This window comes from Desulfonatronum sp. SC1 (genome assembly GCF_003046795.1).
Taxonomy (GTDB): domain Bacteria; phylum Desulfobacterota; class Desulfovibrionia; order Desulfovibrionales; family Desulfonatronaceae; genus Desulfonatronum.
In genome coordinates this window covers 1-115,343 of the sequence record NZ_PZKN01000006.1, presented here as the reverse complement: position 1 = coordinate 115,343, position 115,343 = coordinate 1, and the positions used below count along the sequence as shown (strand labels likewise).

The following is a 115,343-nucleotide window of genomic DNA, read 5'->3' as shown; positions in this document are numbered from 1 at the left end:
TTGAACTGGGTGATCAGGATCAGGAAAATCAGGAAGATCACCGCGATAAATGCCTTGCTCAGGAAGTCCTGGGCCTTGGCCTGCTCCTCCTGCTCGCCGGTGAACTGGTAGGAATACCCCCGGGGCCATTCAAAACCGGCCAGAAGCCGCTGGATGTCCCCCAGGACGTCGTTGGCCAGCCTCCCGGAAACCGAAGCTGAAACCGTGACCACCCGGCGCTGGTTCAGGCGCATGATGTCCCCCACACCGCTGCCCAGTTCCACCTCGGCCACGCTGGTCAAGGGAATAGGCTCTCCCAAAGGCCCGGAAACCGTCAATCGCTTCAAGGATTCCAGGGAATCCCTGGCTTCTTCGGGCAACCGAGCCGTGATGTCGTACTCATCCCGGTCGTCGCGTAAGACCCCCACCCGCACTCCGCCGATGGCGGCCTTGATCGTGTAGGCGATGGTGTAGGCGTCCAGGCCCAACAGGGCCGCTTTTTCCTTGTCGATATTGATCCGGATCTCCGGCTTGCCCTGGACGAAGTTGTCCTTCAGGTCCACCAGCCCGGGCACGTCCCGAATGGCTCGTCGAACCTGGGCCGCCAGTTCGCCAAGAATCCGGATGTCCCGTCCGGAAATCTCCATGTTCACCGGAGGCCCCGTGGGCGGACCGCCCTCTTCCTTTTCCACCTGGATCTCGGCTCCGGCAATGGTCGTCAAAAGACGTTCGCGAATTTCGTCCAGGGTCTTGGTGGAGGACTGAGAGCGGTCGTGAAAGTCCACGAAGTCCAGGGCCACCCGGCTCAAATGCGTTCCCGGCCCGCCCGCGGCGAACGGATCGCCTCCGGCGGAGCCGATGTTCCCGATCACGAACTTGATGTCCGGGTATTCCATGACGATGTCTTCCACCTGAGCCACCAGCCGGTCCGAGGCGTCCAGGCTGGTGCCTTCAGGAGCGCGGATATGCACGTAGGCCCGATTTGGGTCGGTCTCCGGAAAGAACTCCACCCCCTTGCCCCAGGTTCCGAAACCGACCATTGCCGCGACCAGCATCAACACGGCGGTTCCCAGAACCACCAGCCGATGGCGCAGCGACCAAGTCAAAAGACCAAGATAGAGCCGCTTGATCCAGGGCTCGCGGACCTCTTCCTGGTCGGTTTTTTTCGCATCCTCGCTTTGTCGCGGCTTGGGCGTTTTGACGACCTGGTACCGGGCCGAAAGCACCGGATTGACCACCAGGGCCACGAACAGGGAAGCCGAGAGGACCATGATCAGGGTCTTGGGCAGGAACATCATGAACTCGCCCACGATCCCGGGCCAGAACAGCAGCGGGATGAACGCGGACAGGGTGGTCAGGGTGGCCGTAATCACCGGCCAGGCCACCTGGTCCGTGCCGATCCGGGCCGCGACCTCCCGGGGCCGGCCCTGCTGCATGTGACGGTAGATGTTCTCCACCACGACGATGCCGTTGTCCACGAGCATGCCCAGAGCCAAAATCAGGGAAAAAAGCACCACCATGTTCAGGGTGATCCCGAATCCGGAAAGCAGGGCGAAGCCGATGAACATGGAGTAGGGAATGGCCAGAGCCACGAACACGGCCGAGCGCCCGCCGATGAACAGCACGATCACGCCGAGCACCAGAATCAAGCCGGAAAGAATGTTGTTTTCCAGCTCGGAGACCATGAACCGAACATCCTCGGACATGTCCGAGGTGATGTCCAAAACCAGATCCGGCGGCAGATCCGGACGGAGCCTGTCCACCATGGCCCGGACCTCGTCGCAGATCCGGACGATGTTCTCCCCGCTGCGCTTTTGCACCGAAAGGGTCACGCTGGGCCTACCGTTGATCCGACTGCGGGTCAGGGGATCTTTATGGGTGTCCTCGATCCGGGCCACGTCGCGCAGATACACGGGGCGTCCGTCACGGACAAAAGCCACGATGGAAAAGATCTCCGAGGGATGCTTGAAGTCCTCGGGCACCCGCACCAGGTAACGGGTTTCGCCGATGTCCATGCTCCCGCCGGGCATGTTCACGTTACTCTGGGTCACGGCCTGGATCATGCTGGAAAAGGGCACGTTGTAGGCCCGGATGCGGTCCAGGTCGAACTCCACCCGGATTTCCCGCTCCAGCCCGCCGCTCTCCAGAACGTTGAGCACCCCGGGGATGGTCTCGATCTCGTCCTTGAGGTCCTCGGCCCAGGTCTTCAGCCGGGCCAAGGAGTACGGCCCGGAAAGAACCACCCTGATCACCGGGATGTCCGAGAAGTTGACCTCCTCCACCACCGGGTCGTCCTCCAGGTCCGAGGGCAGATCCGCCTTGGCCTGGTCCACCTTGACCCGAACCTTCTGCAAGGCGTCGTCGATGTCCACCGAAGGGATGAACTTCACCGCCACCGTGGACAACCCCTCGGCCGAACTGGCCCGAATCTCCTCCACCCCGGCCAGCCCCTTGAGCTTGCGCTCAATGGGCATGGTGATCAGCGTCTCCATGTCCTCCGGGGCCACGCCTTCATAGGTCGTGGTCACGAACACGTACGGGATGGTGATATCCGGGAAGGCTTCCCGCGGCAAAGTCAGATAGGAATACACGCCGATGATCACCAGGAACACCAGCAAAGTCAGGACCGTGGCCTGGCGGCGCAAGGCCCATGTGTTGACGATCATCGCACCACCACCGCCGTTCCCTCATCCACTTCGCGGTGCCCGGCCACGATCAGGCGGTCGCCGGGGTGCAGGCCGTTGATGATTTGGATGCGGTCGCGTTCGATGACCCCGATTTCCACCTGCCGGGCCCGGGCCAGACCGTCTTCTTCCACGTAGACGAGGCGTTCTCCGCCCCGGTCGATCAGGGAAGGCAGAGGGATGGCCAGGGCGTCGGGGATAGTCCGGCGCAGAAAAAGGACGCGGGCGATCATCCCCGGACGGATTTTGCCCTCCGGGTTGTCCATGACCACCTGCGTGCGGAAAGTCTTGGTGGCCGGGTCGCCCCGGAAGGCAATGAAGTCAATGACGCCTTGAAACTCCTGGCCCTGAAAGGCGTCCACCATCACCAGCACGGGCTGGCCCACCTCCAGAAAGCGGACGTCCATCTCCGGAACCTGGACCTGGACCTTGATCTTATCAATGTTCACCAACTCGATGACCACTTGGCCGCGGTCCACGAATTCGCCGACCTCGACCAACTTCGTGTTAACCCGGCCAGGACTTGGTGCCCTGAGCAGGCCTCGGTCGTACTCGATTTCAGCCTGTCGAAGCGCCTCCCGGGCCTGGACCTTCTCGCTGCGGATCTGGTCCAGCTCTTCTTCGTGGATGATCTGCTCCAGGAACAGCCGTTCCCGTCGTCGCAACTGGTCCTCGAACAGCTCGAAGGCCGACCGCGCCCTGGCCATGCCCGCGCCCAGAGCCGTGACGTCAATCTGGGCGATGACCTGCCCGACCCGCACATGGTCGCCCTCGCGCACGGAAAGCTTTTCCACCCTGCCGGCGGTCTCCGCGGCAAGATCCACGCTCAACCAGGGCTCCGCCGAACCGGGGAGCAGCACCACGTCCCGGATTTCTTGCGGCACGATCTCCTGAATCACCACGTTCACCCGGCGCGGGACTGAAGCCTCCTGAGGTTCTTCCCCGGACGAGGAGGAACAGCCAAAGAGCAATGCAACGCCGACCAGAGTCAGCAGGACCAGCAGAACCAGTCGGCAGAATGAAATCAAAAAATACGTCGTCTTTTGCATATGCGACCCCCCGCCTCGGGGGGAAAAGATGGAGGTGGTTGCAAGAAATGTCTTGATGGGCTAGGTAATAAAGATATTAATTACTGGGTTAACCGTCCTGATCGCTCGGCCTACCTACTCCCTTCCATGACCATGTTCAAGTTCTTCGCCGTAGCGGACGCCGTGCAATCGGCGCCCCAAATGCCAACAAACGCTTACGAGTTTTTTAGATAACCAAAAATAATGCCGGGACGGCTTCAGGCCGCTCCTGTGAACATGCTTTGGAGAGATTCATGCCCGCCTTCCCCACATTTTTTCCGCGTCCACGGCCATACTTGGCCCTGATCTTCGCCCCGGCTCTGACCCTGCTTTTCGCCCTGACACTGGTTTGCGCATCACCCTCCGTTCCGTTCGCCCAGCAAGACCCCGCTCCAACGCCCGGCCTTCCAGCGATGCCCTCTCCGGGCTCGACTCAGAATCTGGAAGAGCGGCTGGACGCCGTTCGATCCCAACTGGCCAATATCGCCCAGTCCATCCAGGATCGCCGCCAACATTTGGACGATCTGCGCCGCCACATGGCCGAAGCCCAGACCGCCTCGGAACGCGCCGAGATGGAAGCGGAAATCGAAGAGCTGGAGCGCTTGATCCAGGCCTCCAGGACCACCTTCGAGTCCGTGGCCACCGGCGGCGTGGACAGTTCCATCTTCCGCGACCAACCGGAACAACCCTTTGACTGGCAACAACAACTTTTCGAGGTCATTGAGCCTTTTCTCGACCAACTCAAGCAGTTCACGGAAACGCCGCGCAACATCGAACGGATCAACCGCGAAATAGCCCAGGATCAGGCTAGATTGAACGTGGTCAACCGAGCACTGGCCAACATCGCCAACGTCATCGCCGGAGTTCAGGACGAAGAGCTGGCCACTCGTCTGCAGGCCTTGGAAAAATCCTGGCTGCAACGTAAGTCGGACCTGGAGCTGGAAATCAATCTGCAACAGCTCCAGCTCCAGGAACTGCGAGAGGAGCAAAGAACCTTCTGGGACATGCTCCACCAGGGCATGCTATCCTTTGTCCAAGGCCGCGGCCTGATCCTGATCATGGCGGTCGTGGTCACCGCCGGGGTCTGGTTCCTGCTCCAGACCCTGCCCAAGGTCGTCCGCCGCAAAGAGGACGATGCGGTCGTCCTGAAACGCAAGCCCCACGCCAAACTGTTCACCGTGGGCTATCAGGCGATTTCCGTCATCCTCGCCCTGTGCGCCCTGCTCCTGGTGCTCTACGTTTCCGGAGACTGGCTGCTTCTGGGCTTGGCCATGATCATTCTCGTCCTGGTTGCCGTGGGGTCCAGGACCTACCTGCCCAAGTTCATGACCGAGGTCCGAATGCTGCTGGACATGGGTCCGGTCCGGGAAGGGGAGCGAATTTTCCTGAACGGAATCCCCTGGGAGGTCAAAAACCTGAACATGTACTCGACCTTGTACAATCCGGAACTGCAAGGCGGCGTGCTGCGTGTGCCCCTGGGCGATCTGGCCAGCCAGATATCCCGCCCGGACGACCCGGAGGAACCCTGGTTCCCGACGCGCAAGGACGACTACGTGATGCTTTCCGACGGCACCTACGGCCAGGTGCTGCTCCAGACGCCGGAGGTGGTCCAGATCAAGCACGTCGGGTCCGTGCGCACCTTTTCCACGGGCTCCTTCCTCGGGGCTTCACCGCGGAATCTGACCCGCAACGGCTTCGGCTTCGCCGTAACCTTCGGCATCGACTACCAGCACCAGGCCATCTGCCTGGAGGAAGTGCCGGCCATCTTCGAAACCGCGGTGACGGACGCCCTGAGGGCCTCATTCACCGACGGCCTCGAATCCGTGCTGGTGGACTTCAAGGAAGCCGGGACCTCTTCCCTGGACTACCTGATCTATGTGATGATGAACGGCAAGGCGGCCGGCTCCTACTGGGCCGTGGGCCGGATCATCCAGCAGTCCTGCGTTCGGGTCTGCAACGAACATGGCTGGATCATCCCTTTCACGCAACTCACCGTGCACCAGGGAGATGGCTTTGAGGCCCTGCGCACCGCTCGGTCGTAGTCGCCGACTGTCGCGATTCCTCGTTTTCGCCCTGGTCCTGGCCGGCCTGGTCGTCACGACCAGCCCGGCCCAGGCCCAGTTCGACAACCTGCGGGATCTTGTCCCGGACGCCCTGCACCAGACGTTGTTCGGCACGGATGCGTATCAAGTGGTCTTCGAAGGCGAACTGGACCCCGCCCTCCGGGACATCCTGCGCTCGGTGTCCGAGTCACACGCCCTGCGCGAGCGTATACCGGCCACGGAGCAGATGTTCGACCGCCGCGCCCGGGCCGACATCCCTAATCTGCTTCGCGCCCTGCGTTCCGAAGGCTACTATGACGGCCGGGTCGAGGCACGCGTTGACCACCAAGCCACCCCGCCCAGGATCGTTTTCCAGGTCCAGCCCGGGCCAGCCTATTTACTTCAGGCCGTGCATTTCGACGGTCCGGATTCCGAGGACGGGTTCGCCTTCCCTAATCCCGACCCGGCCTCCGCGGGGCTTGCTTTGGGCAACCGGGCAAGGGCGCCCGAAATCCGCCGGGGCACGGACATGTTCCGCGAATTCCTGCGCGAAAACGGCCACCCCTTTCCCTGGGTGGCGCTCCGGGAAGCCCGGGTGGACCACGAGTCTCGAACCCTAGTCGCCACCTATACGTTCAACCCCGGCCCATCGGCCCGCTTCGGCCCGGTGACCGTGGAAGGCGAGGAGCGGGTCTCGCCGCGCTACATCCTGGACAAAATTCCCTGGTCTGAAAGCCAGCCGTTCCGGTCTTCCCAACTGAACAGGCTGCGCGCCACCCTGATGCAGACCGACCTATTCACCATGGTGGACGTCTCCCATCCCGGCTCGATACCCGCATCTAAGGACAAACTTGGGAACACCAAATTTGGGAACAACGAACTGCCCGTGACCATCTCCGTGGTGGAGCGCGTCCCCCGGACCGTCAAGGCCGGCGTGGGCTACGAGACGGATACGGGAATCGGCACGGCCCTGGAATGGGAACACCGCAACATCCTCGGCAGCGGCGAACAGCTCCGCACCCGGCTCCATCTGGCCGAAAAAAGGCAAATGCTCGAAGGCGCCTTCCAGATCCCGGAGTTTCCCGACCCGTCTCAGTCGCTGTCCATTCAGGGCAATATCGGCCAGGAAACAACCGACGCTCTGGAAAAAAAGGAAGCCACGGCCGGAGCCATGATCAACCGCCGACTTGACCGCTTCTGGACCGTGGGCCTTGGGGCGAACTTCCGGTACTCGGAAGTCACCCAGCTTGGGGAAACCGAGACCTACGGCCTGATCTCCACCCCGGGCGAGCTGACCTGGGACAAGCGCGACAGCGTGCTCAACCCGGCCAGGGGCTGGCGGATTCAGCTTCGGGCCGAACCGTTCCTGGACACGCTGGAATGGAACACGACCTTCTTCAAGCTTTCCGGCTCCCTCAGCGCCTTCCTGCCCATCCTGGCCGAGGATCGCCTGGTCCTGGCCGGACGGGGCGCCCTGGGGTCGATCACCGGCGAAGCCAGCATGAACCTGCCCCCGGACCAGCGCTTCTACGCCGGAGGCGGCGGCTCGGTCCGCGGCTACGCCTATCAGTCCATCGGGCCGGAGGTGGACGGCAAGGTCGTGGGGGGCAAGAGCATGGTGGAAGTGAGTACGGAACTGCGGCTGCGCCTGGAGAACAACATCGGCTTGGTGGCCTTTCTGGATGGCGGACAGGTGTTCAGCGAAACGGAGCTGCGATTCCAGGACGATTTCCTCTGGGGCGCGGGGCTGGGGCTCAGGTACCACCTGGACTTCGGCCCCATCCGCCTGGACGTGGCCTTCCCGCTGAACCGCCGGGACAAGGACGACGTGTTCCAGGTCTATGTGAGCATTGGGCAGGCGTATTAAGCACCAAGCCAAGGACGAAAAAGACGCATGACCGAGCCGAACGCCTCTTCAACGCGGCATCCCGAAAAAAAGAGCGCACGCCGGTGGTGGCTCTATCTGCTCCTCGCCCCGGCGGGACTGTTGATCACGTTTGTTCTGATGATCGTCATCCTGCTCCGCACCGACTTCGGCCTCCAACGCCTGGAAACCCTCCTCAATTCCAGCCTGGCCGACGTGGGCGGGCAGCGGGTCGCGTTGTCCGGACTGCACGGTCGGTTTCCCTTCGACCTTCGGCTTGCTGAACTGCGCCTTGCCGATGACGAGGGAGTATGGTTGGAGATTGACGACGTCGTCCTGCGTTGGTCCGGCCGGGATATGCTTGCGGCTCGCATCCGGATTCAGGAGCTGAGCGTGGACCGGGTCGAGCTAATGCGTGTTCCCGCCGATGACGATCCCAAGCCGGACCTTGAGCCCGCCAGGCCGGAATCCTGGGAGACGCTCCTGGATTTTGAACCGCCCGCGGCTTTTCCCCGGGTGGCCCTGGACAATCTGGACATCCGCCGGATCATCCTGGCCGAAGCCGTGGCCGGTGAGCGGATCGTCCTGCGCCTGACCGGGGATCTGGACGCCGGGGAACACCATGCAAGGGTGAACCTCGGCCTGGACTCCCTGGCTGGTCCGGCTGGAGAGGCCAGCCTGCTCAGTCTGCGGGCCGGGTTCGCGCCGGAGACCGACCTTCTGGATCTGCGTCTGACCTTCTCCGACCCGAACGGCGCTCTGGCTCCCCTGCTCGGCCTGCCCCCGGCCACGCCCCTGGAAGTTGTCCTGGACGGCGACGGGCCGCCCCTGGCCTGGGACGGCGCATTTTCGGTCCAGGCCGGAGATCTGGTTTCCCTACGCAGCGATCTGGGCCTGGCCTGGCCGGATCATCCCAGCCTGACCTGGACCGGGGAGTTGCGCATCGCCCCTTCCCTGCTTCCCGAGCCCGCCCAGGCCTTGCTGCCTCCCACGACGTTCAAAATCCAGGCCTCCATGCCCAACCCCGACGTCGTGCATCTGGCCGGACTCGCGCTGCGCAACGCCCTGCTGGACCTGAACGTGCACGCTGACGTGGATCTGGGCCAATCCACACTGACCGGCGAGGTGCGCCTGGACGTGCTGGATACGGCCCCCCTGGCCGAGCTGACCGGAGTGGAATTGGGGCCGCGCGTCCGCCTCCAAAGCGACATTTCCGGCCCCCTGACCGGTCCGGACATCCAACTCGCCCTGCACCTGACCGATGTTTTCGCGGACCCGGTCCGGGTCGGCGGACTGGACCTGGACGCCGCGTTCCGGTTCAGCGCGACAAACGAGACGGGCGAGACAGGCGAGCCAAAGGAGACGACGAGGCCGACCGACCTGATCATCTCCGTCGTGGGCGTCCTGGAAGCCCAGGGGCTGCACGTTCCGGACACGGCCCTGCCCCCGGAAGTGACAGCGAGCTTCGACGCGGCCTATCACCTGACGGACAACGTCCTGAACGTTGCGTCCCTGAACCTGCTCGGCCAGGGCGTGGACATCCACGCCCTGGCCGAATTCGGCCTGGACACCAGCCGACTGGACGCCAGCCTGGAGCTGCGCCCCAGCCCGATCCAGCCCTGGCTGGCCCCGCATGGTCTGGAAGAGGTCGGCGGCGATGCCGATCTGCGCATCACGGCTCGCGGCACGGTCCAGCCCATGGATCTGGATGTGAATGTGGACGCGGGACTGGCCCGCCTCTCTGGCCTGCCCGATCCGCTGCCCCACCTGTTGGGTTCAGCCCCCAGGCTGCTTGCCCATGTTCGACTCTTGCCGCCCGAGGATGCCGCAACGGCCGGACCGGGAAGCATTCAGGCCCAGACCCTGCGCTTGCAATCACCCGGCCTGGACCTGAACGCGACGGCAGAGTTCACCCTGGCCAGCGGCGAGCTGAACGCCCAGGCCACCCTGGCCCTTCCGGACCTGACCCTGGCCTCGCCAACGCCTGATATCGGCTTGGCCGGAGCGGCCGTGTTGGACGTCCAGGCCCGGGGGGACGTCAGCCAAAATCTGACCCTGGATCTCGACCTGCGAAGCGACGATTTACAAGTCGCCGACCTGGACGCCTTTCCGCTCCAACTGCTCGCGACCATCCGTTCCCTGCCCCAGGCTCCGCGCGGGGAGCTGTCCCTGACCGCGTCCCCCATGCAGGCTCCGCTCTTCCTGGAAACGGCCTTTGCCCTGGACCAAGACCTCCTGCGCCTTTCGGAACTGGAACTGATCGTGCCCGAAGGCGCGCTGCACGGACAAGGCGTCGTGGACCTGGACAGTCAGCTAGTCACGGCCCGCCTCCAGGGCCGCATCCAGGACATCGCCCACCTGAGCGCCCTTGCCGGTCAGACCATGCACGGCGCTCTGGACCTGGATGTGCAACTTCAACCGGACAGCGGTGCCGACGAGCAGATCCGGCACGTCCAGAACGGCCGGATCGACGCGACCCTGAACCAGTTCCAGGCGGACTTCGGCACCCTGGCCAGCCTGAGCCTGACCGGCAGTATCCAGGACGCCTTGAGCGCCCAAGACGGGCTGAGGTTGAACCTGGACGTGGCGGCCAAAGATTTTCAAGCCGGAGAAACCAGCGTCAATTCTTTGGACGCGACCATCATCGGATCACTCACGAACCTGGTACTGAACGCCGCGGCCCGGGGAAACGCTCTGCACCCCTTCACGCTCCAACTTGAGACCGCCTACACAGCCCAGGACGGAAGTCACTCCGTGGAACTACGTAATCTCTCCGGTAATTGGGCCGAACAATCATTGCTGCTGACCGCGCCCGTAAGCATCACCCTGGGAGCCGAAGAACAGGCCATCTCGCCCCTGCATCTGGAATTCGGCCAGGCCACCCTCCGCGCCGACGCTCGAGTTGGGCCGGAGGACGCCGATCTGCGTCTGGGAATCGAAAGCCTGCCCCTGTCGCTGTTCACCCCGGAGATCCTGGGCACGGTCACCGCCGGGGTCGTGCTCCACGGCCCCACCTCGGCCCTGCGCGGCGACCTGACCGTGCTTGGCGAGAACCTGCAACCCGTGCGCAGCGGCCTGGAGAACGTTCCGGCCCTGGATATCCAAGCCGACGCGGCCCTGGACGGGACAACCGTCGCACTGATGGCCGTCCTACGTGAAACCGAATCGACCACCCCCTTACTCCAGGCTCAGGGACGAACGCCGATGACCCTCGGCCTTGCCCCCCCGAGCGTGGTCCTGCCCCCCGACGCCCCGGTGAGCGCATCCGTGCAAGGCGATTTGGACCTGGGCTGGCTAGGGGAAATCGTGCTCACGGACAGCCAGTTGCTGGCCGGAACGCTTGAGTTGGATTTCCAGCTCGGCGGAACCCTGGACTCTCCACAACCCAAGGGGAGCATCCATATACGCCGGGGAGCTTACCAGCATCTTCTCCAGGGCGTCCTGCTCCAGGATATCGAGGCCGAGGGCCAGGTCACGGACGAACGGTTCGAGCTGACTTCACTCACCGCCACGGACAGCGGCCAGGGTCGTCTGCATGTCACGGGAGGGGCCGGTCTCGACCCTGGGCATAGCTTCTCCTTTCAGTTTTCAGTCAAAATGAACAACATGAACATCCTGGACAGCCCCATGGTCCAGGCCAGGCTGGCCAAAGTCGAGTTGGACATCTCCGGCTCCACCGCGGCTCAGAAGGTCAAGGGCGAAATGGTCCTGGACCGGGTGGAAATTTTCCTCAAAGACGTGGGCGGCCCCCAGGTAGTGGATCTGCCGGTGGTGGAGACCAACAAGCACCATGCCGCTTCAGCGGAACCTCTAGCTCCATCCACCCCCGCCCCGCCCCTCGCCTTGGACCTGGAAGTGCGGTTCCCGGCCCGGGTCTTCGTGCGCGGTCGGGGTCTGGATTCGGAATGGGGCGGCAACCTGCGGATCACCGGTACCGCTGCCGAACCCGTGATCCACGGGGAGATCAGGCCTCAGCGCGGACGCCTTGATCTGGTGGGCAGACGATTCACCGTGGACCCGGAAAGCGTGATCCAGTTCACCGGCGGTCAGCCGCCGTTGCCGTTCATCAACCTGGCGGCCTCCCAGACCCGGCGCGACCCGGATGGCGAGAAAACCTTCACCGTGCGCATCAGTGGAGTCCCTCCGGACATTCCGCCCCCGACATTGACCTCAGATCCGCCCCTGCCCCAGGATGAAATCCTGTCCCAGATGCTCTTCGGCCGGTCCCTGTCCCGTATCTCCCCAACCCAGGCCGCCCAACTGGCCCTGGCGGCCCGGGAACTGGCCGGCCACGGCTCCGGTCTGAACCTGATGGGCACTGCCCGCGACCTGCTCCAGCTCGACGACCTGGACCTGATTTCCGGTCAGAACGGCGACATGGGCCTGCGCGCCGGAAAATACATCCACGATCGCGTCTACCTGCGCCTGGACAGCGACTTGAGAACCGGCCAGGAAACGGCATCCGTGGACGTGGAACTCAGCCCCCGGATCAACCTGGAAAGCACCATCGGCCCCAAGGGCAGCGGGCTGGGATTGTTCTGGAAAAGGGATTATTGACCGTTCGTCTCACGGAGCAAATCATTGACGCCGCGTCCGCCGCGCAAACCAAGATATCTTATCAAGGGAGGACGATCATGAATTATATTCAGGCTGGAACGTTGCGGATCGCCAAACCGTTTTACGACTTCATCGTTCAGAAGGCCGCGCCCGGGACCGGAGTGGAGCCGGAGCGCTTCTGGAGCGCCCTGGAGGAGATCGTCCGGGAGTTCGGCCCGCGCAACGCCGCGCTGCTGCGAAAGCGCGACGAACTGCAAGCGGCCATCGACCAATGGCACCGCGACCGGGCCGGACAACCCCACGACGCCGCGGCCTACAAGCAGTTTCTCCTGGACATCGGTTATCTGACGCCCGAGAGTGCATCTGAAGGCTCGGATTTCCAGATCACCACCGAAAACGTGGACCCGGAAATCGCCGCCGTGGCCGGTCCGCAGCTCGTGGTCCCGGTGACCAACGCCCGGTACGCGGTCAACGCGGTCAACGCCCGTTGGGGCAGCCTATATGACGCCCTGTACGGCACGGACGTGGTCGACGAGGACCGGGGGGCGGAAAAAAGGGACGCCTACAATCCGGTACGCGGGGCCAGGGTCATGGCCGAGGCCGCCGCGTTTATGGACCGGGCCGCTCCGTTGGCCGCCGGCCGCCACGTCGACGTGGTCCGCTACATGGTCGCCCCGAGTCCATCCACGCCGGAAAAACGGACACTGGTCGCCCTCCTGGAGGATGGCTCCAGGCAGGGTCTGGCCCGCCCGGAACAGTTCGTCGGCTTTTTCGGCCCCTTGAAACAGGACGACGAACCAAAATCCGTCATCCTGCGCAACCACGGCCTGCATCTCAAACTGCGCATCGACCGCACCCACCACATCGGACGGAAAAACAAGGCCGGGGTCTGCGACGTGGTCCTGGAAGCGGCCCTGACAACCATTCTGGATTTCGAGGACTCCGTGGCCGTGGTGGACGCCGAGGACAAGACCGGGGCCTTTCGCAATCTGCTGGGCCTGCTCAAGGGCGACCTGACCGCCAAATTTTCCAAGGGCGGTCGTTTCGTGGAACGCCGGATGCATGAAGACCGGAGCTTCACGGCCCCCGACGGAACCGAACTCCGCCTGCCCGGACGCAGCCTGATGCTGGTCCGCAACGTGGGCCTGCTGATGACCACGGACATCGTCCTGGACGACCAGGGCCGGGAAATTCCAGAGGGCATCCTGGACGGCCTGACCATGGCCCTGGTATCCCTTCATGATCTCCGAGCTTCCGACGGCAATCCGTACCGTAATAGCCGCCGCGGCAGCGTGTACATCGTCAAACCCAAACAGCACGGCCCCGAGGAGGTCTCGTTCACAAGGGATCTGTTCGCCGCCATCGAGGACGCACTGGGGCTTGACCGCAACGCCCTGAAGATCGGAATCATGGACGAGGAACGGCGGACCACCCTGAACCTCAAGGAGTGCATCCGGGCCGCCCGGGAACGGGTCATCTTCATCAACACCGGATTCCTGGACCGCACCGGGGATGAAATCCACACCAGCATGGAAGCCGGGCCCATGGTCCGCAAGAACGACATGCGCTCCGAGCCTTGGATGACCGCCTACGAGGACTGGAACGTGGACGTGGGACTGGCCGCGGGCCTGAGCGGCAAGGCTCAGATCGGCAAGGGCATGTGGGCCAAGCCGGACAAGATGAAGGAAATGGTCGGGGCCAAGGTCGGCCACCCCTTGTCCGGCGCCAACTGCGCCTGGGTCCCCTCCCCCACCGCCGCCACTCTGCACGCCATGCACTACCACCAGGTGGACGTCTTCGCCCGGCAGCGCGAACTCATGGGCAAGCCCCGGGCTATCCTGGACGACCTGCTCCGACTGCCCCTGCTGGGCGACAAGCGCCCCAGCCCCGAGGAAATCGAAGAGGAACTGGCCAACAACGCCCAGTCCATCCTGGGCTACGTGGTCCGCTGGGTGAACCAGGGCGTGGGCTGCTCCAAGGTGCCGGACATCTCGGACGTGGGCCTGATGGAAGACCGGGCCACCCTGCGCATCTCCAGTCAGCACATGGCCAACTGGCTGCGCCACGGCATCTGCACCCAGGACCAGGTCCTGACCGTACTCCGCCGCATGGCCGACGTCGTGGACCGCCAAAACGCTTCCGACCCGCTCTACCAGCCCATGGGACCAAACCACGACCAAAGCATCGCCTTCCAGGCCGCCCGAGACCTGATCCTCCTGGGCCGCGAACAACCGAGCGGCTACACTGAGCCGATCCTGCACGCCCGACGCAGGGAGGTGAAGGGCGGAGTAAATAGACAATGACATCCCCCTGGATTGCCTACAACGACCTGGCCTGGGTCGATGATTGGTTGGCCGAGCCGGAAGATTATGAGCGGGAAGCCGCTGTTTATGTTGAGTTGATGCAGCGGGCCGCGACATCGGGCCTGGGTCGCGAGCCGCGGACCCTGCTGCATCTGGGCTGCGGGGCGGGCGGGCATGATCGGGAGTTCAAGCGGCATTTCGCGATCACCGGCGTGGATCTGAGTCCGGGCATGTTGGACATGGCCCGGGCCAGACATCCAGAGGTCGAATATTTGGAAGACGACATGCGCTTCGTGCGGTTAAATCGACGATTCGACGCGGTGGTCATTCCGGACTGCATCGACTACATGACCACTCCGGACGAGTTGCGCCAGGCCGTGCGCACCGCGGTGGAGCACCTCCATCCGGACGGGGTGCTGCTTGTGGTCGGTAAGCCGGCGGAGACCTTTCAGGACAACAATTTCGCCTATACCGGCGAAAAGGACGGCGTCCACGTCACGCTGCTGGAAAACAACTACGTCAATCCATACCGCCCCGACACCTACGAGGCCGCGCTCTTCTATCTGATCCGCCGCGGCGGCGACCTGACCATCCACACGGACCATCACGTCCTCGGCCTCTTCCCCCAGGCGACCTGGGACCAGATATTCCAGGAGGCCGGGCTCGCCATGCGTCAAGAGGTTCTCGACGGAGTCTACGACAAGTATCTGCTCAACGACGGCGCGTATCCGATGACGATTTTCGTTGGGCAAAAAAGTTGAAAAACAGGAAGCACTCATGACCAATCCGCTGATCAAGACTGAATTCCCTCTGTCCGCGAAGTACGACCCGGACTGGATGCTGGACAACCAGATGGGGCCCAACGCCGTCTGGCTGATGGAATGGCTGGCCGAGGGCTTGGCGTTGCGGCCGGGACTGCGCGTGCTCGATTTGGGGTGCGGGCGGGCCATGACCAGCATCTTCATGGCCCGGGAGTTCGGCGTGCAGGTCTGGGCCGCGGATTTATGGATCTCGCCGGATTTCAACCGCGTCCGGGCCGACGCGGCCGGTGTAGGTGCCCTGGTGTATCCCTTGCGGGCCGAGGCCCACGCCCTGCCCTTTCCCGAGTCCTTCTTCGACGTGATCGTGTCCGTGGACGCCTACCAGTATTTCGGCACGGATGTGCTCTACCTGGGCTACCTGACCCGCTTCCTGAAGCCCGGAGGCCAAATCGGCATGGTCGTTCCCGGCCTGACCCAAGGCTTCTCCGAAGTTCCGGAGCACCTGGCCCAACCGCAATCCAACGGCAAGGTCTTCTGGGAGGACGAGTGCTGGAGTTTCAAGACCTCGGACTGGTGGCGCGAGCACTGGAGCCTCAACCGGGGCGTGACCGACCTGCTCGTGGATACGCTCCCGGACGGGTGGCTGCACTGGCATGATTTCGAGCGGGCCGTGGAGGCTTCCGGCAAGGCCCTTTTTCCATCGGATGCCGAAGCCCTGGCCGTTGACCGGGGCGCATACATCGGCTTTGTGCGGGCCGTGGCCCGGCGCACCGACTGGATGGCCGAGAACCTGTACAGCCCGGACGTGGGCGTGCGCTGCGGCGTGGACGGCTGATGAAAGAGCTGAACAAGCTTTCGATGCTCTCCAACCTGCTGACCGGCCTACGCCGAACGATCCAAGGGGCCGCCGCTGAAAAGAACCCCGCAAGCGCCCCGAACGACGCCGTGCTGGACGAGGCCCTGCGCCGGGCCAGGGCGGCCCAGCCTCCGCCGGTGGTCTGGCTGCTGGGCAAGACCCAATCCGGGAAGACATCCATCATCCGCTCCCTGACCGGCAGCCCGCACGCCGAGATCGGCAACGGTTTTCAGAGCTGCACCAAGACCGCCCGGTTCTACGACCACCCGACCGATGCGCCGGTGGTCCGCTTCCTGGACACCCAGGGGCTGGGGGAGGTGGACTACGACCCAGCCGAGGATCTGGCGTTTTGCGAATCCCAGGCCCAGTTGGTCATTGTCGTGATCAAGGCTTCGGACGGGCTGCAAGGCGCGGTGTTCGACGTCTTGCGGGCCGTGCGCCGCCGTCGACCGGACTGGCCGGTGATCGTGGCCCAGACCTGCCTGCACGAAGTCTATTCCCCGGGCTTCGAGCACGTCCTGCCCTATCCATTCGATAAACCCGGCTGGGAGACGCGCGTTCCCCCGGATCTGGCCAGAGCCCTGCTCTTCCAGCGCGACCATCTCGGCTCTCTGGCCGGAAGCGGGCCGACCATCTGGGTTCCGGTGGACCTGACCCTGCCCGGGGACGACATCCGTCCCGCGGATTACGGTCTGGACGCACTTTGGGCCGCGATCCAGCGGGCTTCAGACAGCCTGAAAGAACGGCTTCAAGATGAGTCTGGCCAGTCCTCCCCCTTTTCACGCGCCGCCCATCAGCAGATCGTCGGCTACGCCATGGCCTCGGCGGCCCTGGGGGCCGTGCCCCTGGTGGATCTGGCGGCCCTGCCCGCCTTGCAGGTGAAAATGCTGCACAAGCTTGGCGAGTTGGCCGGGGTGCGCTGGGACAAGCGGCGCGTGGCCGAATTCTCGGCCCTGCTCGGCCCGGGCATCGCCGCCGGATACGGGCTGCGCATGGCCGGGCGCAGCGTGATCAAGCTGATTCCGGTTCTTGGTCAGACCGGAGGGGCCGCCTATGGCGCGGCCACCGGCGCGGCCCTGACCTTCGCCCTGGGCAAGGCTGCCCGGCTTTACCTGGACCACGCGGCCCAGGGGCGGCCCGTACGGGCCGAGGATGTCCGGCGAGTCTTTGACGAGGCATTGAGCCGGGGCCGGGATCTGATCAAGACCTTTGGGCAAAAGGGCGGATCATGATCAGCAGGGCCGCCCTGCTGCGCGGCTTCGGTCTGTTGCGGCTCCTGGCCGTCCTCCTGGCGGCCCTGCCCCTGCTGACCCTGCCGGTCCTCGGCCTGGCCTGGATCTGGCTGTCCGACCATCGATCCATCTGGCTGGCCGCGCTGGGGATCTGCGCCGTTTCCGGCTACGGACTGCACCTGCTGGCGGCCTGGATCGAACGTTCCCGATCCAAGACGGATCAAGCCGAACAACCAGAAGAACCCGAACCCCACACCACCAAACCAGACCCCCACTGGTCCCGCCAAGACGAGGCCTGCTGGGCCAAGGTGGAGGAGCTGGCCAGGCGGACTTCGCCCAAGGACTGGGCATCAGCGGACGTGCAGCGCATCGCCCTGCTGGGCCGGGACGCCCTGGAGGTGGTGGCCCGCCATTATCATCCCGAAGCGGACAAGCCGCTCCTGGAGCTGACCATCCCTCACGCCCTGCTGATCATCGAACGGGCCTCCCGGGATCTGCGCCAGGAAATCACCCGGACCATCCCCTTCAGCCACAAGCTGACCATGGGCCTGCTGGCCCGGATCAATCGCTGGCGGGAAACCGCCCAGCAGTACGAAACCCTCTACCGCCTGGGCCGGGCCGTGCTGTCGCCCTATTCGGCCCTGTTTCATGAAGTGCGGCGCAACCTGGGAAACAGCATCGCCGGATACGGCCTGGACAACGTCAAGGCCTGGCTGCTGCGCGAATACGTACGCAAGGTCGGGTACTACGCCATTGAACTCTACAGCGGGAAACTGCTGCTGATCGACGAAGACCCGACGGCCCGTCCCACCGCGGCCACCAGAAGCGACGCGGCCGACCTCGACGACACCGGGAAACAAGGCGAACCCTCCACCGCCGAACCCCTGCGCATCCTGGTCCTGGGCCGGGCCAACGCGGGCAAATCCAGCCTGATCAACGCCCTGTTCGGCAGGCTGCGCATCGTCACCGACGCACTCCCCGGGACCACCCAAGCCCTGAAAGCCTACCGCCTGGAACGGGAGGGACAAGATGTGGCCCTGATCCTGGACGCTCCCGGATGCGACACCGATCTTCTGCCCCCCAAGGCCCTGCGCCGGGCCGTGCTGGACGCGGACCTGATCCTTTGGGTCACAGCGGCAAACCGGGCCGACCGCCAAACCGAGCGTGAGCAACTGGACCGAATCAGGTCCTGGTACGCCGAACGTCCATCCCGCCGCTTCCCGCCCCTGGTGGTCGCGCTCACGCACATCGACCAGCTCCGGCCGATCAAGGAATGGCAACCGCCCTACGATCTGAACGCCGCTCCAACCCCCAAGGCCGTGGCCATCGCCGCGGCGGTACAAGCCGTGGCCCGGGATCTGAACGTGCCCGAGGACCGGACCATCCCGGTCTGCCTGGCCCAGGGGCGTCTCTACAACGTGGAGGACACCCTGGCCGCTGTGATTCTGGAACTTCAGGAACAAAGCGAAAAGGCGCGGTTTCTGCGCTGCCTGGAGGCGCAAAAAGGCGAGGAATTCTGGAGCACCCTCAAACAGCAGATGAAGACGGCGGGAAGAATGCTCGCGGGCTACGGTAATCGGCCCAGTAGATAGCCGCAATAGAGGGCCGCGAGGCTGATCAGATTTTGGACGATCAGGTTCAGGATCGGTTTCAGGCGTTTTCCTTCCTGAAACAGCAGGTGGGTTTCGAAGATGTACGTGGAAAAGGTGGTGAACGATCCCAGAAAACCGACCAGGATGAACACTCGGGCTTGCGGCGAGATGGCCCCGACCTCGTGGGTCAGTGCCCAGACCAGCCCGAAGAGGAAGCTCCCCAGGACGTTCACCGTGGTGGTACCCCAGGGATACTCGCGGCCCAGGAGCCCATACGCGGCTGAGGAGAGCCAATACCGCGCCATGGCGCCCAATGCACCGGCCAGGCCGAGAAAAAAAATCTCCTGCATTCGGATAATGGGATGGTTCAGATCAACATTAGCTTCGAGTGAGTTAATCGCCAGCTTTGCTCAGGAAGCTGAAGCCGGTAGGTCCCACCGAACCTTGCCGCCAGTTTTTTTGCGCTTGCGCAGCAAGACGTAAAGCGCCCCGGTTCCGCCGTGTTGGGGCAGGGCCGTGCAGAAGGCCAGGACGACCCGGCGCAGCGGGTCGCGGGTCAGCCAGAGGGGCAATTCCTCGCGGATCAACGCCAGCCCTCCGGGCGAGTTCTTGCCGCGTCCGGGAATCAGCAACACGCAGCGTCGACCCAGGTAATACTGGCCGCGCAGGAAGTCGAGGGCGGCGTCCCTGGCCTGCAGCGCGTTCAACCCGTGCATGTCCAAGTGGGCTTCCACGCTGAACTGCCCCGCCTTGAGCTTGCCCAGCACCTTTTTGTCCAGGTCCTGGATATACCCGTGCATGTATTCCTCGGAATACGAAAGCTCGAACTCCACCGTTCCTTGCACCAAATTGCGCAGATAATCCGTCACCCAAAGGTCGTCGTTCTCAGCCTGGTCTTGCTTGCGGTCGGTGCCCACGGCTCGCAAAAGTCCAGATTCACCTGGCACTTCCCGCCCCTTGGTCCCGCCGGAGATGGGCGTGACTTCGGACATGGCACGGACGAACAGATCCGCGTCGTCATTGGGCGGGGCCTCCGGTTCTTCTTTTGGTCGAGGCTTGGGAACGATGCGCTTTATGCGCTCCTTCTTGGGGAACTTCTTCTTCAGCGCGGAGAGGTCTTCGAGGGAGGTGAACTTCATGGTCAAAAAGCATGGTCGGGGTATTCAGGGGATGACCGCCCTGAAGCCTCCGAGCGAGTCGGCTTGATTCGGTCTCTTGGAGTGGGTAGGAAGGCATGTCGTTCATGCAACGCCGATAAACAGGCTGTACCAGAGACAGTATCCTGACGAATATGCAAAGGCAAGACGGAGGCGAAGCGTGGTCAGAATCATCGCCGGACACTGGAAAGGCCGCCGGATCAAGACGACAGAGGGCGAAGGCTATCGTCCGGCCATGGGCAAGGTCCGCGAGGCCTTGTTTTCCATGCTTGCCTCGCGTGGCGTGCACTGGGGCTCGGCCCGAGTGCTGGACGTGTTCGCCGGTAGCGGAAGCCTGGGCTGGGAGGCGTTGAGCCGAGGAGCCCTTGAAGTATGTTTTCTGGAAAGCGATCCCAAGGCTCTGCGTCTGCTGCGGGACCAAGCCCCGGCCTTCGAGCGTCCCGGACAACGCGTCCGGATTCTGGCCGGAGACGCCTTGCGCACCTTGACTGGACCTCCCAGGCAGAGGGGATACGAGGTCTTATTTTTTGATCCACCATATGGCCGCGACCTCCTGGCCCCGGCCCTGACCCTGGCGAGCAAACACGGCTGGATCGCCCCGGACGCCCTGATCTGCGCGGAGGTTGAAGAAGCCTGGCCCCCCGCCGCCCTGACCCTTCCCGAACTTGAACTGGAAACGGACCGCACGTACGGTCAAACCCGCATCTGCATCTGGACGACGCAACCGCCTTCATCCGCCTCCTGAACCGTGAACTGGAACCCAAAATGGACAAAAATTTCTGTAAAAAACGCATCGCTGTCTACCCCGGCACCTTTGACCCCCTGACTAACGGCCATGTCAGCCTGATTCGGCGCGGGTTGGAGGTCTTTGACCAGATCATCGTGGCCGTGGCCTGGGACACGCCCAAGACCCCGCTGTTCTCCTTGGAAGAGCGCCTGGAAATGATCAGGGAAGTCTTCGCGCCAGAGCCGCGAGTCATCGCCGAAGGGTTCGAGGGGTTGCTGGTGGATTATGTCCGAGATCGCGGCGGCAGCGTAATTCTGCGCGGGTTGCGGGCGACTTCGGACTTTGAATACGAATTCCAGATGGCCTTGATGAATCGCCGCCTGAACCGCGGCTTGCAGACCATGTTTTTGATGACAGACTATAAATGGTTGTACATCAGCTCCACGATCATCAAGGAAGCGGCCAAGCTGCACGGAGACGTCCAGGGTCTGGTGCCGGAACCCGTGCTGCACCGCCTGTATCAAAAGTATGGGACGAGCAAGGACTGAACGGGAACACCCCTTGGCCCAAGCCCCACAGCCAAAAGCCCAGGTTTCAGGCAGTCAATCTCCAGACGGCCAGACTACTCCCATAGTCTGCCTGGTGGGGGCCACCGGGACCGGCAAGACGTCCGCGGTCCTGACATTGGCCCGGCGTTTTCCAGTGACCGTGATCAATGCGGATTCGCGCCAAGTCTACCGGGACGTGCCGATCATCACCGCCCAACCGGACGCTGTGGAGCAAGCCCAATGCCCGCATCTGCTCTACGGGTTCCTGGCCATGGATGAAACCATATCCGCAGGCAGGTTCATGGACACGGCCCGGAAAGCGGTGGCGTCCTGCCGGGAGGATGACCAGGAGAATGGTCGGGCGAACGGCCGCATGCCCGTTCTGGTAGGAGGCACGGGGTTGTATCTGCGCGCCCTGGCCGGTGGATTGGCGGATATTCCGGACGTGCCCGCCCAGGTGCGCGAAGCGGTGCTCCAGGAGTGCGCGGCCCGCGGCTCCGAAGCCCTGCACACCCGGTTGAACGACGTGGACCCGGACTACGCGATCCGGATTCACCCTCGGGACCGGCAGCGAATCTGCCGGGCTCTGGAAGTCTTCCAGGCCTCCGGGCGTCCCTTGTCCTGGTGGCATCTCCATGGTCGCTCCGCCCAGGGCCTGAAGCTGTTCATCATCGGCCTGCGCCTGCCCCGGCCGGAACTGCATGACCGCCTGGCCCGCCGCATTGACGTGATGCTGGAGCTGAGGGCGATCCAGGAAATCCAGAGAGCCTGGGAAGGTTGTCCGAACCCTGAAGCCCCGGGCTTTTCCGGCATCGGCTGCCGCGAACTGCTGGCCCACCTGCGCGGAGAGATCAGCCTTGAAAAAGCCAAGGACCTGTGGCTGTTCCGGACCAGGGCTTACGCCAAGCGCCAGGAAACCTGGTTCAACAGCATCCCCGAGGTCCACTGGGTCTCGGCCGGGGACCAGACCGCGGTCGTCCGCCTCGTGGAAGCCATTGCCGCGGGTCCGCAAGTTGGGTCCGGACTTCGGGCTGATCCGAACATATATCGATCCACATGAAGAGAGGAGACGAAGTCTTGCGAAGCAGCATCCCAACAACATGGTTCATATCCACACTGATGGCCGTTCTAATTTCCAGCCTGCCCACGTTCTTACTGGCCGGGCAAGACGTGCGCATTTTCGTGGAAGCCGATGAAGCCGGGGTTTCGGAGCCCCGCCCTTCCGCCCTGCGCCAGGCCCTGGCTCAAGGGGTGGCTCAGGAGGCGGAAGTTCTGTTACGGGGAGAACTGAGCGACGGACGAAGGGCCGCGTTGGAGCGGATTTTGGAGTCACGGGCCGAGGAATACGTCCTGGGTTGGGAAGAAAACGAATACCTGCCCACGGAATGGGGCGCGGTCCTGCACCTGAATGTCCGAGTCAATCGGGAGGCGTTGCGTGATTTCCTGCGGGCTTTGGGCACATATTACACACGGGACTACCAGATCGGCTACCGACTCGATCCCCAGGGCCTGGCGCCGGAGCAACTGGAAGTGGTCCGAACCTTGGAGCAGCTCTCCGGCATGCGCGACGACGGCTCGGACTCCCTGATTCTGCGTCTGGCGCTAATGAGTGAAGGCGGGTGGCAAGGCGTACTGGATTATGAGGGCATGGTCTGGACCACGGCGGGACGCGACCTGCCGGGAATCTGGGCCGCCCTGTGGGGCAATTACTTCCGATTGGACCGGGTTCGCGGAGGCTTCGAGGACGCGGTGACCCTGGTCACCCTGGGATGGCGTTCCGCCGGGGATATCCAGGCCTTTGACCGGCATCTTAGGGGCCTGGACGTCTCCATGGACACCATTGACCTGCTGGGCGTCTCGGTCCAGTCAGGCCGGTATCAGGCCAATTGGCGGATCGTGACCATGGATCGCAGTTCCCTGGAAAGCCATGTGCGCCAGTACTTCCAGGAGCTGCCGGTCACGTTCGAACTGGAGTAGGGGCGGGCCTACGTGCCCGCCCTGGGCAGCCAGAGCGACCACATCGGTTCGCCCTGGCTTTTTTTCTACTGCTCCCCACAACAACCCCGACAGCAAGGAGAACCACCATGGCGGAATTCATTTGTTCCAAGTGCGGTGAAAAGAAGGAAGGCCGATGCAAGCCCCAAAAGTGTCCCAAATGCAACGAGAAAGGGACCATGGCCAAGCAGGAGCAGAAGTAGTCCGGTGGCGAGCGAATCCGGCGCGTCCGAAGTGCTTGTCGTCGAGGACGCTCTCCGGCGCACCCGACTGGTCCGGACCACTCCGGAACAGACCCTGGCCCAAGCTCTGTTTCTGGAAGGCCTTTGGCCCACGAAGCCGTTTTGCAGCGGTCTGGGGCGGTGCGGCCATTGCCTGGTGTATGTGGTCGGCGATTCCGAGCCGTCGACGGACGAGCGGGCGACCTTGTCCCCGGAGGTCCTGGAGCAGGGCGGGCGACTGGCTTGCCGCCGCCACGCCGTAGGCGGACTGAAGGTCCGCCTACCGTTCGCGTTTCCCGGAATTGCCGCCGAATCCGCCGGTGCTTTCGAATCGAACGGAATCGCCTTGGCTCGATCCGTCAGCGGGTCATTGGCCCTGGCCGTGGACCTGGGGACCACCAGTTTGCATTGGCAACTCCTGGACGACAAAGGCGTCCTGGTCCAGGGGCGGGAACTCAATCCGCAGTTGGCCGCGGGCAGCGAGGTGATGTCCCGGCTGGGATTCGCCCTGGCCGCTCCGGACAACGCCCGGATGCTCCGAGATGTGGTGTCGCGACGACTGCGAGAACTGACCATGGCCCTGCCCGCTCCGGTGGACCGGATCTGCGTGGCCGGAAACACGGTGATGACCGCCCTGTTGCTGGAATGGCCACTACGGGGGCTGGCCGTGGCCCCATATCAACGCCCCCATCCAGGGGGATTCTGGACCAGGCTGCCTTTTCAGGAAACTCCCCAGGAAGCATATGTAGACGACGGACGAACCTACATCCCGCCGCAACCAGCCCCGTTCATCGGCGGCGACCTCAGCGCCGGACTGACGGCCCTGCATTTCACCGCCGCTTCTCCCCCGGCCTACCCTTTCCTTCTGGCGGACCTGGGAACCAACGGCGAATTCATTCTGGCCCTCGGGCCTGAGCGGTACCTGGCGGCCAGCGTGCCCATGGGGCCGGCTTTGGAGGGCATCGGCATGTCCTGTGGATCCGCGGCCCTGCCCGGGGTCTGGGTGGACGTGGCCGTGACGCCGTTTGGGCTGCAGCCTCGGCCCCTTGAAGACTCGGGCACAGGGAACACGGAACACGTGAACGTCCCCCTCCCGAAGCCCAATAGGCAACGGATTTCCGGGACCGGCTACCTGGCCCTGCTGGCCGGGTTGTTACGCCTGGGACTCCTGGACCGCACCGGGGGATTCGCGCCCGGGGACAGTCCGCTGGCTCGACAGGTGGGGTTGGGCTTGGCGGACCGGGACGGTGAACGGCGCTTTTTGCTCGGCCCGGACGTGTATCTGACCGGACGCGACGTGGAGGAAATGCTCAAGGTCAAAGCGGCCTTCAACCTTGCCTTTTCGCGGCTGCTGGCCGAGGGAGGCATTCAACCGGAGGCGTTGCGGGCCGTGTATCTGGCCGGGGCCCTGGGGGAGCATGCGGATCTTTCCGCCTTGGAGGAACTGGGTTTCGTCCCGCCCGGCTACCGACGTCGAATCCACCCCGTGGGCAACAGCTCTCTGACCGGGGCCGCCCTGCTGATAAACAGCCCCGAGGCCAGGGACTGGATCGAGAGAATAGCGCCGATGATCACGACCCTGAACATCGGCCAGGAACCGGACTTCTTTTCACACTACACGCAAAGGTTGGTCTTTCGCCATGTCTGACACCCCATCGCGCCCCGCCGGCACCCCCGGCTTCTCTGGCGCGCCGTTTCCCGATCTTTCCGTCGCTGCCCAGCGGGCCCTGACTGACTACGCCGACCTGCTGCGGGAGGTCATGCCGATGAAGGCCGCCCATCGGCGCAGACTGCCGGACAACATTCAGGAGCTGTCCTCGTTTCTCATCGAGGACCGCGCGGAATTTCTCGGGCGGGACTACCTGCACGCTCCAGCCGCCCTGGGGGCGTATCTGTGGTATTTCCTGCCCTGGAACCTGTTGCGCCTGACCCGGCTATTGGGCGGGTTGGACCTGGATTTGCCCGAAGGCGCGACCATCGTGGATCTGGGCTCCGGACCGCTGACCGTGGTCCAGGCCCTGGCCCTGGCCAGACCGGACCTGCTGACCAGAGAGCTGCATTTTCACTGTCTGGACGCCACGCCCAAGCCGATGCGCGAAGGCCGGAAGCTTTACCACGGCCTGGTGAACAGCCTGAAAAGCACTCTCGGCCAGGGCCAGAGCCGGTGGAAAATTCATCTCATTCACGCCCCGTGGCACGTGGGCCTCAAGGACCTGCCCCGGGCCGACCTGCTCACCGCGGCCAATTTCCTGAACGAACTGCCCTGGCATCGACGGGACCCTCTCGGTGAACAAGTCGCGGATTTTTTCCGGACCGTGGCCGCCCATCAGCGCCACGGCGGCCGGTGCCTGTTCGTGGAACCCGGAAACCGCCTCGGCGGGAAGCTGGTCAGCCTGGTCCGAGAAAGCGCCGTGGCCGAGGGTTGGCACGTGCTCGGCCCCTGCACCCATCACCAGGCCTGTCCGATGCTCGAATACCGGGAGACATCCTGGTGCCATTTCACCCTGTCCGCCCGCGGCTGTCCGCCCTGGCTGACGGAATTGTCTCGGGAAGCCGACTTGGCCAAGCGGGATGTGAGTCTGAGCTACGCGTATTTGGTCGGACCCGATTTGGCCGATCCCGGACGGAAAGAGTTGAACGTCGCCCCGAACCTCGAAGCCCCGTATCGCGAAGCCCCTGCCCCCAATCCCCCGGACGCCGGGAAGGGATTGGCCAGAATCATCAGCGCGGAGTTTTCCGTTCCGACCCGGGAACGCGGGCAAATGATCGGGCGCTACGGCTGCGCGGCCCAGGGCAAGCTGTTGATCCTCTCGGCACCTGGCGCACCGGGCACGCGCTCCGGTGATCTCGTCCCCGTCCGTCTTTCTGAACCGTCCTGGCGCGACCCCAAAAGCCATGCAGTGGTGGCCGAGTTGCCTTCGACCGCTGGTAAGGCAAAGTCTGGAACAGACAAGCCAAAACCGAAGCAAGGAACCATGCCCAAGGCGGACGTTTCCGACAAACCGAAGCTAGCCTCCTCCGGAGAATCGACGGGTATTGATCAAAAAAAAGACTCGCGGCAGCGATCCTCCGGGCCTTCGGCGAAAGTCTCAAAGAAACGCCGCACCAACTCGTAACCGAATTAGTCCGCGCCACCATCTAAAAATAAGGACAGTCTATGCGTACGCTGATTGTAGAGGACAGCCGAAGCATGCAGGAACACCTTCGGGAGATCGTGGCACCCTACGGCCGAGTCGTTCAGGTGCTCGACGGAAGACAGGCCGTCAACGCATTTATTCGGTCCCTGGAGGACAAAAAACTCTTCGATTTGATCCTGATGGACATCGAAATGCCGATTCTGGACGGTCATAAAGCCCTGAGCATGATCCGTCGCCTGGAAGAACAGCGCCTGGGCGGCATCCGTACCAAGGCCGTGATGGTTTCGAGCCTTGCGGACTATGATAACATCCTCAAGGCCCAGTTCGAGGAACGGGCCGACGCCTATCTGACCAAACCCTTTGAGCCGGAAATGCTTTTGGAAATCCTGCGTAATCACGGCCTGATCGACAAGGGGCCTTTTCCGGAGGAAGACTCAGAATCCTCTTCGGACACGTCCCACTGATCCGCGAAGCCCCCCGTCCCCATGCATCCGACTCCCATCTTCACCATCGGCTACGGCTCCCGGACCATCGATGAATTGCTGGACCTGCTCCGAAAGTATGACATTGTCTATCTCCTGGATGTTCGCTCCAGACCGTACTCCAAGCGGCGTCCGGAATACGCCAAGGCGGCCCTGGAACAACGTCTGAAAACGGACGGCCCCCGGTACGTGTTCATGGGGCACGACCTGGGCGGCTTGCCGGATGACTCCGAACAAAGCGTCCCGGAGCCGGGCATGTACGCCCCGGTCCAGTCCTCGACCTTTCGCCGGGGACTGGACCGGCTGCACAAGGCCTTCGCCGAGCAGGCCCGCGCGGCCCTGCTCTGTTGCGAGGCCAGGCCGGAGCACTGTCACCGGGCCCTGTTGATCGGGACGAGTCTGGCGGCGGAAGGCGTACCCGTGGTCCATATCGACGAACACGGCGCGTTGATCTCCCAGGAAGCGGTGCTGGCCCGGCGGGATGCTTCGGGGTTGAGCGAGCAGCCCGGCCATGAGGACGCGATGGACGGAGGAAGCGTGACGGGCGTGACGGACGTAACGGGCGAGGCCGATCCGGCGGAGCGCTTCGCCCCGCCGGAAGACGAGGCCCCGCCGCCCACGGACGCGGACATGCCGGGAAACCAGGATCAAGACCTGGAGGAAGCAGCATGGCCCGAATCCGTTTCGCCGCCCCTCCCGATCCTGGATCTGGGCCGCTTCGCTACCGCCGATCCCGCGACCATCCTCAAGCAGGTCTTTGGCTACGACGCCTTTCGGCCGTTGCAGGCCGAGGTCATTGCCGACGTGCTGGCCCGGCGGGACACGTTGGCGATCATGCCCACGGGCAGCGGCAAATCCCTGTGCTACCAGCTTCCGGCCCTGATGTTTCCGGGCTTGACCGTGGTGGTCTCCCCGCTCATCGCCCTGATGGAGGACCAGGTGATGCAGGCCCGGGAACTGGGCCTGCCCGCCGTATTTCTGAACAGCACCCTGCCGGGACACGAATATCAAGCCGTGCTGACGGATGTCCGGGCCGGGCGGGTCAAACTGCTCTACGCGGCCCCGGAAACCCTGCTCCTGCCCGGAATTCTGGAACTCCTGAAAAACGTGGCCGTGGACTGCCTGACCATTGACGAGGCCCACTGCATTTCCGAGTGGGGACATGATTTCCGTCCGGAGTACCGCCGGTTGCTGGAAGCGCGCCGCCTGCTGCCCGCCGCGGTCTGCCTGGCGGTCACGGCCACGGCCACCGAGCTGGTCCGCCGGGACATCAAGGCCGCCCTGGACATTGGCGACGCCCAGACGCACCTGGCCAGCTTCAACCGGGACAATCTCTTTCTGGAGATCGTGCCCAAAACCCGGGCCGCGGACCAACTCATGAGCTTTGTCCAGCCCCGCGCGGACCAGGCCGGGATCATCTACTGCGCCACCCGCAAACAGGTGGACGTGCTGTCCGAAATGCTGCGCTCCAGGGGCCACGATGCCCTGCCCTATCACGCCGGCCTGGACGCCCCCACCCGGATGCGTCATCAGCGCCGGTTCATCCGCGACGACGTCCGAATCATGGTGGCCACCATCGCCTTTGGCATGGGCATCAACAAGTCCGACATCCGCTACGTGGTCCACTACGACCTGCCTAAAAACCTGGAGAGCTACTACCAGCAGGTGGGCCGAGCCGGACGGGACGGACTGCGGGCGGACTGTCTGCTGCTGTTCACCTACGGCGACGTGCAGACCTCGGCCTCCTTTATCAAGAAAATGGACCCGGCCCAGCAAAAACCGGCCCGGATGCAGTTGGAAGCCATGCTCGGCTACGCCGAATCCACCGTCTGCCGCCGGATTCCCCTGCTGAACTACTTCAATGAATCCTATCCGGACCAAAACTGCGGGATGTGCGACAACTGCCTCACGCCGCGCCGGGAGCCCGAGGACGTGACCGTGGCCGCCCAAAAGTTCCTGTCCTGCGTCAAGCGCACCGGGGAAATATTCGGGATGACCCATATCATCGACGTGCTGCGAGGCTCCCGCTCGGAAAAAGTGCTCAGCCGGGGCCACGACGCCCTGTCCACCTACAACATCGGCCTGGAGTACTCCAAGAAGCAGTGGCAGCATCTGGCCCGCCAGCTCATCCAGCAGGGCCTGCTGATCCAGGACATGGAACACGGCGGCCTGCGCCTTGGCCCGGAGGCCTACGAGGTCTTCCGGGGCCGCAAGGTCCTGGGCGTGCTTCCAGACCCGGACCACGCCGCCGCGCCGTCCTCCGGCCCGACGGACCGGGACCATGATCCGGATCTGTTCGCGCTGCTGCGCGCCAAGCGCAAGGCCCTGGCCGAGGCGACCAATGTCCCGCCCTACGTGATTTTCTCGGATCGCACTCTGGTGGAAATGGCCGCGCTGTTTCCCCAGTCCCCCGGCGCCCTGGCCGTGGTCCACGGAGTCGGCGAGGCCAAACTGGCCCGCTATGCCGAGGAATTCCTGCCCATTATCCGTGAATATTGCGCAGAGCGGGGCATCGCCGAGCAGTTCCCCTCGAACCAGCTCCCCGCCCCCCGCAAGCAAACCGAAGGCTTGGGTGCTCGAACCCTGGAAGTCCTCGCGCTGCACGAGCAGGGCCGGACCATCGCCCAACTCTGCGAGACCTTCTCGGTCAAACCGGGCACGATCATCAACCACCTCTGGCAAGCCCTCCAGGCCGGCCGCCCCGTGCGCGGCGACACCCTGGCGGACCAGATCCCCCTGCCTCCGGACACCCTGGACCAGGCTCTCAACGCCTTTGCCGAACACGGCCCCGAGCGGCTTCGCCCGATATTCGACGCCCTGGGAGGAGCCGTGAGTTACGACGATCTGCACCTGATCCGGTTGCATGTGGTGGTGAACGGACAATATAAATGACGCTGCACCGACAACCTCGGCCGCTCGGCATCGCTGTTTGAATCCCGCGCACCCTGCCCGTTGACACGGCGATCTTCCGGGTGTAGCGGCGAATTGACACGTAATAAATATTTTTCATGTCTATCACCGGGTCGAGCAATGCCGAAAGCCTCCTGAAGAAAGTCTGGGGGCATATCTGAATCCGCGTCCTCAAGCCAGGAGGTTTCCCTCATGCTCTTCCCCGTCTCCGGAATCGAAGTGGCCCCGTGGATACCTTTTGTCGCCGGTTTTGCCGTGGCCTTCGTCTGCCCAATGGGCGGCGTATCCGGAGCGAACCTGTTGCTGCCCTTTCAGATGAGCGTGCTGGGCTTCGTCACCCCGGCGGTCAGCACCAACCACCTGCAACATCGTGACCATTCCCAACGGGGTCTACCGCTTCATCCGGAAGGGCCGTCAGCGCCATAATCCCGGACCCGATTCATGCTGTTCAGCATGCTTCATGATTGAGGATAACACTATACGCCCCGAAGAGCACCCAAGCCTGGTCTCCTGGATGCAGGCCCAGGCGGCGGCAGCTGGCGGTGGTCGCCACGGAGCAGATTTCCGTGCCGTCCGCGAGGCGTAACAGCACTTCCGTATTGACCTTGCCGGTGCTGATTTCAACCACCGTGGCCGGCAGGCGGTTCTCCGCGCTGCTTTGGTCCGCCCCCTCGGGACCGGCGAGAAGCACCCAAGGCGCCTTGATTTCCGCGGTCACGAACATCCCGACCTTCAGCCGCATTCGACGTAGACTGGCGTTGGTGATCACCGAAACGACGTTCAGCCCGCCCAGAGTCAACAGCGTCACCTCGGACTGAATGTCTCCGGTGACGATTTCCGTGATCTTGCCGAAAAAAATATTCCGGGCGCTGGTACGTCGGCGGCTCTCCCGGTCCACGTACTGCCTGGCGGCATGGTGGACGTCCTCCTCGGAAACATCCAGATGCGCGGCGGTGAGGTTGGGCGTGGAATGGCCGAGCAGCCTCTGGACAACATGAAGAGGCAGATTACCGCGCAGTAGTTCCACGGAGCGCGAACGACGCAGCGTACTGGGATTGCCGAACTCACGGGGCAATCCGCAGGCCTCGGCCTGCTCGTAGAACTTGCGTCGGACATGGGCCGGATCAATCCGGAAAAGGGCCTCATCCGGAGCGTGCGAACCCTTTTTTAAGGCCGTGCGCAGCTCTTCAGCCAAGTCGTCGGGGATTTCCACGGTTCTGGCCTTTTCCATGTCTTCACCGGCCAGAGTGACGACCCGCCTCTCCAGATCAATGTCCCCCGCCTTGAGGTCCAATATTTCGTTCAGCTTGGCACCTGTATGGCGGATCAAAAGAAAGATTAAAAGGATGCGCTGCCTGGACCATCGAACATCCCGCCTTGGGGAGTCCGTTGCCCAGGCGCGAAACGTCCGCTCCAGTTCCGCCAGTTGGACGGAGTCGAGAACCTTGGCCGAGGGTGGAACGGAAAACGAAGCGCCCGGCGAACGCCGGGTCGCGGAGTCTTTATCGGGGATGGTGTGCATTTTGAGCGTACAGGGACCAGTTAGTGAATTTTCTTCCCAGGAAAAATCATCCGGAAAGCAGGGATGAGGAATAATTCTAGGATTTTCTCTCCCACATCTTTTTTTAGAAATGGTGATCGCGCTGGCGAACGCCGTGGTTAAGGCACGTTTGACGCGATGTGTATACTTGCGGCAGAACGGGTACGCATTAGGTCAAGCACTACCTGCAACTACTTGTTACACTTCAGCTGGTAATAAGTACATTGTGAGGTCAATGCAATCGAGTCCTTTACGCCTTCTTAGGGAATACTTATCGCCATTTCGATCAATGACCACATGCCAGTAATACCTGTCTTCTTTTTCAGTAGTCCATGTTCCGTCCAGCCATTTTATGAAATCGTTGAAAGGAATGACAAGCACTCGTTTGCTGCTCCCGCACCCGAATACTACAAAAGAATTCACGCCTTCGCTGAGATAATCTCTCTGATGCGGGTGAAATGCATACCAGTAGTTTGGATTTTTCTCAGGATCATGCTCTTTTGAGACCGCACAGTTGACCCGAATAGACTTGTCTACCGAATGGTAGCTTGCTCGGGACCTTTTGATGAGGCTCTCCCCCAGATATTTTTCCAAACGAGCGGCACAAGCTTCGTGAAAGGCCACTGGCTTGAACTTCGGCTCTTTAGATTGCTCGGCATCTATTTCCTGCTCTGCGTCTTCCGCAGGGGAAGCTTCTTGCTTTATGTCCTCTGCAGCAGAGAATAGAATGTTCGCAATCTCATCGAGCCTCGTGAACTCGCGTGGAATGAGGATGCTGTGAATCCGATCGATTATGACGGGATCTTCCACTTCTTCTTTTGTGGCGACTAAGCGGTTGAGCGCATCAACACTGATGATGCGAATATCCCATGCGAAGCGTGATCCGCGAATTTGAGCTTCAAGGTCGCCGGTGTCCTGGCGGCCAACCACGAGAAGAATTGAAGAGGCATCGTCTTCGATCCTTCCAGCGTCTACGAGCTCTCGTTGGTACCCAGCTACAACATTGAGGTCAATTCGATAGGCGTCTGTGGTCTTAACCTCAACAACAATGGATTGACCATTGGGAAATATCCAGAGTCCATCAAAGCCGATCTCTTTAGCCTTTCCCCTGTACCTTCCAGGAATAACCTCAGCGCCAAGCCGAGACCCAATTTCGTTCACGACGTCTTGCAAAGCAAGCCCTGAATCCGTGAAGGTATCCGAAAGGCATTGATCGGCATAGGCAGCAAGGGCGCTCGACGGAACCATTGAAAGAAACGCCCTCAGTTCATCGGAGCAGGGACTACCGTCCCTCAGCTTTCCGGCACCCGAAAAGGCGATAAGCTGGTGTATTTGCTTGTCACGAAGTTGATCCGGCGAATTCTTCCATAGATCAAATAGCGCCATATGTTCTCCTCATTTGGCTTATTTTACGAGAGAGGGGTCAAGTCCGCTCTTGGCTCGCAAGTATACGGCGCCAACCGTGGGGCCCTGCCCTGGGCGTAGAGCAGGGACAGGGTCTTGGCGTGGCCGTCGGCGTTGCCCAGCAGCGTGTTGGCAAGGCACCACCTCGCCAGCAGCATGACATCCTTGGCCGGTGTCGCACTGCATTCGCGCAACAAACATACCTATTCTCCCCTGGCCTTGACGACCAGTTCCAATCCCAATCCCTCAAGAACTTGTAAGGCCTAGTCCAGTCGCACGGTGGGCTTGCCTCGTTCCAACTCCCGGACAAATCTTGGCCCAACCTCGCAATACCCGGCCAGATCAGCCTGGGTCAGTCCGTCCAACTTTCGCTTCTGAGCCGCGATCTGCCCGAGGTCCACGGCGCTGGTAATCCGGTGCGGCATGGCCTTTCCTCCTGGCCCAGGAATGGTGACGATGATCCTCCGCGAAGTGCATGTTCTTCCCGCTCGGGATGAAATAGCTGCTCTGATCGCTCAATTCAATGATTTCTTCCCTCTCGGGAAGATATTATCGGATACCGACAGTCCTCCAAACCTTTCATGTTGCGTCCTGGAAACCGCATTGATTTACCCCGAACGCCTGCCTCCTTTCCCTGCTCCGAATCCATTGCCGTTGGCCGCTTCAAACAACGGCGTAAGAATATGCTCGGCGCATTCGCCTCCGGAGCGGCGCTCCTGGTAGTCCAGCACCTCCAGCACCCGCCCGTGACCAAAAGCCACCAGGGTTTGGGCAAAGACCTCCACGTCGGCCAGATCGTGGGTGACCATGACCATGGGCACGTCGAACCGTTTCTGGATTTGGGCCAGTTCCTCGCGCATTATCATCCGCAAGGGTTGATCCAGGGCCGTGAACGGCTCATCCAGAAGCAACAGTCGCGGTTTTGGAGCCAGGGCCCTGGCCAAAGCCGTGCGCTGGCGCTGCCCCCCGGACAGTTGATAGGGACGTTGTCCGGCAAGAGCGGCGATGCCGAACAATTCCAGCAGTTCCCCCACGTTGCGCCGCTGTTCCGTGTCGAGCGGTCGAAAAGGCCGCTTCAGGCCAAAGGCCACGTTTTCCCGGACAGTCAGATGCGGAAACAGGGCATAGTCCTGGAACACGACGCCGACGTTGCGCTTTCTGGCAGGCACGTTCACCCTTGCCTGGGAGTCATAAAACGTGACCCCCCGGACCGAGACATGCCCGGCCCGGGGGGTCAGCAGTCCCGCCAGGGTCATCAGTGTCAGCGTTTTTCCGGAGCCGGACGGCCCGAAGAGAACGATGGACGCGGCAGATGCCTGGAACGATGCATCCAGTTCAAAGCCGCTCGTATCACCGGTGAAGCTTGTCGTGATGTCGCACCGCAGAAGCATTGTTATTCCGCTTTCCTGAATCCATACCCGGAAAGAACGGCTTGTCCCTTCTCGGACAGGATGAAACGCACGAAGGCTTGGGCCAGGTCCGGATGTTTGGTGTCGGAGAGCGGAGCAATGGAATACAGGGCTGGTTCCCTCATGGGCATTTCCATGACCACGGCCACGCTGTCCGCCCCCCGGACTGCGTCCGAGGCGAAAAAGAACCCGGCATCCATCTCGCCGAGCCGCAAATAGCTCAACAGTTGAGTCACGGTTTCCGCGAAGATATACTTGGATTCCAGAACTTCCCAGAGTTCCAGGTCCTTCAGCGACTGCCTGGCGTAGTTTCCCGCCGGACTGGTGTCCGGCGTAACCACTCCGATCCGACGAACACCAGCGTTCTCCAGGTCTTTCAAGGTCGAGACCCCGGCGGGATTGTTTTTTGGCACGGCCAGGACGATCCAATTTCGCGCAAAGACGTTGGATTCCGTCGCTTCGACTCGCCCGATCCGGACGGCCTCGTCCATCCAGCGCATGTCCGCGGAGGCGAACACGTCCACGGGCGCGCCCTGTTCAATCTGCCGGTAGAGCGCCCCGGAGGCTCCGAAGTTGAAGACCAATCGAGCTCCAGGGTGTTCCTTTTCAAAATCTTTCTTGATCACATTGAAGGCATCCATCAGCGAGGCCGCCGCGGACACGATCACCACCTGAGCGGCGGCCGGCACGACCGAGGCAAGAACCATGACACCACACAGCAGAGCGGCGGCAATCCGTTTCATTACCTTTCCTCCCATTTGGGTTTGAGCAAAGCGCCCGTAATCCATAAAATCACCACGCAGGCGGCGGACAAGACGAACACCAGCATGTTGGCTAGGTCCTGGTTCCCGGTCTGCACGGCGCTGTACACGGCCAAAGGCATGGTCTGGGTTCGACCGGGCAGGTTGCCGGCAACCATCAGGGTGGCCCCGAACTCGCCCATGGCCCGGGCAAATGCCAGCATGGTCCCGGCTGCGATCCCGCGCACGGCCATGGGCAACAAGACACGCAAGAAGATTTGCCATTCGCCGCAACCCAGGGTGCGGGCCGCGTTTTCGTACTTTTCCCCAACCCCCTCCAACGCGGCTGTGGCCGACTTGAAAACCAGGGGAAAAGCCACCACGGAAGCGGCAACCACCGCCCCCTGCCACGTGAACATCAAGGTGATCCCAAAGGTCGACTCCAGCCAACCGCCGATCACACCGTTTCGCCCTATCAGCACGATCAAATAATACCCCAGCACCGTGGGCGGCAGGACCATGGGCAGGGTCAACACGGCATCGAGCATGTTCCGACCGGGAAAACGAAACCGATGAATGACCCAGGCCAACAATACCCCGAAGATCAGGGCGAAGAGCGTGGCCAGGGAGGCTACGCGCAGGGTGAGTTGCAGGGGGAAGAAAAACGAGCCGTCAGTCATTGTCCGGCCATGTTCGGATTCCGGTTGTCTTGCCTATTCCCCAAAAAAACGCCGCAACCAGCAGACAAAGGAACCCGCCGAAAGGACTGGCCAGGGTCAGTGGCAGACCGATACCTGCCAGGAACAAAGGCAGGCCTTTGGTGGCCGCTTCCCCTGCCGGAATTCGGGACAAGCTGCACGAAGCTTCCCCATCCACTCCGTCGGAAAAGACATACAAGGAATTGCCCACCAATTTTTCACAAACCACAAAAACCATGGCCACGAGACAAATTCCCAAAAAAATACCCATGACATCCCTCCTGCTCGTTGTTTTGCCTTGGAGGAAGCATCATGCGTGCCAAACACAACAACCTAGAATCCTTGCAAATATTTTTCTAGCTTCAAAATTTTCTACATTATTGCAGTTTGCATCCTCTACAATTATGTACCTTTGCCGGGAACTCGATACCAATGCGGAGAGTTCTTCCGAAAGAATCATGTATGCTATAATTAGCATAATATCAACAGGAATCCTCCGACAGCTTCGCTCTCCATACGCATATGCCCCACTTTTTTGGACCATACCAGATTTTTCATGGAATTATAGACAGTTGCAATCACAACAACATCCCTCGTTTTCACGCTTTCCTTGCCTTTCGGCTCCGGATGTTTTGAACAAAAGCTGAAACATTACCTTGCGCGGGAGGCAATTTGAATGCATTTTTGCCTTGTACAGGGGGCAATATGGACTGCAAAACAATCTTCAAGCGCCAATTCTTGACGCCCAGCAGCCAGCCGCACCCGTATCCAAGGAACAATGAGCCGCCTTGCCCTTCACCATGGACGACGACTGCGCCGACACGGACCGATGAAGCGCGCCCTGCTACGCCTTGAACAACGCGGTCAACCATGAGGAGAACCATGAACCGACTGGAAAATGAAATCTTGCTCCTGCTGGAGGCCGGACAATCCGTGGCCTTGGCCACCATCGTCAGCCTGTCCGGCTCCGCGCCGCGCACGCCGGGCACGCGAATGGTCGTGCTTCCGGACGGCGCTATCCTGGGAACCATTGGCGGAGGACGCCTGGAGGCCGAGGTCATCCGGGTCGGGCTGGAAACACTTGGCCACGGTCAGGGTCGGCTGCGACGCTTTGCCCTGACCGGCAAGGACGCCGCGGAAATGGACATGATCTGCGGCGGTGTGCTGGATGTGCTGGTGGAACCGCTGCGGCCGCTGCCATCAACCATCGACCTGCTGCGAACCCTGCGCCGCTTTCAGGAAACCGGCGAGGAACCGCACCTGGTCACCCTGCTCCGGGAAGACGCCGACGGCGGGGGCGGGCTGCACACCGAACACCTCCTGGCCCGGCGTTCCGCCTCGGGTTTCGACTTCCACCCCCAACGCCCGGACAACGCAGAGGAGCTGACGTCGCTCCTGGAAGCCGCCCGCTCTGGATGCTGCCCAACGCTCTTTCCCGTGGGCGGCTTCCGTGCGGTGATCGAGCCGATCCTGGGCAAGGAAACCCTGCATTTGTTCGGCGCGGGCCATGTTTCCAAGGAGGTAGCGGCCCTGGCGCACCACGTGGACTTCCGCGTGGAGGTCTCCGACGACCGAGCCGAGTTCGCCAATGCAGAGCGCTTTCCCAGGGCCGAGGCCATCCACGTTCCGGAAAACATGGCCCTGGACCCGAGCCGAATCTCCGAAAACAGCTATGTCGTGATCCTCACCAGGGGCCACAAGCACGACATGGACATCCTGGCCCAGGCCCTGCGCACCAACGCCGCCTACATCGGCATGATCGGCAGCCGCCGCAAGCGCGACGCCATCTACACGGCCCTGCGACGACAAGGATTCGCCGACACGGACCTCTCCAGTGTCCACTGCCCCGTGGGCCTGGACATCGACGCCGAAACCCCGGCGGAAATCGCCCTGAGTATTGTCGGCGAGCTGGTAAAAATCCGCGCCGCTAACCGCAAGACAAATCCGTCGCTCCCCAGGCTCCCGAAAGGATTGTCCCTGGACAAGTGAGCAGGCCGATTGAGCAGGCAAGGAAGCAGGCAGGCAGACGCCTGCCCGGCCATGAAACGTGTCGCCCGGAGTTGTTGAGCAGCCCTCACTCCAGGGCCACGACAGTGTCGTAAAGCCCACGTGAAATTCAAGGTCCGTCTGCCATGCGTCTTCAACGGCCGACTTGAACGTGACCACGAGCACGCGGCGGGCAGCCAACCTCCTGGCCAACTCCCGGGGCCACGGGGCAGAGCACTTCGGGCAAACCGGGCAGAGCCTGTTCCAGAGGGATGACCTCGATGTTATCCAGGTAGCGCCGTTCACGTCCGCCGTAGAAAACATAGGCTCTGGCCATGGGGTAGTCATGGAGAAACGCCCTCAAGCCGCTGAGTTCTCTGGGTCTGATGGTCGCGGTGCGCTTAACCTCAATGGCGATCAGCCCCTTTTCACCGTACAGCACGAAGTCCACTTCCTGTTTCTCAGCCGTCCGCCAGTAATACAGGTCAAACCCCAGGCGCAGGTTGTCGTTGACCGCACGCAGTTCTTGGAAAATCAAGGTCTCAAGGGCCGCTCCGTCGATTTCTTCGGGCCTGTCCAGCGGGCCTTTTGGTCGAAGCGCCCTGAAGACTCCGGCGTCGAACAGAAAGAACTTCGGATGGACGGTCATGCGCCGTCGGGCTTTCCTGGTGAACACCGGCAAACGCCAGGCCAACAGAAGATCTTCCAGAATATGGAAATACTCTTCAACCACTTTGCGGTTCACCTCGCATTCCCGTGCCACTTCGGAGATGTTCAGGACGCCTGCTTGGGACAGGCTGGCTGCTTCCAGGAAGCGGGCGAAGGCTTGGAGATTGCGAACCAGCCCTTCCTGCTGAACCTCTTCGCGCAGATAGGTGTGAACGTAACCAGCCAGGTAGTCAGCAGGGTCCGCCTCCGTGCAGGCTGATGGCAGGTGGCCGTGCGCCAGGGAACGGTCCAGGGAAAAATCCGAGCCCAGTTCCACGGCGGTCAGCGGGTGCATGGCTCTGGTTACGGCCCGTCCGGCCAGCAGGTTGATGCCACTGCCGCGCAGTTTGCGGGCACTGGAGCCAGTCAGTACAAAATGCAGGCCCCGGTTTTCAATGAGTCTATGGACCGTGTTCAGCAATTCCGGCACCCGCTGAATCTCGTCCACGACCACCCAGTTACTGAAGCCGGGCGGGATCAGTTCTTCCAGCCGGTGCGGGGATGCCAGCAAGGAAGTGTACAATCGCGAATCCAGAAGGTCGACGTAAACTGCTCCAGGAAAGACCGACCGAACCCAGGTGGATTTGCCCGTTCCCCGAGGGCCGAACAGGAAAAAACTTTTCCGCTCCGGCGGATCAATATTTCTGGTGTACATATCTCCATTTTACAGGAAGAAATGGAGTTGTCAATGGCAAACTTCGGGACGATTGCTTGACCAGAAAGAAACCGGCGCTTAGGTTTAAAGTTTGTCTCATCATCAATTCAGGCTCTTGGGATCGCTCCCCATGCTGGAGGCACCATGACGGCATTGCCCGCTTTGAAGCCCGAAGGATTCTCATACCGGGATTATCTGGCCTGGCCGGACCAGGAACGCTGGGAGATCATTCACGGCGAGGCCTTTGCCATGACTCCCGCGCCGTCAACGCGGCATCAAATGATCAGTCGCAACCTGCTCTGGGGCATCGGAGAATTCAAGAAGAGTTTAGGCTCGTGCCAAGTCTTCACCGCCCCCACGGACGTGGTCCTGGACGACCGGACCGTGGTTCAGCCGGATCTGTTCATTGTTTGTGACAAAACCAAGATCACGCCCAAATCCATCCAGGGGCCGCCGGATCTGGTCATTGAAATCGTTTTCAAGGCCACCGCGTTCAAGGATACGGTGGTCAAGAAACAGCTTTACGAGGAGTTCGGCGTGGCCGAGTACTTGTTGTTATTTCCGGACCTGGACCTGGTGGAGCGCTATATCCTGAACAAGGGACGCTACCTGACCCCGGAGCGTTTCAACTGGGACGCCACCCTGGCGTTGCACGCCTTTCCAGTCCAGCTTCACTTGTGGGAAATCTTTGAACGCGATTACCCCCCGGCCCAGCCTTCTCCCGTGCGGGATTGAAAGGCTGAAACCCGCAGGCCCTTAGTCATGCGCACTGAAGGGGGAAAAATCGTCGCTTTCTCACTCAGTCAGCTCCAAAGCTTCCGGATCAACGAGCACGCGCACCTTGTCCCCGACCATGACGCCGAGGCGTCTGGCTTCATCTTTGCTGGTGATGCTGCGGAGAAGTACGCCGATATCCACGAGCACCATGATGTTCGGACCTTCCACGGTCATCTGCAATATTTCGCCGACATGTCCCTGCTCGGCCATTTCTCCTTGAGCGGCATCAATGGGGGAAAGCCTGATCAGATCGGGTTTGATAAAAACCCTCCCCGGGCTTGAGCGCGACGTTTGTATGGGCAGGATCACATTGTCTCCGACAATGCAGACCGGTCCCTGTCCTCTTTGAACAATGTCGCGGGAAGTCAGGTTTTCGCAGTCTGCCGACCAACGCTTGACATTTCAGAGTTTGCACGAGGGGCACCTCCGGTCACACCTTCAGCCTATCCGAACGCAGCACATAGGCCAAAATCGCGCCGACCACGAACCCCACGGCCAAGTTGGACGCCAGGGTGATGCCAACCACGGACGCAACCACGAACATATCCTTGCGAACAGTAATATCCAGCATGCTCAGACAGAGCTGGAGACCGGCGAACACCAGGAGTACGCCTAAAGCGGACATGGGGAAAAGGAAGAGGACCGAGAGGATGTGGTTGCCAAGAAGCACGGCCAAGGCCAGGAAAATGGCTCCAATGATCAAATTGGAACCGCCGGTGCGCGCACCGAAGCAGTACCGGGAGGCCAGGCCGCCCGCGCCGTGACACAAGGCCATGCCGCCGACAAGAAAGCTGAGCAGGTTAGCGAAGGCCATGCTGATGCACAGCCCCTTGGGTGTGACCCGCTGTCCCTCCTGGGGGAAGTACTGCCGGGAGAGGTCGCTGGTGGCGATGACGGCGTTGCCGATGGTCATGGGCACCTGGGGAATGACCAGGACGAGCAGGGCGAAGGAGAAGTCGACGCCGGACGGAAAACCATAAGGCAGCAGCGGAGGGAGGTTGATTCCCGGGCGTAGTGCGTCCAGCCCTTCCCCGGTCCCCAAAAAAATGCCGACCAACAACCCCGCGCCCACGACCACCAGGGCAGCCGGCAAACGCTTGTTGTCCAACAGGAATAAAGTCAGCCCGGCCAGGGCGATGCCGACGAGCAAGCCAAGGGGAATCGGGCCGAGGCTTTGCAGGCTCAGATACGGCTCCGCTGCCTGGCGGAGCTGCTGGAACTGGCTCGTACCGATCATCAGCTTGACGCCCTGGGACGCCAGCAAAAGCCCTGTGGAAAGCTGGACCCCGCGCACCACGGCTTTCGGTATCAGGCGGCTGAGAACGGTGATCAGGCCGGTCGCGCCGATCAGCAACAGGAAAGCAAAGGTAATCAGACAGGAGGCCTGGATCTGCGTCGCAGTCACCCCCGTGGCGATGGCGTAGGCCGAGATGACCTTCATGGGTTCCACCGGGCAGGTCACCCGGAAATAGAGCCCGGTCATGACATAGACCAGCCCCACGGAAAAAAAGACCCCCATGGGGCTCAGGCCGTTGATCAGAATCATGCCGATGGCCAGGGGGAGCAACGTCCCCAAGTCCCCCAGGGAGCCGGCCAGCTCCAGGCGGTTGAAGCGCAACGGCGCGTATGCGGTCTCTGGTGCGACAGCATTCATTTCCGACCTCCGATGGTGTTTTCAGGCGCTCCTGCCGGAACAGTCGCGGCCCTGTTTCCTGGAATGATTCCTGAAACCAAATCGAAAGGAGAAAGACACGTTTTCATGAATTATCGTGTAAGTATGAGTGGAAATACCCTTGACGCCGCAATGGGTCAAGTCCGTTGAGGAATGAGGGGTGCCGCGCCGCGACTGAAGTCGGCCTCACTCTCGATTGAGAACCACGCAATAGGCCCCGAAAAGCACCCAGGCCTGGTCGCCTGAGCGCAGCTTCAGGCGACGGCTGCTCGCGGCGGTCGTTATGGAGCAGATTTCCGTGCCGTCCGCCAGGCGCAGCAGGATTTCGGCGTTGATCCGGCCGGTGCCGACGTCGATGACCGTGGCCGGCAGGCGGTTCTCCGCGCTGCTTTGGTCCGTCGCCTCCGAACCGGCGACGAGTACCCAAGGGGCCTTGATTTCCGCGGTCGCGAACATCCCTTTCCTCAGCCGCATTCGGCGTAGGCTGGCGTTGGTGATGACCGAGACGACGCGCAGCCCGCCCAACGTCAGCAGGGTCACTTCGGACTGAATGTCCCCGGTGACGATTTCCGAGATCTTGCCGAAAAAAATGTTCCGGGCGCTGGTGCGTCGGCGGCTCTCCCGGTCCACGTACTGCCTGGCGGCATGGTGGACGTCCTCCTCGGAAACGTCCAGATGCGCGGCGGTGAGGTTGGGAGTGGAATGGCCGAGCAGCCTCTGAACCACGGGAAGCGGCACGTTTCCGCGCAGCAGTTCCACGGAGCGCGACCGGCGCAGCGTACTGGGATTGCCGAACTCCCGGGGCAATCCGCACGCCTCGGCCTGCTCGTAGAACTTGCGCCGGACATGGGCCGGATCGATCCGAAACAGTGCCTCATCCGGGCCATGCCCGCCCTTTTCCAAGGCCGCGCGCAGCTCCTCGGCCAGATCGTCGGGGATTTCAACGGCCCTGGCCCGCTCCCGTTCCTCGCCGCCCACGGTGACGACTAGATTTTCCAGATCAATGTCCCCCGCCTTGAGGTCCAATATTTCGTTCAGCTTGGCGCCCGTATGGCGGATCAAAAGAAATATCAGCAGGATGCGCTGCCTGGACACCCGAACGTCCCGCCGCGGAGAGTCTGTTGCCCAAGCGCGAAACGTCCGCTCCAACTCCGCCAGTTGGACGGAATCAAGGACCTTTGCGGTAGGCGGAACGAAAAAAGCAACGCCTATCGGACGCCGAGCCGCGACGCTCTCGTCTGGGATGGAGTGCATTTTTTACGTGAATGAATCAGTTGGAGAATGTTCTTCCCAGGAAAAACAACCCGAGAGCCAGGGCGAGACATAATATACCGGACGATGGATGAGCAAGCGTCAGGGGCAAGCCGACGCCTCCCAGGAAGATGGGCAAAACCTTGACTACGGCCTCCCAGGCGGAAAGCCCGGCGGAAGCGGGCTTTACTCCGGGCTCCATCTCCTGGCCATGGAATGCCGCATCCCCTCCGAGCCATGTTTCGCACAGTACAAGGACCAATGCGGCCCCCAAAATCAGAAAAAAAATCCACATGTCGTTCTCCTCGCGTGGAGTTCACGTCTGCCGTTCACAGCTTGGCTTTCGCCTTGAATGAGTGTATCTATCACCTTAATATTGTTAAGGATAGACTCGCGACGAATCAGGCGAATTCGTCATTTCAGGTCAGTTTGGCCGTCAAACCAACCAATACGCACAACACAGGAGGAAAAATGACACGACTCGTAAAGGAAGACTCGGAAGTCGGACGGTTGCACATCAACACCCCGCTGATGGGCGAATCCCTGGTCAGCAAGGAGTTTTTGCGGCGCACGGAATCCAAGGAGTACTTCCGGATGCAACCGGAGATCAACATCCTGAAAATCGGCGGACAAAGCATCATCGACCGCGGAGCCAAGGCCATCTTGCCGATCCTGGACGAGCTGATCCGGCTCAAGGAAGAATACAAGATCCTGCTGATGACGGGCGGCGGCACGCGCGCGCGGCATGTCTACAGCATCGGCGTGGACCTGGGCATGCCCACCGGCGTCCTGTCCAAACTTGGCGACAAGGTCTCCTGGCAGAACGCGGAAATGATCTCCGTCCTGCTGGCCAAGCACGGTGGCGTAAAAATCGGCCACGGCGACAACCTGGAACAATTGACCATGTTCTGCCGGCTGGGCTACCTGCCCATCACCTACGGCATTCCGCCCTACGGCTTCTTCGAACACCCGGCGGAAATCGGCTCCATCCCGCCGCACCGCACGGACTGCGGCGCATTCCTGCTGGCCGAGAACATCGGAGCCCGCTCCGTGATTTTCCTCAAGGACGAGAAGGGACTGTTCGAGACCGACCCCAAAAAGGTCGACGCGGCCAAACGCGGAGGCCTGAAGTTTTTCGACAAGATATCCGCCGGAGAACTTCTTGAACTGGATTTGGACGACCTGATCATCGAGCGGCCCATCCTGACATTGCTCCAACGGGCCAAGTGCATCAAGCAAATCCAGATCATCGACGCCCTGAACAACCCCGGCGACATCGGCAAGGCCCTGGCTGGGGAACATGTGGGAACGATCATCACCAAAGACTGAAAAACGATATCGCCCCTGACAGGAAATACCGATCCTCAAAACCAAAGCGCCGTTCGGAACTCTTTCCGAACGGCGCTTTGGTTTAGTCGCCTTGAGCAACGAGAAGTTTGAACGGTCTACTCTTCGTCCTCGTTTTCTCCTTTGCTCTTGCCTTTTTCCGGCTTGAGCAGAACAATCTCCGCGCCCACGGCCGAGGCGATTTCCTCGACCTCTTGTTTGCGGATGTGCTCGACCTTGAACTTCACGTCCGCGCCGGACACGGCCACGATCCGAAACCGCGGCTTTTTCTCCCCTGCCTCAACCTTGCGTCGTTCCCTGATGAAAATCTTGCCAGCCATTGTTCCCTCCTGTAGATTTTTTCAACGTTATTTCGGTGTTCACCCACTAACACGATTTGCCATATATATCCTCTAAGGATATATTGTCAAGGAGCATCATGCCCCCCGGAAAATCCTCGACTGAAGTTTCGTCCGACAAAGGCAGCGGACAAGGAAAGGCCGAACGGTATATGAAGCCGTCGTTGCTGCTGGCCTTGCGCGAAGGCCGGGCCAGATACGGCTACGACCTGCTGACGACCATTCAGGAGTATGGATTCGTTCAGGGCAAGGCCCCCCCGGGCATGGTCTATCGCCACTTACGGCAATTGGAAGAGGAAGGTCTTGTCACTTCGAGCTGGCAAACCGAGGACGCGGGTCCGGCCAAGCGGGTCTACGAGATCACCGCGGACGGTCTGGACGCCCTGACCGGGTGGACGGAGTTCATGGAACAGCAGGCCCAATGTCTGCTGCGGTTCGTGGAACGGTACAGGGGTCTGTCCTGATGTGAAAAGCCGAGGATATAGATGGAGACGAAAACAGAAATGCCCACCCAACAAACCGCCAATGATTCCATGAAGACGCTGGACATGCCTCTGAACAGCAGTGATCCCATGCCGCCCTCAGCCCCCCAACCTACCTTGCGCCTGCACGTCTGGCTGGAACTGGAAAACGGGCATTTCTTCGGCTTGGGACGGGCGCAGCTTTTGGAGCGCATCCAGCGGTACGGCTCGTTGAGCAAGGCCGCCGAGGAAATGCGCATGTCCTACCGGGCGGCCTGGGGCAAGATCAAAAGCAGCGAGGAAATCATGGGGGTCAAGCTGGTGGAGAAGGTGGGCGGCAACAAATCCGGCTTCCGGCTCACGGAAGAAGGCCGCGGGATAATGGAACAGTTTCTGGCTTGGTACGCGGACCTGGAAAAAAAGGCCCTGAAAAGCGCGGAGAAAAAACTGCCTTGGGAACTGCGGCGGTTCAAGGCGGAAGAGTGAACTACCGGAGATGAAGACCAGGCATGGGAGGATGATCGACGGATTTGATTCTTGACCGGTTCTTTCCAGAAATTGCCTTACCGAATTTCCTTCAATCGCCCAGACACAAGCTTGTGCAGTGAACTCGCAATATAGGTCTGATACGGAACCCCCTCGCGAGCCGCCTGCATTTGGAGCCGTTCCAAATCACGTGACGAGATGCGGATATTGATTCGCTTGTCCTTCTGCAACGTACTCCGTGCGGCCCCTTCAAGTTCTTTTTTTTCTCTTTGGAAATCGCGGATACTCTCGAACTCTCCACGTTCAAAATCATTGAGGATCTGAAGTTCTTCCTGGTCGAAATCCAGCATATGTTCTTTCATGACAAGTACTCCCGAGTAGCTTTGCGACTTGGAATGATGGTCTTCAAAAACCTGACCCCCTTCTCCTTGACATAAGGGACCAGCCACACATAGCCGTTTATATTCAGAACAATGATATTCTGTTTGGGGTATCGTTCACGATTGGGATGTCGTATTACATCCAGCACATCTCCGTTTTGGATGCAAACCAGAACATCTTCAAAGCACACACCTCGATTCCTTTCAAGCATGGCGTTCTTCTCATCATTCCAGTCGAACTTGCTCATGGAGGCAGCTTATCGGGGACGTGTGCCTTTCGTCAAACTTACCATCGACCCGCATTCAACCCGCGACGTTATTGCCATTGGCCGCATCGAAAAGCGGCGTCAGAATATCCCTGGCGCTTTCGCCTCCGGAGCGGCGCTCCTGATAATCCAGCACCTCCAGCACCCGCCCGTGCCCAAAGGCCACCAGGGTCTGGGCAAAGGCATCCACGTCGGCCAGATCGTGGCTGACCATGACCATGGGCACGTTGAAGCGTTCCCGGATTCGGGCCAGTTCCTCGCGCATTTTGGCACGCAAGGGCTGGTCCAGGGCCGTAAACGGCTCGTCCAGGAGCAGCAGTTCCGGATTGGGGGCCAGGGCACGGGCCAGGGCCGTGCGCTGGCGCTGGCCCCCGGAAATCTGATGCGCTCGCCGACTGGCCAGGGAGGCGATGCCCACCAGTTCCATGAGTTCGTCCACCTTGTGTCGCTGTTCCGTTCCGAGGGGCAGCAACGGACGTTTCAGGCCAAATGCCACATTCTCACGGACCGTCAGATGCGGGAACAGGGCGTAATCCTGGAAGACGAACCCGACCCGGCGCTGTTTGGCTGGAACGTTCACGCCGTGTTGGTGATCGAACAAGGTCTTTCCCTGGACGATGATCCGTCCGGAGTCGGGCTTGAGCAGCCCGGCCAGAGCCAGCAGGGTCAGGCTCTTGCCCGATCCGGACGGACCGAACAGGACAATGGAAGACAAAGAGGCCGCGAAGTCCACGTCCAGGTTAAAGGATATCCCGGCTCCGGAAAGCCGGGCGACAAGGCGGCACTCCACGAACATGGCTACTCCGGCCGACTGAAGCCGTATCCGGCCAGAATGTCCTGGCCCTGATCAGAAAGGATGAATTGAATGAATTTCCGGCCCATCTCCGACTGTTTGCTGTTTTTGAGCGGCGCGATGGGATAGGACACCGGTTCCGGCAGGGGCAGGGTGGCCACGATCTGGACCCGCTCGCCGCCCTGGGCCGCGTCCGTGGCATACATCAGTCCGGCATCCACCTCCCCGCGCTGCACGTAATCCAGAACCTGGCGCACGGACTCGGCGAAAATCATCTTCGGCTGCAAGACATCCCACATCCCCAGCCCTTCAAGAGCAATCTTGGAATAGTTGCCGACGGGCACCGTGGCGGGCGTTCCCACGCCGATCCGCCGAACCTGCTCGCCGGTCAGATCCGCGACCCCGCTTATGGCAACCCGGCTTGCCGTGGATACGGCCAGGACCAAGGTGTTTTGGGCAAACAGCACGGACTCGTTTTCTTCGACAAAACCGGCGGCAATCATGTCGTTCATCCATTTCAGGTCCGCGGAGGCAAACACGTCCACCGGCGCGCCCTGCTCAATCTGGCGGAAGAGCGCTCCAGAGGCAGCGTAGTTCGGGGTTACCAGAACGCCTGGATTGATCTGCTCGAACTCCGCCTTGATGTCGTTAAACGCATTGGTCAGTGAGGCGGCGGCGGAGACCACCAGTTCCTGGGCCGCGGCAGGCGCGGCCAACACGCAGAACAAAATGCAACTGAAGAGCAACGAACCAATTTTTTTCATCGAACTTTCTCCTTTTAGGGTTGCGACGGATATCAAACTGAAGTCACACTGATCAGGAATCACAAGCCGCAAATCACCGCATCACCACTTGGGCTTGACCAGTCGGTTGGCCGCCCAGAGGATGGCCACGCAGACCACGGAAATAACCAGGACCAGTTGGTTGGCCAGACTGTCGTTGCCGGCCTGGACCGCGCTGTATACGGCCAGGGACAGGGTCTGGGTCCGGCCGGGCAGATTCCCGGCGATCATCAGGGTTGCCCCGAACTCGCCCATGGCCCGGGCAAAGGCCAGCATGGTTCCGGCCACGATCCCGCGCACGGCCAAAGGCAGCGAGACACGCAAAAAGACCTGCCATTCGCCGCAGCCCAGGGTGCGGGCCGCGTTCTCGTACTTTTGGCCCACGTTCTCCAGGGCAGCCCGGGCCGACTTGAACACCAGCGGAAAGGCCACCACCGCCGAGGCGATCACCGCTCCCTGCCAAGTGAACATCAGGGTGATTCCAAAGCTCTCTTCGAGCCACCGCCCGATCATTCCGTTCCTGCCGATGACGACGAGGAGATAATAGCCGAGCACAGTGGGCGGCAAAACCATGGGCAAGGTGAGAACGGCGTCCAGGCCGTCCCGTCCCGGAAATCGGAAGCGGTGAATCACCCAGGCCAGCAGCACCCCGAACACCAAGGCGAAAAGCGTAGCCAGGGAAGCCACGTGCAAGGTGAGTTGCAAAGGGAACCAGAACGAAACTTCAGGCATGGACTAATCCTGTAGGCGGTTGGGCCATAATGACGATGAATGGCGGCAATGGGAGTATAGGCAGAATTCGTGCCATTATCGATAATGAATACATTCCAATCTGTTGCCAGGAAATCGCCCTTGCGGGATACACTTATGTAGCGGTCAAAGCCTACATTTTTGTCGGCTTCGCGGTTTCAGCTTGCGGAATCCTCGGTTCCCAAGATCACCGAGAAGGCCTTGAACAGAACCCATATTTTGTCGCCCACGACCAGTTTCAAGGCCTTGACGGACTCATCCGTGATCAGGGCGCAGACTTCCGTACCGTCCGCCAGTTCCAGAACGATCTCAGCGGAAATATTGCCCTGGTTGATGCGCTTGATTTCGCCATGCAGCCTGTTGCGGGAAGATGTTTGGGGGCTGTCCGGGTCCTTGACCAGGATCACCCAGGGCGCCTTGACGTAGGCCACCGCGGCCCGACCTTCCGCAATGCCCAACTTGTCCAGGGACTCGTTGGTAATCACGGAAACGATGGTAAACCCGCCCGTGGTCGTAAGCACCACCTCGGACAGGATGGTCCCTTTTTTTACCGCTACGACGTTGCCGAAAAACTTGTTCCTGGCACTGGTTTGCATGCCGTGCTCCTTGTTCATATAGAAGGTGATGAGACGGCGCAGGTCATCCGCCTCGTAGTTGACGTAGGACGCCGTGACCATCGGCGTGACATGGCCCAGAATCCGCTGCACCACATGCAAGGGCGCGCCCTCCCGCAAAAGCTCCACGGCCCGGGTGTGCCGCAGGACCATGGGGTTGGCCAACTCCCTGGGCAACCCGATTTCCCGGGCGCGCTCCGTGAACTTGCGCCGGACATAACCTTGATCCAGATGAAAAAGACGACCTTGCAGGCCGACCAGCAACGGGTGCCTTATAATTTCGGCCAGCTCCCGCAAAACCTCTCCTCCGAGTGCAACTTCCCGTGTTTCACGAACCTGGTGTTCCTCCTCGCCGTGACCTCCCGCCCCACCTGTCAAACGGACAATCCCGGATTCCAGATCAATATCCGTCCGATCATCCAGGGTGAGGATTTCCCCCAGCTTGGCCCCGGTGTGGCGCAACAGCAGGAAAAGACCATAGACCCGCTCCCGCGAGGTCCGAACATTTGGCCGTCCGGCCTTGCCCCTCCACTGCCGAAAAGCCCGGGTCAGTCCTTCCATCTGTTCTTCGGAAAGGTGCTTGATTTCCGTGGAAACCCGGAGCATCCGCGCCGCGCAGGGTTTGTCCTTTGACCGTGAAATTCTGGACGGGAATGCCGCTGTATTCCCGTCCAACTTCCCTTCCTTCTCCCTTGCCAACCGCTCCACGGCATCTGACACCACGGCCAAAGCCGTTCGATCCAAGCTCTGTAATTGTTTGAGCAGGTCGATCATTGACTTTTCCTTCCTTCCACTCCCCCCTCCTTTTACTTTGCCCTTGTCTATCACCAAGCGATCGCCCTTCGTCAATCATGTCACGATTTCGCAACAAGGAGTGACGATACCGACCGATATTGTGTCAGGGTTGACATATCATTATTTGCAAGGCAAGTTGTGCGACCAGCTATGCACAACATGTATTTATCCTCAAACCCGTATCCTGGGTCACTCTCCCCTTGTCTCATGTCGCCACGCGGAAACTGGACCGCCGTCATCCTGGCCGCCGGCTTTTCCTCGCGCATGGGCTCCTTCAAGCCCCTGTTGCCTTTGGCCGGGCAGACGGCCCTGGAACGTTGCGCCACAGTGTTCCGCGAAGCAGGCGTGGACGACGTACGCGTCGTCGTCGGGCACCGCCGAGATGAGCTGGAACCGCTGGCACATGATTTGGGCCTGCGTACGATCATCAACGCCCATCCCGAAAACGGCATGTTCTCTTCGGTTCACCGGGCCATTCAGGCCATGTCCGCAACGCCGCTTCCACGGCCCTGGGCCTGTCTGCTCCTGCCCGTGGATATTGCAACGGTACGCGGCGCGACCGTTTCCCGACTGCTCGCGCACTGGACCTCACTCTGGCAGGGCAACGGGAACGCGCCGCAGGTTCTGCTGCCGCGTTTCCACGGCCAAACCGGACACCCTGCCTTGCTGACGCAGGATGCCTTTGCGGACATTCTCAATTGGGGCGGAACCAATGGTAACTCCGGAGGTCTACGCGGCTGGATGCAGCATCGTCTGCCCAGGGGCCCGGCGACCGTGGCCGTGGCCGATGCAGGCATCCTCATGGACATGGACAGACCAACAGACGCGGACAAGCTGCGGAAACACCTGATCCGGACCCATAACCTGAGCATCCCCACCCCTGAGGAATGCAGCGAGCTTCACTTGTTGTACAGTCCGGATCCATCTCGCCGCGCGATCCGGGTCCATTGTCTGGCCGTGGCCAGAGCCGCCCTGCGCATGGCTTCGACCCTGAACAGAAACGACCCCAACGGTGAACGTATGTCTTTGGAAGTACTGGCTTCCGCGGCCCTGGTCCACGACGTGGCCAAAGGCGAGGCGGAACATGGCCAGGCCGGAGCCGCGTTCCTGCGCGGACATGGTTTTGTGGTGATCGCCGAACTTGTCGCCAGGCATCACCAATTTGACGCCGTCGGCCATGGGGAAGTGAATGAGACCACGCTCCTGCAACTGGCGGACATGCTGCTCATCCAGGACAAGCCGTCGAGCCTGAAAGAGCGTTTTGCCATGACCGTGGAACGTTTTCGGGACAACGCGGCGGCATTGATGGCCATCCGAACCAAATTCAGCACGGCCAATCGGTTGTACGAACAGGTGGCCCGACGGCTCGGCGAAAAACCAGAGACCACTGCCCAACGGCCTATTCCGGAAGAAACCGGGCTGCTCGCGGGGTTCACGCCGTGAGCCTCATGTTGGCGTCTCGAAACGCAATGCTCAGCACGAAAATGAAGGATGGACAAGCCCATGCGTGACGGCATTTATCGCCTCAAACTTACGGCCCATGACGGCATGGAACATGGGGCCATTCACCTAGCCAACGGTGCGTTTTTCGGAGCCGGATTGGGGTACGTTTATCAGGGTCGTCTTGAACCGATTCAGGACGACTGGCTGACCGGCACAATGAAGATTCGCAAGACAGTGGATCAAACAGCCCCTCTCTTGGGCCAGTTCAAGGAAGCAACGCTGGATATCCGCGGAACCTGGGACCCGGTCAGTCGATCCTTTTCCTGGAGAGGCCAAGCCTATGGTCACCACAGCATCGTCATCCAGGGCCAAGGCCATGAACTGCCAGCCCGGAGCGAGCCCGCACCCCGCCTTCCCATCTTCAAGCCCAGCTCCCTGATCCTGCTGCGCCATGCCAGCGTGGAACGGTCTCCCGGCATGCTCTTCGGCACGGACGACGTTCCTCTCAACGACGTCGGACTGCGCCAGGCCATGGCTTGGCAGTCCGTATTCGCAGCCAGCCCGCCCGCTGCAGTCTTTGTCAGCCCGCTGCAACGCGCCGTACAAACGGCCCGGCTGGCCGTGGCGGCCTTGGCGGACACGCTGTTCATCCGCGAAGAGCTGCGAGAAATCGACCTTGGAGCGTGGGAAGGGATGAGCAGGGAGGAAATTGAACGCCACTCTCCCGGAGCCTGGGAAGAACGGGGGAAAAATTTTGCTGGATATCGTCCCGCAGGCGGGGAGAACTTTCAAGATGTACAGGACCGGATTTATCCCGTTTTCCAGGAGATGTCGGCCATGGCTAAGGCTCAGGACAAACCCGTGCTGGCCGTGACCCACGCCGGAGTGATCCGAGCCCTGCTCTGCCACATCCTGGGCATGCCCATGAACAATCTGTTCCGCATTCAAATGGATTGGGCCAGCCTAAGCATTCTAGAGCCGGCAGCGGGAATGTGGCGGGTCCGCTGTGTCAATATGCTCCCATTTGAACAAAGATCACTCCCAGGGTGATGCAGCCCTCGTGCATCCGTTTCTTCCTGATCCGAAACCTTGTTGATTCAGGCCAACGGCCGTTCCCGTAAAATCGCAAGAATCCTCCTGCTCAAAGTGCCCCCGGCTCGGGCGTTGTTGAACCGGTATTCGCATTCCTTGAGGTGCAGCCGGAGCGTATGCGGACATACTCCGCGCATTCTGGATATTCTGGCCCGAAGATACGCCAGAAACAGGGCGACGACTTTCTCCCCTTCCCTTTCCTTCCCCAGCTCCGCCAGGATTTCCTCCTGGTCCGGGCTGTAAAAATCCAGATCGATATTCGACTCGACAACGCTGACGTATCCGTTGTTTTTCCAGCCGCGCAGCCGAATTTTTCCCGTGCGGACGAGCTTCAAGGCTTCGAGATCCTTGCCGGGAAGAATTTCAATACCCAGTCGACCCGGTGCATGAATCGCTCCCCGCATGACATCCACCTCGTGGGCGTTGTTTGCAAGCGCCTCCGAATCCCGCGCCTTGGCCTTGCTTGAAGAGCGTTCGGGATGCACGGAAAAAAGCATCTCCGCGTTCCGCCTCGTCTCCCCGATCGCTCCATCCAACGCGCACTGCTCGGCCAAGGCCAGCCTGATCTTGCGCAAATACTCGTTGACCGTGGTCCGGCTCACGCCGACCGCGTTGGCGATCAGGGTGGCTTCCACATCCTTGGCGAACATCCGGACCACGTCCCGCAATTCCTTCTCCGTCAGCTTGGCTCGGGCCGCATACCGATTTTTCATGCTTCGAGGTTTGGGATGCGGATTCACGAACATGCCCCACAGGTCATTATAGGTAACTATGAGTTTGCCAGAGTAAAAATATATCATTCATATGGATAGATCCAAGGCAAAATACAACTATAATTAACCAGAAACAACAATAAAACATGAAAAGTTAAATATTTTTTTCTTCGATTGATTTTAAGATGTTAGAAGCGAAACGCCGCTTCTGTTCTGGTCTTGTCGGGCTTTGCCCGTCCTGTTTCATATGACAATGGTGACACATCAATCTAGCAAGGTAAAGACATGCTCGGTGCATCTGAGCGGTTTCCCAACCCCCTCCCACTTCAGGATCGACCATGATCAATGTCGACGTCCAATCCGCCTCGAACAGCACCCGCCCCATGCGCGTAATTCCGGTAGAACAGGCCGTGGATACCGTGCTTTGCCACGACATCACCCGGATCGTGCCCGGTGAATTCAAGGGCCGGGCTTTCCGCCGCGGACACGTGATCCGCTCCGAGGACATTCCGGCCCTGCGCAAGCTGGGCAAGGACCATCTTTACGTCTGGGATCTTCAGGACGGGCTGGTTCACGAGGATGAAGCGGCTCTGCGCATCGCCCGGGCCGCCGCGGGTTCCGGAGTGAGCATCAGCCAGCCCTCCGAGGGCCGGGTCAATCTGATTGCCGAGCATGACGGGCTGTTGAAAATCGACACCAGCGTCCTGCACAAAATCAATTCAGTGGATCAGGTGGTCATGGCCACGGCCCACGGCAACCACCGCGTCCTCAAGGGACAGCCCGTGGCCGGAACCCGCGTCATCCCCCTGGTGATTGCTGAATCCACGGTGGCCCAGGTGGAGCTAACCTGCCGCCTGGCCGCTCCCCTGATCCAGGTCAAGCCGTTTCGACCACTGCGCGTCGGCGTGCTGACCACGGGCAGCGAGGTCTATCACGGGCGGATCCAGGACAAATTCGGCCCGGTGTTGCGCCGCAAGTTCGACGAGCTGGGCTGCGTGACCATGCCCCAGGTCTTCGTACCGGACGACGTGGACATGACCGTACGCGCCATCCGGGGCCTGATCCGGGAAGGGGCGGAGATGCTGGCCGTAACCGGCGGCATGTCCGTGGACCCGGACGACCTGACCCCGACGAGCATCCAGGCCGCCGGAGGCCGGGTCGTGACCTACGGTGCGCCCACCTTTCCCGGAGCCATGTTTTTGCTGGCCTTCATCGACGAGGTTCCGGTGGTCGGCCTGCCCGGCTGCGTGATGTACGCCCGGAGCAGCATCTTCGACCTGGTGGTTCCGCGACTCGTGGCCGGGGAAAATGTGACCAAAGCGGAAATCGTCGCCATGGGTCATGGCGGATTGTGCGCCGGCTGCGCCGAGTGCCGCTATCCGATCTGTCCCTTTGGCAAGGGAGCGTGAGGACCGCGCTTTCCGATACGACGAAACGTATCTTCAACAATTGTAACGAAGGAGAGCAGCATGATTCAGAAACGGTTTTTCGTGAACGGGGTGGAGCGCAACATCGTCGTGGACGGGGACGCGTCCCTGGCCGACGTGCTGCGCGGCCAGATGGGCCTGACCGGGACCAAGGTCGGCTGCGGCGAGGGTCAGTGCGGCGCGTGCAGCGTGATCATGAACGGCAAGGTCATTCGTTCCTGCGTGACCAAGATGAAGCGCGTGGATGACGGCGCCAAGGTTGAGACCATTGAGGGCGTGGGCCAGCCGGGCAACCTGCATCCATTGCAACAGGCCTGGATGGTCCATGGCGGCGCCCAGTGCGGTTTCTGCTCGCCGGGCTTCATCGTTTCGGCCAAGGGCTTGCTGGACCAGAACCAGAATCCCAGCCGCGAGGATGTCCGGGACTGGTTTCAGAAGCATCGCAATGCCTGCCGCTGCACCGGCTACGTGCCTCTGGTGGATGCGGTCATGGATGCGGCCAAGGTGCTGCGCGGCGAAATGAAGCCCGAGGAACTGGAATTCAAGCTGCCTGAAGGCCAGAGCGCCCTGGGCAGCTCCCTGCCCCGGCCCACGGCCCTGGGCAAGGTCACCGGAACCCTGGATTACGGCGCGGATCTGGGCATGAAGCTGCCGGACAACGCCCTGCACCTGGCCCTGGTTCAGGCCCAGGTCTCCCACGCCAACCTTAAGGGCATCGACGCCTCCGAGGCTCTGAAGATGCCCGGCGTACACAGCGTGCTGACCCACAAGGACGTCAAGGGCAAGAACCGGATCACCGGCCTGATCACCTTCCCCACCAACAAGGGCGATGGTTGGGACCGTCCGATCCTTTGCGACGAGAAGGTCTTCCAGTACGGCGACGCCATCGCCATTGTCTGCGCGGACACCGAGGCCAACGCCCGGGCCGCCGCGGACAAGGTCAAGGTGGACCTGGAAGTTCTGCCGGCCTACCTCAGCGCTCCGGAGGCCATGGCCGAGGACGCCATCGAGATCCACCCCGGCACCCCCAACGTCTACTACGAAACCCAACTGGTGAAGGGCGAGGAAACAGCGCCGATCTTCAGCGATTCGAACATGGTTACAGTGGAGGGCGACTTCTACCTGCAGCGCCAGCCGCACATGCCCATCGAGCCGGACGTGGGCTTTGCCTACATGGGCGACGACGGCAAGCTGTACATCCATTCCAAGTCCATCGGCGTGCATCTGCACCTGTACATGATCGCTCCGGGTTTAGGCCTGGAAGCAGATCAACTGGCCCTGGTGGCCAACCCCATGGGCGGCACCTTCGGCTACAAGTTCAGCCCGACCATGGAAGCCCTGGTGGGCGTGGCCGCCCTGGCCACCGGCCGTCCGGCCTTCCTGCGCTACAACTACAAACAGCAGCAGCAGTATACCGGCAAGCGCTCGCCCTTCTGGATCAACCTGAAGTTCGCTGCCACCAAGGACGGTGAGCTGAAGGCCATGGAATCGGACTGGTCCGTGGACCACGGCCCCTATTCCGAGTTCGGCGACCTGCTGACCATGCGCGGCACCCAGTTCATCGGCGCGGGCTACAACATCCCGAACATCCGCGGCAACGGGCGCACGGTTTGCACCAACCACGCCTGGGGCTCGGCGTTCCGGTCCTACGGATCTCCCCAGAGCTTTTTCTCTTCCGAGTCCCTGATGGACATGCTGGCCGAGAAGCTGGGCATGGATCCCCTGGAACTGCGCTACAAGAACTGCTACCGCCCCGGCTCCACCACGCCCACGGGCCAGGATCCGGAAGTTTTCCCCCTGCCGGACCTGCTGGACAAGCTCCGTCCCAAGTACCAGGCCGCCAAGGAAAAGGCCAAGAAGGAGTCCACGGACACCCTGAAAAAGGGCGTCGGGATTTCCCTGGGCATCTACGGCTGCGGCCTGGACGGCCCGGACTCCTCCGAGGCCTGGGCCGAGCTGAACCCGGACGACACCTTCACCATCCACACCTCCTGGCAGGATCACGGCCAGGGCGCGGACATCGGCTGCGTGTGCACGGCCCATGAAATTCTGCACAAGATGGGCGTTCCGCCGGAGAAGATCAACTTCACCTGGCCGAACACGGCCAAGTGCCCCAACTCCGGCCCCTCCGGCGGTTCTCGCCAGCAGGTGGTCACGGGCAACGCCATCCGGGTGGCCTGCGAAGAGTTGGTCAAGGCCATGGAAAAACCCGGCGGCGGGTTCATGACCTATTCCGAGATGAAAGCCGCGGACAAGCCCACCAAGTATGAGGGCAAATGGTCCGCGGCCGGGGCCAAGGACTGCGACACGGCCACCGGACAGGGCAAGCCCTTCCTGGTCTACATGTACGGCGCGTTCATGTCCGAGGTCACCGTGGACATCACCACCGGCGAGACCAAGGTCGATCGGATGACCCTGGCCGGCGACGTGGGCAAGATCGTGAACAAGCTGGCCGTGGACGGCCAGATGTGGGGCGGCCTGGCCCAGGGCATCGGCTTGGCCCTGTCCGAGGACTTCGAGGACATCCAGAAGCACGCTTCCATGGTCGGAGCCGGCTTCCCGTACATCAAGACCGTGCCGGACGATCTGGAGCTGATCTACATCGAGTCCCCGCGCCCGGACGGCCCCTACGGTGCCGCCGGAGTCGGCGAGCTTCCCCTGACCAGTCCTCACGTCTCGATCATCAACGCCATAAGTAACGCCTGCGGCGTACGCATCACCCATCTCCCGGCCCGTCCGGAGAAGGTGCTGGCCAAACTGCAAGGCAAGTAAGCACGGATGTGACAAAGGGGGCGGGCCTTCGCGCCCGCTCCCGCAAAAGGAAGAAAAGCGATAAGTCGTAGGGGCGGTTCACGAACCGCCCCTACATAATCCCCAAGAAAAGTGACCGGCATGGAACAGCATGAACTGCGCGCCTGGGAAAACAAGTGCATCCAGGAAGAGCCGCCCTATTGCCAGGCCGCCTGCCCGCTGCATGTGGACGTCCGGTCCATGGCCCGGCTGATGGCCGAAAATCGGCTTGCCGAAGCGCGCAAGGTTTTGGAACGAACCATGCCGTTGTCCGAAATTTTCGCCCGGATCTGCGATCATCCCTGCCAAGCGCCGTGCCGACGGGGCGACGTGGACGAGGTAATCCGGATCGGGGCACTGGAGCGGGCTCTGGTGGAAGCCGTTCCTTCAACTTCACGCCAACTCCTGCTGCCCTCCAAAGGCCGTCGAGTGATGCTCTTCGGCAGCGGCCCCAGCAGTCTGGTGGCCGCGCACGACCTGAGGCGCAAGGGCATAGAGGTGACACTCAAGCACGGCGGTGCCATTCTGGGCGGGGTGCTCTGCAATCTGCCCGAAACACTGCTGTCTGTTCAGGCCCTGGAAGCGGGACTGGAGATGCTGCGGTCCCTGGGCGTGGTTTTCGAGGCGGACCCGGACATGGGGTTGGATACTCTGGAAGCTGCGGTCCTACAGGTCGACGCGATCTATGTCGGCCTGGACGATCCCTGGACCACCTGGGCCAGGGAACTTGCCCAGACAGCCGATCCGGTCTCTCTGGCGACGAGCAGGGACAGAATTTTCGCCGGGGGAATCGTCCAAAATTTCATCGACTATTCACCTATTTTCCTGGCCCTGGCCGGACGCAAGGCCGTGCTGTCCATGGAGCGCCTTTTTCAGGGCGCATCCCTGACCGCGGGCCGGGAAAAGGAAGGGCCGCATCCCACGCGCTTGTTCACGTCCATTGACGGTATTGAGTCGTCCGCGGCCGAACCCATGGCCGACCCCGCGAGATACTCCGGCGAGGAAGCGGTGCATGAGGCGCGGCGCTGCCTGCTGTGCGAATGCATGGAGTGCGTCAAGGCCTGCGTGTTCATGGAGCACTACAAGGGCTACCCGAAAAAACTGGCTCGGGAGATCTACAACAATCTCTCCGTGGTCCAGGGCATGCGCCAAGCCAACCGGATGATCCTCTCATGCAGCAACTGCGGACTGTGCGCGGCCATCTGCCCCCATGACTTCCACATGGGCGAATTCTGCATGACCGCGCGCAAGGAAATGGTCCACACCAACAAAATGCCCGGCTCGGCCCACGACTTCGCCCTGCGCGAGCAGGCCGCGGCCCTGTCCGACGAGGAATTCCTGGTCAGCCATGAACCGGAAAAAACATCCAGCACATATTGTTTTTTCCCCGGCTGCCAATTGGCTGGCTCTTCCCCTGAGCATGTCCGATTCGTCCTGGATCATTTGCGCGACTCGCTTTCAGGTGGGGTGGGCGTTCTGCTGACCTGTTGCGGCGCACCGGCGCAATGGGCGGCCCGCCGGGATTTATTGAACGGGGCCGTGGACCGCATCCGCCAAGCCTGGGAGGAATTGGGCCGACCGAAGATGATCCTGGGCTGCACCACCTGCCGCCGCGTCCTGAGCAAGACAGCCCCGGAGATACCGACGCGTTCTCTCTGGGAAACCTTGGTCGAACAAGGACTGCCCGGCACGGCGAAACCGGCTTCCTCGCCACTGGCTCTGCATGATCCCTGCACGAGCCGGGATCAAAACGATGTCCGCGCGGCGGTGCGCACCATCCTGCACGCCCTGGAACAACCTTTCGTAGAACCGCGACTGGGCGGCGAACTGACCGAATGCTGTGGTTTCGGCGGCCTGATGGACGCAGCCAACCCGGCCCTGGCCGAAAAGGTGGCCCGGACGCGAACCGAACGGACTCCGGAACATTTCCTGGCCTACTGCGCCATGTGCCGGGACAGCCTGTCCCGCTCCGCCAAACCCGTCTTTCATCTGCTGGACCTGCTGTTTCCGGACAGCCTGGACGCGGCCCAGCCCGCCGGCGCCACGCCCATGATCCGCAAGGGACCAAACCTGCCGGATCGCCGTCAGAACCGGGCCCGGCTCAAGGAACGGCTCAGCGGCACGCCGCTTCAGCCCAAGGCGCATCAGAAGCTATTCCTGTTGCTGGAACCCGACGCAAGAACCGTGGTCGATCACCGCCGCATCCTTGACGATGATCTGCACCGGGTCGTTCACGCCGCGGAAACGGACAAACGGCGTTTCACCGATCCCAAAACTGGTCGCCTGCTTGCATCACGGCGCATCGGCCATGCCACGTTCTGGGTCGAATACGAGCCGTTGGACGAGCTGCCGGATACGTACCGGGTGCATCGGGCCTGGATGCACCGGATGGTCGTCAAGGAGGAAAGTTGATGCAACGCTTTCCGGATTTAAACGAAAAGTACGCTGAATGGACCTGCGGGCAATGCGGCGGACCGTTGCGGCTGTGCGCGGTCAAGGCCGCGTACATGGGCAGCGAGTTCGAGCTGGAGCTGCCGGGGTGCCCGACGTGCCGGATGTATCTCGTTTTTGAGGAACTGGCCCTGGGCAAGATGTTGGAAGTCGAGCAGCTACTTGAGGACAAGTAATGGACAGACCGGATCCGCCCTTTCACCGGTGTGCCGGATTCCGCCGTGTGGCGGGCGAGACGCTGCGCCCCGGAGGGCTGGGCCTGACCGAGCGGATGTTGGAGCTGTCCGGCCTGCCGCCGGGGTCGCGGATACTGGACATGGGCTGCGGGCTGGGCGTCAGCGCCCGGCATTTGATGACCGAACGGCGGATGCACGTCACGGCCTTGGACCTGTGTCGCGAAGACCTGCTCCAGGCCCGCCGCCGGGACGACCTCGTGCGTTACATCCAGGCGGACATGAACCATCCGCCGTTGCGTCCGGGGCTGTTCGACGCGCTGCTTTGCGAATGCGTCCTGTCCTTGAGTCCTGATCCCGGGCCGTCCCTGAACCAATGGGCCGACCTGATCAAACCAGGAGGACGTCTGCTGATCACGGATATCTATCTGCGTTTTCGGCAATCATTTCGGCAAGCACCTCTGCAACCTGTTGGCCATCCACGTCCCGACTCTCCGCGCGATTGTTTCCAGGGGGCCATGACCGAAACGCGGCTTCGAGATGAGTTCAACCGCGCGGGATTCAGGGTGGACGTCTTTGAGGACCATTCCCGGCTGTTGGCTGAGTTGACGGCCAAATTGATCTTCGCGGGGCTGGACCGCGAAGGGTTCCCCGGGGCATGGAATACAGGTTCGAAATGCTCCGGAACGCGGCCAGGGTACTGCATGCTCCTGGCCGTGAAACACGCCGCGGCTCATGACGCCGCATGAGGAAACGTTGATAATGAACGACATGGAAACCGCCCTGCTGCGTCTCTCCGGCAAGGGATACTGTTGCAGTCAGATTTTGGTTCTGTTGGCGCTCGAACTGCAAGCTGTCGAGAACCCAACCCTGGTCCGGGCCGTCTCCGGACTGTGCAACGGTTTGACCCTGGGCTCCGGAACCTGCGGGGTGCTGACCGGCGCGGCCTGTGTTCTGGGACTGCATGCGGGCAAGGGCCGTGACGAGGAGCAACCCGACGACCGTCTGCCCCTGATGACGACCGAACTCTCGGAATGGTTCGCCGAAACGGCCTGCGCCGGTTTTCCCGGAATTCGCTGCGAGGACATCCTGGGCGGCCCGAACCAGCGACCGGACCTGAGCCGATGCGGCGGGCTCCTGGTCAAGACATGGGCCAGAACACTGGGAATCCTTCAGGAACACGGCATGGATCCCACGGGGACCAGGGAAGCATACTCGTGACGTCACGCAAAATTTTGATCCGGAATCGGCCATGTCCGCCGTCGCCAGGCGCACAGATCAGCAAGGACTCGGAGTCCGGGCTGGTCGCGCTCGTCATGTCGAGAACCTCCGCACAGCCTGCAGTGTATACGGCCTCCACCATTTCGAGTCGCCGTTCGCATAAGAATCATGCACCAGTGTCCGCCGAACACCGGTGCAGAGTTGGGCGACGGCGGACATGGCCGGTTCCGGATCATCCTGAAACCTCGGGATTACCATGAAGCCGCTTCAGCTCCCTCTTTCCTCTTCGACCGCCAGCGTCTGCCCGGAGTGCCTGCGGCCGCTCCCGGCCGTGCTCGTGGGCGATGGAGAGGACGCGTATCTGGAAAAGCGCTGCCCGGTCCACGGCTGGTTCAAGACCGTCGTCTGGCGTGGAAGCCCTTCTCTGGAATCCTGGCGGCGGGACAAGACGCCCACCTCGCCCGCCGCGCCCCATCACCCAGGCCAAAGTCGAGGCTGCCCTTGGGACTGCGGTCTGTGCGCCCAGCACCGCCAACGCTCCTGCACGGTCCTGGTAGAGGTCACCGGGCGCTGCGACCTGCGCTGTCCGGTCTGCTTCGCGGACTCCGGGGGCGGAGCGGATACGGACCCGGATCTCGCCGCCCTGGACGAGCGCCTCCGTCGGGCCTTTGCGCAAAGTGGTCCTGTTCCGGTCCAGCTTTCCGGCGGGGAACCGACCATGCGCGACGATCTGCCGGAAGTGATCGCCCTGGCGCGGCGCATCGGCTTTCCCCACGTCCAGTTGAACACCAATGGCCTGCGCCTGGCCCGGGAGTCCGGGTATGCCGGGACGCTCCGAGATGCCGGTGTTTCCTGGGTCTTTCTGCAATTCGACGGGACCAACGACGCGGTCTTCACCCATTTGCGCGGACAACCGCTCCTGGAGACGAAATTGACCGCGATACGGGCCTGCGGGCAGGCAGGGCTGGGCGTGGTCCTCGTGCCCACGGTGACGCCCGGCGTGAACGATCACGACCTGGGCGGGCTGATCCGGCTCGCAGCAAGGCATGTACCCACGATCCGGGGCGTGCATTTCCAGCCGTTGAGCTACTTCGGCCGGTATCCCCATCCCCCCGACGACAACCAACGCATCACCCTGCCGGAAATCATCCGCGGCTTAGAGAAACAGACCCACGGCCAAATCCAGATGGACCATCTGCGCCCTCCGGGATGCGAGCACGAACGCTGTTCGTTCCACGGCAACTTTCTGGTCCAGCCCGACGGAGTTTTGCACTCCCTGGGGCCGTCCCGCTCGTGCTGCGGCCCGGACTTCTCCAGCCCGGTCGACGGAGCCCAGACGGCGGTGGACGTGGTCGCCCGCCAGTGGTCCGCGCCAAGACCGATGGAAGAGGCTTCCGCATCATCGGCGCAACAAATCCCCGGTGCCCTGGACGTCTTTCTCCAACAGTCCCGCCGCACTCTGGCGGTCACGGCCATGGCCTTTCAGGACGCCTGGACCCTGGATCTGGAGCGGCTCAAGGGCTGCTGCATCCACGTGGCCGCTCCGGACGGTCGGCTGGTCCCGTTCTGCGCCTGGAATCTCACCTCCCGCAACGGCCAAAGCCCGCACAGCCAGAGGACTTGGCCATGCTGACCACGCCCATCACCCCGCTGGACGAATGGGTTGCGAAGCAAATTGGAGCGGGCCGCTCAAGGGCTCCCTCCTTGACTTTGGTGGCGCTTGAGCGCTGGCAGGACGAGAAAAAGTCGGCTTTGGTCCATCGGGTCCGTGTGAGAAGCCCGTTCTATCGCTCCCGACTTCCCCGCGTTCCCGCGGGACCCTGCTCCCGTGAACAATGGGAAGCCTTGCCCTTCACCACAGCCGACGACCTGCGCCGCCACGCACCGGACATGCTCTGCGTCTCCCAAGGAGAGGTCTCCAGGGTGACCACTCTGCCCACATCCGGCACCAGCGGCATGCCGAAACGGATATTCTTCACCGGAGAAGACCTGGAGCGCACCGTGGACTTCTTTCATCATGGCATGAGCACCTTCACCAAACCCGGCCAACGAGTCCTGGTGTTCATGCCCGGGGAGCTGCCGGACAGCATCGGCGACCTGCTGAGCAAGGCACTGCCGCGCATGGGCTGTGAGGCCGTGGTTCACGGTCTGGCCGGTGATCCTGAAGCGGCGTTGGAAGCAATCCATGACGTCCAGGCTGACGTCATCGTCGGCCTGCCCGTCCAGGTGCTGGCCATGGCCCGTCATCCCAGGGCCGCCCTGGGTCGGCGGCTGTGCGCCGTGCTGCTCAGCGCGGATCACATCTCCCAAGTCGTGCGCCAGGCCGTGGAACAGGCCTTCGTCTGTCCGGTCTTCGCCCACTGGGGCATGACTGAAACGGGATACGGCGGCGGCGTGGAATGCGCCGCACGGCGAGGCTACCACCTGCGCGGCGCGGATTTGCTCGTGGAAATCATCGACCCGGTCAGCGGGCGGATTCTCCCTGACGGGCTTCACGGCGAAGTGGTGATCAGCACTCTGATCGCCCAGGCCATGCCCCTGCTGCGCTATCGAACTGGGGATCTGGCCTCCCTGGCCACAAAACCGTGTCCGTGCGGCTGCCGTCTGCCTCGCCTGGGCCCGATTCAGGGACGCCTGCGGGATCAGGTCCGCATTGACGACCAGCGGACCCTCTCCATGGCCGAACTGGATGAAATCCTCCTGACGCTGCCCTGGCTGTCCAATTATCGCGCCGCTCTGCGCCGAAACGATCACGGCTGGCTGTTGGATCTGGAAATCTTTCCGTCCGAAGAGCCCGGTAAGGCCCAAGACGGCTCGGCACGACGCCAAGCGGTCGAAACGGCGTTGAACGCCTCGGGACTCCTGAAACAAACTGGCTTGCGTCTGAGAACGATCACTCTGGGCGCTTCGACGGACCGGCTCAGCGGCCCGGTCAAACGCAGCCTGCAAATCGAACCTTCATCGGGGAAAACATGAACCGACTGGAAAACGACATCCTGGCCCTGCTGGAATCCGGCGAACCCGTGGCCCTGGCCACCATCGTCAGTCTGGCCGGGTCCGCGCCGCGCACTCCGGGAACGCGGATGGCCGTGCGCCGCGACGGCGCGATCCTGGGCACCATCGGAGGAGGGCGGCTGGAGGCCGAGGTCATCCAGGCCGGACGGGAAAGCCTGCACACAGGGAAAAGCCTGTTGAAACACTTCGAACTGACCGGCAAGGACGCCCGGGAAATGGACATGATCTGCGGCGGGGTGCTGGACATCCTGGTGGAGCCGTTGTCCTCCGACGCGCAGACCGTCGCGTTGCTGCACACCTTTGAGCGGTTGCGCGATGCCGGAAAGGAACTGCTTCTGGTCACGCTGTTGCGTGACGCGCCGGACTACGAAAAACAGCTGCTCTCCGAACGTCTGTTGGTTGAACAAACGCCGGAAGGCCCGGTTTTTCATCCTCGACGACCTGAAAACCACAACCTCCTGCTTCCCCTGCTGGAGACGGCCATGGCCGAGCGATGTCCAACGATGTTTACCATAGAGGACGAGCGGGAGAACGATCGGGTCGTGATTGAGCCGGTGCTCGCCTCCGGCACGATTCACCTGTTCGGCGCGGGCCATGTTTCCAAGGAGGTCGCCGCCCTGGCCCATCAGGTGGACTTCCGGGTGGAGGTCTACGACGACCGGCCCGAGTTCGCCAACCGCGAGCGCTTTCCTCGGGCCGCCGCCGTGCATGTGCCTGAAGACATGGCCGAAGCCCTGGACCCGAAGCGCATCGATCCGAACAGCTACGTGGTGATCATCACCCGTGGCCACAAATACGACATGGACGTCCTGGCCCAGGCCCTGCGAACCGAGCCTTGCTACATCGGCATGATCGGCAGCCGCCGCAAACGGGACAAGATCTATGAGTCCTTGCGCAAACAGGGCTTCAAGGAGGCGGATCTGAGCTGCGTGCGCTGCCCCGTGGGGCTGGACATCCATGCCGAAACCCCGGCCGAGATCGCCCTGAGCATCGTGGCCGAGTTGGTCAGCTTCCGCGCGTCAATGAAAGACCGAACATGACACCCAAAAAAGCGAGGAGAACATTATGAGCCGTTATCCCAGCCAATGCCCATCGTCCTTTCTCGACCCGAACACACCTGACGTCTCCTTCAGGGACGAGTCGGCCGACCTTTGTCCGGAACAACGGGAAGAGTTGCAAGCCGCTCTGGAATTGCTGGACTCCCCGGAATTGATTCAGCGTTTCCGAGGAGAATCCCGCCTGACCAGACTCGGCGATCCCGTCGTTCCCTATTTGCTGGAAATCCTCGCGTCCTCGCCCTGGAGCCTTCGACACACGGGCATCCTGGAGGCTTTCAAGCAGATCCGACCGCCGCTGGCCGTGCCGATGGTTTCCAGCCTTCTGGAGCATCCGGAAGCCAACGTCCGCCTAGCCGCTGTCCGCACGCTGCGTTGGCTGTCCGTGGGCATTGAGCCGTTTATCCGGATGCTGGGTGACGATGACTGGCGAATTCGCCGGGAAAGCGTCTTCTGCATCAGCTCCAGAGGCGGTGAACGAACCCTGCTGCCTTTGTCCCGCGCTCTGCGGGACGAACACTTTCAGGTCCGCTCCGTGGCGGCGAACGCCCTCGGCAGGTTGGGGTTCAGGGAAGCCGCCCCGTTGCTGCGCGAAGCACTGCGGGATGAATCTCAGCGGGTCAAGGCCATGGCCGCCTGGTCCCTGTCGCGCTGGCACGACCCGTCCAACCTGCGTCCGCTCCTGGACGCCCTGCCCCATGCCCAAGGCGAGGCCAAACAGCGCATGCTCTCCTTGCTGCACCAATTCTCCTCGCCCCTGGCAACGGTGGCCATGATCGAGGCTTGCGACGACCCGGACCCGGACGTTCGGGCCCAAGCCGCCATGGCCCTGGGATACGGCGGAACGGCCGCGACGCTCAAGCGCTTGAGCGCGCTCTGCCAATTCGCCAAAAAGGAGCTGACGCACAAAGCCGCCTGGGTCACGGCCTGCTTCAACCTCCTGCCGCGAGAATCCCTTCTGGAAGCGTTGCGCGACGGCAATGAAAGCATCCGCTACTTCGCGGTCTGCGCCTTGGGCTACATGAACCTCGACGACGCCCACGCCCAACTGCACTTCACAACCCGCTCCGAAGCGACAACGGTCAAAAAAGCCGCTGTACGCAGCCTCAAACGGATCAAAAGCAAACGTCCGCCAAGATGCGTTGCCGGTTGTTGATCCATGGAGTCGCCGACAACGGACGACGTAAAGAGGCACCGCCCCACCGTACGCCTGCACATCTGGCTTGAAGAGGACGACAAAACCGTTTTCTTCGGCACCGGCAGAGCCATGCTTCTGGACATGATCCAGAAGCATGGGTCGATCAAGAAAGCCGCCAAGGCCATGGGCATGTCCTACCGGGCCGCCTGGGGCAAGATAAAGGCCTCGGAAAAAGCCCTCGGCGTTCAACTCGTCGAATATCCGGGGCATAAATGCGACGGCTGCCGCCTCACCCCTTTCGCCGTACTCCTACGCAACTGCTTTTTACTCTGGTTCGACGCCGTGGAACGCTCCGCGCTGGACCTCGCCGGAGCGTTATTCCCCTGGCCCGTCAAGAGCTACGCTGAAACACCTTCCCCACAAGACGACCCTCCATCCTCCGCCCCCCTCGTAAACGCAAAAAAACGCGCCTGAATGCTCTGATGCGCCGAGCACACTCTTGATATGTGCTAAAAAAAATATATACAACATGCCAAAATAAATAAACTAAATTATTGACACAGCCTTTTTGTCATGTCACGATAGACATAATTGATTGCGCGGGAACGGGTTTCCGCGTTTGGCGAATGTCTGTCCGTGTTCACATTTCAAGGAGGTAAGTATGGAACTTTCGCGCAGAGGGTTCATGAAAATGACCGGGGCGGGAGTGGCCGGGATGTCCCTGGCCCGTCTCGGTTTCGACGTCAAGCCGGTTCAGGCCTATGCGGCGGGCTTGAAAATCGAGGGGGCCAAGGAAGTCATTTCCATCTGCCATTTCTGTTCCTGCGGCTGTAACGTGCTGATGCACGTCCGGGACGGCAAGCTGATCAACGTGGAGGGGGACCCGGACTATCCCGTGAGCGAGGGTTCGCTCTGCGCCAAGGGCGCGGCCATGCTCTCCATGCACAACAACGAGAAACGCATCTTGAAACCCCTGTACCGGGCTCCCGGCGCGGACAAATGGGAGGAAAAGGACTGGAATTTCGTCCTGGATCGCATCGCCCGACTGGTCAAGGACACCCGGGACAAGGACTTCATCGGGAAGGACGCCCAGGGCCGAACCGTGAATCGCGTCGAATCCATCTTTCACCTGGGCGGCTCCCAATTGGACAACGAGGAGTGCGCCCTGAAGCATCAAATGTTCAGAGCCTTGGGGGGGGTCTATATCGACCACCAGGCCCGGGTCTGACACAGCGCCACTGTACCGGCTCTGGCAGAGTCGTTCGGACGCGGCGCGATGACGAATCACTGGGTGGACATCAAGAATGCGGACGCCATCCTGATCATGGGCTCCAATTGCGCGGAGCACCATCCAATCTCCTTCAAATGGGTCCTCAAGGCCAAGGACGCCGGGGCCGTGGTCATGCACGTCGACCCCCGCTTCACCAGAACCTCGGCTCGGTGCGACTTTCACGTGCCCCTGCGATCAGGCACGGACATCCCCTTCCTGGCGGGCATGGTCAAGTACATTCTGGACAATGATCTCTACGACAAGGACTACGTGTTCAACTACACCAACGCCGCCTTTGTCGTGGGCCAGGACTTTGATTTCAAGGACGGCATGTTCTCGGGCTACGACCCGGCGACGAAAAAATACGACCAGAAAAAATGGGCCTTTGCCCTGGACGACAAGGGCGTGCCCCAGCGCGACACGACCCTGGCCAACCCCCGCTCGGTCTTCCAGATCATGAAGACCCATTATGACCGCTACACCCTGGACAAGGTTTCGGAAATCACCGGGGTATCCCAGGACAATCTGCTCAAGGTCTACAAAGCCTACGCGGCCACGGGCCAGCCGGGCAAGGCCGGAACAATGATGTACGCCCTGGGCTGGACTCAGCACACCGTGGGCTGCCAAAATATCCGCCTCTCGGCCATCGTGCAGCTCTTGCTGGGCAACATCGGCAAAGCCGGCGGAGCGATCAACGCCCTGCGCGGGGAGCCCAATGTCCAGGGTTCCACGGACCACGCCCTGCTCTGGCACATCATCCCCGGCTACAACGCCATGCCCAACGCCAATTGGCAAACCCTGGACGACTACCTGACCGCGAACACGCCCAAGTCCAACGACCCCAAGAGCGCCAACTGGTGGCAGAACCGGCCAAAATACGTAACCAGCCTGCTCAAGGGTTGGTTCGGCGAGGCCGCCACCAAGGAAAACGGCTTTGGCTACGGCTGGCTGCCGAAGATCGAACCGGGCAAGGACTATTCCTCGGCCTTCATGTTCGACGCGATGTACGCGGGCAAGGTCAAGGGCGGCTTCATCTACGGACACAACCCGGCCCAGACCATGCCCCACACCCACAAGGTCCGCAAATCCATGGACAACCTGGACTGGCTGGTGGTGGCCGAACTGTTCGACACCGAGACCAGCAGTTTCTGGAGGCGGCCGGGCGTTGACCCCAAGAGCGTGAAGACCGAGGTCTTTCTGCTGCCCTCCTGCCAGCGCGGCGAAAAAGACGGGACCATCTCCAATTCCGGCCGCTGGCACATGTGGCACCACAAGGCCATCGAGCCTCAAGGCCAGAGCGTGCCCATGGGCAAAATGGTCGTGGACATCATGAACCGGGTCCGGGACCTCTATGCCAAGGAAGAAGGCGCATTCCCAGAACCCATCCTGAACCTGGACTGGCCCAAGGACTATGACCCGAACTACATCGCCAGGAAGACCAACGGCTGGTTCACCCGGGACGTCGAGGTCAACGGCAGGCAGTTCAAAAAAGGCGACCAAGTGCCCAGCTTCGCCTTCCTCACCGCCGACGGGTCCACCGTCAGTCTGAATTGGCTCTACGCAGGCGGATACACCAACGACGGCAACCTCGCCAAGCGTCGCGATCTGACCCAGACGTCCTTACAGGCCAAGATAGGCCTGTTTCCCAACTTCGCCTGGTGTTGGCCGGTGAACCGGCGCATCCTGTACAATCGGGCCTCCGTGGACCTCAACGGCAAACCACTCAACCCGGAAAAGGTGGTCATCGCCTGGGAAGGCGACAAATGGGTGGGCGACGTGCCCGACGGTCCCTGGCCGCCCATGGCCCACGAGAACGGCAAGTACCCGTTCATCATGCAGGTGGAAGGCCACGGGGCCATGTACGGACCAGGCAGGGTGGACGGGCCGCTGCCCGAGCACTACGAGCCGGCCGAAACCCCGGTTGCGGCGCATCCCTTCTCCAAGCAGATGCACAACCCCTGCATGAAGATCAGCACCACGGACATGGACGTCATCGCCCCGAATGCCGATCCCAAATACCCCATCGTACTCACCACGGGCTGTCTGACCGAGCACTGGTGCAGCGGCTCCGACACCCGAAACACGCCGGCCCTCCTGGAAGCCGAGCCGCAGCAATACGTCGAAGTCAGCCATGAACTGGCCAAGGAGCTCGGAATCGCCAACGGCGATCCGGTGATCGTGGAAAGCATCCGGGGGAGCATGGAGGCCATCGCCATGGTCACGGTGCGCATCTCGCCCTTCAACATCCAGGGCAAGACCACGCACCTGGTGTTCATGCCCTTCTGCTTCGGCTTCATGACCCCGGGCGTGGGCGACGCCGTGAACCGGCTCACGGTCCCGGCCTACGATCCAAACGTGACCATCCCGGAATACAAGGCCTGCCTGGTGAACATCCGCAAGGCGGACAAAGTGACGGAGCTGTCCGTCTAACCGGCGCATCCATTCGACATATCCGCGGCGGACGAGAATGTCCGCCGCGTTCACAGGAGACAAACGATGGCTAAGACGATCTTCATCGATACATCCCGGTGCACGGCCTGTCGCGGTTGCCAGGTCGCGTGCAAGGAATGGAAGGGACACAAGGCCGTGCCGACGAAACAGCGCGGCACGCACCAGAACCCTCCCGACTTCACCCCGTTCAACTTCAAGCTGGTCCGCTTCAGCGAGCATAAGATCGACGACCGGATCCACTGGCTGTTCTTTCCGGATCAGTGCCGACACTGCGTGTATCCTCCCTGCAAGATGGCCGGCGACATGTTCGACGACACGGCCATCCTGCACGACGAGGCGAGTGGCGCGGTACTCTTCACGGACAAGACCAAAGGCTTGGACTTTCAGACGATCCGGGAATCCTGCCCCTACGATGTCCCCAGGCTGGACGAGGAAACCGGACTGATCACCAAGTGCGACATGTGCATCGATCGGATTCAGGCCGGCATGCAGCCCGCCTGCGTCAAGGTCTGTCCCACGGGGACCATGAACTTCGGCGAGCGCGAAGAGATGTTGTCCCTGGCCGACGCCCGGCTGGAACGCGTCAAGCGGGAGCACCCCCAGGCCCAGTTGTTGGACCGGGCTGATTTGCGGGTCATCTATCTGGTGACTCTGCCTCGATCCAGATACCATCAATACGCCGGGCGCGAGTCCGGGCCCGTCACTCGGAAGGCGTTTCTGGAAAAACTGGCTTCGCCCGTGCGGCGCATGTCGGCCTGATCACCGTCCTGATACACGATCAAAAAAGCGGAAGGGAGCGGCTTGACCGCCCCCTTCCGCCATGCCGATCAGCAACGAAATCACCAAGAACAAACACCGAGAGAAGGAACACCCATGCTCGATTCGCGGAACGCCATCCCCGCCGAAAAGGTTGCCGAATCCCATCCAAGCGCCAAACACTCCAAGAACGAAGTTCCCTATTCCGCCGAGATTGCCAAGGCTTTCGGCAAACTCTCCGCTGCCCGGATCGAATGCGGAAAAAATTTGGATTTGGAGTCGATCAGCGACATCGTTCACGACCCGGATCAATTCACCCAGGGAGTTCCCCTACTGGCCGACGTCGGCCCTGAACTCTTGCGCGAGGCCTACCGACAGGCAGCCTCCTGGATGATGCCGGAACTGATCCGCTCCCTTCCCGGCATCGCCGACGAACTTCGGATACTGGAATCCGCTTTCGCCCAAAGCCCCGAACTGGTGGACGCCTTGCTGAACATGCTGGCCAACGACGACGCGGAAGCCCTCGACCGATTCTCGGCGACTTTGGGCATTTCGGAGCGGACCTTCAGCTTCGCCGGCATGGAGATCCTCAAAACGTGCATCCAGCGGGCGGCCGAACTGCTTGGGCCGCTCATCGCGGACACGCCATGGTCTAAAGGAAATTGCCCGATCTGCGGATCCCGCCCGGATATGGCCCTGCTCCGCCCCAAGGCTCCGGAGCCCTCGGAATATCTTGTTTCCAAAAGCGGACAACTCTGGCTGCACTGTTCACTCTGTGCGCACCAATGGCGCTTTCTGCGCTCCAAATGCCCACATTGCGGCGACACGGAACCCGACGGCCTGTTGTATTACGCCTCCGCCGAGCGTCGAGGCGAACGGTTCTACGCTTGCAGCCAGTGCAATCGCTACTTCAACTGTCTGGACCTGACCGAGCACGACGCCGAGCCGGACTTGACCCTGGCGCCTCTCTCGCTGATCCATCTGGATTGTCTGGCCCGAGAAAATGGATTCATCCCTCTGGCCGAGCTGCCCTGGAACCAATTCTGCGACTCTTCACTCGTCAACATATCTCCCGGAAGCTGAAAAACAAAATATTCCGGACTCATTCCGTCATTTACGGATGCGTTCATCCGACACACCCTCCCCAGCCGATTCACAATCCGCCTCGAACCGGCCGGGGTTCTTTAGTATGCGACATTCAACGGAAAATCATTCCTTGCGAATTATTACGGCCTAAGGCTCTCCTTCTCTCGCGTTCGCCAAACAAAAAGGAACAAGCATGCACATCAGCCTCAATCCTCCGGATAAATTTGCGGAAACTGTCCGGACTTTTCACGGGTACATCTCACCCGGCGTCATCGTCGGCGGTTACATGGTGGAGAAAGCCAAACGGGAACTCCCCGGCGATATACTCTACGACGCCGTGTCCGAAACCACGCACTGCCTGCCCGACGCCATTCAACTGCTCACCCCGTGCACCCTAGGCAATGGCTGGTTGCGGGTCGTCAACCTGGGTCGCTACGCGCTATGTTTGTACGACAAGGAGAACGGAAACGGAGTCCGGGTGTTTCTGGACCCGGCCAAGGTTGAAGACTGGAGCCACATCGGAGACTGGTATTTGAAGCGCAAGCCCAAGAAGGAACAGAATACGGAAGCGCTGCTGGACGAGATTTATAATGCCGGCGAGGAAATTTGCGGAATCAGACGGATCCAGGTCGCCGCTCGTCATCTGCTGAACAAACGGCGCGGTGGCATTGGAATCTGTCCGACGTGTCGGGAAGCCTACCCGGTGAACGACGGAGAAATCTGCCGGGGCTGTCGTGACGACGACCTTTACGAAGGCTCACCAGCCGGTTGACGTTGACTTCAGTGCGCTTTTCGTCGACATCATGAACAAAGTGAGCGCGGGGGCGGGGCAACACTTCAAGCGTCAGAAAAGATTCTCGGACAGTCCGTCAGGACATGTGACCTTTCGCCCGCTTCCCTCCCAGCGCCCGCCACGCCGCGTCCGTTTCCTTTTGCACCAGCAGCACGGGCTGCCCGCCAATCAGCCGAGGGCGGCACCATCCGTTGGTGCGGACCATGTCCTCAGGGCCGGGATTAGGGGCGTCCCGATCGATGGAGGTCACCCTAAGGCCGTGCTTTCGCAACGCGGCAACGGTCAGGTTGTCCGGCAGGGATCGCAGCCCTCCCATTTCAATGAATCTACCGGCCCAGCCCCAGGCCGTGAGTCCCACGGAGGCCAGGGCTCCGATCACTCCGTCTCCGGTCCCCCCATGCGCGGAAAGGTGGACGCCGGCATCCTTGGCCGCGGCGTAGGCCTCGTCCTGATGGACGAGGCTGTTGGTGCAGCGCTGGCCAAAGGCCGTCAACAGGGGCATTCCCAGGTCGTTTTCCGCGGCCAGGCATAGTCCCGGATCACTGCCTTCCAGGGAATGCTCCCTGAGGTGCTCGACGGCGGTTTCCAGCAACTGTTTCCGACAGCGTTCGTTTTCGGCCTCCACGACCAGACAGGCCCCGCTGTTGTGCGAGGTGTACGGAACGTCGTCGTGAACCAGCAGCTGCTGCCGAACCACGGCCCACAGCCGACATCCTTCGGGAAGACGCGACTCGAACCACCGCGCCACCTTCCCCGTACCGTAAGGGGCGCCCAGATTGTCCGTATCGTCAAAGGCGAGATAATAACGCATATTGAGACTACCCTCTTCTCATCTTTCAGGCAGAAAGACGCCTCGTAAAAACGAGACTGCCGTCAATGGCATGAAGCCTCCTCCAACGGGATATTCCATCAGAGGAGGCTTCCTGTCTGAGAGGCTCTTTGAATAGTACCGGATCAACAAACGTATTGAAGATGCGTATCCAGTGTCGTTGTCCATGCACAAAGCCGCGAAATACGACCCGCGGGACTACGGTTTGGCTGGAAGACCGCCGACCACGAACCCATAGTCTCCAAGGATTTTCTGACCCTCGGGCGACAGGATGAACAGTGCCAGCCGCCAAGCCTCCTGTGAAGCGCCATCCAGGACGAGCAGGCCGTAGTCCGCGCCCACGGACAGTTCCGGGGCGATGGAGATGATTTGCAACCCGGAAAGCTCCTTCTTGGCCAGCACGGCGTTGGTGCAGTAGGTCAGGAAAACGTCCGCCTTTTGTTCATCCATGACCCAGGCGTAGAGATTGCGGCCTTCCGGGGCCTTGGGGCTGTCCGGGCCGCCGGTGAGCAGCAGGGCCTTGGCCGTCAGGATGGCCGTGCTGCCGGACTTGAGCTGGTCGGCCTTGCCGAACAGCTCGAAGGCATAGTCCCCGGAAGGGTCGGCCTTGGGCGTGGACGTGCCCACCCGCACGGCGGGATCAAGCATCACATCCAGCAGGGTGGCCGTTGTGACGGTCTGTCCCGGTTGAGCCAGGGCACACAGATTGTTTCGGGTGAACAGGGCAACCGGTCCCTTTTGCCCTTGGCCGACCAGATTTTGCGGGTGTTCCATGTTCGCGGAGGCGAAGACGTGGGCGGCTTCGCCCTGTTCGATGCGCTGGCGCAGCAGCCCGGAGGGGCCGAATTCCGTCGCGACCTGATTCCCGATCTCGGCTTCGAACGCCTTGGCCACGTCGCCAAGGGCGGCCCGCAGACTGCCGGCGGCGTACAAATTGACCTGTTCAGCCTTGACCTGCATGGGGATGAGAAAAAGGGCCGCCATGAGGAAGAACGTAAGCTGCTTGTTTTTCATTGCGATAACCTCGTTTTTTGTGGGTTGTTGACGCACGGAATGGAAAGTCCGCTATCACTCTGTTCATCCGGCCAGCTCTATCGCTTCCGGATCAATACGCACGCGCACTTTTTCCCCGACCATGACGCCGAGCCGCCTGGCGTCATCCTTGCTCAGCAAGGTTCGAAGGGGAACGCCGATATCCAGGAGCACCTTGATGTTTCGACCTTCCGCGGTCATCTGCAATATTTCGCCGACATGTCCCTGCTCGGACGATTCTTCGTGAGCGGCATCAATGGGGATAAGTCTGATCAGTTCAGGTTTGATAAAGACCCTCCCCGGGCCGGAGCGCGACGTTTGCACGGGCAGGGCGACGTTGTCGCCGACAACGCAGACCGTTCCTCGGTTTCCTTGGACTATATCGCAGGAAAGGAGATTTTCGCCGCCTGGTCCCGTAAGCCGGCCTTCAAACAGAAATATCCGTTCCTCGGCCAGTCTGGCTGCTTCCAAACGCTTGTGCGTCGAGAAGATGATGGAAATGCTCTGCTCCTTGCGCAGTTCACGAATCACCCCGTCGATGACGGCCTGGTTCTCCACGTCCACGCTGGCCGTGGGCTCGTCGAAGAGCATCACCTCCGGACGGCAGGCCATGGCCCGGGCAATGGCCACGCGCTGGGTCTCGCCGCCGGACAGCAGGTGGGCCGGGCGATGGGCAAAGGCCGACATGCCCACGCGTTCCAGGCACTCCTTAGCGACATTGTGCCGCTCGCGGGCGGATACACCGCGCATCCTGGGGCCGTATTCCACGTTCTTGAGCACCGTGGTGGAAAACATGATCGGATGCTGATCCACCAGCACCACCTTGCGACGCAATGCGGTCAGGATGCTGTCCCGCCACTCCACGCGGCTGCCCTGAAATAAGACGTCCCCGAGCACCGGCGGACGCAAAAAAGCCAGAACGTGCAGTAAAGTGGTCTTGCCCGAACCATTGGGCCCCAGCAGGGCGTAGCTGCCCCCGGCGGCAAGCTCCAGGGCCTCGATATCCAACACGGTCCGGCCTTCAAAAACCTGCCGTACGTTGTGCAACGCGTACAGACTCATCGATTATCCCCGTACTTGCCTTGCACCAGTTGCAGGGCCACGTTCATGATCAGGCTCACGGCCAACAGAACGATGCCCAGGGCCACGGCCAGCACGAATTCGCCCTTGTTGTGCTCCAGGGCCATGGCCGTGGTCATGGTTCGGGTGAAGCCCTTGATGTTGCCGCCGAGCATCATGGCGATGCCGATTTCCGCGATGACCCGACCGAATGCGGCGATGATCGCGGCCAGGATGCCGAAGCGGGCTTCCCGGGCCACGGCCAGGGCCGCTTGCAGGGCATTCGCGCCCAGGGTCAGGGCCGTGCGGCGATAGCGCTCGTCGATCCGGCTGACCGCGGCCATGGTGAACGTGGCCACCCAGGGCAGGATCAGGATCACCTGGCCGATGATGATGGCCTTGGGCGTGTAGAGCAGGCCGAGATGGCCGAGCATGCCTCGCCGGGACAGGAATGCGTAGACCAACAACCCGATGACCACCGTGGGCAGGGCCAGCATGGTGTTCAAAATCGTGATCACGGCCCGCTTGCCCCGGAACTGTTTCACCGCGATCAGAAAGCCAAGCGGTACGCCCAGGATCGAGGCGATGATCGTGGAGAAGAAGCTGACGTACAGGGAGACGTAGACAATGAAGTACATTTCCGGGTCCAGGGACCAGATCATCCGGAAGGCTTCGATGATGCTTTGGGTGAGGAAATCCATGGGGGTTTAGAGGTCAGAGGTCAGGAGAAAATATCACAGGGGCGGGAGTTTCTCCCGCCCCTGCGTGCAGGCATAACCCGTCAAGGGTGGGTTATCATGTCGTGCCGCGGTTGCCCGTCATCCTATTTCGCATCCGGGAAGAACAGCGGTTGGTCGTGGAGCTGGTAGTCGGCGATGACCTGCTGGCCGCGCTCGGAGACCAGCCACTGGGCGAAGGTATCGGCCAGATCGAACTTCACGTGAGGATGCTTTTCCGGATTGACCGGGATCACGCCATAGGGGTTCTTGAGCATGTCGTCGCCTTCGTAAACGACCACGAGATCATAGGGCTGGGTGCGTCCGAACTTGTACTGTAGATAGGTTCCGCGGTCCGCAAGGACGTAACCTTCCTTCTCCTCGGCGAAGATCAGGGCCTCGCCCATGCCCTGGCCGATGGAAAAGTACCAACCGTCGGCGTCCTGGGGCGACTTCGCGTCCGTCAGAGCCAGTCCGGTGGCTTCCCAGAGCTGCCTTTCCCGCGAGTGCGTACCACTGTCGTCACCTCGGGAGACAAAGGGGGCCTTGGCCGCGGCAATGCGTTTCATGGCCTCCGCGGAGTTCGGCGCGTCCTTGATCCCGGCCGGATCGCTCTCCGGGCCAACGATGATGAAATCGTTGTACATCACGTAGTAGCGCTTCGTGCCGTACCCTTCGGCCACGAACTGTTCTTCTCGGGCCACGTCATGCACGAAGACCACGTCCGCGTTGCCGTCCATGCCGTCCTTCAAGGCGGCTCCGGTGCCCTTGGACATCACCCGCACGGTGATCCCGGTATCCTTGAGAAACTCCGGCAACAAAAAGTCCAACAACCCCGAAGCCTCGGTGCTGGTGGTGGTGCTCATGGTGATCACCTTGTCTTGGGCCAGGGCCGGAAGCGCCGCCAATACAAGAGCAGCGCCAATTACGATGGAAACGATTTTTCGCATGCAAATCTCCTTTTCATGTTGCGGTTACGGACAGCAAGTCCTTTACACTATTACCTGTTCTCCGGATCACTTGGATATATCGTTCGCCCGGCCTGGGAGACATCATATCCGGTCAAGGCCTCGGCTTGACGCGAAAACGTCGCGTCGTGGAGCAGCCCCAGGAACTGCTGGACTCCCTTGTCAAAGAATCGCTCCCGGGAAATCAGCAGATCGAACCGCTCCCGGCCCAGCGGCAGAAAGTCCAGCTCCAGGATTCCGGCCACTGCCCGGATGGCCGGCCCGACATCCGCCCGGCCGCTCAAGACCTCCAATCCGACATCCAGGTGCCGATGCACCTCGTTGCCGTACCCGACCATGGTTTCCGCGGCCACACCGGCCTTCTCCAGGTGCTGGTCGAAGAGCAGGCGCGTACCCGTGGTCAGTGGACGGTTGACCGCCCGGATTTCCTTGCGCCCCAAATCGGCCACGGAGCGAATGTTCAGGGGATTGCCCTTGGCCAGGATCAGGCCCTGCTCCCGGAAGCAAAAATTGATCACCGCCGGAGGGGCGCTCAGTTCCTCCTCGGCGAACTGAAAATTGTAATCCCCGTCCTCGGCCTGAATCAGATGGCTGGAAGCCATGTGGCACAAATTGTTGTTCATGGCCTTCAACCCGCCGAAGCTGCCCACGTTGCCGTAGACCGCCAGATGCTTGGGAAAGGTTTTGTTGAACAGGTTCAAGGTCCGTTCCAGCAGCGGATCGTCGCTGCCGGCCACGATCAGCAGGCCGTGATACGGTGGCAGGGGCGAAGTCGGCGAAGGGAAATTCTGGGTGCTGTTTTCAATCCATTGCTCCACGAGATGTTTGGGAAAAAGCCACTTCCCGGTGACTTTCGTGGCCGGCAGCCCCTTTTCGGCAATCAGGCCGTAGACCATCTTCTCGTTCACATCGAGCAATTGGGCCACTTCCTTGGTGGACAACAAGTTCTTCACGAAATCCTCCGATGAGACAGTGATGCGCAAGGTGTTCACGAAATACTTTTTAGGTGCTTTCTCGTCAACTATTTTCTGAATACTACAAAGAATGAACTAGAAATTACCGAAACAAACCTAAACAAACATACTTGCCCTTCTCCTTGAGAAAACATAGCTCTTGCAGTACCCAAGTCTGGAATAGTAACAGCTGAAAAAAGCCCGCAACCCGCTCCCGGTCTGCACGAGGCCAAGGTTCACGGGCATGACTGCTTAGAAGGCAGCACGCTCACATATAGTTTTGATACCCCCATTTCCACGCGAATCATTGACCTGTGAGGATTCTCCATGACCTTTCAACGTTCCATCTACCTGACAACCATCCCCATTCCCGAAGCCCTGGCCGCGGCCAAGGAGGCCCTGGACCGGGAGCAATTGATCCGCAGGGAAGTCGTTTTGTCCCAGGACGCTCTGGGTCGGGTTACAGCGGGGCCGATTTTTTCCCGGTATTCCAGTCCGACGTTTCACAGCGCGGCCATGGACGGAGTGGCCGTGGACGCGGAAGCCACGTTTACGGCCCGAGAGGGGCGGCCCCTGGAATTGAAGCTGGGGAGGGACTACCGGCCCGTGAACACCGGCCACGCCATGCCCGAGGGAACCAACGCGGTGATCATGATCGAGCAGGTGGTCCAGGTGGACGAGGAAACCATCGCCATCGAGGCCCCGACCTTTCCCTGGCAGCACGTCCGACGCATCGGCGAGGACATCGTGGCCACGGAGCTGCTCTTGCCGCAGAACCACCGGATTACGCCCTTTGACGTGGGCGCGCTGCTCAGCGCCGGAATTTGGGAAATCGAGGTCTGGGAGCGGGTGCGCATCGCCTTCATCCCCACCGGGGACGAGGTGCTGGACTTCACCACCAGGCCGGAGCCCAAGCCCGGCCAGGTGGTTGAGAGCAATTCCCAGGTATTCAAGGCCCTGGGTGAATCCTGGGGCTGCGTGGTCACCCGGACGCCGCCGGTCCGGGACGAACTGGGCGCTCTGACCAAAGTCGTGCGCAAAGCACTGGAAGACGCACACATCGTGGTCATCGGCGCGGGTTCCTCCGCCGGGACCAAGGATTTCACACGCACGGTCATGGAGAGCCAGGGCCGGATACTGGTCCACGGCATCGCGGCCATGCCCGGCAAGCCGTCGCTCCTGGGCGAGGCCGGAGGTAAACTGCTGGTGGGTGCGCCGGGCTATCCGGTCAGCGCGGTGATCTGCTTCGAGGAACTGGTCCGGCCCCTGGCCGCCTGGATGGGCCGCCGTGATCCGGGGGCGCGGCCCAAGGTCCGGGTGGAGCTGACCCGCAAGACGCCGTCCAAGCTGGGGGTCCAGGAATTCATGCGTCTGGCCATCGGTCGGGTGGGCGAGAAATGGGTGGCCACGCCCTTGGCCCGGGGCGCGGGGATGATCACCACCCTGACCAAGGCCCAGGGCATCGCCCGGATCCCCATGCACAGCGAGGGCGTGGAGGCCGGGGCCCTGCTGGACGCCGAGCTGCTGGTCCCCGAAGCCGAAATGGAGCGAACCATCGTCTGCGTGGGCAGTCACGACAACACCCTGGATCTACTGACCAACGAACTGATGGGCCTGGCCGAGCCCTTTCGGCTGGCCTCAACGCACGTGGGCAGCATGGGCGGCCTGACCGCCCTGCGCAACGGCGCGGCCCACCTGGCCGGGTGCCACCTCTTTGATCCCGAAACCGCGGACTACAACTTTCCGTTCCTGGCCAAATACCTCGCCGGCCTGGACCTGCTGGTGATCAACCTGGCCATCCGCCACCAGGGGCTGATCACGGCCAAGGGCAACCCAAAGAGCATCCGGGGCGTTGAGGATCTGGCCCGGCCCGATCTGACCTTCATCAACCGTCAACGCGGCGCGGGAACGCGCATCCTCCTGGACCACCACCTCAAGCAGGCCGACATCACCTCGGACTCGGTCAAAGGCTATGACAAAGAAGAGTACACGCACATGGCCGTGGCCGTGAACGTGCTCAGCGGCGCGGCGGACTGCGGCCTGGGCATCTTCGCCGCGGCCAAGGCCCTGAACCTGGACTTCGTGCCCCTGGCCCGGGAACGCTACGACCTGATCATCCCCAGACAATTCGCGGATGACCCGAAAATCACCACGATCCTGGATCTGATCCGCTCCGAGACGTTACAGGCGAAAATCCGCGACCTGGGTGGATATGATACAGACTTGACGGGAAAGGAGATGATGCCGGAGATGGGATTGGGGTGAACACTAAAACTCCAAATGTCCCGGCGTGCGGGGAAAGGGAATCACGTCGCGGATGTTGGTCGCGCCGGTGATCATCATCAGGAAGCGCTCGAAACCCATGCCGAATCCGGCGTGAGGCGCGGAGCCGAAGCGGCGGGTGTCCAGGTACCACCAGTAGGCGTCCTTGTTCAGGCCCTGCTCGTCCATCCGGTCCGAGAGGATGTTCAGCCGTTCCTCGCGCTGGCTCCCGCCCACCAGTTCTCCCACACGGGGCACAAGCAGGTCCATGGCCGCCACGGTTTCGCCGTCGTCGTTCAGGCGCATGTAGAACGGCTTGATGGTTCGCGGATAATCGTAAACGATCACCGGTTGCTTGAAGTGCTCCTCGGCCAGGAAACGCTCATGCTCGGTCTGCAAGTCCGACCCGAACAACACCTGAAATTCAAAATCCCGCTTGCTGTCTTCCAGGATGTCAATGGCCTGGGCATAGGATATCCGGGCAAAGGGCTTGGCCAGCAATATTTCCAGGTCGCCGAGCAAGGTCTTGTCCACGAACTTGGCGAACAGTTCCAGGTCGTCCGCACGGGTATCCATGACGTGCCGGACCATGGCCTTGGTCAGGTCTTCGGCCAACTGCATGTCTTCGGCCAAATCCCCGAAGGCGAACTCCGGTTCAATCATCCAGAATTCCGCGGCATGCCGCGGAGTATTGGAGTTTTCGGCCCGGAAGGTCGGCCCGAAGGTGTAGACCTTGCCCAGGGCGCAGGCGTACAGCTCGGCCTCCAGTTGACCGGAGACGGTCAGATTGGCCTGTCGTCCGAAAAAATCCTCGGCATGGACGTCGGCTCCGGGCTTGGGCTGGTGCTCGGGAGGTAGGCTGGTCACCCGGAACATCTCCCCAGCCCCCTCGCAGTCCGAACCGGTCAAAATCGGCGCATGCAGATACCAGAAGCCCCGCCCGCGAAAAAAATCATGCACGGCAAAGGCCGCCTCGGACCGGATCCGGGCCATGGCCCCGTACTTGTTGGTCCTGGGCCGCAGATGGGCGATGGTCCGCAGGAACTCGTCCGAATGGCGCTTTTTCTGAAGCGGATACGTTTCCTGATCCGCCGAGCAGATAAGCACGACCCGCTCGGCCCGCACCTCCCAGCTCTGCCCCGCGGCGGGCGAGGCCACGTGCTCGCCGTGAATCTCCACCGAGGCCCCGGTATTCACGTCCTTGAACAGCTTGTCCGCCACGGCGTGGTCCACGACGACCTGCACGTTCATGAGGCAGGAGCCGTCGTTGATCTCCAGAAATGTGACTTCCTTGGCGTCCCGCCTGGTGCGCACCCAGCCCCGAAGCAGAATGGAACCCAGCGGCACGACTGTGCTCACGGCCTGAAAAACGGATGTTCTGTTCATGCGGCGTTCTCCATCGACATGATGCTAATGGGGTGAGACATCGACTCCGAAACAACATTGACCATCTTCCCTTTCCATGCAAGTGTTTCAGGTGAAGAGTCATACATCGAAATCCTCGATCAATGATCCAAACGGACTGCCTCACCCCCTCCACCCAAAGCCGGAGCGCCCCGCCATGCTGACATCGCTCACCGTTACCCGGTTTTCCCTGTTCGCCGAAGCCAAGCTGGACTTCACTCCCGGCTTGAACGTCATTGTCGGAGAAAACAGCACGGGCAAGAGTCACCTGCTCAAACTCGCCTATGTGGTCAGCGCTCTGCAAAGCGAGAGTTCCGAGGAAACGGCCCCGGAAATCCACTTCCACCTGGACGAACGGATCGCGGAAAAATTGGTGGCCGTGTTTCGGCCGGATTTTCTAGGCGGACTGGTCAATCGTTCTTCCGGACGGTCGCGCTGCGTGGTACATGCCGACTTCCAGGGGCATGCCCTGCGCTTCAGCTTCGCGCCCAACAGCCGCAAAAAGGTGGTCATCGAAGCGCATACACCCCCAAAAACCGCCAAGTCACCGGTGATGCTCCCTCCCAAGGAAGCCCTGTCCCTTTTCCCTAGTTTGGTCGGCTCCTACGAGCGCCGCGAACTGCCCATGGACGAGACCTATTACGACCTGTGCCGAAAATTCCAGGCCGGGCCGTTGAAGCCGTCTCAATTGCATCCGGTAGCCTCCCTGATTCAAGAACTGGAGACCATCCTGCGGGGCAAAGTCCTTCTAGAGCACGGACGTTTTCACGTCAAAACCAGTGACAAAGGCAAGCTGGAAATCGGTTTGCTGGCCGAGGGACTGCGCAAGATCGCCCAACTGGCGTACTTGTTGCTGAACGGAACCCTGTGTCGAGGATGCACGCTGTTTTGGGATGAACCGGACAGTAATCTGAATCCCAGATTGATCCGCAAGGTAGCTCAGGCGCTGCTGGCTACGGCCCAGGCCGGAATCCAGGTTGTCATCGCCACCCACAGCCTTTTTCTGCTCAGAGAGTTGGCCTTGTTGAACCGGTCCCATGCCGTGCAGACCCTGTTCACCGGGCTGGAATACAACAATTCCGGAGTCGTCGCCCACCAGGACGAAGACATCGAGGGTTTGCCCAACATCGCGGCTTTGGAAGAGGAATTGGATCAGAGCGACCGCTACCTTGAGCAACATTTTGAGGCGGCTCATGTGGAGGGTCTGGGAAATGAACAAGAGTCCCAAAGCGCGTCTCCAGGGGAGACAGACCGATGACCGAATACGTCGAGGGGAAATTGCTCTTTCGCTTTACCCATGGCGTCACGGTCTGCAAATACGACGACACCAAGTTCTACCGGAGCACCATGCTCCGGGTGGAAGGGACCAAGGCGGTGGATTTCATGGCTGTTCGTCCGGGGTCCGGCGCACCCGGCGATCTGCTGCTTATTGAGGTCAAGGATCTCAGCGGACATGAGTCCCGCAACCGCCAGCGCCTGCTCTCCGGGCGGCTAGTCTCGGAGGTGGTTCAGAAGGTCCGGGACAGCCTCTCCGGCCTCATCGCGGCCCGGCGCTGGGACGTCCCGGAATTGCGGCCCTTTGCTCGCGCACTCTTTCACAGGGACCACTCTCCACGCATCCAGGTGATCCTCTTTTTGGAGGAACGTAAGAGCGCGTCGCAGCTTTTCCCCTATAAACGCAGACTCGCGGACCAAATTCAACTCCTGAACAACAAGCTGCGGCCGTTTCGGGCCGAGGGAAAAATCTTCAACAGCAAAACCCTGCCCAGCAGTTACGGGATAAGGACCACACGCCGCACACAAAACACAAACGATTAAAATTCCAGAAATTTTACCAAAACAGATCGACATTTCTCCACCTCTCCCACCCCTCTTGGGTGCCCAAACTCACGCAATAGGCCTTTGCCTTGACAATAAGAGCTTTGCGGTTGTAATAATTTTCACGAAGCATATTTCCAAGTGCTTCTATTCAGATCATTGGATTCATTTTGCGGATTCATTTTGCGCATAAGGGGGCTGACGTGGTCGCATTCTCCCGGCGAATGTTCGGTTGAATGCGGAGGCATGTTCCCCTTCTGTTTTGTTTGATGAACCCCCCTAAACCCTTCGAGGAGGCAGAACAATGGCGAAACACAAGACCCCGTTGTTGGACGAGCTGGAAAAAGGACCATGGCCCAGCTTTGTTTCCGACATCAAGCGGGAAGCGGAGTCCAGGGCGAAGAACGAAAAAGGCGTTGAGTACCAGATCCCGGTGGACGTCTGTGACGATCTGTTGGGCGTATTGGAACTCTCCTACAACGACGGCGAGACCCACTGGAAGCACGGCGGCATCGTCGGCGTTTTCGGTTACGGCGGCGGTGTTATCGGCCGGTACTGCGACCAGCCTGAGCAGTTCCCCGGCGTGGCGCACTTCCACACGGTCCGCGTCAACCAGCCTTCGGGCTTGTACTACACCACGGAATTCCTGAATCAGCTGAGCGATCTCTGGGAACTCCGCGGCAGCGGCCTGACCAACATGCACGGCTCCACCGGCGACATCGTCTGGCTGGGCACCACCACCCCGCAGTTGGAAGAAATCTTCTATGAACTGACCCACAATCTGGATACCGACCTGGGCGGCTCCGGCTCCAACCTGCGTACCCCGGCCTGCTGTCTGGGCATGTCCCGTTGCGAGTTCGCCTGTATCGACGCGCAGGCCATATGTCACGACTTCACGAATGAATTTCAGGACTTCCTGCACCGTCCCGCTTTTCCTTACAAGTTCAAGTTCAAGTTTGACGGCTGCCCCAACGGCTGCGTGGCCTCCATCGCCCGCTCCGACCTGTCCTTCATCGGCCTGTGGAAGGACAACATCCGCATCGACCAGAAAGCGGTCAAGGCCTACATTGGCGGCGAGATTCCCCCGAACGGCGGAGCCCATGCCGGTCGCGACTGGGGCAAGTTCGACATCCAGAAGGAAATCATCGCCCTCTGCCCGACCCAGTGTATGTGGATGGAAGGCGACACCCTGAAGATCAACGACAAAGAGTGCAATCACTGCATGCACTGCATCAACGCCATGCCGCGCGCCCTGCGGATCGGCGAAGACACCGGCTGCGCCATGCTCCTGGGCGCCAAGGCCCCGATCCTGGACGGCGCCCAGATGGGCACCCTGGTCGTTCCCTTTATTAAGTGCGAAGCCCCCTACACCGAAATCAAGGATCTGATCGAGAAGCTCTTTGAGTTCTGGATGGAAGAAGGCAAGAACCGTGAGCGAGTCGGTGAAACCATGAAGCGCGTCGGCCTGTACAAGATTCTGCAGGTTCTGGAAGTCGAGGTCGATGCCCGCGTGGTTCAGGAGCCGCGGACCAACCCGTACATCTTCTGGAAGGAAGAGGAAGTGCCCGGCGGTTGGGACCGACAGATCGCAGACTACAGAAGCCGTCACAAAATGTAACGAGCCCAGGAGGTTATACAAATGGCATTCATTTCCTCAGGATATGATCCGAAGCAGCCGATGAAGAATCGGATCACGGATATCGGCCCTAAGCATTATGAGCAGTTTTTGCCGCCGGTAATCAAGAAGAACTACGGCAAGTGGCTGTACCACGAAATTCTGGAACCCGGCATTCTGATGCACAAGGCCGAGAGCGGTGACGAAGTGTACACCATTCGTGTCGGCTCCCCGCGACTGATGGGCATACAGACCATCAGGGAAATGTGTGAAATCGCCGACAAGCATTGCGGCGGACACCTGCGCTGGACAACACGAAACAATGTCGAGTTCATGGTGGACAGCAAGGACAAGGTCGCCCCCTTGAAGGAAGACCTGCTCAGCCGCAAGCACACCGGCGGCAGCTACAAGTTCCCCATCGGCGGCACCGGCGCGGGCATGACCAACATCATTCACACCCAGGGCTGGGTGCATTGCCACACCGCGGCCACGGACGCTTCCGGAACGGTCAAGGCCGTGATGGACGACCTGTTCGAGGAATTCACCCAGATGCGCCTGCCCGCGCAGCTGCGCGTCTCCATGGCCTGCTGCGTGAACATGTGCGGCGCCGTGCACTGCTCGGACATCGGCTTCGTCGGCTACCACCGCAAGCCTCCGATTATCGACCACAACGTCCTGGATCAGATCTGCGAAGTACCGTTGGCCGTGTCCGCCTGCCCCACCGCCGCCATCCGTCCGACCAAGGTCGACATGCCAGACGGCACCAAGGTCAACTCCGTGGCCATCAAGCAGGAACGCTGCATGTTCTGCGGCAACTGCTACACCATGTGCCCGGCCCTGCCACTGTCCGATGGAGCAGGCGGCGACGGCCTGATCATCATGGTCGGCGGCAAGGTCTCCAACCGGATCAGCAACCCGAAGTTCTCCAAGGTCGTCGTGGACTTCGTGCCCAATGAGCCGCCCCGCTGGCCCACGCTGGTCAAGAAAGTCCGCCAGATCGTGGATGCCTACTCCAAGGGTGCGCACAAGTATGAGCGCCTGGGCGAATGGGCTGAGCGGATCGGCTGGGAGCGCTTCTTCGAGGTTTGCGACCTGGAGTTCACCTGGCACCTGATCGATGATTTCCGCGATCCCGCCTACGAGACCTGGCGGCAGACCACGAACTTCAAGTTCTAAACCAACCCGCAATCACGGCCTGGGGGCATCCCGCCCCCAGGCCGGTTCATAAACCGAGGAGAATCTCATGGATGACGCAGCGGCAAAACAAGCCATAATCGACGGCATGATGGCCAAAAGCAAAAGCAAGTCCAAATTCTATTTCAAGGACTTGACCGCCATGGTTCCGGAAATCAAAACTCTGCATGCAAAAAAACTTCTGGGCCAGATGGTCAACGAAGAAATTCTGGAATACTGGTCCAGCGGCAGCACCACCTTTTACGGCCTCAAAGGTGCAGGCAAGCAGCAGGCCGGCGAAGGCGAATAGATCGACATTTCCACGGGGGATCCCAAAATATTTCGTCCTGCTCGCTACTTCGTGATGAAATATTTCGGTGGCCGACTCACTGGGCTGAACGCGACAGTCGGTGCCAATATATGCGTTCTCGCATCTTGAAATATTGAAACGAACTATTTTGGGACGCCCCCACGACTGATTGCACCTCCCTCCTTTTCTCCATACCTTTCCTTTTTGCCTCGCATCCATCCCGTGGATACCCCTCCTCGCCTTATATTGGCCGGCCTCAGCGGTGGAGCGGGCAAAACCATCCTTTCATTAGGCCTGTGCCGCGCACTGACGGATCTCGGCTTGCGGGTCCAACCCTTCAAAAAAGGCCCGGACTACATCGATGCCGCCTGGCTTGGATTGGCCGCCCGACGGGAGACCTCCAATCTCGACCCGTTCATGATGCCCAGCGATTCGCTGGTACGGCTTTTCCTTCGAGAGTCCGCATCGGCCGACGTGGCCCTGATCGAGGGCAATAGAGGGCTGTTTGACGGCAAAGACACCAGCGGTTCCTGTTCCACCGCGGAATTGGCCAGGTTGCTCCAAGCGCCGGTGGTGCTGATCATCAACTGCACCAAGATGACCCGCACGGTGGCGGCCCTGGTCCTGGGTTGCCGGACCTTTGAGCCGAACCTACATCTGGCCGGGGTCATTCTCAATCGTACTGCCGGACCGCGCCACAAGACCATTCTGCGTCAATGCATCGAGCAGTATACGGATGTTCCCGTGGTCGGAATTCTTCCCAAAATCAAGCCGGATCCTATTCCGGAACGCCACATGGGCCTTGTTTCCGACCAGGAATGCACCGAGGCCGAGGCCACCCTGTGCAGGCTCGCCACCGTTGCCCGTGATTGTTTGGACATCGAGACCATTCGCGCCATCGCCGCCAGCGCACCCGCCCTGCCTTTGCCTGATGCACCAGCAGGCAGTTCCCAGGGATGTGGCTTCACAACCGACAACGTCTCAGAAGGTGGTGCTAAGCCCCAAACCGTGGAGCACGAACCCCATCCGCCCAGAAAGACCTTGGGATCAGCTCAGCAGCCCCCTCGGCAAGATATAGCGATGCTTGACCCGCTCCAGGGAAATAGCATTCGCATCGGAGTAGTCCGGGACGCAGCGCTCTGGTTTTATTACAAGGAAAATTTAGAGGAGTTGCGAAGGAATGGGGCGGAACTGGTTGAACTCAGCCTGCTCTCATCTGCGCGGTGGCCCGTGCTTCATGGCCTGTATTTAGGGGGCGGTTTTCCGGAAACCCAAGCCGAACAACTGGCCAGGAACGAGGTAACGAGAGCCTTGGTTTACCGACTCGCTTGCCAAGGGCTGCCCATCTATGCTGAATGCGGAGGGTTCATGTATTTAGGCCAAAGCCTGATCTGCAGGGAGACCGTGTACCCCATGTCCGGGGTCTTTCCGGTCCAGACAATGCTCTGCGCCAAACCGCAGGGCCATGGCTACACCGTGGCCAAGGTAGTCCATCCCAACCCCTTTCATGCTGAGGGGCTGGAATTCACCGGCCATGAATTTCATTACTCCAAATGCGTCACTCCCTTGCCACCGGAGATGTCCTTTGCCTTGGAAATGCAGCGGGGCAGCGGTATCGACCAAAATCGAGATGGCCTGATTTTCCGCAACACTTTTGCCTGCTACACCCACCTTCACGCCCTGGGAGTGCCGACCTGGGCCGTTAACTTCGTAGCGGCGGCGCGGCGGCACCAGGAAAACGGCCCAGAGAATGATCAAACATGACGTAGCGGGAAATCAGGACTCGATCTTGACCAAGGCTTCCCGTGCAAGGTCGCTGACGAGGTACTCCCGCAACTGATCGTTGCGATACAGCACGACTACGTTTTTGTCTTCAATCAAGGATCGCACAGCGGACGTGTTCTCTTGCCCTGCTCCCACCCCCACCGAACCCAGCCCCCAAAGGCCCAGAGCTCGTTTTTCCGCGTCTTCATCCTTTAACAGCTCAAGAAACGTCGAGCGGCCCTGCTGAACCAAATCCGGCTGCTTTTCGGCCAATCTGGCCATGCCCCAGTAGACACCGCGCCGCAACGGCTCATGGTCGAGGTAGTTGCCGTCACCAGACGCGGGTTCTTGGGCGTAGGAAATCAGAATCCGGTTGAATTCCACGGCTAGCCTTGAACACCGTGCCAGGCTCTCCCCCATGGACTCCGGTGCTCCCCAGCCAATGGCCCCGGATTCTTCATTCAAATTCCACATCAACCGGCGCATGACTACCCGCGCAGACTCCAAATCCTGCTCCGCCAGCCTGGACACCGTCACCCCGAAGGCCGAGACCGCTCGCCACTTCAAAAGCGGTACCGGAGCCAGCAACAGGGAGAATAACGGCCCTAAAACCTTTCGGAGCGGCAGATCCAGGTAGGGCTCCCACTGCTCTCGCCAATCGTCTTGGGGCAGAAAAGTTGAAAAATCCTGCTTCATGGACTTGAAATATGCCACCAGGACCTCCCGGCCACCCATCGGGTGGTTTGAGCCTCTCGGACACCGCGGTCAAAGATCAGGACCGATGTTCCTCGAGCCGAGCGCGAAACTCCGGTACCACCTCGAAACCATACTCCAAGGCCTTGTCCATATTTTCCAGGGCCAGATCGAACTTGCCCTGATCGTAGTAGCACAGTGCGAGGTTATTATAGGCCGGGGCGAACCGAGGCTCGACCTTCAGGGCCCGTTCGCAATGGTCAATGCATTTTTCCAGATTCCCCAAGACATAATACGCACTGGCCAAGGTCGTATGTGCCTGGATGAATTTTGGTTGTAACGAAAGGGCCTGCATCAGCGGCTCCAGCGCCTTTTCCGGCTCACCGTTCTGGAGGTGCACAAAGCCGATATTGCCATACGGTACGGGAAACTTGGGGCGCACATCCACGGCTTTTTGATTGAAGTACAGGCAACCTTCCAGATCGTTTTGGTACATCCGGATACCGCCCAGTTGCACATAGGCTTCGGCCAACGTGGGAGAGGACTCCACGGCCGCGAAGAATTCCTCCTCAGCTTCCTTCCATTTGCGTTGGGACAGGTAGGCAACGCCCAGGTTGTAATGTGAGTTGCCGCAATCGGCGTTCTGAGCAAGAAGGTTTTTCTTTTCCTTGATAAAATCGTCGGTTTTCGAGGATGCGGTCATGATCGCTCCAGTGAGTTTGCGGGGTATGGTTGTCGGCCTGATCTAGTCGCGTCGAAACGTTCGCTGCTCCAAAACTTCTTCATGGGGCTGGGGTTGCTCCTGATACCAGCGGCAAAATTCATACATGGCCAGATAGCGCTCATCGTTGTCCATTAGTCCCATGCACATGTCCATCACGGCTTTGGCGTAGATATTGGAGTAATGTTCTTCCTTGCGTTGCTGCAAAAACCCCATGGCCATGGCCCGGGCGGTCTTGTCCGTGGTGTGTTTTCGCAGGTCCAGCGGATCGTTGGGCTTCTGAAACGGGTCCCACTTGTCGTACCCGACCTTGGCGACATAGGTCTTGGCTCTGGGAGAAAGACTCTCGTAAATCGCCCGTTTCTGCTCTTGCTGTTCGTCTATTTCCGACATGGCTCGCAGCTCCCGGGATCACACTCGTTCGGACCGCACGAACAGCCGTCCTTCTTGACAGGACCGCAACCACCCGTCGAAGCCCCTGATGGCGAACATCCGGATGGCGAACACCCGGAGGAGGAGCACCCGGATGACTTTGCCAGCCCCAAGTATTCATCGTCGTACACCGTGAGCAGGGCCATGGACGGAGGAACGAGCATATCGGCCATCTGATTGTATTTTGTATTCAGCGAAGCGACCAGTTCCATGCTCAGAGCAGCCAATGCCTGGTGGATCTTGTCCACATGGACCGTGGGATACGGAGCGCCGGGTGAAAACTTGGAAAACGCGCACGTCCTGGCCTTACCGCCGACTTCCTGCGGAATGCCGTACAACCGACATGTTATAGGCCGGAATGCGTAAAGATCACAACGATCCTGGGCGTTGAGCAGCGGACAACGAACCCGTTTGCGAGCCATGTCCTCCAGAATGACGTCCGTATCCTCGCCGGAGCGTTGCCTCTTGTGAGCCTGATACTTCAATTTATAGGCCGCGCGATCAGCTTGGTCGGCCTTGGCCAAAATCTGGGCTTTGGTTTCCTTGGGCAGAACACCGTGAAAATGGTGATTCAAGTACAAGGCTTCAATCAAGGGCAAGTCGAAAACGGCGTGGCAGCAGTCACTGCACCCCGTCGTGCAGGTCACGCAGTCCGGATGCTGTTCCTTGACCGTGACGAAAACCTTGTCCACATCAGCCAATAGTTTTTCGTATTTCGTGAAAAATGGTGAGAAATCCAGTGACATGCCGTGCTCCTAAAACGCCAAAAGGAGGGCGACCCTCCTTTTGGCAAAACGAATGACAGTTATGAGAAAAAAGTCAGCGTTTAGACTTCCTCAACCGTGAGGGCGTTGGATTCACAGACCTCTATGCACGATTCACAGCCCAGGCACTCTTCCTCGTTCACGGCAACGGCCTTTCCGTCCTGAAGTTCATAGACTTCAACAGGGCAAACATCGACGCACTCGCCGTCGCCCGTACACTTGTCGACATCAACAGTAATCTTCCAACCCATTTTCTACCTCCAGTTTGAATGAAATCTGCCCGGGATCAATTCCGTGAGCAGGTTGTGGTGCTTCGACGTCGCACTCTCGACGCCACGGGCGAGGTCGTCCCGTATCCGGACGAAAAGCGCCCCCCCTCAAAAGACAATCGTAATAACGCGCTGGTCGTGGTCCTGTCGCTGGAAATCCGAGCTATCGGCACGCCCATTGCCCTTCAGGAAAGCCGAACGACCAGATATTCTTGAGACGTTTAGGCTGTGATGTCAAGAGCGTGAAGGGCAATTTTTGACAGGAATATTTCGCCGCTTCGCGCATGGGGCCAAAGGGGTTCCTCGCCTTTCTCAGCCTTTGTTCTTAGCCTTGGACTTGCCGGGCCGTCGGCGCAAAGAAAAGCCCGCCGCGGTTCAGGTCGCGGCGGGCTTGGAGGTTTGGATTCGAGAATGCGCTTGGTAGCGCCTAGGAAGCGGACTCCCGCTGTACCGCAAGGGCCACCTTGTACAGGACGGTCAGAATCAATAGGCCCACGGCATACACGCCCACGGAGATGAAAACCTCGGGAATCGTCGGCCAGTACTCCGTGTGGACCTTGAAGGGGTTGGGAATGAACCCGGCGATGACCATGGTCAGGCCCTTGTCGATCCAGCCGGCGACAAAAACCATGACCAGGGCGATGGTCATGGTAACCGGATTGTTCCGGGTGGCGGGGATGACCAACAAGGCGAGGGAGACGACCCCCAGGAACACGAAGTTCCACATCCAGGGCATCAGCTGCTCTCCACCGTACCCGCCGAACATGTAGTCAAAGGCGGCCATCTTCGCGGGATACTGGCTGTAGTAGGCGGAAAAGATCTTCAACAGCACCATGAACAGATTGATGGCCCAGGCATAGGTGATGATCTTGGTCATGGTCTGAATCGCTTCCTTGGGGATTTTCAGATCCGACACCTTTTGCACGATCATCAAAATCAGCAGCAGCAACGCGGGGCCAGCGGCGAAAGCGCCGGACAGGAAGCTGGCCGCAAGCAGAGAGTCATGCCAGAAGTACCGCCCGGGAAGACCGGCGTACAGAAACGCCGTGACTGTATGGATGCTCACGGCCCAGGGAATAGACACGTAAATCAGGACCTTGACCCAGGAAGCCGGGCGAACGCCTTTCTTCACGGCGTGCAGCACAGACCAGCCGATGATGATGTTCAGGAAGAGATATCCGTTCAAGACCACCATGTCCCAAAACAGGACCGAGTTGGGCGTGGGGTAAAGGATAACGTTCATCAGTCGCTGGGGCTGACCCAGGTCGACCACAACGAACAGCAGGCAGACGACCACGGCGGAGACGGCCAAAAACTCGCCGAAGATGACCAGCTTCCCGAAGGCCTTATGGTTGTGCAGATAATAGGGCAGGACCAGCATGACCGCCGAGGCGGCGATGCCGACCATGTAGGTCAGCTGTCCGATGTACAGTCCCCAGGAGACGTCACGGTTCAGACCGGTGACGCCCAGGCCCTGCTGCAACTGATACACGTAAAAGCCGAAACCGATACCGATGACGACGAGGAGCGAGGCGATCCACCCCCAGTACGCCTTGTTTCCCTGTAACGCTTTTTCCAACATATTTGCTCACCTCATATCAGATAGAAGACGTGGGGGTTCGTCCCCAGGGAAGGCTTGCGACGCAGGCTGTACCGCTCCCGCAACACCCGGCGCACTTCGGAGTCCTCGTTGGCCAGGTCGCCGAAAATCAGCGCCCCTTCCGAGGCTTCGACGCAGGCTGGAAGCTGCCCCTTGGCCAACCGGTCTTCACAGAACGTGCACTTCTCCACGACGCCTTTCATCCGGGTGGGGTAGTAGGGATCGATATTCTCGATAAACGGTCGCGGATCCCAGAAGTTGAAGCTTCGCGCGCCGTAGGGACAGCCGGCCATGCAATAGCGGCAACCGATGCAGCGGTGCATGTCCATCATCACGATGCCGTCGTCACGCTTGAACGTGGCTTTGGTCGGACAGACCCGCACACAGGGCGGATTGTCGCAATGGTTGCACAGCACCAGGAACGGTTGGTTTTTGATCCTGTCCGGAACCAGGGCGTGCTGTTGGTCAGGAAAGGCATGCTTGAAGCTGTCTGTCCAAAGCCACTTGATTTCCTGGTCTCCGGGAATATGCGGCACGTTGTGCAGAATATGGCAAGCGTCGACGCACTTCTGATAGACTTGGGCCGTGGTGAACTTCTCCGTATCGATGAGCATGGCCCAGCGCTTGGCGGTCAGGGCTTCAGGATACTCGCCGACCTTGGAGGGCCCGGAAGCTTCCAGCGCGCCCGGGGCCAACAGCTCCATCGCCGCGTGTCCGGCCACTCCGGCCAGAGTCGTCAGTCCGGCGGCCTTCAGAAAGGTTCTTCGATTTATGGCCATGGTTTATTCCTCCCCCATTGACGGTACGACGTGGCAATCCCAGCAGTGCGGGGCGATGGCCAAAGCATCGTGACATCGGTCGCAGAACGTGTCCTTGTTGGCATGGCACTGGCTCGACAGACAGGTTTTGGTCAGGCTCATGTCGAAGCGCTTTCCCGTTTCACTGGTATACAGGCGCATATTGTCCCGAACCGCCAAGTCCCGCCAATCGTCCAGCAGGATCATGTGGTTGGCGCGCATCCAGTCTCCGGACTCGACGCATTCTTCCTCAGTCTCGGGCAAGACCAGTTCCGGTGCTTCGAAGGCAGCCCGGCCGAGATTCGACCAGAACGGAAACGTTACCAGCCCAAGAAAAATAACCAGTCCAGGTATGATTTTACCGGCGTTGTACATTATTCATCCCCCTCCAAGCCTGGAATGTCCTCGCCGCGCAGATCGGTGGGCCGATCGTGCTCCCCTTCCATGACCAGTGCATTGGCCACCAGTTCCGTCAATCCGGAGACGGCAACCTCGGGCGCCCAGTAATCCATCAGCGGAGGCAGAATGGCCCGGTCCAACGCGCAGACGTTCACCAAAAGGTTCACGCCATGCTTTTCCTGAACATGCTTGACCGCGAACGCCCGAGGCATGCCGCCCATCATCCGCAGGTATTCGAACTCCCCTGCGTTCAAGCCGGTACCGCCACCGCAACAAAAGGTCTGCTCGCGAATGGTGTTTTCCGGCATTTCGAAGAAGTTGTTGCACACGCTCTTGAGCACGTAACGCGGCTCCTCGAACATGCCCATGCCGCGGGACACGTTACAGGAGTCGTGCCATGTGGTCCGCAGGTAGTCGTTGCGCTTCGGGTTCAGCTTGAGCTTGCCGTGGTGGATCAGGTCGGCCATGAACTCCACAATGTGGATCATCTTCGTGGACTTGGCGTTGTCGAACACGGTCCCGGTGAGGGGGGACTTGGGAACTTCCAAAAAGTCCGCCGGTCCGTTCATGGTGTCCATGTACTGGTGCAGAACGCGCCACATATGACCGCACTCGCCGCCCAGTATCCACTTTACGCCGAGTCGCTTGGCTTCGGCGTACATTTTGGAGTTGAGCCGCTTCATGGTCTCCTGGCTGGTGAACAACCCAAAGTTGCCGCCCTCCGAGGCGTAGGTGCTGATGGTGTAGTCCAGGCCGATGTGCTCGAAGAGCATCAGATAGCCCATGTAAGTAAAAATACCTGGATCGGCGAAGACGTCTCCGGAAGGAGCGATGAACAGCACCTCCGCGCCCTTGCGGTTGAACGTGGGATTCAGGCGAACGCCGACGTATTCCTCGATGTCGTCCACCAGGAAGTCGATGTTGCCCTTGAAGGTGTGCGGCTCCAGGCCCAAGTGGTTCCCGGTGCGGTAGCAGTTGGCCGCCGCGCCGAGGATCCAGTCGATGTTCACGCCGATCAGGTTGAGCAGTTCCCGAACGACGATGGTGATTTCCGCGGTGTCGATGCCGTAGGGACAGTACAGGGAACAACGCCGACATTCCGTACACTGGTGAAAATAATAAAACCACTCCTTGATCACGTCCTCGGTCAGCTCGCGCCCGCCGGCGAAGGTACCCAGCATGCGCCCCACCGCGGTGAAGTCCTTGCGGTAGATGGACCGGAGCAGTTCGGCCCGCAGCACGGGCATGTTCTTGGGGTCGCCGCTGCCTATGAAGAAGTGGCATTTGTCGGCGCAGGCTCCGCAACGGACGCAGATGTCCAGGAAGACCTTCAGGGAGCGATACTTTTCCAGACGTTCTTTAAGACCTTCGTGAATGATCTCTTTCCAGTTGGGAGGCAGCTTCCAGTCCTCGTCCGTGGGGTTCCATTCTCGGGGGTTGGGCAATCCGAGCGTCTCCAGGCTGCTCGCTTTCCCCGGGTACCCCCACGTCCCGGGAATGAGGTCCACCCGGGGATCCATCCAATCTTTCTTGGGGGGAATATGCGATACCCGGAGCAATTCTTCTGGCTTTGGCGCTTGTGACATAACGACTCCTTATCTTGATTACCTATTGCTTGCCGTCAGCTGCTGGGAAGCCGCCTTAGGCCTGCTTTTCCACGGGAAGGTCGGCCTCGATCATTTTTTCCCGGAAATCATCCTCGTAATGTTCGTAGGTATGAACCTTCACCGGAGCGTTCCAGGGGTTGACGTGGCGAACCATCCGGCTGTCGTTGGGCAGGTTGCGGGTCGGGCTGAGAAACACGCCGCCCAGGTGCATCAGCTTGCTGAAGGGGAAGTAGGCCAGCAACATGCTGAAAAAGAAGAGGTGGATGTAGAACATGACGCCGATTCCTTCCGGAACCGTGGGGTTGAAGGTGGCCAACCCCATGGCCAGGACCTTCACGCTCATCAGGTCGACCTTGAAGATGGCGAAGTAGCGCATCATGATGCCGGAAAGGGCGATCCCCAGGATCAGAAAAAGCGGAAAATAGTCGGCGGGCAAGGACAGGTAACGCAACTGCGGGCTCACCAATCGCCGAATCAGCAGAAACAGCAGGGCCGCGACCAGGATGACGTCCGTCTGGTAAATCACCGGGGAGCCGATCTGCAGCATGCCGTCGATGTTGTCCAGGACCTGCACGAAATACGGCACGGGCTCGGTGAAAAAGCGTAGGTGCCGGATCACGATGGTCAGAAAGGTGTAGTGAAAAAGAATGCCGCCCAGCCAGAGCCACTTGTTGGACCCGTAGGCCAGTTTGCCCTCGGTGATTTCAGCCTTGGTGTTGCGGAACAAGGACCGAAACAGCAGAACTTCCATGGCCATCCGGCCCACGACGCCCCAGGTGGTGTAGGGGCTGTCGATCTTGGACGGTTTGATCCAGTCCAGGCTTTTCTGTTGTCCGGCGGTGGTGGGAATCCGGAACGGCACCGGCGACTTGGCCCAACCCAACACCCGCATGGTAAATCCGATCAAGAAGACCAGGATCGCCGCATACGGGATGACGATGCCGAAAATGGCCTGCAAACCGAGCAACCCGGCTCCCAGGTAGACAAAAAGGGACATTCCCAAGACGAGTAACAAAGAATACCACACTGCCATTTCCCTACCTCGCTTTGCGTTGATGCTCCAGTGGTTGCGTTGAATGGTCGTCCACCCCGTCAGGAAAGACGGGTTTCCTCACTCATCAGGTTGGCCCGTTTCAAAAGCTGAGTGTGCCGGTTGATGAACTCGCTGTTCTTGATGTCGGACAGCGTCTGACGGCATTGGGCGTAGACGTCGAAGGCCACCAGCAAAACGCCGTCGACCCGTTCTTCAAAAGCCGCAAGTTGCTTTTCCAGGCCCTTGGACTGAATTTCCGCTCCCAGTTCGTCGCGGATGATTTTCTTGATGAACAACAGAAAGGCCAGGGAGTTGGAGGGGGCGAATCCTTGAACGGCCCGAATGCGAACCATGCTGTCCAGCATCGGTCGAATCTGTTGGACATCCAGTCCGGCCAGCATGGCGTCGAAAATTTCGGACAGCCCCTTGCCCATGGCGTGCCCAACGGGATTGAGAAACTGATCTTTTTCCTTGGAGTAGAAGCGGGCGCTTTCGGAAGGATAGGTTCGCAGGGTTGCCTCGGTCCAGCGCTCGACCAGCATGCTCCTGTTTTCCTTGAGAAGTTCGATAATGTCGTTGGTCATGACCCCGGCCGAATGACAATGTCAGGTTAATGAAAAAAGCGCATGCTCGCGCGGAAGCTCTTGATAATAAAGCGAGGTGAGGTTCGTTCAGGATTTGGGAACGTTCTGGGACGCCCTGCCCGAAGTAAACCACCCAGGCCATTGAAAAACCAAAAAGAACGGGAGACGATCCCCCGCGCATGGCTGAGTAATACTTTTTTCGAACAAAAACGCTGTTGTCCGTGTATTCTCGATTCAGAAAGCGAGTATCTGATTGAGAAATTTGTGTCAAGGTGCCCTGCGTGACAATATCATCTCACACATGGAGCCCAAGCCGCCGACCTCAAAGGAACCTGTATATCGAATTCAGATCGGTTTGCCATTCGAGGCGCTTTGCTTCATAGTACGGCTCATTTCTTATTATTACACTACTCAGTGCTCGGCGAAAAACCTTTTCCCGAACACGTTGCGATTCCGGAGGACACCATGAGTGACACGCAAGTATGCATGCATAGAGAAGACGACATTTCCACCGCCATTCCCGACCTGGGGCCGACCAAAGTCCGCTCCCGCATGGAGTGCGCCCTGTTCATCAATGAAGGCCAGCGGGTTCAGCTTTTCGTCACCAACGAAGAGGGCGAGACCGGCACCAACGGCGTGAAGACCTACGATTTCGAGCCCGCCGGCCCCCGAGCCAACCTGTATTTCGACCCCCCGAAGACCAAATGCGCCATCGTGACCTGCGGCGGCCTTTGCCCGGGCATCAACGACGTCATCCGCTCCCTGGTCATGACCGCCCACCACAGCTACGGCGTGGCCTCCACCCTTGGTATTCGCTACGGATTGCAGGGCTTCATCCCCTCCTACGGACACAACTTGGAGGAACTCACTCCGGACAAGGTTGCAAGCATCCACGAGTTCGGAGGAACGATTCTCTCTTCCTCCCGCGGTCCGCAGTCACCTGAGGAAATCGTGGACGCCCTGGAACGGATGAACGTCAACATCCTATTTCTGATCGGGGGGGACGGGACCATGCAGGCCACCCAAAAAATCCAGGAGGAAGTCGCCAAGCGCGGCCTGAAGCTGGGCGTGATCGGCATTCCCAAGACCATTGACAACGACATCAATTTCGTCCCACGTTCCTTCGGCTTCGACACCGCCGTGGAAAAGGCCACGGAATCCATTCGCTGCGCCCATACCGAAGCCCTGGGAGCGCCCAACGGCATCGGGATGGTCAAGCTCATGGGGCGGGAGTCCGGATTCATCGCGGCCCAGGCCACGCTGGCCCTGAAGGATGTCAACTTCGTTCTGGTCCCGGAGGACTCCTTCGAAATCCACGGCCCCAACGGCTTTTTACAAGCCCTGGACGACCGCATCCGTCGCCGCGGACACGCCGTGGTGGTGGTGGCCGAAGGGGCGGGACAGGACCTCCTGGCTGCTTCCAGCCAGACCGACGCCTCGGGCAACCCGGTTTTGCGAGACATCTGCGGCCTGTTACGACGAGAAATCGACACCTACTTCAAATCCAAGGACATGGAGTACACCCTGAAGTTCATCGATCCCAGCTACATCATCCGCTCGGTCCCGGCCAACGCCAACGACCGGGTCTACTGCGGATTCCTGGGCCAGAACGCCGTGCATGCGGCCATGGCCGGCAAAACCGGGATGGTGGTCAGCAAATTGCACGGCCATTACATCCATCTGCCGCTCAGCTTGGTGGCCGGAAAGCGCAAAAAGATCAATACGGTCAGCAACTACTGGCAGGCCGTGCTCCAATCCACCGGTCAACCTGTACACATGAAAACGCCCCCGGCGGATTATCCTCAGGGAGCGACCTGCAAACTGGACTTCCAATCATGAACCAGCCCACTTCACTCCCCAACGCATCGTCCGCGATCAACCTGCTCCAAGACTGCATCCAGGCCGTCACTCCCCTGGACCGCTCCGCGACATCCACCATCCAGGCCCGGCTGGACGACCTGACCAAACCCCAGGGCAGTCTGGGGCGGTTGGAGGAATTGGCCCTGCACCTGGCCCTGATCAGCCGAAACGCCGGTCGCGGTCCGACCCCCAAGGTCGACCCGGCCCGCATCTACACCTGCGCCGCGGATCATGGCGTCGCGGCCCAGGGCGTCAGCAAATTTCCCTCGGAGGTCACGGCCCAGATGGTTCGCAACTTCCTGCGTGGAGGAGCGGCCGTGAACGTCTTGACCCACTCGGCCGGAGTGGAGCTGCGGGTAGTGGACGTGGGCGTGGCCCACGACGACTTCTCGGTCGGTGTCCCGGACTCCGCCATGCTGCTGCGCCGCAAGGTCAGACCTGGAACCGCTGATTTCAGCGTGGAACCGGCCATGTCCGAGGCGGAATGCGCCGCGGCCGCGGCCGTGGGCGTCGCCCTGGCCGATCAAGCCGCCGAAGAGGGAGTGCTCGCCGTGGGCACCGGCGAGATGGGCATTGCCAACACCACGGCGGCCACGGCCCTTTACTGCGCCTACCTGGGGTGCGCGCCGGAACGAATCACCGGACCGGGCACCGGTTTGTCGGCCCGAGAAGTCCGACACAAGGCCGAAGTCATCGCCCGGGCCCTGTCCGTCAACGGCAACGCCTTGCCCCCCGCGCCCCCCTTGCGCACCCTGGCGGCCCTGGGCGGTCTGGAAATCGCCTGTCTCACCGGGTTGATCCTGGGTTGCGCCCGGCGCAAGCTGGCCGTCGTGGTGGACGGCTTCATCTCCACGGCGGCCTACGTCGCGGCCTGGAAGATCCAGCCCCATGTGGCGGACTACGCCTTTTTCGCCCACGGCTCGGCCGAACCTGGCCACCGCATCATCCTGGACCAACTCCAGGTCCGCCCGATCCTGGATCTGGGCATGCGCCTGGGCGAAGGTACGGGCGCCGCCCTGGCCATCCCCGTGCTCCGCGCCGCCGCAGCCATGCTCAACGAAATGGCCAGCTTCTCGGACGCCGGGGTCAGCTCCGCGACGTAGCCGGTTTTCCATAACAAAATCGGACCGCTGGTGAATAATCGTAGCGAAATGAGGAGCCACCGAAGGCCGAGCCATGAGTCGGGACCAACCTCCTTCCCCGGACGCACTGGGAGCAGCCGCGTCGGAGGTCATGCCTCCCAAGTTCCCGGTTCACCCCATCTGGCCCGGTCTACTTCCGTGGCAACACATGCTTTGCGCCTGGATTCTGGGCATGCTGGCCTGGGAATGGCCCGTGCCCGGAGCCACGGCCATGCTCCTCTACCTGACCGCGTTGCTCGGCTCATGGAGCCGTCCACTGATCACGACTCAAACAGATTTCCCTCCAACTAAACGCCCCTTCCTTCCTGGGCAACTCCCTCGCTCGAAGATCATCCGCACGGCGGCCCCCTCGCTCCTGGCCTTTGCCCTCGGTGTAGCCGCGGTTCACCACCTTCACCCCGCTCCCCCTCCGGACGGCTTTCCCGAAATCAACCACCGAACACCGACCACCATCACCGCCCAAGTGGCCGAAGTACGGCCTCGGCCAGGCGATCATTTCCAGATCATCCTGCGCGACGTTCAAATCCAGCCCGCCGGGAATTCCAGTGAAACAGCCCCGCGCTCTCTGGGCGGCAAGCTGCTCTGGAACTGGCAAAGTCCGCCGCATGTGCCCAGCCCCGGGCAGGAGGTCCGAGTGGCGCTACGGATTCGGCCCATTCAGGGCATGGCCAATCCGGGCATGAACCGCAGCGAAGATTACTGGGCGCGCCAGGGCATCTTTCACCGCGCCTATTCCCGGGAGGCCAACACGGCCCCCGTCTATTCCGGCGCGGGCAGCCCGGCCTGGGAATACCGCCGTCAACTCCGGGACAAACTGATCTCCAGCACTCCACCCGGACAAGGCCAGGCCATGCTTCTGGCCCTGCTCATGGGCGACCGCTCCCTGTTGGCCCCCGAGACCATGGACCTGGTGCAAAGGGCGTCCCTGGCTCACAGTCTGGCCTTGTCCGGCATGCACCTGGGATTCGTGGTCGGACTGGGATGGCTGGGGGCCACGGTACTGGGCTGGGTCCGGCCCCAGATATATCTTCGCCTGCCCCGCCCCAAGCTGGCCGTGCTCCTGAGCGTACCGCTGGTCCTGGGGTATCTCTGGCTGGGGCAAGCCGTACCGTCCCTGCTTCGAGCGGCCCTGATGTTCGGTTCCTGGGGCTTGCTGCTGCTTTTGAACCGTCAGCGGGTGCTGCTGGACGGACTGTTCCTGGCCCTGTTGATCATCCTGGCCTTGTCCCCCCTGGCGGTCTTTGATCTGCGGTTGCAGCTTTCGGTCCTGGCCGTGGCCGGGTTGGCCCTGGTCTGGCCCCTGGGTCGGGAAGCCCTGCGCTTCACCCAGCGGCCCTGGTGGCAAAAACCACTAGCCGCGGCCCTGGGCATCCTGGCCGTGAGCACCGTGGCCACCCTGGCCCTGCTGCCTCTGCAAGCCTGGTACTTCGGACGAATCAGCCCTCACCTGTATCTGAACATGCTCTGGCTGCCGCTGCTCGGCCTAGCGGTCTTCCCCCTGGGGCTGACCGGCCTGCTGGCCCTGCTCACCCCATGGACCGCTTCCCTGGCCCCGCCGCTACTCGGCCTAGCCGGATTGGTCCTGGAAACCATGGTCGGCGGCCTGGTCGCCCTTGACCAAGTCGGCTGGCTCGCGGTGACCATTCCGCTGCGACCCCTCTGGCCCCAGATCCTGGGCTACTGGATGCTGCTCCTGGCCGCGGCCGCCTGGTGGCGCTCCCCCCAAAGCCTCAGGCCCGTAGCCGTGGCTCTGGCCGTGGCCCTGCTCACCCTGCCCGGACTGACCACCATCCTCTCTGACCAGCGCCCCCAGGTCACCCTACGCCTGCTGGACGTCAGCCAGGGCCAGGCCGTGCTGCTGGAACTGCCCGGAGGGTCGCGCTGGCTGGTGGACGGCGGAGGATTCTGGTCCTGGGACTACGACCTGGGCCGCAACATCATCTCCCCGGCCCTGACCCACGGACGGCCGCCCCGGCTGGCTGGCATGGCCCTCAGTCACGCCCATTTCGACCACTATCGGGGCCTGTTCTATCCCCTGGACCACTTCCGAGTCCGGACATTCGCCTCCCAGGGCCGCGGCCCTGAAGGCCGAGACGGGCGCATCTTGGACGAAATCCTGGACCGCCGCGCCACCCCGGAAACCGTCTGGAGCAAAGGCGACGAGATCAACCTGGGCAGGGGCGTCGTCCTGGAAGTGCTCCACCCGGACTCCGATTGGCTTACCGCAGACAACCAAAACAACGCTTCGCTGGTCCTGCGCCTGGTCTGGAACGGCCGCCCCCTGGCCCTGCTCCCCGGAGACATCGAACAGCCGTCCATCACCGCCCTGCTCCATTCCCTGGTCGCCGCGCCCGACGCCCTGCGCGCCGAAGCGCTGATCATCCCGCACCACGGCAGCCGAACCAGCCACTCTCCGCAGCTCTACACCCTGGTCCGGCCGGAGTTCGCCGCCGTCAGCACCGGCTTCCTGAACCGCTTCAACCATCCCCACCCGGAAATAGAACAAACCCTGAACAACATGAACGTCCCGTTGCTGAACACCGCGGAACACGGAGCCGTCACCATCCGCTGGACCGGACCGAATGCTCCGCCCAGAGTGACATCGGAACGTGGAGGGCCGGTAAAGCTTGAAAGAGAAATGAAAGTGACGGGATATTGACAACTCCGCGACGGACAAGCAAAGAACGCCTCCACCGAGTGCCGTCGCGCATCGCCTCGAAATAAGCGCCTTTACAGGTCTCTTTATCCGATAACTTCTTTTGCTCCGGCGCTTGCCGAATCAGGGTGAATATTTTACGCAGGAGGTGCGGAGTACAAGACCAAATCCCTCTTGAACACCAATTCTGGAAAGGAGACTCGTATGCCCCAACTTGAATTGAACGGGAAAAGCTGTGAAGTGGACCAAGACGGTTTTTTGCTTGATCCGGAGTGTTGGAACGAGGATGTGGCCAAGGCGATTCTCAAGCACCACGGAGGTCCTGAATTGAACGAGCAGACGCTGGCCATGCTTCAGTTTCTGCGCGACTATTTTCAGAAGTTCAATGCATTTCCGATTTTGCAGGCGGTCTGCAAAAACCTGCACCAACCCAAGGAGTGCGTCCGCGAGCAATTTCTGGACCCCTTGCTGGCCTGGAAGGCCGCGGGGTTGCCCAAGCCGGAGAACGTCTTTTCCGAGGCCGTGGACAAGGACCACAAATTCTACCGGCTCATTTCGGTTCAATAGTTCCTGATACGAACTCCACGGCTTCGATGCCACGCCGCTTTCCGAGCTTTCACCCGGAACCGAAAGAATTTCCGGAGAGAAGCTTCCGAAAAAATGAAAGCCGCCGGAGCTCCGTCACGGTGCTCGGCGGCTTTCCGCTTTCACTCAACACGTTGGGAAAAGGCTAGAGAAGAATATCCTTCACGTCTTTTCTGGGTCGCTGTTCCGGATTCTCGGCCGGATGACCCACGGCCAACAGGGCCACCACCGGCATGGCTTCAGGGATTTGAAAGCGCTCTTTCACCGCGGCCTCGTCGAACATCCCGACCCAGCAGGTTCCCAGCCCCAACTCCACGGCCTGGAGCATCACCTGAGTCAGGGCGATGGCGCAATTGGCCGCCGCGGCCCAGCGCAGCACTTCGGGCTGGGCGTTCTCGGCCCGGCTCAGATACTCGTTCAACCCTTCCAGCATTTCCGGCGGGAGCATGCCGCTGTCGCGCAAAAAGCGCACATTGGTTGCTGAATCCTCGATGAACCGCTGGACATCCGCGCAGCAGACCAACACCGCCCCGGTCCCGGCGATCCAGCGCTGTCCCTTGGTCGGAGCGCCGGAAAGCCACTGAATATCCTCCCGCGCCGTAACCACCTTGAACCGCCATGGCTGGCAATTGGTGCTGGACGGCGCGGACCTGGCCGCTTCCAGCAGCATCGCCATTTGTTCTTCGCTCACCGGCTGATCCGTAAATTTACGAATGCTGCGTCTGGCCGCAATGGCCTCTTTGACCGTCATGACACGACCTCCTTATGCTTTGGATTCATGATGTTTTCGACAGCCCGACCATATCCGTCACTCAAATTGCGAGGATTCGGAATTTTCGCGTCGGCGCGTTTTCACCACGCATCCGCAATGTAAAGGATTGAAAAACAACGTGGCAAGCACTACCTTGGCGGGAACCATGTTCGAAGCGACGCCACTCATCAAGGAACCTGCTCCATGATCCTCCACGGATATCCCCTTCCCCGCATCCTCGCGGCCCTTGCGCTCTGCGGGCTGCTCCTGGCCGCCGCGACAGCTCCCGTTTTTTCCCAGCCCGAACCGGGCCGGGAAAAAAAGCGCGTGTTTTACCTCAATTCCTATCACAACGGGTATGCGTGGTCGGACCATCTACAGGAGGGCATCCGCCGAGGATTGGAGCAAAGCCGGTACCACATCGAGCTGCAAATCGAGTACATGGACGCCAAGAAATATCCCTACGAAGTCATCGCCGACACCCTGTTCCGGCTCTATCAGGACAAATTCGTCGACGAGCACTTCGACATCGTCATCGTATCGGACAACGACGCCTACAACTTCATCCTTGAACACCGCGACCGGCTTTTTCCGGACATACCGGTGGTTTTCTGCGGCCTGAACGACGTTACCCCGGGGGAGGTCGACCAGAGCTTCGTCACCGGAATTCTGGAGAACATCGGAGTCCGGGACACCCTGGAGCTGGCTCTGAGCATCCACCCCAACAAGAACAAACTGGTGGTCATCGGCGACGAATCCATTACCGGGGTGGCCATCCGCAAACAGATCGAAGCCGTGCAGCCCTATTTTGAGGACCGGCTGGAGTTCGAATTCTGGGAACGGTATTCGCTACGGGAAATTCAAGAGCGAGTCGGCGAGTTGCCGCGCAACGCCTTTTTGTTTTTCATTCCCTTTTTCCACAATGTGGGCGGCCAGTTCATGTCCGCCTCGGAGGTCCTGGAGGCCGTGGCCATGGTCACGGACCTGCCCATCTACAGCAACTGGGAATTCCTGCTGGGTCACGGCATGGTCGGCGGACGTCTGCTCAGTGGTCGCCGCCACGGCATGATCACGGCGGAAATGGCTCTGCGCATCATGGAAGGCGAAGCACCGTCGACCATCCCGGTCATCTCCGAAGTCGTGGACCAGTACATGTTCGACTACCAGGTGCTGATGCAACGCGACATCAGCCGTCGCCAACTCCCGGCCGGCAGTCTGTTCATCAACGAGCCGGAAGCCTTTTACGAGTTGGACAAGCAGGTCTTTCAGGTGATCATGGTCAGCCTGTTCACCCTGGTAGTGGTCCTGGGCTTCTTGGTCCGGAACATCATTCAACGCCGGGCCGTGGAACGCAGAATCCGCCATCAGCTCTCCTTTTTGGAAATTCTGATGGACGCCATCCCGCAACTGGTCTGCTGGAAAGACCGCAAACAGCGCTACCTGGGAGCGAATCGGGCCTTCGCCGAATTTTTCGGCATCGAATCGCCTCGAAAACTGCTCCATCAAACCGACGCGGCCATGCTGCCCAATTCAGAATTCGTGGACTGGGTCGCCCGGATGGATCGCCAGGTGGTGGAGGAAGACCGTCCCTTGCGCAAGATCAAGGCCGCGGTCCAGGACGCCCAGGGCGAAAACGCGTGGCTGGAAATCAACAAGGTGCCTCTGCACAACGAAAAGGGCGAAGTGGTCGGAACCCTGAGCACGGCGGAAAACATCACCCACGAGATGAACCTGGAGCGTCAGCTTTTGCAGTCCCAAAAAATGGAGGCCATCGGCACCCTGGCCGGAGGGATCGCCCACGATTTCAACAACATACTGACATCGATCATCAATTCCACGGAGCTAGCCCTGGGGGACATAGACCCGGAGTCGCCCACGGCCGAGGATCTGGAGCGGGTCCTGCGGGTTTCCAGCCGGGGCAGAAACCTGGTGGAACGCATCCTGACCTTCAGCCGCCCCTCCCAGGAAGGATTCCGGCCCACGGATCTGCCCGCCCTGGTCCGTGAATCCGTGGCCTTGCTCCAGCGCTCCCTGCCTCGCAACATCGTGATCCAGGACAGCATATCCGGCAGGTCCGACCCGGTGATGCTGGACCCGACCCAGGTCACCCAGGTGCTCATGAACCTCTGCACCAACGCCTTCCAGGCCATGCAGACCACCGGCGGGGAGCTGACGATCCGGCTGGAGGAAATTCGGGTCACGGACTCTGACGCCGAAGAGCTGAACATAACTCCCGGAGCGTTCTTTCGGCTGACCGTGAGCGACACCGGCCCCGGCATCGCCCCGGAGACCCTGGACAAGATCTTCGACCCCTTCTTCACCACCAAGGGCAAGACCGAAGGCACGGGCCTGGGGCTGGCCATGGTCCTGGGCATCGTCAAAAACCACAAGGGCGCGGTCCACGTCAGCAGCACCCGGGACCAGGGGGCCGCGTTCAGCATCTTGCTGCCCATGATCGCGGCGGATCGGTCCGTGTTGACCGCCCATCCCGCGCCCATCCAAAAAGGCAGCGGGGTCATTCTGTTCGTGGAGGATGAAGAGGAACAATTGGCCACCACGCCCCGCTCTCTGGAACAGCTCGGCTATACGGTCCTCTCCGCGGCGGCCGGCAATGAGGCCCTGCAAATCCTTGAACAACGCCCGGACATCGACTTGGTGCTGACCGACTACGACATGCCCGGCCTGACCGGCATCGACCTGGCCCGCCAAATCTGGCTGATGCGTCCGGATCTGCCCGTAATCCTGGTCTCCGGTCGCAGCTACGTCCTGGAAATGGGCGAGGCCGCGGACAACATCCGACTCGTGCTGCCCAAGCCCTTCAACAAGGCCGATCTGTCAGCGGCCCTTTCCAAGGTTATGGCCAAGGGTCCAGCCACGGACCACGCATCCGGCCAGATATCTGATCCATATTTCGGACAAGAACCTGAACAGTAACATGCCGCGTCAACCTGCTTCATCCCCTTTGGAGGCGTTCTCCCGTGCCGAGAATTCTGATCGTGGACGACGACCCTGAAATCCGCGCCACCATGGCCAGCCTGCTGCGCCGACAACAAATCCCCTCGGGCCAGGCCGCCAGCCTGGACGCCGCACGCCGCGCAATGCAATCCGAACCCTTCGACCTGCTGCTTCTGGACGTGAACCTGCCCGACGGCAGCGGCCTGTCCCTGCTCCCGGAACTGAAGGCCCAGCCCAATCCTCCGGAGGTAATCATCCTCACCGGTAAAGGCGACCCCGAAGGAGCGGAACTGGCCATCGAGGGCGGCGTCTGGGATTATCTGGTCAAGCCGGCGTCCATCAAGGACATCAACTTGAGCATCAACCGAGCCTTGAAATACAAGGAACAACGCGACCGGGCCGCACCGCGAACCCTGGACATCAGCGGAATGATCGGTTCCAGCCAGGCCATGCGGGAATGCTTCGAGATCATCGCCCAGGGCGCGGTATCCGACGCCAATGTGCTGATCACCGGGGAAACCGGGGTGGGCAAGGAACTGGCGGCCCGGATCATCCACGCCAACAGCCGTCGGGCGAGCTGCCCTTTTGTTGTCGTGGACTGCGCGGCAATGACCGACACGCTGCTGGAAAGCACCCTATTCGGGCACCGCAAGGGCGCGTTCACCGGTGCGCTGGCGGACCGAGAAGGCCTTGTCCGCCAGGCCCATACCGGGGTTCTGTTTCTGGACGAGCTGGGAGAACTGCCGCTGGCCATGCAGAAGTCCCTGCTCCGGGTGCTTCAGGAGCGCCGGTTCCGACCTCTTGGAGAAAACCGGGAACAGGAGAGCGACTTTCGGCTCGTCGCAGCCACTAATCAGAACCTGGATGAACTGATCGCCTCCGGAGCATTTCGCCAGGACCTCTACTTCCGCGTCAAGACCATCAAACTGCCGCTGCCTCCATTGCGCCAGCGCCCCGAGGACATTAAACCCCTGGCCACCCACTTCATCCAGCGGCTGTGTGTCGCTTCCGGCATCCAGACCAAGGTCTTCGGCTCGGATTTCTTCGCCGCCCTGGCCGATTACGACTGGCCGGGCAATGTCCGGGAACTGGGCAACGTCATGGAGCGGGCCTTCGTGGCCTCGGGCGTGGAAAAATTCCTCTACGCCATGCATCTGCCCAAGGATCTGCGGATCAAGGTCACCCGGGCGAGGCTGGCGGCCGGCAAGCCCGAAGTTCACGAAGGCGAACCTGATTTCCTGGAAGACGCCCCCCTTGAAGGCGACTTGCCGTCCCTCAAGGCGTTCAAGACCGCCAGCGAACGCCGCTACCTGGAAACGCTGATCCACAAAACCGGCGGCGACATCCCCCGGATGCTCGATATTTCCGAGTTGTCGCGTTCCCACTTCTACGCGTTGTTGAAGAAGTACGAGCTGGAGGTTTGACTTGACCACCAAACACCTTGAATTCCCAGGGTCAAAGGCGTAATCAGCGGATGGTTCGGGGACGCCTTCCAATTCAACAACCAGCCTCGTCACCTCATGCGCAAACGCTTCCTGGGCGGCCTCGCCCTCACCTGCATCGCCATTGTTCTGGCTGTTTTCGGGTTGGCCCTGCGGGCGGACACCGAGTTGGAAAAGCTCGTCTCCAGCCAATTCAACGAACAGCAACTTGGCCTGACCCGACAGATCGCCAAGGACATTCAGACAAATTTTCAGCTTCTGGAACAGGGCCTGCAGCTTCTCATAGAGCGTCGCCCGGCCCTGGATCAAGCCGGACTGGACCACTACCTCTCCTTTTTCGAGGAATGGGGAGTTTTGGGAATCGGGCTGGCGACCCCGGACAAAAGCGCCCTTGAAGCTGGAAACATGCTTTTCTCACCCCGAGAAGACGTTCCAGCCTCGGAGCTTTCGGACAGCATCAGCCGGGACGCGGCCCGGCTTTCCACCGATCGGGATCCGAACCAGGCCGTGCTCGGAGCTCCCCTCGCCCTCGCCTCCGGTCCATTTGCCGGACGCTTCACGGCCCCCTTGCTCCTTCCTTCGAGGCCCGAACGCCCGGAGGTCTTGTTTTTTCTTTTGGATCTCCAGGCCGTGGCCGCGCGATACGCCGCGGGCGTCCGCTCCGGAAAGTCCGGATACGCCTGGGTCATCGACCACCAGGGCGACTTCCTGTTCCATGTGGAAAGCGACTTTCGCGGCCAAAGCTCCTATACGATCCGCCAAGCTCGAAACCCGGACATTTCCTACGAACGAATCAACCAGTTGGTACGAACCCGTCTGCTGCGCGGCGAGGAAGGCACGGACTGGTATATTTCGGGCTGGCACTGGGATGTGAGCGGGGAAATGCGCAAGCTCCTGGCCTTCAGCCCCGTGTCCCTGCCCCCTGAGCCCGACGGAGAGCGCCGCTTCTGGTCCGTGGGACTGGCCGCTCCGGACACCGAGGTCTATGGTTTGATGCAGCCGGTGGTGGCGCGGCAGTGGTTGATGGTCGGACTGTTTTTCCTGGCCGTGCTCTTTGCCGCCGCCGCGTTCCTGTTCATCGCCCTGCGCTGGTCCGAAACCTTGAAACGGGAAGTGGACGCCAAAACCGAGCATCTCCGGCGCTCGGAAGCGGAATTGCGCCGGGAACGGGACAAGGTCCGCCAAAGCATGGACCAGCTGCTGCAAACCCAGGAAAAACTGATGCTCTCGGAACGCTTCGCCGCCATTGGCGAAGCCGCGGCCCACCTCTCCCATGAAATCAAAAATCCCTTGCTGCTCATGGGCGGATTCGCCCAACAGGTCCTGCGCACCCTGTCCGAAGACGATCCGCGCGTCGAAAAGCTGGAGATCATCGCCGGGGAGGCCAAACGGCTGGAGCATCTGCTCGTGGAGGTGCGCGACTTCACCCGGCCACCCCGTCCTTCCTTGGTTGAAACCGAGTTCAACGAACTGGTTCGGCAGGTGGCCGACTTGTTCCAGGACCAGGCCGAATCCCAGGGCGTGGTCTCCCGGCTGGCCTTGGACCCGAAGCTGCCGGTCTGCATACTGGACTCCGACCAGATCAAACAGGTCCTGATCAACCTGACCAAGAACGCCCTGGAAGCCATGCCCGAGGGCGGCGAACTGTCCATCAGCACGGCCCGGGACGCCGATTTCGTCCGGATCGAAATCAAGGACACCGGTCGAGGCATCCCGGAAGAGGTCATGAAAAAGCTCTTCCACCCCTTCTTCAGCACCAAGGCCAAAGGTACCGGCCTGGGGCTGGCCGTGAGCTACAAACTGGTCCAGGACCACGGCGGCGAGATCACGGCCTGGTCCACCCCGGACCAAGGAGCGCGATTCACCGTCCGCCTGCCCCTGAACGGACCAGCCCAGCCGCAAGCGGACCAGATATCGCCGGACCGTTCACCGACAACCACCCCCGATCCATCCACCCCAACACCGCCTTCAGGAGAACCCGCATGATTCTCGTCCCCCAAGGATTTGACTTCGCCGTGGCCGCCGCCGGTTTCAAATATTCCCAACGCAACGATTTGGCCGTAATCCACAGCGACGCTCCCTGCGTCTGGGCCGCCACGCTGACCCGCAATCTGTTCCAGGCCGCCCCGGTGCTGGTGGTCAAGGAGATGCTGGCTTCCGGCTCTCCAGGCCGACCTGTCCGGGCCGTGGCGGTCAACGCCGGTCAGGCCAACGCCTGCACGGGGGAACAGGGGCTGGTGGACTGTCACGACGCCCTGGCCATGACCGCCGAAGCCCTCGGCCTGTCACCGGATGAAATCCTCCCCGCCTCCACAGGGGTGATCGGCGACCGGGTCAAGCTGGACCTTTGGAAACAAGCCCTGCCGACCCTGGGTGAAAGCCTGGGACGGGCCACGGCCCTGGACGCGGCCCGGGCGATCATGACCACGGACAAATACCCAAAAATGGCCTGGCGCTCCCTATCCTTGGGAACCGGAGAGGTCCGGGTCCTGGGCATGGCCAAGGGCGCGGGCATGATCTGCCCGAACATGGCCACCATGCTCGGCTTCATCATCTGCGACGCGGGAGTGGATCAAGACTGGTGGCGGGAAACCGTGTCCACGGCCGTGGACCGCAGCTTCAACCGGATCACCGTGGACGGCGACACCAGCACCAACGACTGCGTCCTGGCCCTGGCCAACGGACGGGCCGGGGAGGTGCGGGAAAAGAAGGAACTGACCGCGCTGGCCAAGGCCCTGGCTGAAGTGTGCGCGGAACTGGCTGGCCTGATCGTCCAGGACGCCGAAGGCGGAACCAAGGTGATCCACATCCGGGTCAACGGGGCCAAAAGCACTCGCCAGGCCGACCTGGCCGCCCGGGCCGTTGGCCATTCTCCGCTGGTCAAAACCGCGATGTACGGCCAGGACCCCAACTGGGGCCGGATCGTGGCCGCCCTGGGCCGTAGCGGCGCCGAGTTCGACCCCGACCACGTCAGCGTGGCCCTGGCCGGACACACCATCTTCCATCAGGGCGTCCCGGTGCCCATGGACTGGGACAACCTCCTGGCCGCGGCCCTTTGCCGTCAGGACGTCCACCTGGACATCACCTTGGGCCAGGGTCAGGGCCGGTACACCCTCCAGGCCTCGGACCTGACCGAGGAATACATCCGGATCAACGCGAAATATCGGACCTAAGCCGCGCGCCCTCGTTTCAGCGCTGAATACCATGCTGATCAGGCAATGAACCAAATGTAGGGGCGGCCCTCGCGGCCGCCCTGAATGGGCGAGGCAACGAGGAGCAACGGCAGCATTGCGACCAACCGTTCGGCCATGTTTATCAGGGCAAAGGGCAGGCGCGAGGCCTGCCCCTACAAGGCACGGTTATCCACGGGATCATCTGGAGCAAGATGTCGATGTGCCCACCAATAGCAAACCATCCCCGTCAAAGAAGCATTCAACCAGGAGAAACAATGGATATCACCTTCCAATCCCAGGGCGAGTTCGCTGGTGAGGCCCTGTTTTTTTTCGTGTTCGAAAAGGAACCCGAGAAGACGCCCGGCCTGCAAACGTGGTTGGCCGCCCAAGGCGGCTGGTTGTCCGGAAATCCCGCCGTGGATACCTTTTCCGGAAAAGCGAAGTCCGTGCGCTATTTCTTCCCGCCCAGCGGCACCGCTTCCCCGGCAGCGATCCTGGTGGGGCTGGGTGGACGCAAGAATTTCGAGCCGCGGGAACTGCGCCGGGCCGTGGCCTCGGCCGTGGGCTGCGCCATGGACCTGCGGATGACCGAATTCGGCCTGAATGGCCAGGCTCTGAGGGATACGGGCCTGGATCTCCCGCTGGCCGTGGAGGAGACGACCTGCGCCGCCATGACGTCCGTGTACCGTTTTGAGAGGCTGAAGACGGAGAAGGACGAGCCCCCCAGCCAGCCTCCAAAACTGCGCATCCTGATGGACGACCAGATAGACGACCAAGCTGATGCACGCCTGAAGGACCGTTTGGACAAGAGCCTGGCAACGGGTCACGGGCTGAACCTGGCCAGGGACCTGGTGAACATGCCCGCCAACCTGGCCACCCCGGAATACCTGGCCCAGACGGCCCGGGATCTGGCCGCGCGATACGGTTTCGGCGTGGAGGTCATGGCCGCGGACCAAATCGAGGCCCTGGGCATGGGAGCCTTCGCCGCGGTCTTTCAGGCCAACCGGGACCAGGCCCGCCTGATCATCCTGGACTCCCGGCCGAGCGTTTCCGGCTTGGCCGGGCAGTCGGCCTCCATCGATGCAGAAAAGCCCCTGGTGGTGATCGGCAAAGGGATCACCTTTGACACTGGTGGGATTTCCCTCAAGCCCAGCCAAAGCATGGAGGAAATGAAGGGGGATATGGGCGGGGCCGCGGCGGTGCTCGGCTTTTTCGAGGCCCATGGCCGCCTGGGCCAAAATGACGGCAATCAGCGCCGGATTGTAGGAATCATCCCCTGCACCGAGAACCTTCCCGGTCCCAAGGCGGTCAAGCCAGGGGACGTGGTCACGACCTGTTCCGGCAAGACCGTGGAAATCATCAACACCGACGCCGAAGGCCGCTTGCTGCTTTGCGACGCCCTGGCCTATGGTAAACGCTACAATCCGCTGGGCATCGTGGACCTGGCCACCCTGACCGGAGCCATGGTGGTCTCCCTGGGCCCGCGCATCGCCGGGGCCTTTGCCGCGCCACAGTCGCTGGCCGAACAGGTCCGACGCATCGGCGAGCGGGTCGGCGAGCCCTGTTGGCCCATGCCGCTCTGGGAAGACTACAAGGATGAGCTGAAAAGCGAAGTCGCGGATCTGAAGAACGTCGGCGCGAGAGAAGGCGGCGCGATCTACGCGGCCCTGTTCCTGCAACGCTTCGTTCCGGAAAACACCCCATGGATACACCTGGACATCGCCGGACCTGCCTTTGCCAAGAAAAAGGGCGACCACGGCATCGCCGGAGGCACCGGCTTCGGCGTGCGTATCCTGGTGGAGTTGGTCCGCGAGTGGCCGGAAGAAAGCTGATGGCCTCTAAATCCGCCCGACCCGAACTCCCAGGATCAGAGCCCCAAAGCCCAGCAGATTTTGCACGAGGATTTTCAAGCCGAGGGTGAGCCATTGGCCTTGCTGGAGCAATACCTCGGCCTCGTAGACGTAGGTAGAAAAGGTGGTGAAGGAGCCAACGAAGCCAGTCAGGAGGACGAGACCCAGGGGCTTGGGGATCAGGGCGCGTTTCTCCGAAAGTGTCCAGATCAGGCCGAAGAGGAAGCAGCCCAGGACGTTGGTCAGGGAGGTACCCCAGGGGAAGGTCGGGTCGGGAAACTGAGAGGCCGCCGCGAATATCCCGTACCGGGCCAAAGCCCCGGCCGCCCCGAACAGCCCGATGAGCAGGGCCGTTGCCACTGGGGAGAGTTGCGGCGAGGCGGACGAATGGTCGGCTGGAAGGCGCTGGGATGGGGACATTTTGGCGTTGAACTTTCGATTCAGACTTCGATAGCGTGAGATGCCCTCACCCATTTGAAACCGGCGCCTGGAGACCCAACCTTCTCCCCAGCCAGCCCTCGCTCTCCAAGGTAAACACGGCCCAGGCTTGTTGCAATGCCTGGAATTCCCGATCCGCTCCGTCCCATTGTCCATGACGCACGGCGTTCATGATCCCGGCGCAATGACCAGCCAGCCCGACCGCGCCGACATAAAAGCAGGGACCTTTAAGTCGGTGAGCGATCCGTTCGGCTTCCGGATTCCGTCGGGCCAGTGCCTGGCCGATGGCCGCGATCTCCCCCGGCGTGTCCGCCAGAAAATCCTGAAGAATCTCCCGGGCCATGTCCTGATGGCCGTCATACTGTCGCAGCAGCGCGGCCACATCCAGCACTCGAGTTCCGTCGTCCTGGGTCGACCCCTGTTCCTGATGCCCTTCCGGACCAGGGTGATAAGCGGCCAAGATGGCGACCAGGGCGTCCTTGGGCATGGGCTTGGGCAGATAGTCGGTCATCCCCGCCTCCAGACAGCGTTCCCGGTCGCCAGCCATGGTGTTCGCGGTCAGGGCGACGATGGGCAGCTTCTCGAACCGCCCACCCAGGCGGCGGATGGCCAGGGTGGTCTCGTAGCCGTCCATCATCGGCATCTGCACGTCCATAAACACCGCGTCGAAATACTGACCCTGCACCAGGTCCAGGGCTTCCAGACCGTCCTGGGCCGCGGTCACCTCGCAGTTCATTTCTTGCAGGATCAGGGTCGCGGACTTGCGGTTGATTGGGTGGTCGTCCACTAGCAGTACACGCAAGGACGTCTGCATTGGGGCCTCGGGCAAAAGTTCGGGGTCGGGTGGGC

102 protein-coding genes (1 of these 102 running past the window's edge) are annotated in these 115,343 nt (G+C 61.0%); 57 read left to right on the top strand and 45 right to left on the bottom strand.

What is annotated here, in order from left to right; translation table 11 throughout:
* On the bottom strand, positions 1 to 2,645 hold the 5' portion of the coding sequence (locus C6366_RS05055) for an efflux RND transporter permease subunit (RefSeq protein WP_107736257.1). 499 nt of this gene lie to the left of the window's left edge; only the first 2,645 of its 3,144 coding nucleotides appear in the window; it begins with the start codon at positions 2,643 to 2,645; its stop codon lies off the left edge, out of view.
* Positions 2,642 to 3,712 carry an efflux RND transporter periplasmic adaptor subunit gene (locus C6366_RS05050; protein WP_107736256.1) on the bottom strand — a complete coding sequence of 357 codons (1,071 nt, stop codon included), beginning with the start codon at positions 3,710 to 3,712 and terminating at the stop codon, positions 2,642 to 2,644. Before C6366_RS05050 ends, C6366_RS05055 begins: the two co-directional genes overlap by 4 nt.
* 272 nt (positions 3,713 to 3,984) lie before the next feature.
* Here C6366_RS05050 and C6366_RS05040 point away from each other — a divergent pair, with 272 nt between their 5' ends.
* From C6366_RS05040 to C6366_RS05005, 8 genes are all read left to right on the top strand, one after another.
* Complete coding sequence (locus C6366_RS05040; RefSeq protein WP_107736254.1) at positions 3,985 to 5,772, top strand: hypothetical protein; 1,788 nt, start codon at positions 3,985 to 3,987, stop codon at positions 5,770 to 5,772.
* On the top strand, positions 5,744 to 7,639 hold the full coding sequence (locus C6366_RS05035; protein ID WP_158269652.1) for an autotransporter assembly complex family protein: 1,896 nt from the start codon (positions 5,744 to 5,746) through the stop codon (positions 7,637 to 7,639). The genes C6366_RS05040 and C6366_RS05035 overlap by 29 nt, the downstream gene beginning before the upstream one ends.
* Before the next feature lie 27 nt (positions 7,640 to 7,666).
* On the top strand, positions 7,667 to 12,193 hold the full coding sequence (locus C6366_RS05030; protein WP_107736252.1) for a translocation/assembly module TamB domain-containing protein: 4,527 nt from the start codon (positions 7,667 to 7,669) through the stop codon (positions 12,191 to 12,193).
* A 74-nt stretch (positions 12,194 to 12,267) separates the two neighbouring features.
* A complete protein-coding gene (locus C6366_RS05025; protein WP_107736288.1) occupies positions 12,268 to 14,496 on the top strand; it encodes a malate synthase G in 2,229 nt (742 codons plus the stop codon).
* On the top strand, positions 14,493 to 15,257 hold the full coding sequence (locus C6366_RS05020; protein WP_107736251.1) for a trans-aconitate 2-methyltransferase: 765 nt from the start codon (positions 14,493 to 14,495) through the stop codon (positions 15,255 to 15,257). Before C6366_RS05025 ends, C6366_RS05020 begins: the two co-directional genes overlap by 4 nt.
* Before the next feature lie 16 nt (positions 15,258 to 15,273).
* Entirely contained in the window at positions 15,274 to 16,092 is an 819-nt protein-coding gene (locus tag C6366_RS05015) for a cyclopropane-fatty-acyl-phospholipid synthase family protein (protein ID WP_107736250.1), read from the top strand.
* On the top strand, positions 16,092 to 17,345 hold the full coding sequence (locus tag C6366_RS05010; protein ID WP_199221430.1) for a YcjF family protein: 1,254 nt from the start codon (positions 16,092 to 16,094) through the stop codon (positions 17,343 to 17,345). The genes C6366_RS05015 and C6366_RS05010 overlap by 1 nt, the downstream gene beginning before the upstream one ends.
* Positions 17,342 to 18,937 carry a GTPase family protein gene (locus C6366_RS05005; protein ID WP_107736249.1) on the top strand — a complete coding sequence of 532 codons (1,596 nt, stop codon included), beginning with the start codon at positions 17,342 to 17,344 and terminating at the stop codon, positions 18,935 to 18,937. Before C6366_RS05010 ends, C6366_RS05005 begins: the two co-directional genes overlap by 4 nt.
* Here C6366_RS05005 and crcB read toward each other — a convergent pair.
* Together crcB and C6366_RS04995 are read right to left on the bottom strand one after the other, a co-directional pair.
* On the bottom strand, positions 18,913 to 19,287 hold the full coding sequence (crcB, locus tag C6366_RS05000; protein WP_107736248.1) for a fluoride efflux transporter CrcB: 375 nt from the start codon (positions 19,285 to 19,287) through the stop codon (positions 18,913 to 18,915). The genes C6366_RS05005 and crcB overlap by 25 nt on opposite strands.
* A gap of 60 nt (positions 19,288 to 19,347) precedes the next feature.
* Positions 19,348 to 20,076, bottom strand: a complete 729-nt coding sequence (locus tag C6366_RS04995; RefSeq protein WP_107736247.1) for a Smr/MutS family protein — start codon at positions 20,074 to 20,076, stop codon at positions 19,348 to 19,350.
* A gap of 178 nt (positions 20,077 to 20,254) precedes the next feature.
* On the opposite strand from C6366_RS04995, the gene rsmD reads away from it, so the two are divergent.
* From rsmD to C6366_RS04950, 10 genes are all read left to right on the top strand, one after another.
* Positions 20,255 to 20,839 (top strand): 16S rRNA (guanine(966)-N(2))-methyltransferase RsmD, encoded by a 585-nt coding sequence (gene rsmD / locus C6366_RS04990; protein ID WP_107736246.1) that lies wholly within the window; start codon positions 20,255 to 20,257, stop codon positions 20,837 to 20,839.
* Positions 20,840 to 20,859: 20 nt separating this feature from the next.
* Positions 20,860 to 21,369 (top strand): pantetheine-phosphate adenylyltransferase, encoded by a 510-nt coding sequence (coaD, locus tag C6366_RS04985; protein ID WP_107736245.1) that lies wholly within the window; start codon positions 20,860 to 20,862, stop codon positions 21,367 to 21,369.
* 13 nt (positions 21,370 to 21,382) lie between these two features.
* Complete coding sequence (gene miaA, locus C6366_RS04980; protein ID WP_233248396.1) at positions 21,383 to 22,429, top strand: tRNA (adenosine(37)-N6)-dimethylallyltransferase MiaA; 1,047 nt, start codon at positions 21,383 to 21,385, stop codon at positions 22,427 to 22,429.
* 17 nt (positions 22,430 to 22,446) lie between these two features.
* Positions 22,447 to 23,346: a hypothetical protein gene (locus C6366_RS04975; protein WP_146164774.1), complete on the top strand. Its 900-nt coding sequence runs from the start codon at positions 22,447 to 22,449 to the stop codon at positions 23,344 to 23,346.
* A gap of 107 nt (positions 23,347 to 23,453) precedes the next feature.
* Entirely contained in the window at positions 23,454 to 23,567 is a 114-nt protein-coding gene (locus C6366_RS20640; protein ID WP_158269651.1) for an RCKP-type rubredoxin-like domain-containing protein, read from the top strand.
* Between the two features lie 4 nt (positions 23,568 to 23,571).
* Positions 23,572 to 25,233 (top strand): ASKHA domain-containing protein, encoded by a 1,662-nt coding sequence (locus C6366_RS04970; RefSeq protein ID WP_158269650.1) that lies wholly within the window; start codon positions 23,572 to 23,574, stop codon positions 25,231 to 25,233.
* Positions 25,226 to 26,701 (top strand): small ribosomal subunit Rsm22 family protein, encoded by a 1,476-nt coding sequence (locus tag C6366_RS04965; RefSeq protein WP_107736241.1) that lies wholly within the window; start codon positions 25,226 to 25,228, stop codon positions 26,699 to 26,701. The genes C6366_RS04970 and C6366_RS04965 overlap by 8 nt, the downstream gene beginning before the upstream one ends.
* 41 nt (positions 26,702 to 26,742) lie before the next feature.
* Positions 26,743 to 27,186, top strand: coding sequence for a response regulator (locus C6366_RS04960; protein ID WP_107736240.1), 444 nt, complete (start codon positions 26,743 to 26,745; stop codon positions 27,184 to 27,186).
* A 21-nt stretch (positions 27,187 to 27,207) separates the two neighbouring features.
* Positions 27,208 to 30,096, top strand: coding sequence for a DNA helicase RecQ (gene recQ / locus C6366_RS04955; protein ID WP_107736239.1), 2,889 nt, complete (start codon positions 27,208 to 27,210; stop codon positions 30,094 to 30,096).
* A gap of 210 nt (positions 30,097 to 30,306) precedes the next feature.
* Positions 30,307 to 30,540 carry a hypothetical protein gene (locus tag C6366_RS04950; RefSeq protein ID WP_199221429.1) on the top strand — a complete coding sequence of 78 codons (234 nt, stop codon included), beginning with the start codon at positions 30,307 to 30,309 and terminating at the stop codon, positions 30,538 to 30,540.
* 22 nt (positions 30,541 to 30,562) lie between these two features.
* On the opposite strand, the gene C6366_RS04945 is transcribed toward C6366_RS04950, so the two are convergent.
* From C6366_RS04945 to C6366_RS04915, 8 genes are all read right to left on the bottom strand, one after another.
* Positions 30,563 to 31,636 (bottom strand): TOBE domain-containing protein, encoded by a 1,074-nt coding sequence (locus C6366_RS04945; protein ID WP_107736238.1) that lies wholly within the window; start codon positions 31,634 to 31,636, stop codon positions 30,563 to 30,565.
* A 216-nt stretch (positions 31,637 to 31,852) separates the two neighbouring features.
* Entirely contained in the window at positions 31,853 to 33,040 is a 1,188-nt protein-coding gene (locus C6366_RS04940; RefSeq protein ID WP_107736237.1) for a hypothetical protein, read from the bottom strand.
* 23 nt (positions 33,041 to 33,063) lie between these two features.
* Positions 33,064 to 33,252, bottom strand: coding sequence for a type II toxin-antitoxin system HipA family toxin (locus tag C6366_RS04935; protein WP_146164773.1), 189 nt, complete (start codon positions 33,250 to 33,252; stop codon positions 33,064 to 33,066).
* 69 nt (positions 33,253 to 33,321) lie between these two features.
* Positions 33,322 to 33,483, bottom strand: a complete 162-nt coding sequence (locus C6366_RS19980) for a hypothetical protein (protein ID WP_199221428.1) — start codon at positions 33,481 to 33,483, stop codon at positions 33,322 to 33,324.
* Positions 33,484 to 33,666: 183 nt separating this feature from the next.
* On the bottom strand, positions 33,667 to 34,449 hold the full coding sequence (locus tag C6366_RS04930; protein WP_107736235.1) for an ABC transporter ATP-binding protein: 783 nt from the start codon (positions 34,447 to 34,449) through the stop codon (positions 33,667 to 33,669).
* Positions 34,450 to 34,451: 2 nt separating this feature from the next.
* Positions 34,452 to 35,210, bottom strand: coding sequence for a molybdate ABC transporter substrate-binding protein (gene modA, locus C6366_RS04925; RefSeq protein ID WP_107736234.1), 759 nt, complete (start codon positions 35,208 to 35,210; stop codon positions 34,452 to 34,454).
* Complete coding sequence (modB, locus tag C6366_RS04920; RefSeq protein WP_107736233.1) at positions 35,210 to 35,887, bottom strand: molybdate ABC transporter permease subunit; 678 nt, start codon at positions 35,885 to 35,887, stop codon at positions 35,210 to 35,212. Before modB (C6366_RS04920) ends, modA (C6366_RS04925) begins: the two co-directional genes overlap by 1 nt.
* Entirely contained in the window at positions 35,880 to 36,176 is a 297-nt protein-coding gene (locus C6366_RS04915) for a hypothetical protein (RefSeq protein WP_107736232.1), read from the bottom strand. Before C6366_RS04915 ends, modB (C6366_RS04920) begins: the two co-directional genes overlap by 8 nt.
* 611 nt (positions 36,177 to 36,787) lie before the next feature.
* Here C6366_RS04915 and C6366_RS04910 point away from each other — a divergent pair.
* The gene (locus tag C6366_RS04910) at positions 36,788 to 37,894 is read left to right on the top strand and encodes an XdhC family aldehyde oxidoreductase maturation factor (protein ID WP_158269649.1); all 1,107 of its coding nucleotides are present in this window, start codon (positions 36,788 to 36,790) and stop codon (positions 37,892 to 37,894) included.
* A 151-nt stretch (positions 37,895 to 38,045) separates the two neighbouring features.
* On the opposite strand, the gene C6366_RS04905 is transcribed toward C6366_RS04910, so the two are convergent.
* A complete protein-coding gene (locus C6366_RS04905; RefSeq protein WP_107736230.1) occupies positions 38,046 to 39,254 on the bottom strand; it encodes an ATP-binding protein in 1,209 nt (402 codons plus the stop codon).
* Between the two features lie 144 nt (positions 39,255 to 39,398).
* Here C6366_RS04905 and C6366_RS04900 point away from each other — a divergent pair, with 144 nt between their 5' ends.
* A complete protein-coding gene (locus tag C6366_RS04900; RefSeq protein WP_107736229.1) occupies positions 39,399 to 39,989 on the top strand; it encodes a Uma2 family endonuclease in 591 nt (196 codons plus the stop codon).
* A gap of 60 nt (positions 39,990 to 40,049) precedes the next feature.
* Here C6366_RS04900 and C6366_RS04895 read toward each other — a convergent pair whose 3' ends face one another.
* From C6366_RS04895 to C6366_RS04880, 4 genes are all read right to left on the bottom strand, one after another.
* Positions 40,050 to 40,340, bottom strand: coding sequence for a hypothetical protein (locus tag C6366_RS04895; RefSeq protein ID WP_146164772.1), 291 nt, complete (start codon positions 40,338 to 40,340; stop codon positions 40,050 to 40,052).
* A 121-nt stretch (positions 40,341 to 40,461) separates the two neighbouring features.
* The gene (locus tag C6366_RS04890) at positions 40,462 to 41,685 is read right to left on the bottom strand and encodes a putative sulfate/molybdate transporter (RefSeq protein ID WP_107736227.1); all 1,224 of its coding nucleotides are present in this window, start codon (positions 41,683 to 41,685) and stop codon (positions 40,462 to 40,464) included.
* Between the two features lie 204 nt (positions 41,686 to 41,889).
* Entirely contained in the window at positions 41,890 to 42,957 is a 1,068-nt protein-coding gene (locus C6366_RS04885; RefSeq protein WP_107736226.1) for a TOBE domain-containing protein, read from the bottom strand.
* Between the two features lie 16 nt (positions 42,958 to 42,973).
* Positions 42,974 to 43,249, bottom strand: a complete 276-nt coding sequence (locus C6366_RS04880; RefSeq protein ID WP_107736225.1) for a hypothetical protein — start codon at positions 43,247 to 43,249, stop codon at positions 42,974 to 42,976.
* A 176-nt stretch (positions 43,250 to 43,425) separates the two neighbouring features.
* Between C6366_RS04880 and C6366_RS04875 the strand changes: the two genes are divergently transcribed.
* The gene (locus tag C6366_RS04875; protein ID WP_107736224.1) at positions 43,426 to 44,283 is read left to right on the top strand and encodes a uridine kinase; all 858 of its coding nucleotides are present in this window, start codon (positions 43,426 to 43,428) and stop codon (positions 44,281 to 44,283) included.
* Between the two features lie 116 nt (positions 44,284 to 44,399).
* On the opposite strand, the gene C6366_RS04870 is transcribed toward C6366_RS04875, so the two are convergent.
* The gene (locus C6366_RS04870) at positions 44,400 to 44,621 is read right to left on the bottom strand and encodes a hypothetical protein (RefSeq protein ID WP_107736223.1); all 222 of its coding nucleotides are present in this window, start codon (positions 44,619 to 44,621) and stop codon (positions 44,400 to 44,402) included.
* A 98-nt stretch (positions 44,622 to 44,719) separates the two neighbouring features.
* Here C6366_RS04870 and C6366_RS04865 point away from each other — a divergent pair, with 98 nt between their 5' ends.
* Both C6366_RS04865 and C6366_RS04860 read left to right on the top strand, forming a co-directional pair.
* Positions 44,720 to 45,103, top strand: coding sequence for a helix-turn-helix transcriptional regulator (locus C6366_RS04865; RefSeq protein ID WP_107736222.1), 384 nt, complete (start codon positions 44,720 to 44,722; stop codon positions 45,101 to 45,103).
* Between the two features lie 39 nt (positions 45,104 to 45,142).
* On the top strand, positions 45,143 to 45,586 hold the full coding sequence (locus tag C6366_RS04860) for a winged helix-turn-helix domain-containing protein (RefSeq protein WP_233248395.1): 444 nt from the start codon (positions 45,143 to 45,145) through the stop codon (positions 45,584 to 45,586).
* A 77-nt stretch (positions 45,587 to 45,663) separates the two neighbouring features.
* On the opposite strand, the gene C6366_RS04855 is transcribed toward C6366_RS04860, so the two are convergent.
* The 5 genes from C6366_RS04855 to C6366_RS04830 all read right to left on the bottom strand — a co-directional run bounded on the left by C6366_RS04855 (position 45,664) and on the right by C6366_RS04830 (position 49,945).
* Entirely contained in the window at positions 45,664 to 45,948 is a 285-nt protein-coding gene (locus C6366_RS04855; protein ID WP_107736221.1) for a CopG family antitoxin, read from the bottom strand.
* A 321-nt stretch (positions 45,949 to 46,269) separates the two neighbouring features.
* On the bottom strand, positions 46,270 to 47,028 hold the full coding sequence (locus C6366_RS04845) for an ATP-binding cassette domain-containing protein (RefSeq protein WP_107736219.1): 759 nt from the start codon (positions 47,026 to 47,028) through the stop codon (positions 46,270 to 46,272).
* 2 nt (positions 47,029 to 47,030) lie between these two features.
* Positions 47,031 to 47,789 carry a molybdate ABC transporter substrate-binding protein gene (modA, locus tag C6366_RS04840; protein WP_107736218.1) on the bottom strand — a complete coding sequence of 253 codons (759 nt, stop codon included), beginning with the start codon at positions 47,787 to 47,789 and terminating at the stop codon, positions 47,031 to 47,033.
* 81 nt (positions 47,790 to 47,870) lie between these two features.
* Positions 47,871 to 48,539: a molybdate ABC transporter permease subunit gene (modB, locus tag C6366_RS04835; RefSeq protein WP_107736217.1), complete on the bottom strand. Its 669-nt coding sequence runs from the start codon at positions 48,537 to 48,539 to the stop codon at positions 47,871 to 47,873.
* A 176-nt stretch (positions 48,540 to 48,715) separates the two neighbouring features.
* A complete protein-coding gene (locus tag C6366_RS04830; protein WP_233248394.1) occupies positions 48,716 to 49,945 on the bottom strand; it encodes a TOBE domain-containing protein in 1,230 nt (409 codons plus the stop codon).
* A 228-nt stretch (positions 49,946 to 50,173) separates the two neighbouring features.
* Here C6366_RS04830 and C6366_RS04825 point away from each other — a divergent pair, with 228 nt between their 5' ends.
* Positions 50,174 to 51,409, top strand: a complete 1,236-nt coding sequence (locus C6366_RS04825) for a DVU_1551 family NTP transferase (RefSeq protein WP_158269648.1) — start codon at positions 50,174 to 50,176, stop codon at positions 51,407 to 51,409.
* Positions 51,410 to 51,469: 60 nt separating this feature from the next.
* A complete protein-coding gene (locus C6366_RS04820; RefSeq protein ID WP_158269647.1) occupies positions 51,470 to 52,459 on the top strand; it encodes a histidine phosphatase family protein in 990 nt (329 codons plus the stop codon).
* A 47-nt stretch (positions 52,460 to 52,506) separates the two neighbouring features.
* Here the strand turns inward: C6366_RS04820 and C6366_RS04815 are convergent, their stop codons facing one another.
* A complete protein-coding gene (locus C6366_RS04815) occupies positions 52,507 to 53,214 on the bottom strand; it encodes a hypothetical protein (RefSeq protein WP_146164771.1) in 708 nt (235 codons plus the stop codon).
* 383 nt (positions 53,215 to 53,597) lie between these two features.
* On the opposite strand from C6366_RS04815, the gene C6366_RS04810 reads away from it, so the two are divergent.
* From C6366_RS04810 to C6366_RS04740, 15 genes are all read left to right on the top strand, one after another.
* Positions 53,598 to 54,623, top strand: coding sequence for a molybdopterin-binding protein (locus C6366_RS04810; RefSeq protein ID WP_107736284.1), 1,026 nt, complete (start codon positions 53,598 to 53,600; stop codon positions 54,621 to 54,623).
* Positions 54,624 to 54,683: 60 nt separating this feature from the next.
* Entirely contained in the window at positions 54,684 to 57,413 is a 2,730-nt protein-coding gene (locus C6366_RS04805; RefSeq protein ID WP_107736213.1) for a molybdopterin-dependent aldehyde oxidoreductase, read from the top strand.
* Between the two features lie 120 nt (positions 57,414 to 57,533).
* Entirely contained in the window at positions 57,534 to 59,843 is a 2,310-nt protein-coding gene (locus C6366_RS04800) for a pyridine nucleotide-disulfide oxidoreductase/dicluster-binding protein (RefSeq protein WP_107736283.1), read from the top strand.
* Complete coding sequence (locus tag C6366_RS04795; RefSeq protein ID WP_107736212.1) at positions 59,843 to 60,058, top strand: DVU_1557 family redox protein; 216 nt, start codon at positions 59,843 to 59,845, stop codon at positions 60,056 to 60,058. Before C6366_RS04800 ends, C6366_RS04795 begins: the two co-directional genes overlap by 1 nt.
* Positions 60,058 to 60,804 carry a DVU_1556 family methyltransferase gene (gene trsM / locus C6366_RS04790; RefSeq protein ID WP_107736211.1) on the top strand — a complete coding sequence of 249 codons (747 nt, stop codon included), beginning with the start codon at positions 60,058 to 60,060 and terminating at the stop codon, positions 60,802 to 60,804. Before C6366_RS04795 ends, trsM begins: the two co-directional genes overlap by 1 nt.
* A 13-nt stretch (positions 60,805 to 60,817) precedes the next feature.
* Entirely contained in the window at positions 60,818 to 61,276 is a 459-nt protein-coding gene (locus C6366_RS04785; RefSeq protein ID WP_107736210.1) for a DVU_1555 family C-GCAxxG-C-C protein, read from the top strand.
* Between the two features lie 256 nt (positions 61,277 to 61,532).
* A complete protein-coding gene (trsS, locus tag C6366_RS04780) occupies positions 61,533 to 62,909 on the top strand; it encodes a radical SAM (seleno)protein TrsS (RefSeq protein WP_107736209.1) in 1,377 nt (458 codons plus the stop codon).
* A complete protein-coding gene (locus C6366_RS04775; protein WP_107736208.1) occupies positions 62,903 to 64,252 on the top strand; it encodes a DVU_1553 family AMP-dependent CoA ligase in 1,350 nt (449 codons plus the stop codon). Before trsS ends, C6366_RS04775 begins: the two co-directional genes overlap by 7 nt.
* Positions 64,249 to 65,331, top strand: coding sequence for an XdhC family aldehyde oxidoreductase maturation factor (locus C6366_RS04770; protein ID WP_107736207.1), 1,083 nt, complete (start codon positions 64,249 to 64,251; stop codon positions 65,329 to 65,331). The genes C6366_RS04775 and C6366_RS04770 overlap by 4 nt, the downstream gene beginning before the upstream one ends.
* 25 nt (positions 65,332 to 65,356) lie before the next feature.
* Positions 65,357 to 66,502 (top strand): HEAT repeat domain-containing protein, encoded by a 1,146-nt coding sequence (locus C6366_RS04765; protein WP_107736206.1) that lies wholly within the window; start codon positions 65,357 to 65,359, stop codon positions 66,500 to 66,502.
* A 3-nt stretch (positions 66,503 to 66,505) separates the two neighbouring features.
* On the top strand, positions 66,506 to 66,958 hold the full coding sequence (locus C6366_RS04760) for a winged helix-turn-helix domain-containing protein (protein ID WP_107736205.1): 453 nt from the start codon (positions 66,506 to 66,508) through the stop codon (positions 66,956 to 66,958).
* A gap of 187 nt (positions 66,959 to 67,145) precedes the next feature.
* The gene (fdnG, locus tag C6366_RS04755; protein WP_107736204.1) at positions 67,146 to 70,184 is read left to right on the top strand and encodes a formate dehydrogenase-N subunit alpha; all 3,039 of its coding nucleotides are present in this window, start codon (positions 67,146 to 67,148) and stop codon (positions 70,182 to 70,184) included.
* A 66-nt stretch (positions 70,185 to 70,250) separates the two neighbouring features.
* On the top strand, positions 70,251 to 70,964 hold the full coding sequence (locus tag C6366_RS04750) for a 4Fe-4S dicluster domain-containing protein (RefSeq protein WP_107736203.1): 714 nt from the start codon (positions 70,251 to 70,253) through the stop codon (positions 70,962 to 70,964).
* 114 nt (positions 70,965 to 71,078) lie between these two features.
* A complete protein-coding gene (locus C6366_RS04745; RefSeq protein ID WP_107736202.1) occupies positions 71,079 to 72,044 on the top strand; it encodes a formate dehydrogenase accessory protein FdhE in 966 nt (321 codons plus the stop codon).
* 196 nt (positions 72,045 to 72,240) lie between these two features.
* Positions 72,241 to 72,819 (top strand): FmdE family protein, encoded by a 579-nt coding sequence (locus tag C6366_RS04740; protein WP_107736201.1) that lies wholly within the window; start codon positions 72,241 to 72,243, stop codon positions 72,817 to 72,819.
* 97 nt (positions 72,820 to 72,916) lie between these two features.
* On the opposite strand, the gene C6366_RS04735 is transcribed toward C6366_RS04740, so the two are convergent.
* The 6 genes from C6366_RS04735 to C6366_RS04710 form a co-directional block, all read right to left on the bottom strand.
* Positions 72,917 to 73,651: a hypothetical protein gene (locus C6366_RS04735; protein ID WP_107736200.1), complete on the bottom strand. Its 735-nt coding sequence runs from the start codon at positions 73,649 to 73,651 to the stop codon at positions 72,917 to 72,919.
* Between the two features lie 216 nt (positions 73,652 to 73,867).
* The gene (locus C6366_RS04730) at positions 73,868 to 74,683 is read right to left on the bottom strand and encodes a molybdate ABC transporter substrate-binding protein (RefSeq protein ID WP_107736199.1); all 816 of its coding nucleotides are present in this window, start codon (positions 74,681 to 74,683) and stop codon (positions 73,868 to 73,870) included.
* A 63-nt stretch (positions 74,684 to 74,746) separates the two neighbouring features.
* Positions 74,747 to 75,763 (bottom strand): ABC transporter ATP-binding protein, encoded by a 1,017-nt coding sequence (locus C6366_RS04725; RefSeq protein ID WP_107736198.1) that lies wholly within the window; start codon positions 75,761 to 75,763, stop codon positions 74,747 to 74,749.
* Positions 75,760 to 76,461, bottom strand: a complete 702-nt coding sequence (locus C6366_RS04720; protein ID WP_031385894.1) for an ABC transporter permease — start codon at positions 76,459 to 76,461, stop codon at positions 75,760 to 75,762. Before C6366_RS04720 ends, C6366_RS04725 begins: the two co-directional genes overlap by 4 nt.
* Positions 76,462 to 76,583: 122 nt before the next feature.
* Complete coding sequence (locus C6366_RS04715) at positions 76,584 to 77,426, bottom strand: substrate-binding domain-containing protein (protein ID WP_107736197.1); 843 nt, start codon at positions 77,424 to 77,426, stop codon at positions 76,584 to 76,586.
* A gap of 50 nt (positions 77,427 to 77,476) precedes the next feature.
* Entirely contained in the window at positions 77,477 to 78,397 is a 921-nt protein-coding gene (locus tag C6366_RS04710; RefSeq protein WP_107736282.1) for a helix-turn-helix transcriptional regulator, read from the bottom strand.
* A 327-nt stretch (positions 78,398 to 78,724) separates the two neighbouring features.
* Between C6366_RS04710 and C6366_RS04705 the strand changes: the two genes are divergently transcribed.
* Positions 78,725 to 80,662: a molybdopterin biosynthesis protein gene (locus C6366_RS04705; RefSeq protein ID WP_107736196.1), complete on the top strand. Its 1,938-nt coding sequence runs from the start codon at positions 78,725 to 78,727 to the stop codon at positions 80,660 to 80,662.
* Between the two features lie 3 nt (positions 80,663 to 80,665).
* Here the strand turns inward: C6366_RS04705 and asnS are convergent, their stop codons facing one another.
* Positions 80,666 to 82,045 carry an asparagine--tRNA ligase gene (asnS, locus tag C6366_RS04700; protein ID WP_107736195.1) on the bottom strand — a complete coding sequence of 460 codons (1,380 nt, stop codon included), beginning with the start codon at positions 82,043 to 82,045 and terminating at the stop codon, positions 80,666 to 80,668.
* A 175-nt stretch (positions 82,046 to 82,220) separates the two neighbouring features.
* On the opposite strand from asnS, the gene C6366_RS04695 reads away from it, so the two are divergent.
* The 6 genes from C6366_RS04695 to C6366_RS04670 all read left to right on the top strand — a co-directional run bounded on the left by C6366_RS04695 (position 82,221) and on the right by C6366_RS04670 (position 88,743).
* Complete coding sequence (locus C6366_RS04695) at positions 82,221 to 83,321, top strand: ATP/GTP-binding protein (protein ID WP_158269646.1); 1,101 nt, start codon at positions 82,221 to 82,223, stop codon at positions 83,319 to 83,321.
* Positions 83,318 to 83,881, top strand: a complete 564-nt coding sequence (locus C6366_RS04690) for a hypothetical protein (RefSeq protein ID WP_107736193.1) — start codon at positions 83,318 to 83,320, stop codon at positions 83,879 to 83,881. Before C6366_RS04695 ends, C6366_RS04690 begins: the two co-directional genes overlap by 4 nt.
* A 304-nt stretch (positions 83,882 to 84,185) precedes the next feature.
* On the top strand, positions 84,186 to 85,499 hold the full coding sequence (dsrA, locus tag C6366_RS04685) for a dissimilatory-type sulfite reductase subunit alpha (RefSeq protein ID WP_107736192.1): 1,314 nt from the start codon (positions 84,186 to 84,188) through the stop codon (positions 85,497 to 85,499).
* 21 nt (positions 85,500 to 85,520) lie between these two features.
* The gene (gene dsrB, locus C6366_RS04680; protein ID WP_107736191.1) at positions 85,521 to 86,672 is read left to right on the top strand and encodes a dissimilatory-type sulfite reductase subunit beta; all 1,152 of its coding nucleotides are present in this window, start codon (positions 85,521 to 85,523) and stop codon (positions 86,670 to 86,672) included.
* Positions 86,673 to 86,739: 67 nt separating this feature from the next.
* A complete protein-coding gene (locus C6366_RS04675; RefSeq protein ID WP_107736190.1) occupies positions 86,740 to 86,979 on the top strand; it encodes a dissimilatory sulfite reductase D family protein in 240 nt (79 codons plus the stop codon).
* Positions 86,980 to 87,201: 222 nt separating this feature from the next.
* Positions 87,202 to 88,743, top strand: a complete 1,542-nt coding sequence (locus C6366_RS04670; RefSeq protein WP_158269645.1) for a cobyrinate a,c-diamide synthase — start codon at positions 87,202 to 87,204, stop codon at positions 88,741 to 88,743.
* 12 nt (positions 88,744 to 88,755) lie between these two features.
* Here C6366_RS04670 and C6366_RS04665 read toward each other — a convergent pair whose 3' ends face one another.
* The 5 genes from C6366_RS04665 to C6366_RS04645 form a co-directional block, all read right to left on the bottom strand.
* Positions 88,756 to 89,457 carry a DVU0298 family protein gene (locus C6366_RS04665; RefSeq protein WP_146164770.1) on the bottom strand — a complete coding sequence of 234 codons (702 nt, stop codon included), beginning with the start codon at positions 89,455 to 89,457 and terminating at the stop codon, positions 88,756 to 88,758.
* Positions 89,458 to 89,515: 58 nt separating this feature from the next.
* Entirely contained in the window at positions 89,516 to 90,139 is a 624-nt protein-coding gene (locus C6366_RS04660) for a tetratricopeptide repeat protein (RefSeq protein WP_107736187.1), read from the bottom strand.
* Between the two features lie 42 nt (positions 90,140 to 90,181).
* Positions 90,182 to 90,550 (bottom strand): hypothetical protein, encoded by a 369-nt coding sequence (locus C6366_RS04655; protein WP_107736186.1) that lies wholly within the window; start codon positions 90,548 to 90,550, stop codon positions 90,182 to 90,184.
* Positions 90,538 to 91,335 carry a YkgJ family cysteine cluster protein gene (locus tag C6366_RS04650; protein WP_107736185.1) on the bottom strand — a complete coding sequence of 266 codons (798 nt, stop codon included), beginning with the start codon at positions 91,333 to 91,335 and terminating at the stop codon, positions 90,538 to 90,540. The genes C6366_RS04655 and C6366_RS04650 overlap by 13 nt, the downstream gene beginning before the upstream one ends.
* A gap of 80 nt (positions 91,336 to 91,415) precedes the next feature.
* Positions 91,416 to 91,604 carry a ferredoxin gene (locus C6366_RS04645; protein WP_028572109.1) on the bottom strand — a complete coding sequence of 63 codons (189 nt, stop codon included), beginning with the start codon at positions 91,602 to 91,604 and terminating at the stop codon, positions 91,416 to 91,418.
* A gap of 57 nt (positions 91,605 to 91,661) precedes the next feature.
* Here C6366_RS04645 and C6366_RS19525 point away from each other — a divergent pair, with 57 nt between their 5' ends.
* Positions 91,662 to 91,838: a hypothetical protein gene (locus tag C6366_RS19525; protein ID WP_158269644.1), complete on the top strand. Its 177-nt coding sequence runs from the start codon at positions 91,662 to 91,664 to the stop codon at positions 91,836 to 91,838.
* A gap of 211 nt (positions 91,839 to 92,049) precedes the next feature.
* Here the strand turns inward: C6366_RS19525 and dsrP are convergent, their stop codons facing one another.
* The 6 genes from dsrP to C6366_RS04615 are packed head-to-tail and all read right to left on the bottom strand — an operon-like array spanning position 92,050 to position 97,642.
* On the bottom strand, positions 92,050 to 93,204 hold the full coding sequence (gene dsrP, locus C6366_RS04640; protein WP_107736184.1) for a sulfate reduction electron transfer complex DsrMKJOP subunit DsrP: 1,155 nt from the start codon (positions 93,202 to 93,204) through the stop codon (positions 92,050 to 92,052).
* Between the two features lie 11 nt (positions 93,205 to 93,215).
* The gene (gene dsrO, locus C6366_RS04635) at positions 93,216 to 94,001 is read right to left on the bottom strand and encodes a sulfate reduction electron transfer complex DsrMKJOP subunit DsrO (RefSeq protein WP_107736183.1); all 786 of its coding nucleotides are present in this window, start codon (positions 93,999 to 94,001) and stop codon (positions 93,216 to 93,218) included.
* 3 nt (positions 94,002 to 94,004) lie between these two features.
* Positions 94,005 to 94,394: a sulfate reduction electron transfer complex DsrMKJOP subunit DsrJ gene (gene dsrJ, locus C6366_RS04630; protein WP_031385914.1), complete on the bottom strand. Its 390-nt coding sequence runs from the start codon at positions 94,392 to 94,394 to the stop codon at positions 94,005 to 94,007.
* The gene (gene dsrK / locus C6366_RS04625; protein ID WP_107736182.1) at positions 94,394 to 96,004 is read right to left on the bottom strand and encodes a sulfate reduction electron transfer complex DsrMKJOP subunit DsrK; all 1,611 of its coding nucleotides are present in this window, start codon (positions 96,002 to 96,004) and stop codon (positions 94,394 to 94,396) included. Before dsrK ends, dsrJ begins: the two co-directional genes overlap by 1 nt.
* A 55-nt stretch (positions 96,005 to 96,059) precedes the next feature.
* Positions 96,060 to 97,058, bottom strand: coding sequence for a sulfate reduction electron transfer complex DsrMKJOP subunit DsrM (gene dsrM / locus C6366_RS04620; RefSeq protein ID WP_107736181.1), 999 nt, complete (start codon positions 97,056 to 97,058; stop codon positions 96,060 to 96,062).
* A 59-nt stretch (positions 97,059 to 97,117) separates the two neighbouring features.
* A complete protein-coding gene (locus C6366_RS04615; RefSeq protein WP_107736180.1) occupies positions 97,118 to 97,642 on the bottom strand; it encodes an RsbRD N-terminal domain-containing protein in 525 nt (174 codons plus the stop codon).
* 465 nt (positions 97,643 to 98,107) lie between these two features.
* Here C6366_RS04615 and C6366_RS04610 point away from each other — a divergent pair, with 465 nt between their 5' ends.
* The 4 genes from C6366_RS04610 to C6366_RS04595 all read left to right on the top strand — a co-directional run bounded on the left by C6366_RS04610 (position 98,108) and on the right by C6366_RS04595 (position 103,867).
* On the top strand, positions 98,108 to 99,481 hold the full coding sequence (locus C6366_RS04610) for an ATP-dependent 6-phosphofructokinase (RefSeq protein ID WP_233248393.1): 1,374 nt from the start codon (positions 98,108 to 98,110) through the stop codon (positions 99,479 to 99,481).
* Positions 99,478 to 100,605, top strand: coding sequence for a nicotinate-nucleotide--dimethylbenzimidazole phosphoribosyltransferase (cobT, locus tag C6366_RS04605; RefSeq protein ID WP_107736178.1), 1,128 nt, complete (start codon positions 99,478 to 99,480; stop codon positions 100,603 to 100,605). Before C6366_RS04610 ends, cobT begins: the two co-directional genes overlap by 4 nt.
* 73 nt (positions 100,606 to 100,678) lie before the next feature.
* Positions 100,679 to 103,303 carry a DNA internalization-related competence protein ComEC/Rec2 gene (locus tag C6366_RS04600; protein WP_107736177.1) on the top strand — a complete coding sequence of 875 codons (2,625 nt, stop codon included), beginning with the start codon at positions 100,679 to 100,681 and terminating at the stop codon, positions 103,301 to 103,303.
* A gap of 201 nt (positions 103,304 to 103,504) precedes the next feature.
* Positions 103,505 to 103,867 carry a TusE/DsrC/DsvC family sulfur relay protein gene (locus C6366_RS04595; protein ID WP_107736176.1) on the top strand — a complete coding sequence of 121 codons (363 nt, stop codon included), beginning with the start codon at positions 103,505 to 103,507 and terminating at the stop codon, positions 103,865 to 103,867.
* A 163-nt stretch (positions 103,868 to 104,030) separates the two neighbouring features.
* On the opposite strand, the gene C6366_RS04590 is transcribed toward C6366_RS04595, so the two are convergent.
* A complete protein-coding gene (locus tag C6366_RS04590) occupies positions 104,031 to 104,636 on the bottom strand; it encodes a nitroreductase family protein (RefSeq protein ID WP_107736175.1) in 606 nt (201 codons plus the stop codon).
* A gap of 204 nt (positions 104,637 to 104,840) precedes the next feature.
* On the opposite strand from C6366_RS04590, the gene C6366_RS04585 reads away from it, so the two are divergent.
* The 5 genes from C6366_RS04585 (at position 104,841) to C6366_RS04565 (ending at position 114,038) form a co-directional block, all read left to right on the top strand.
* On the top strand, positions 104,841 to 107,570 hold the full coding sequence (locus tag C6366_RS04585) for an ABC transporter substrate binding protein (RefSeq protein WP_107736174.1): 2,730 nt from the start codon (positions 104,841 to 104,843) through the stop codon (positions 107,568 to 107,570).
* Positions 107,571 to 107,614: 44 nt separating this feature from the next.
* On the top strand, positions 107,615 to 109,015 hold the full coding sequence (locus tag C6366_RS04580; RefSeq protein ID WP_107736173.1) for a sigma-54 dependent transcriptional regulator: 1,401 nt from the start codon (positions 107,615 to 107,617) through the stop codon (positions 109,013 to 109,015).
* Between the two features lie 96 nt (positions 109,016 to 109,111).
* A complete protein-coding gene (locus C6366_RS04575) occupies positions 109,112 to 111,019 on the top strand; it encodes an ATP-binding protein (protein WP_107736172.1) in 1,908 nt (635 codons plus the stop codon).
* The gene (gene argJ / locus C6366_RS04570; RefSeq protein WP_107736171.1) at positions 111,016 to 112,206 is read left to right on the top strand and encodes a bifunctional glutamate N-acetyltransferase/amino-acid acetyltransferase ArgJ; all 1,191 of its coding nucleotides are present in this window, start codon (positions 111,016 to 111,018) and stop codon (positions 112,204 to 112,206) included. Before C6366_RS04575 ends, argJ begins: the two co-directional genes overlap by 4 nt.
* A gap of 275 nt (positions 112,207 to 112,481) precedes the next feature.
* Positions 112,482 to 114,038 (top strand): leucyl aminopeptidase, encoded by a 1,557-nt coding sequence (locus tag C6366_RS04565; RefSeq protein ID WP_158269643.1) that lies wholly within the window; start codon positions 112,482 to 112,484, stop codon positions 114,036 to 114,038.
* Between the two features lie 6 nt (positions 114,039 to 114,044).
* Here C6366_RS04565 and C6366_RS04560 read toward each other — a convergent pair whose 3' ends face one another.
* On the bottom strand, positions 114,045 to 114,476 hold the full coding sequence (locus C6366_RS04560; RefSeq protein ID WP_233248392.1) for a CrcB family protein: 432 nt from the start codon (positions 114,474 to 114,476) through the stop codon (positions 114,045 to 114,047).
* A 46-nt stretch (positions 114,477 to 114,522) separates the two neighbouring features.
* Positions 114,523 to 115,343 (bottom strand): response regulator (locus tag C6366_RS04555; protein ID WP_233248391.1); only part of this gene is annotated, 821 nt, incomplete at its 5' end.

What these genes read in the sequence shown, in the direction of transcription:
- C6366_RS04775 (WP_107736208.1), top strand. Translation starts at nt 62,903, where the DNA reads ATGCTGACCACGCCCATCACCCCGCTGGACGAATGGGTTGCGAAGCAA.
- C6366_RS04650 (WP_107736185.1), bottom strand. Translation starts at nt 91,335, where the DNA reads ATGTCACTGGATTTCTCACCATTTTTCACGAAATACGAAAAACTATTG.
- C6366_RS04930 (WP_107736235.1), bottom strand. Translation starts at nt 34,449, where the DNA reads ATGCTTCTGCGGTGCGACATCACGACAAGCTTCACCGGTGATACGAGC.
- C6366_RS04740 (WP_107736201.1), top strand. Translation starts at nt 72,241, where the DNA reads ATGCACATCAGCCTCAATCCTCCGGATAAATTTGCGGAAACTGTCCGG.
- C6366_RS04720 (WP_031385894.1), bottom strand. Translation starts at nt 76,461, where the DNA reads ATGGATTTCCTCACCCAAAGCATCATCGAAGCCTTCCGGATGATCTGG.
- C6366_RS04900 (WP_107736229.1), top strand. Translation starts at nt 39,399, where the DNA reads ATGACGGCATTGCCCGCTTTGAAGCCCGAAGGATTCTCATACCGGGAT.
- C6366_RS04595 (WP_107736176.1), top strand. Translation starts at nt 103,505, where the DNA reads ATGCCCCAACTTGAATTGAACGGGAAAAGCTGTGAAGTGGACCAAGAC.
- C6366_RS04885 (WP_107736226.1), bottom strand. Translation starts at nt 42,957, where the DNA reads ATGCACTCCATCCCAGACGAGAGCGTCGCGGCTCGGCGTCCGATAGGC.
- trsS (WP_107736209.1), top strand. Translation starts at nt 61,533, where the DNA reads ATGAAGCCGCTTCAGCTCCCTCTTTCCTCTTCGACCGCCAGCGTCTGC.
- C6366_RS20640 (WP_158269651.1), top strand. Translation starts at nt 23,454, where the DNA reads ATGGCGGAATTCATTTGTTCCAAGTGCGGTGAAAAGAAGGAAGGCCGA.
- C6366_RS04760 (WP_107736205.1), top strand. Translation starts at nt 66,506, where the DNA reads ATGGAGTCGCCGACAACGGACGACGTAAAGAGGCACCGCCCCACCGTA.
- C6366_RS04610 (WP_233248393.1), top strand. Translation starts at nt 98,108, where the DNA reads ATGAGTGACACGCAAGTATGCATGCATAGAGAAGACGACATTTCCACC.
- C6366_RS04730 (WP_107736199.1), bottom strand. Translation starts at nt 74,683, where the DNA reads ATGAAAAACAAGCAGCTTACGTTCTTCCTCATGGCGGCCCTTTTTCTC.
- C6366_RS05050 (WP_107736256.1), bottom strand. Translation starts at nt 3,712, where the DNA reads ATGCAAAAGACGACGTATTTTTTGATTTCATTCTGCCGACTGGTTCTG.
- C6366_RS04675 (WP_107736190.1), top strand. Translation starts at nt 86,740, where the DNA reads ATGGATGACGCAGCGGCAAAACAAGCCATAATCGACGGCATGATGGCC.
- C6366_RS05005 (WP_107736249.1), top strand. Translation starts at nt 17,342, where the DNA reads ATGATCAGCAGGGCCGCCCTGCTGCGCGGCTTCGGTCTGTTGCGGCTC.
- C6366_RS04645 (WP_028572109.1), bottom strand. Translation starts at nt 91,604, where the DNA reads ATGGGTTGGAAGATTACTGTTGATGTCGACAAGTGTACGGGCGACGGC.
- C6366_RS04770 (WP_107736207.1), top strand. Translation starts at nt 64,249, where the DNA reads ATGAACCGACTGGAAAACGACATCCTGGCCCTGCTGGAATCCGGCGAA.
- C6366_RS04715 (WP_107736197.1), bottom strand. Translation starts at nt 77,426, where the DNA reads ATGCGAAAAATCGTTTCCATCGTAATTGGCGCTGCTCTTGTATTGGCG.
- C6366_RS05040 (WP_107736254.1), top strand. Translation starts at nt 3,985, where the DNA reads ATGCCCGCCTTCCCCACATTTTTTCCGCGTCCACGGCCATACTTGGCC.
- C6366_RS05015 (WP_107736250.1), top strand. Translation starts at nt 15,274, where the DNA reads ATGACCAATCCGCTGATCAAGACTGAATTCCCTCTGTCCGCGAAGTAC.
- modB (WP_107736217.1), bottom strand. Translation starts at nt 48,539, where the DNA reads ATGCCTGAAGTTTCGTTCTGGTTCCCTTTGCAACTCACCTTGCACGTG.
- C6366_RS04705 (WP_107736196.1), top strand. Translation starts at nt 78,725, where the DNA reads ATGACCTTTCAACGTTCCATCTACCTGACAACCATCCCCATTCCCGAA.
- C6366_RS04830 (WP_233248394.1), bottom strand. Translation starts at nt 49,945, where the DNA reads ATGATCGACCTGCTCAAACAATTACAGAGCTTGGATCGAACGGCTTTG.
- C6366_RS04600 (WP_107736177.1), top strand. Translation starts at nt 100,679, where the DNA reads ATGAGTCGGGACCAACCTCCTTCCCCGGACGCACTGGGAGCAGCCGCG.
- modA (WP_107736218.1), bottom strand. Translation starts at nt 47,789, where the DNA reads ATGAAAAAAATTGGTTCGTTGCTCTTCAGTTGCATTTTGTTCTGCGTG.
- crcB (WP_107736248.1), bottom strand. Translation starts at nt 19,287, where the DNA reads ATGCAGGAGATTTTTTTTCTCGGCCTGGCCGGTGCATTGGGCGCCATG.
- C6366_RS04725 (WP_107736198.1), bottom strand. Translation starts at nt 75,763, where the DNA reads ATGAGTCTGTACGCGTTGCACAACGTACGGCAGGTTTTTGAAGGCCGG.
- dsrK (WP_107736182.1), bottom strand. Translation starts at nt 96,004, where the DNA reads ATGTCACAAGCGCCAAAGCCAGAAGAATTGCTCCGGGTATCGCATATT.
- C6366_RS04905 (WP_107736230.1), bottom strand. Translation starts at nt 39,254, where the DNA reads ATGTACACCAGAAATATTGATCCGCCGGAGCGGAAAAGTTTTTTCCTG.
- C6366_RS04735 (WP_107736200.1), bottom strand. Translation starts at nt 73,651, where the DNA reads ATGCGTTATTATCTCGCCTTTGACGATACGGACAATCTGGGCGCCCCT.
- dsrM (WP_107736181.1), bottom strand. Translation starts at nt 97,058, where the DNA reads ATGGCAGTGTGGTATTCTTTGTTACTCGTCTTGGGAATGTCCCTTTTT.
- C6366_RS04855 (WP_107736221.1), bottom strand. Translation starts at nt 45,948, where the DNA reads ATGAAAGAACATATGCTGGATTTCGACCAGGAAGAACTTCAGATCCTC.
- C6366_RS04995 (WP_107736247.1), bottom strand. Translation starts at nt 20,076, where the DNA reads ATGAAGTTCACCTCCCTCGAAGACCTCTCCGCGCTGAAGAAGAAGTTC.
- C6366_RS04815 (WP_146164771.1), bottom strand. Translation starts at nt 53,214, where the DNA reads ATGAAAAATCGGTATGCGGCCCGAGCCAAGCTGACGGAGAAGGAATTG.
- recQ (WP_107736239.1), top strand. Translation starts at nt 27,208, where the DNA reads ATGCATCCGACTCCCATCTTCACCATCGGCTACGGCTCCCGGACCATC.
- argJ (WP_107736171.1), top strand. Translation starts at nt 111,016, where the DNA reads ATGATTCTCGTCCCCCAAGGATTTGACTTCGCCGTGGCCGCCGCCGGT.
- C6366_RS04575 (WP_107736172.1), top strand. Translation starts at nt 109,112, where the DNA reads ATGCGCAAACGCTTCCTGGGCGGCCTCGCCCTCACCTGCATCGCCATT.
- C6366_RS04915 (WP_107736232.1), bottom strand. Translation starts at nt 36,176, where the DNA reads ATGGGTATTTTTTTGGGAATTTGTCTCGTGGCCATGGTTTTTGTGGTT.
- C6366_RS04820 (WP_158269647.1), top strand. Translation starts at nt 51,470, where the DNA reads ATGCGTGACGGCATTTATCGCCTCAAACTTACGGCCCATGACGGCATG.
- C6366_RS04950 (WP_199221429.1), top strand. Translation starts at nt 30,307, where the DNA reads ATGCTCTTCCCCGTCTCCGGAATCGAAGTGGCCCCGTGGATACCTTTT.
- C6366_RS04875 (WP_107736224.1), top strand. Translation starts at nt 43,426, where the DNA reads ATGACACGACTCGTAAAGGAAGACTCGGAAGTCGGACGGTTGCACATC.
- C6366_RS04810 (WP_107736284.1), top strand. Translation starts at nt 53,598, where the DNA reads ATGCGCGTAATTCCGGTAGAACAGGCCGTGGATACCGTGCTTTGCCAC.
- C6366_RS04805 (WP_107736213.1), top strand. Translation starts at nt 54,684, where the DNA reads ATGATTCAGAAACGGTTTTTCGTGAACGGGGTGGAGCGCAACATCGTC.
- cobT (WP_107736178.1), top strand. Translation starts at nt 99,478, where the DNA reads ATGAACCAGCCCACTTCACTCCCCAACGCATCGTCCGCGATCAACCTG.
- trsM (WP_107736211.1), top strand. Translation starts at nt 60,058, where the DNA reads ATGGACAGACCGGATCCGCCCTTTCACCGGTGTGCCGGATTCCGCCGT.
- C6366_RS04825 (WP_158269648.1), top strand. Translation starts at nt 50,174, where the DNA reads ATGTCGCCACGCGGAAACTGGACCGCCGTCATCCTGGCCGCCGGCTTT.
- C6366_RS04890 (WP_107736227.1), bottom strand. Translation starts at nt 41,685, where the DNA reads ATGAATGCTGTCGCACCAGAGACCGCATACGCGCCGTTGCGCTTCAAC.
- C6366_RS04845 (WP_107736219.1), bottom strand. Translation starts at nt 47,028, where the DNA reads ATGTTCGTGGAGTGCCGCCTTGTCGCCCGGCTTTCCGGAGCCGGGATA.
- dsrP (WP_107736184.1), bottom strand. Translation starts at nt 93,204, where the DNA reads ATGTTGGAAAAAGCGTTACAGGGAAACAAGGCGTACTGGGGGTGGATC.
- dsrO (WP_107736183.1), bottom strand. Translation starts at nt 94,001, where the DNA reads ATGGCCATAAATCGAAGAACCTTTCTGAAGGCCGCCGGACTGACGACT.
- C6366_RS04695 (WP_158269646.1), top strand. Translation starts at nt 82,221, where the DNA reads ATGCTGACATCGCTCACCGTTACCCGGTTTTCCCTGTTCGCCGAAGCC.
- C6366_RS04945 (WP_107736238.1), bottom strand. Translation starts at nt 31,636, where the DNA reads ATGCACACCATCCCCGATAAAGACTCCGCGACCCGGCGTTCGCCGGGC.
- C6366_RS04880 (WP_107736225.1), bottom strand. Translation starts at nt 43,249, where the DNA reads ATGTGGATTTTTTTTCTGATTTTGGGGGCCGCATTGGTCCTTGTACTG.
- C6366_RS04800 (WP_107736283.1), top strand. Translation starts at nt 57,534, where the DNA reads ATGGAACAGCATGAACTGCGCGCCTGGGAAAACAAGTGCATCCAGGAA.
- modB (WP_107736233.1), bottom strand. Translation starts at nt 35,887, where the DNA reads ATGACTGACGGCTCGTTTTTCTTCCCCCTGCAACTCACCCTGCGCGTA.
- C6366_RS04765 (WP_107736206.1), top strand. Translation starts at nt 65,357, where the DNA reads ATGAGCCGTTATCCCAGCCAATGCCCATCGTCCTTTCTCGACCCGAAC.
- C6366_RS04590 (WP_107736175.1), bottom strand. Translation starts at nt 104,636, where the DNA reads ATGACGGTCAAAGAGGCCATTGCGGCCAGACGCAGCATTCGTAAATTT.
- C6366_RS04910 (WP_158269649.1), top strand. Translation starts at nt 36,788, where the DNA reads ATGAACCGACTGGAAAATGAAATCTTGCTCCTGCTGGAGGCCGGACAA.
- C6366_RS04745 (WP_107736202.1), top strand. Translation starts at nt 71,079, where the DNA reads ATGCTCGATTCGCGGAACGCCATCCCCGCCGAAAAGGTTGCCGAATCC.
- C6366_RS04750 (WP_107736203.1), top strand. Translation starts at nt 70,251, where the DNA reads ATGGCTAAGACGATCTTCATCGATACATCCCGGTGCACGGCCTGTCGC.
- C6366_RS05010 (WP_199221430.1), top strand. Translation starts at nt 16,092, where the DNA reads ATGAAAGAGCTGAACAAGCTTTCGATGCTCTCCAACCTGCTGACCGGC.
- C6366_RS04870 (WP_107736223.1), bottom strand. Translation starts at nt 44,621, where the DNA reads ATGGCTGGCAAGATTTTCATCAGGGAACGACGCAAGGTTGAGGCAGGG.
- dsrA (WP_107736192.1), top strand. Translation starts at nt 84,186, where the DNA reads ATGGCGAAACACAAGACCCCGTTGTTGGACGAGCTGGAAAAAGGACCA.
- C6366_RS19980 (WP_199221428.1), bottom strand. Translation starts at nt 33,483, where the DNA reads ATGCCGCACCGGATTACCAGCGCCGTGGACCTCGGGCAGATCGCGGCT.
- C6366_RS04655 (WP_107736186.1), bottom strand. Translation starts at nt 90,550, where the DNA reads ATGTCGGAAATAGACGAACAGCAAGAGCAGAAACGGGCGATTTACGAG.
- dsrB (WP_107736191.1), top strand. Translation starts at nt 85,521, where the DNA reads ATGGCATTCATTTCCTCAGGATATGATCCGAAGCAGCCGATGAAGAAT.
- C6366_RS04860 (WP_233248395.1), top strand. Translation starts at nt 45,143, where the DNA reads ATGCCCACCCAACAAACCGCCAATGATTCCATGAAGACGCTGGACATG.
- C6366_RS04565 (WP_158269643.1), top strand. Translation starts at nt 112,482, where the DNA reads ATGGATATCACCTTCCAATCCCAGGGCGAGTTCGCTGGTGAGGCCCTG.
- dsrJ (WP_031385914.1), bottom strand. Translation starts at nt 94,394, where the DNA reads ATGTACAACGCCGGTAAAATCATACCTGGACTGGTTATTTTTCTTGGG.
- C6366_RS04960 (WP_107736240.1), top strand. Translation starts at nt 26,743, where the DNA reads ATGCGTACGCTGATTGTAGAGGACAGCCGAAGCATGCAGGAACACCTT.
- asnS (WP_107736195.1), bottom strand. Translation starts at nt 82,045, where the DNA reads ATGAACAGAACATCCGTTTTTCAGGCCGTGAGCACAGTCGTGCCGCTG.
- C6366_RS04585 (WP_107736174.1), top strand. Translation starts at nt 104,841, where the DNA reads ATGATCCTCCACGGATATCCCCTTCCCCGCATCCTCGCGGCCCTTGCG.
- modA (WP_107736234.1), bottom strand. Translation starts at nt 35,210, where the DNA reads ATGAAACGGATTGCCGCCGCTCTGCTGTGTGGTGTCATGGTTCTTGCC.
- C6366_RS04795 (WP_107736212.1), top strand. Translation starts at nt 59,843, where the DNA reads ATGCAACGCTTTCCGGATTTAAACGAAAAGTACGCTGAATGGACCTGC.
- C6366_RS04660 (WP_107736187.1), bottom strand. Translation starts at nt 90,139, where the DNA reads ATGACCGCATCCTCGAAAACCGACGATTTTATCAAGGAAAAGAAAAAC.
- C6366_RS04865 (WP_107736222.1), top strand. Translation starts at nt 44,720, where the DNA reads ATGCCCCCCGGAAAATCCTCGACTGAAGTTTCGTCCGACAAAGGCAGC.
- C6366_RS04785 (WP_107736210.1), top strand. Translation starts at nt 60,818, where the DNA reads ATGAACGACATGGAAACCGCCCTGCTGCGTCTCTCCGGCAAGGGATAC.
- C6366_RS05020 (WP_107736251.1), top strand. Translation starts at nt 14,493, where the DNA reads ATGACATCCCCCTGGATTGCCTACAACGACCTGGCCTGGGTCGATGAT.
- C6366_RS04965 (WP_107736241.1), top strand. Translation starts at nt 25,226, where the DNA reads ATGTCTGACACCCCATCGCGCCCCGCCGGCACCCCCGGCTTCTCTGGC.
- C6366_RS04940 (WP_107736237.1), bottom strand. Translation starts at nt 33,040, where the DNA reads ATGGCGCTATTTGATCTATGGAAGAATTCGCCGGATCAACTTCGTGAC.
- C6366_RS04615 (WP_107736180.1), bottom strand. Translation starts at nt 97,642, where the DNA reads ATGACCAACGACATTATCGAACTTCTCAAGGAAAACAGGAGCATGCTG.
- coaD (WP_107736245.1), top strand. Translation starts at nt 20,860, where the DNA reads ATGGACAAAAATTTCTGTAAAAAACGCATCGCTGTCTACCCCGGCACC.
- C6366_RS05030 (WP_107736252.1), top strand. Translation starts at nt 7,667, where the DNA reads ATGACCGAGCCGAACGCCTCTTCAACGCGGCATCCCGAAAAAAAGAGC.
- C6366_RS04690 (WP_107736193.1), top strand. Translation starts at nt 83,318, where the DNA reads ATGACCGAATACGTCGAGGGGAAATTGCTCTTTCGCTTTACCCATGGC.
- C6366_RS04560 (WP_233248392.1), bottom strand. Translation starts at nt 114,476, where the DNA reads ATGTCCCCATCCCAGCGCCTTCCAGCCGACCATTCGTCCGCCTCGCCG.